The organism is Filimonas lacunae, from assembly GCF_002355595.1.
GTDB classification, from domain to species: domain Bacteria; phylum Bacteroidota; class Bacteroidia; order Chitinophagales; family Chitinophagaceae; genus Filimonas; species Filimonas lacunae.
In genome coordinates this window covers 807,399-922,741 of the sequence record NZ_AP017422.1, presented here as the reverse complement: position 1 = coordinate 922,741, position 115,343 = coordinate 807,399, and the positions used below count along the sequence as shown (strand labels likewise).

The window sequence follows — 115,343 nt, the reverse complement described above, 5'->3', positions numbered from 1 at the left end:
AAATTCGATGCTTCTAAATTTAAAACACGCTTTGCCTGCGAGTTAAAGAATTTTAACCCGCTGGACCATATTGATAAAGCAGAAGCACGCAAGTACGATGCGTATACCCAATATGCACTTATAGCGGTAGAAGAAGCTATCAAACATGCACAAATTGATTTTTCTACACTAAATAAAGACCGTATTGGTGTTATCTGGGGTTCAGGAAACGGTGGTATCCAAACTTTCCAGGAGCAGGTAATGGAATTTGCCAAAGGCGATGGCACTCCGCGCTTTAACCCCTTCTTCATCCCTAAAATGATTGTGGATATTGCTTCCGGCATTATCTCTATCAAGCACGGCCTGCGTGGTGTAAACTTCACTACCGTATCGGCCTGTGCTACTTCTAACACCGCTATTATCGACGCTTTCAACTACATCAAATGGGGTAAAGCAGAAATGATTATCACCGGAGGTTCAGAAGCGCCTATTAACGAAACAGGCATGGGTGGATTTAATGCGGTGAAAGCCTTATCCACCTTCAATGAAAACCCGGCTATTGCATCCCGTCCGTTTGATGTTAAGCGTGATGGCTTTGTTATGGGAGAAGGTGCTGGTGCGCTCATCCTGGAAAGCTACGAGCATGCTATTAAACGCGGAGCCCCCATCCTGGCCGAAGTAGCAGGTGGCGGTATGGCGGGTGATGCTTATCACCTTACCGGCACACACCCGGAAGGTGATGGTGCTTTCCTGGGTATGGAAGCGGCACTGGAAGATGCAGGTGTTGACGCTTCTGCAATCGACTACCTGAACGCACACGCCACTTCTACCCCACTGGGCGATGGCAGTGAATTAAAAGCAACTGCCCGTATGTTTGGCGCTCACGCTCCTAAACTACATGTAAGTGCAACCAAGTCTATGACGGGTCACCTGTTGGGTGCCGCCGGTGCTGTAGAAGCTATTGCCTGTATCAAAGCTATTCAGCATAATCTCATTCCTCCTACTATCAACACTACCGATGTTGACCCTAGCCTACCAGAAGGCTTCAACCTTACTTTAGGTAAAGCAGTGGAGAAAACAGTGAACTATGCGATGAGCAATACTTTCGGCTTTGGTGGACACATTGCCACAGCAATTTTCAAGAAAACAGAGCTGTAAGGATCACTCACTAAGTATAAAAGCAAAGGGCTGCATCTGGTTAGATGCAGCCCTTTGCTTTTATAAGCATTCCTATTCGTATTAAATATTCTACCCCACCAATTCCAAATGCAAAGCCCCGAAATTTTGCAGGGAGGTTAATTTTAAATCTGCTGCGCCCCAGCGTTCTTCTTTTTGCTGGCTGTGATGCGGCACTACCACACATTTCATACGGGCGGCTTTGGCGGCAATCATACCATTATAAGAATCTTCAAACGCTATACAGCTGGTAGCTGGTGATTTCAGCATTTCTGCACAGTTCAGATACACCAGCGGGTGTGGTTTGCCATAGGGCAGCTCGCCGGCACTGGAGGTTACCTGCAAATAATCTTTTACCCCTACCAAACCAACTACCTGGTCAATTAAACGTTGCGGACTGGAAGAGGCCAGGCCTATTTTAAAGCCACGCTGTTTAAAGAACTCGAAAATGTGATGTACACCGGGCATGATATTACCACGCTGGGCCACTTTTTCCATTACCAGGTCAATAATGCGCGTTTCGGCCTTTTCATCCTCACGCGGGTCTATCAAATATTGACGAAACCACCACTGCACAAACTCTTTTGTTCTGAGTCCGGTAGTGGTGGCGTATTGTTCGTGTGATAACTTAAATCCGTACTGGCTAAACAGTTCATCAGCAGCTTCGGCCCAAAGGGGTTCGCTATCTATCAATAAACCGTCCATATCAAATATTACCGTATCTAATCGCATGCGCTGTGGTTGAAGGCGCAAAGATAGGGTTACAGGCTATTCTCACTTCAGTGCAAATGTTACAGAAACGCTGAATTGTAATTTTATCTTTTTAAACCCTACTTCCATAGCCTCATCCACCTTATCCATCGCTACACTCATATTAGCATACATTCTTGTTTGCGGATAAATAACAGGCTGAACATCGTTTTCTACCACATCATTAATAGTAATAGCCCCACCTACCTGCTCATCAATAGCAGCTGCCAGATAATTGGCTTTCGCCTTTGCCGCCTTAATTGCTTCTATTTTTAGTTGCTTTTTGTATTCGTCCAGCTTGCTGTGGCTTACCCTGGAAATAAAGAAGCTTTGGGTAGCCTCATCGTCCAGTTTATCTACCAGCTCGTTCATTTTACGGGTATCGGCCAGTTTAATAGAATATACGATGCTCGCTTTCATGTCGGGATTTTGCTTTTTACTTCTTTTATACTCCCAATAATGAGCATCACGACCAGAAAAACTCTGTACACTCACCTCTTTTTCCGATAATCCGATGCTTTTGCAGGCTTCGAGGAACTGATTCTTGATTTTTTCAATATCCACCTTCCCCACTCCCTTTTTGTCATACTCCTTTAACTCTACCTGTACGTAAATTTCGTCGGGCACCACCTCCATTTCGGCCGTACCAGTCACATTTATAGTCTTTTCTGTTTTTCCGGTCTGTTGCGCTGAAGCGGTAAATATGGCAGTTACGGCTACAAGACATACTAAAATCTTCTTCATAAAATATCTGTTTATACAATGATGTTGTAAATATTATAATTACATAAACTCAAAATTTATGAATGTTTACCTTAACAATTATTTGACAATGCGTATTTTGCACGCGCTTGTCAGCTAAACAGTAATTTTTGAATGAGACGACGAACGAATAAACCTCTTACTGAGAGATTGAAGCATATACGATTGGTAAGATCAGTTGTATATGCGATTGTGGGCGCAGTATCTTATCCGGGTCTTGTATGGGTGAACCGTATTAAGATAGAGGGGACAGAACATATTGAAAAGCTGCCACGGAATAACGTATTATTTGTAAGTAACCACCAGACTTACTTTGCAGACGTTATTACCTTTTTGCATATTTTCTGCGCAGTAAAATGGCGTAAACGCAACAGGCTGGGCCTTCCCTACTACCTGTTAAGTCCGTTTACCAGTGTATATTATGTAGCTGCCGAAGAAACCATGAATGGTAGCTTTATCAGCCGCTTTTTTAAACTGGCTGGCGCATTAACCGTAAAACGTACCTGGCGCAGAAGCGGCACAGAGGTAAGAACCGGTTTAGACCCAAGCGATACCCGTAAAATTCAGCGTGCTTTAAAAACCAGCTGGATTATAACCTTCCCGCAAGGCACCACCAAACCCTTTGCACCAGGCCGTAAAGGCACTGCCCATATCATCAAAAACAACCGACCGGTAGTAATTCCGGTAGTAATTAATGGTTTCTGGCGTGCTTTCACTAAAAAAGGTCTCGTATTTAAGAAAAAAGGCTCTTTGTTAAGCATCCGCTTTAAAGCCCCGATGGAAATTAATTACGATAACTCTGTTGAAGAAATTCTGGACCAGGTAATGCATGCCATTGAACAGAGCAAAGAATTTATGTTGAAGGGCAAACACCACATGAACAAACTGAAACAACAACAGGAACTCGCCGCTGCTGCTGCACAAGCAGCTGAAGCGGAAGCCGTACCTGCCGAAACAGTAGCTACAGAACCACCTGCTGCATCAGCACAGGAATCATAACAACAAACCTGCTACAGGTTACATCATAATGAAAAAGGTCGTCTTTCCTGTAAAGGCGACCTTTTTTGTTGTCGTACACCGTACAGTAGCAGATCCCCCGGCAAAAGCACAAGGCGAAGCCAATTACCAGCCTGTTACAGAGGTCATCAAGTATAAAAAAAGGACGTTCCCCATTCCGGAAACGTCCTTTCTATTTTCAGTAAGCACTCTCCTGCTTACGATCATTACTAAATTTTACTTGCTATCGATAGCAAAGAAAGCCCTCAGCTCTGTAGCATCTTCCGGCTTCATTTTGCCAGCCAGCACCAGGCGCAGTTGCCTGCGGCGCAAAGCTCCTTCATACAGCGCCTTTTCCTCTTCCGTTTCGGCTATTACACCAGGCACCTTACGGGGATTGCTGTTAGGATCTAATGCCACAAACGTATAATAAGCTTCATTGCTTTCATAACTATACTGATGCAAATGATCTTCACCCCATACTTTGAGGTGAATTTCCATAGAGGTATTAAAAGCCCGGGTTACTTTGGCTTCAATATGCACCGTATTGCCCAGTTTAATAGGCGTTTTAAAACTAAGGTTGTCAACACTGGCGGTCATACAGGGGGCATTGCAATGTTTTCCGGATGCAATGGCCGCAGCTATATCCATCCAGTACATTAAACGCCCGCCCATCAGGTTACCAAATACATTGGTATCATTGGGCAGTACCAGCTCGTTCATAATTGTAAAACTCTCACTGGCTGTTTTTGCTTGCATGGGTATTCAATTGTTTATCAACAAACGTACATAGTAATTCTATCAATTACTGTACTTATTTCTTTTGTTCTTTGTAATGTACTTCGCTTAAGCTCCTCAACCTTTCAGCAGCCCACTCCGGCGTTACATCACGCTGCGGATTGGCCAGCATTTCATATCCTACCATAAATTTCTTCACAGTAGCAGAACGCAGTAATGGCGGATAAAAGTGCATATGCCAATGCCACTCGTCATGCGCACCATCGTTTACAGGTGCCTGGTGCATACCGGCTGAGTAAGGGAAAGAAATTTCAAACAGGTTGTCGTACTTGGCAGTTAATCTCTTCAGAATATCTGCCAGCGCTGTTCTTTCTTCTGCTGTAAACTGCACAACGGTTTGTACATGCCTTTTACTTACAATCATGGTTTCGTAAGGCCATACTGCCCAAAAAGGCACCAGTGCCACAAAATGCTCATTCTCTACCACAATACGCTCTTTCTCCTGCAGTTCCAGCGCAATATAGTCGCTTAATAAACTGCGGCCATTCTCCTCAAAATACGCTTTCTGACGTGCGGTTTCCTTCACTATTTCAAGGGGTAACGAACCCTGCGACCAAATCTGGCCGTGTGGATGCGGGTTGCTGCAACCCATGATTTCCCCTTTATTTTCAAAAATCTGGATGTACTTGATATGAGGATTGTCAGACAGTTGCTGAAACTCCTGTGCCCATAAATCAACCACTTTGGTAATAGCAGGCACAGACAATTGTGGCAACGTAAGACTGTGATCTGGCGAAAAGCTGATCACACGGCAAATGCCACTTTCACTGCGGGCTTGTAATAAACCACCTTTGTTCAGGCTACCCTCCGGGGTATCGGCCAGTAAGGCGGAGTAGTCGTTGGTAAACACAAAAGAATCGGTGTACTGTGGGTTTACACTGCCATCGGCTCTTTTATTGCCTGCACACAGGTAACAGGTAGGGTCGTAAGCCGGGCGGTCATCTGCCGGTAAAGTTTCCACTTTACCTTGCCAGGGCCTTTTGGTTCGGTGCGGAGATACTAAAACCCAATCCCCGGTAAGAATATTTTGTCTGGTATGGGGATGCTCAGTAAAATCAAATGTCTGCTGCATAATAAAATAATGTTGTTGCAAAGGGATAATTAGACTTCATGTGGCAGGCCTGAAAAGCCGGGCAAAAATATCTTATCGGCCTTAATAAAAAAAGGGCAAAATAATTGCGGCAACAGATACTTCCCTATTGTTATCACCACAAAATCACTTTTATGACGTTTACAGAAATAGAAACCCTGCTGGGACAGCAACATGCCACCCTGCTACAACACACCTGCACAACTATTCCCAAAGAGAAATTGCACCTGCCGGCTCCCAACTTCCTGGATTCAGTTTTTGGCATATCCAGCCGCAACATCCCTACTCTAAAAAGCCTGGCGTCTATTTACAACAGCGGCCGGCTGGCTGGTACAGGCTATGTATCTATTTTACCGGTAGACCAGGGTATAGAACACAGTGCAGGCGCTTCCTTTGCACCTAATCCTATGTATTTCGATCCCGAAAACATTGTTAAACTGGCCATAGAAGGCGGCTGCAATGCCGTAGCTACGACCTTTGGCACATTGGCCTTTGTATCGCGCAAATACGCGCATAAAATTCCCCTCATTGTAAAGCTGAACCACAATGAGCTGCTCACCTATCCCAATAAATACGACCAGATTATGTTCGGCTCGGTAAAAGATGCCTGGAACCTGGGAGCGACAGCTGTAGGAGCCACTATTTATTTTGGATCGCCCGAGGCCGACAGGCAGATTATAGAAGTGGCACGTGCTTTTGAAGAAGCCCATTCACTGGGCCTGGGTACTATTTTGTGGTGTTATCTGCGCAATAATGCCTTTAAAAAAGAGGGTATCGATTACCATGTTTCGGCCGATTTAACCGGCCAGGCAAACCACCTGGGCGTTACCATACAGGCAGATATTATTAAACAGAAACTGCCCGAAAACAACGGGGGCTTTAAAGCCCTGAACATGGGCGCCAGCAGCTATGGCAAGCTGGATGAACGCATGTACACACAGCTTGCTTCGGACAACCCGATAGACCTGTGCCGTTACCAGGTGGCCAACTGTTACATGGGCCGCGCCGGCTTAATTAATTCCGGCGGCGCCTCGGCAGGTGCCAGCGACCTGAAAGAAGCGGTATTAACCGCTGTGATTAACAAACGGGCCGGAGGCACCGGGCTTATTTCAGGCCGCAAAGCCTTTCAGCGCCCCTTTGCAGAAGGCATTCAATTATTACAGGCCATACAGGATGTATACCTCGAAAAGCAGGTAACCATTGCTTAGTAAATATTCTTTTCACCGGTAAGGGCGGCCAGCAAACGGCAGTCTTCCAGCGCTTTTATTACATGCTGCTGCAACCTGTGCATAAACACCAGCTCGCCCTTACCGGCTATTACTTTTTTATCCTCCAGCTGTACTTCTACACTTCCGCTTAACACCTGGATGGATAATATCCCCTCTGTAACATTATCTGTAATATCCGCCCCCTTATGCAAGGCCACCAGCACCGTACTAAAACCCTCCGTTTTAAACAGGGTTACTGCATTCCGGTTGTTCTTTTGCCAGGCCTCTTCCGATTCCAGCAGCTGCACACTTTCTTCAATATGGGTTACCAGAACAGGAGCATCGATAGGCCTGCTGCCCTGCGGACGATTAAATGTGGCATTGTTGCTTTTATTACTCATAGCTTAACAGGTTATTGTTCACCCTCTGTTATAGCAATAAGCCTACCAGTAAAGGCATGGTTTTTTATCCCCTTATTTAAAATGTATGTTATGAAGAACGCAACCATGAAACAAGGCTCCAAAGCCGTTCCGGTAAGGGGTAAACACACCCGTCCCGAAAACAAAGACGACATGGACAGCCGTAAAAATGAAGAGCAGGATTTTAAAGGAGGCGATGTCACCCACAACAAAAAGCACACAAAAGCCGAAAAAATGGGCGACAATAGTGGCAATTAAAAACCGGCTATTGAATAGATAGCCAGATAAACAAGGGTGTTCTGTAAAAAATACAGAATACCCTTTCTTTTACAAAATAAAATATCTTATATTGTTTCTGTATACATTCTTACTAACGATTTGCCTTTAAAAAACCACTGTTTATGTACAAATGGACGTTTTATCGTTTCATAGGCATAGCATTACTTGTAATAGCGCCATTAACCAGCAGTTTAAAAGTTCCCGTTTCTTCCCGATTATCATTGAGCTTTACCTGTATAGCACTGGCCATAGCCCTGTTTAAAAAAGCCAATATGCTGTACCAGATAAAATATGGCGAAAAGCAGAAAAACCATAATTACAATAACCAGCGCACCTCTATCAACCTGGTTATTATAGGCTTTTCTACCATGGCCATCACCCTCATTATCATTAACCTGTTGCGCTAAACGGGAGGCAAATACTTTTACTTTTCTATCTTTACTCCTTACCCGGCCTAAAGATGCAGTAATTGTATTTGTTGCAATTGACCATATCATACAATACCTCCACAGCAATAGTATCTGCATTATTGCTGCTGGCGTTGTGCGCTATTATCCTCCTATATGTGCGGCTACGTAAGGCGCAGCACCATAATCGTCAATACGCCGAAAAGTATAAAGAGCTGGAATTGAAAGTACATTCCTTACAGCTGGAATCTATCAATTACAAGCTCAACCCACACCTGTTTAAAAACATACTCAACTCTATTCAAAGCCACGCCTATCAAACCTATTATGCCCTGGATAAGCTGTCGAACGTGCTGGATTACATCCTCTACGAAAGCGACCGGCAATATGTATCGTTAAGAGAAGAAATAGAGTTTGCGCTAAGCCTTATCGAAATCAACCGCATTAAAGTAAGTCCCCTGTTCGATTTGCGCATCAAAAACAAAACAGATGAAAGCAACACCCTGCTAGATCAAAAGCTGATAGCACCGCTTATTACCATTGACCTGATAGAAAATGCGTTTAAACACGCCGATTTACAAAGTGAAAACGCATTTATAGCCATTGTATTTGAGCTGAAAGGTCCGGTATTCACCTTAACCGTATCCAACAAAATAAGCAGCAAATCGCCATTAAAAAAGCAAAAAGGCGGTTTTGGTAAAGACAGCCTGCAAAAACGCCTGTCGGTAATATACCAGCAACATTACGAGCTGGACCAGTTTGCCGAGGGGGATGTATATATTGCTCACTTAAAAATAAATCTGCTTGAACACAAGAATAAAATGCTTGCTACTGGATGATGAGCTGCCCGGTCTCACCTACCTGCGCATGCTTTGCCAGCAGATTCCGGGCGTGGAAGTGGTAAAGGCTTTTAACGACCCCATGAAGCTGCTGGAAGAGAGTAAAGAGCTGGATTTTGATGTGTGCATATTAGACATAGAAATGCCGGGATTCAATGGCCTGGAAATAGCTCAGCTACTACATAACAAACCGGTAATTTTCACCACTGCGTATAAAGAATACGCAGCTGAAGCTTTTGACCTGGATGCTATTGACTATATACGCAAGCCCATACAAAAAGAACGGCTGGAAAAGGCCTTGCAAAAAGCAGCCGACAAACTGCAGCCACAGTTGGCCCCATCACAATTTGTGCAACTGAACACCAGCCAGGGCAAGGCCTTGCTTTATTTTAACCAACTGCTTCTTATCACCACCTCCGACATGGATAAACGGGATAAACTAGCCTTACTGGACAATGGCCAAACCATCCTGTTAAAAAACATATCCTTTACACAGTTACTGCAATTGCTGCCTCCCGATCAGTTTTGCCGCATTAATAAAAAAGAAATTCTGGCAGTAAAGGCCGTTGGCTTTTTTTCGCACGACGAAATCACCACCAATATTCCCGGCCCCGAGGGCAAGCCCCTGCAACTGGTGCTGGGCGAAATATACCGTACTGGCTTTTTGCAACATACCCACGCACGGTAAAGCTCAGTTACGGAACATAATTCTACCGTTTTATTACATAAAACCGCTGCCTGATTACATACCCACCGGCCAGCTTGCGGTAATAGAATAAGTTTGCGCACACTTAACAACAGCGCATGAAAAAATACAGGAACCTACTTTTCTATGTGATTACTATTGCTGGATTTTCAGGGCTTATATACTACTTTCTACAGAAGGGCCGTGTATTGGAAAGCGAAAAAGTAACGAATTTTATACCGCAACTGGAAGCCTCTACCTGGCAGCAGTTTAAAGACACCTACATACACAACCTCACACATCCGCTGGCTATTCTCTTACTACAGATTATCACTATTATACTGGTAGCACGCGCTTTTGGTTTCTTATGTAAAAAAATAAAACAACCCACTGTCATTGGCGAAATAGCAGCAGGCATTTTCCTTGGCCCCTCTTTCCTTGCTAAATGGATGCCCGAAGTTTCCGGATTTTTATTTCCGGTCAACTCACTCAGCAACCTGAGTTTTTTAAGCCAGATAGGCTTAATACTATTCATGTTTGTAATTGGGATGGAGCTGGACTTAAAGGTGTTGAAAAACAAAGCGAAAGACGCCGTAGTGGTAAGTCATGCCAGCATCATCTTTCCTTTTACGCTGGGCATTGCATTATCCTATTTTCTATATCGCCAGTTTGCCCCCGGCAATATCAACTTCCTGTCTTTTGCACTGTTCACAGGTATATCTATGAGTATTACCGCCTTTCCGGTACTGGCACGCATAGTACAGGAACGTGGCCTTTCTAAAACCAAACTGGGCACCATTGTTATTACCTGTGCAGCAGCAGATGACATTACAGCCTGGTGCATACTGGCGGTGGTAATAGCCATTGTAAAAGCAGGATCTGTAACCAGCTCGTTGTTTACCATTCTTATGGCTATTGCCTATGTGCTGGTGATGATAAAACTGATTCAGCCGTTTTTAAAAAGAATAGGCGATAAATACTCTAATAAAGAAGCGTTAAGCAAGCCGGTGGTAGCTGTATTCTTTATCACATTACTGCTCTCTTCTTTTACTACTGAGGTAATAGGCATTCATGCCCTGTTTGGTGCTTTTATGGCGGGGGTTATTATGCCTGCCAACATTAGCTTCCGCAATATTTTTATTGAAAAGGTAGAAGATGTGGCCCTGGTGTTACTACTGCCCCTGTTTTTTGTATTTACCGGTTTAAGAACACAAATAGGTTTATTAAACGATGTTCATATGTGGCAGGTATGCGGCGTTATTATAGCCGTAGCGGTAACCGGCAAGTTTGTAGGCAGCGCACTGGCCGCAAGATTTGTAGGACAAAGCTGGCGAGAAAGCCTTTCTATAGGCGCCCTGATGAATACCCGCGGGTTAATGGAATTGATTGTACTGAACATTGGCTACGATTTAGGAGTATTGAAGCCCGAAGTGTTTGCCATGATGGTGCTGATGGCCCTGGCTACCACTTTTATGACCGGCCCCATTCTGGACCTGATTAACCGCTTTATGCCGGAACGCAGCCACCCCGATGCCAGCGATTTACTGGAAAAAGAAATACGGTATAACATCCTCGTTTCCTTTGGCAGCGCTAAAAAAGGGGTATCCTTATTACAGCTGGCCAACAACTTTGTAAAAAAAGCCACCACCAATGCACATGTTACAGCCCTGCACCTTTCACCCAGCAGTGAGTTAAACCAGTATAACCAGGAAGAGTATGAAAGAGAAAGCTTTCAACCGATACAGGAAGAGGCCCAAAAATTGAGCCTGCCTATCACTCCCCTGTTTAAACCAACACTGGACATTACAGAGGAGATTATACACACTGCCAATGAAGGACACTTTGACCTGTTGCTGATTGGCGTAGGTTCCTCCGTATTCGAAGGCACCCTGCTAGGTAAAATATTAGGCTTCACCAACAAGATCATTAACCCGGAAAGATTATACGATACTATTACCGGTAAAGAAAAACTGTTTGACAACACGGTTTTCTATGAACATATCAAACAAATAACCCGGGCATCTAAAGTACCGGTAGGCATTTATATAGACAGGAATACAGAAAAGCTGGAAAACATCTTTATTCCCATTTTGTCTATCAGCGACAGCTTCCTGCTTATTTATGCGCAAAAGCTGATACACAACAGCGAAGCACGCGTAGTAGTGCTGGATGTAATGGGCGTTATTAAACAAAACCCTGAACTAAAAGAAACCATACGCTCTATAGAACAAATAGCACCTAATCATATTGCCTTGTATAGTGAAAGAAACATTGAGCCCATGTTCCTGGATCAACAAGACCTGATGCTGATAAGCATGGACAGCTGGCGTAAAACACTGGAAGCAGAACCCACGTGGCTATCGCACACACCGGCTGTACTGATTATTAAACCTTAAAAAAATGCCTGGTTTTACCAGGCATTTTTCATTTGATCATTGGTACGTTCCGGTGCTTTGGCGGGCTTCACGTTCCAATCCTTGTCATATCCCACAAAAAAGCTAAGCCACACAGTTCGCGCCAACCGCATAAACACAGGCTGTATAATCAACAGCAACACTGAATTAACACCCAGCCACCAGAAAATGCGGTTATCATATAATGAAAAACCAAACAAAACCCACCATGCTATAAAAGTGGCCACACTTAACGCTACTGCAAAAGCATAGCTTACATAACTGGTTCCATAATAAAAGCCAACTTCTATATCAAATTGCTGTCCGCACACCGGGCAGCTTTCATTCATCTCCAGCGTATGTTTCAGATGATAAGGGTTAGCATCGGTAAACATATTACCTCTGCGGCAACGTGGACAACGGGTATGGCATACACTCACCAACACATTCGGTTTGGCTGTTTCATGATTGCTCATAACAAAATATTTATGCGTGTTGAAATTGTTTGCGAAAAGTTTCAGGCGTAATACCTGTATCCTTTTTAAAAAACTTGATAAAATAACTGCTGTCCTGGAAATTAAGCCTGTCGCCAATTTCATTGATGCTCAGCTCCAGGTTCACCAGCAAACGCTTTGCCTCCAGTATAATACGCTTTCGTATCAGCTCACCCGCCGAAATGCCTGTTGCATCTTTACACAACGCGTTCAAATGATTAGGCGTAATGTATAACATGGCCGCATAATCTTTGGGCAGCTTTATATGGGCAAAATGCCTTTCAATCAATTGCTGAAAATTGCGCAGGATGGTGGCGTTGTAGTTAACCGGCAAAGCTGCATCTGCCTCGGGCATAGTTCGCTTTATGGTAACAAACAACTGGATCAGCAAAGCCGTCATCATTTCCCGGCTCATCTGTTTTTTCGCTACCTGTTCTGTCAATATGGTTTCAAACAGGTTTTCTACGGCCGGCTGCATCGTCTCCGGCACTTCTACTACCTGGGGGCCAACCATCGGTTCCCAAAATGGGAACAACTCCAATATCTGTGATCTTACAAAGGCCTGTTCCAGAAAACCATCCGAAAAATTAATCACATAGCCATCCGGCGCATCCCCAAAAAACCAACGATGCACCTGACCCGGTTTCATAAAATAAACAGAGCCCTTTTTAACCGGATAATGGGTAAAATCAATTACATGCTCACCACTACCCTCAGTAAAGTATAAAAGGTGATAATAGCTATGACCATGAACAACTTGTAAATGAGGATTATTTGACAAATAAGCCTTAAAACGGTCAGCTACCCACAAATCGTCTTTCGACTTCTCTGCAACCAGGTTACCTATGCCGTATGTTGGATATTCTATCTTTGCCACATCCTTTGCTTTAACTATACAAAGGTAAACACCCTAGCCCGGGAAGGCGCTGTGTTTTACAGGGCAATTATGGTACTTTTTACTGATTGCGGTAAATTACCTTAATTTTTTACCACTACTTTCTTCTATTTTCCATTTTTTGGAATAAACTATCCCAAATTAGGAAAATCTATAAAAACCACTTCCACAAAACAATGATTATCAAAACAATAAAGAATTGGCACGCGTGTTGCCTATTAGTATATGTCCGTTTTTAATCCGAAAGAAAACTGTGAACTGTAGCGGGCCGGAAGCTGAACCGGCCCGTTTTTTATTTCCCACCTTTCACAATTTACCTGTTCTACCGCATTTATCTTTTCCAAATAGTATATTCTGTTCTGCGGTTACGCGTCCTTCCTTCCGGGTTATCGCTACCATCCCGTTTTGAATTAGGGGCAACAGGCACACTTGCACCATATCCCTTATAAGTTAACCTTTCCGCTGCAATTCCCTTACTAATGAGATAATCCACCACACTTTTAGCTCTATTCTCCGATAACAGCCTGTTAGTTGCCACATTTCCTGTAGAATCCGTATGCCCTCCTATTTCAACATAAAACGTAACATGTTCTTTTAAATAAGCCACCAGTTTATCTAAGGAAGTGTAGGAAGTTTCTAAGGGCTTCCATTCGTTAACAGCAAAATACACATCCGGAATAATATTTCTTTCCTCTTTAACAGCCACCACTTCCGGTGTAATGATTACAGAAGCCGGAATAGAATCCTTTACAGGCGCTTTATGCACAGCAACAACTGGAGGTGGAGTTTTAGTAACATAAAACAAATCCAGGCAACAATCAGATGCCCTGTCAGAACTGATGAATACATTTTCATATACATTGTCAGTCCCTGGCTTAACAGCAAAGTAAATATCATCCCTTATAGAGTTTATGGGATATCCCATATTTTCTGCAACAGCAAATGCACCAGGTTTGCCTGTAGCAGCAAATAGATCATATCCTCCCATACCCGTTTTTCCATTACTGGCAAATACCAAAGTACCCGACGCCTGGTGATAATAAGGCGCTTGTTCATCTCCTGCGGTATTAATGGTATTTCCAGCATTGCCTGTAGCTAAGATATTACCACGCACATCCAGTGAAGCATACCATATGTCCCAGCCACCGGTGCCGCCTGCTTTATCACTGGCATACAACAGATATTTGCCATCCCCCGTTACACAAGGCTGCTGTGCATTGTAGCCGACTGCATTTACTTCTTTACCCAATGGCTCAGGCATACCCCAACCGGTAGCCACCCGTTTGCTCCGGTAAATAGCCGCCTGCTTCTTTCCTTCCCGAACAGTCCACTGCGTTACAAAAAGCGTGTTACCATCAGGCGTAACACTTACAGCCCCCTGGTGCATAGCGCCTGTTACAGGTAAAGCCAGCGGCACAGCCTCACCTCTAACCCCTTCTTTATACACAGCAGAAAAAACATGGTTTACATGCTTAGCTTTGGCATCAGGCAAAGACACTGCAGCAGTAAATAATAAAGTATCCTGTATAAGCACCGGTGCATAATTAGTAACGCTACCACCCAAAGCAGGTAATGGACGAATAGTATAATTACTGATATCCTTTGACAGTTGCTTTTGGGCAAATGCCAGGTTATCCAGTTCGCGTGCTGCAGCAGTGGAATAAGCATCCGGCAAAGCATACTCTTTTAAAAACAAACGGAAAGCATACTCCGCTTCAGCAGCATTTTGCAACTCACGCAAACTCACTGCATAATAAAAACGGGCCTGCGGATAAGCGTCCTTATAATGTTCTGCAACAAACAGATACCATTTTTCTGCTTTAACCGGGTAATGCAAAAAACGATAACACTCTGCCAGGCGAAACACTGCCTGCTTTTTAGCAGCAGAAACAGCAGCCGTTTGCTGCAAAGACTGAATAGCATAGGGATCGTAGCTATTGCCCAATCCTTTTTCATTACCTGTTATATATTTTTCATAATACTGAGCAGCCGAAAAATAATCACCCTGTGCAAAATAAGCATCAGCTGCCTTTTCATACCGGGCAGCATATTGCGCTGTAGCTGCATACATGCAAATAGCCAGCACGCCTGATAACATTCTTTTCATACGATAGTTTTGCTTGATTATTTAACATGCCCTACAACCGCGGACATACAAAATCTGCTTCTGGTGTCCTTACTTTTTTTCTTCCGGTATAAGTAAGTGTTAATTCAAAGCTGCTGGCCCCTTTAGCCAGTTTACCAAGGTCGGAAATATTAACATCATAGCTGGCGCCTACCACAAAGCTTTTATAATTAAAGCCTACATAAGGCGAAACAGCATCTTCTATGCGGTAATTAACACCCACCAGAAAATCTGTTTCCAATGCAGCTTTCATTTGTGCATACAAACCCATCGCTTTTTCGCTGGCGCTCCCCTGCTTCAGGTACAGCACATTAGGAGTTAAAGTAACAGCAGGTGACATAACAATTTTCACACCCGCATGCAGGTTATAGCGAAGAGGTAGCTTTTCATTTCCCGATGCACTAAACCGGTCTTCCGGACGCGTTAAATGAGCCACAGAAAAACCCGCATATACATTCGCCTTTTTACCCGGCTCTGCATCATAATACAACATACCCGCCCCCGCATCAAACGAGGTAGCGCTGTTACGCGTAAGTACCTCTGAATTTATATTCACAATTCCCCCTGGCGTCCATTGCTCGCCAAAAGTAAACTTAGCGGGATCAAACCGTTTACTCAGAAAGCCAGCCTGTAATGCCAGGTTTAAACGGTGATAGCCGCTTTTACCAAACCGCACACCCGTATAGTTAACACTGGCTGCACCGGTTGTATAACGATACCCACCATTACCTGCGCGCTGCACCAATGCCTGCAAGCCTATGCTCAGGTTTTTACCGGTTTTAATATCTCCCGACAAACCCGTAGTAGTAAACGGGCTGCTTACATTGCCCCACTGGCTACGATAAATACCCGACACACGGTAATCGCCATCAAACACGCCTGTTAATGCCGGGTTTAACCAGGAGGGGTATACATAATACTGAGTAAAGTGCGCATCTACCTGGGCTGCCCCTTTCTGAAAAAGCAGGCAGCCGGCAAGTAAAAAGAGATAAGAAATAATATACTTCATGGCAGTAAGTTTTATCAGTTTACGTTTATCTAACCAGGTTTACAGCGCCTTTCTTCACCACTTCCGATCCATCCATCAGTTTCACCGTACACACATACATATACACACCCGAAGGTTGCGGAACGCCTTTATGTGTACCATCCCATCCATTATCACGGTTAGTTGTTTCAAAAATCTTTTGTCCCCACTGGTTAAATATCATCATGCGAATGGCCTGCACCGAATTACCATACACATTCAACATGTCGTTTTTACCATCTCCGTTAGGCGTAAAGGCATTAGGAATAAACACAGATGCACGACAATCAGTTACAGTAACCACCTGCACGGTATCATCTTTACATCCGTAACCACTGGTTACAGTAAATCTTACATCAAACACACCTGCTTCGTTATAAGTATAAGAGCCTGCATGCGCAACAGCAGAATTACCATTTCCAAAATTCCATAACCATTGCTGTATGGTGCCACTGGCAATAGTGTCATTCGCAATAAACTGCACCGGCTCACCAATACATATGTTTTCCGGAACTGTAAAGCTGGCAAAAGGTTTTCCTGCCACATACACCGGCACATGCGCAACTATGCTATGCCCACAGCCTTCTATAGCTTCATCTGTTATCAGCACGGGCACCTGGAGCAAACCAGTATCGGCAAAAGAAGACCATACCACACTCACAAACTGGTAATACTTCACGCCATTCACCACCACCGAATCTTTAGGTGCAGGAGACAACTCAGTAATATCACCGGCAGGTGCTGCTCCCGCCACAGCTCCCAGCTGCCAGGTAATAGAAGCAGGTTTGATAGAAATATAGGTTTTCAGGTGTGTTTCAGCACCCGCACATACAGTAATGGCCGTATCAGCATTGCCAGGCACTACACTGCTTATAACAGTAGCAGTATCCACCAGCATACCCAGGTTATAGCCATAACTTTCACTAACCCCCAGGCCATAGGTAATACCCGTAAAGGCATAATTACTTTCCACAGTAAACGTGGCATTTCTGTCGCTCATGTCCCTGCCGGCTAAATCCCAGCGTTTTACCACCAGCGAATAGCCCGGTTTATTATTACACGGATATACATCATAGAAACCATTGGAACCATCTATAGTAAGTGAACTAAGCCCTTCATCCGGAATAACCAGCGACAGCGAATTAGAGCCATCCAGCCCAAAACCATTAAAGCCGATATTATGACGGAAGAATACCACTTTTTTAACACCATGCTCCGCAGGGGTCAGGTAAAACATTTCTGCATCATTGGCACCATCTGTAGCTGTACCCGGACAACCTCCTGTAGATAGCAGATACTGAGCCACCGTAACAGGCTGATCGGCTACAATATCATCCGGCTGGTTCGATGGAAACTCGTAGTACAGATTATCTGTTAACTGTGTAAGGGCCACTCCGTTTACAGCAACTTTTGTAGCCACATCCTTCACCATTATTCGAAACACTGAAACCATTGGCAAAGTAGCATCGTGATGCGTCATAGCCGGAGCAGTGATATAATGCTTACCCCAGGCACGGTACGGCAGGTTTTGCTGCACCAGGTTATCTACCGGCAATGAAGTGCTGAATGTTCCACTTTCACAAATGGCAGAAGTAGCACTGCTGCCCGAAAATACCGCCACCGGATAACACTTACCACTTGCATTTTTAGCAGAACGGATAATGGTACCCGATAAATCGTACCCTTCTGTGGCACTGTACAATTGCCCCATTAACTGATACACCTCGCCTTTGCGCAATAGCACCGTATAAGTTACCCCTGCCTGATGCCCCCCTTTGGTAGCATGTGAAGGCGTAACTTCTACCAGCGTGCTGTCGTAAGCAGCAATTACATTCACCCACGACCAGCTATGATTATTGGAAAATTGTTTGGCAACCAGTGCTTTATACTCATAGCCATACGTACCCGTTGGTAACAATAAAGTGGCACCAGACTCTTCCATAGCTCCATTCAGATTTACATCTTCATTCCTGCCTATCATAGAAGCCACCTGCACAGGCACATCGCTCACAATATGCACGCCCCTGTTAAATACCCCCTCTTCTGTAATACGCGCATCGTAGCTTCCGTTTTTAGGCAATACCTCGCTGATAATGGCATTACCAGGCTGCACGGTATATACCCTTCTCCAGCCCGTACCAGGCACAGTAACAGTTACATGCGCTTCTTTTGCATGACTGCTTATCATCAGCTGCATATCCTGCGCATTATCCGTTTCAAAATGCTGATGATGGCCATAACTGGCCCAGAACTCTGTACCTGCATTAGAAGTATCAGTATGTGCAATTACTTCAGGAAAGCTGGTACTGCCATTCAACAAACCTGTAAAGCGATATAATTGTGTAATATCTTTTTCCTGGATCACATTAGTGATAGCATCCGTAAAACTGCTGCTGTTTACCTGCCAGGTACCGGAAGCATTTGTTTTACCCAGTTTAATGGCATCCTGGCTATCAATAAAGCCCTGCCAGGAGTCTACATAAAACTGCTCTATATCAGCTGCCACAGCACCACCACCAGCCACTTCGGCGCTGGTATAAAAATACATGTACTTTTCTCCGGCAGCCAGGTTAACAGGAGCCACTCCTGAATATCTTCTCATTACCACACCGGAAGGAACCGTACTACCGGCATGCCAGCGAATACGGGCTACCGTATCTGTTCCTAAATAAAACACCTGCGACGTGCCTGCCTGTGGCGCAGCCGGAACAGCTGTTAACGCTACAGGCACAGCAACCGGCAAAAACTCATAAGCCCCCATGTCAGGCACGCCTTCCTGCAAAGTAACCGCACGGGCAGCGCCATAATAATCATGATCGTTACCAGCAATCTGCACACCCCGCCCATGAATAGCCCACACATCTGCACTGTTTACATCAGGCATTAGTCTGTCATCGGCAAAAGCAGGTTTATATACGATCGAGTTCCAGTCATTACCACTGGCTTTTCTCCAAGCGTCTAACGAAGTATAGGTAACAGCAGTAAAAGGCGTACTCATAGCCAAAGAACTACCACTGGTGTATAAAGTATTATAATCACTGGTTACAAAATCAGGCTGATGAATATACAAAGCAATACCACCGCCAATATGAGAGAAGATATTGTTTTTAGCCACCGAACCGCGCACATTATCCTCATAAAAATAGCCGGTATAACTCCCTGCATGAGAACTGGCATTCTGAATGCTATTGTTATAATAATAGGCACGGGAGCCAATATGGTTCAATGCACGGGAAGCATCACCCGAAACACTAGCCGTAGCAATATGCACCACGTTGTTCCATACATGACAATGCGTAAGATAAGCCACCGTTAAACCATACAAACTTCCCGCATTGGCATCCAGCGCTTTTACAAAGTTACCTTCAATAACACTTTCGCTATTGAAAGCTGCAACACCCTGCGACACATATATACCATAAGCAGTAACATTATCAGGCATATGATCCAGCAACACACCGTTATGCGCAATATGAAAAACAGAATCGGTATAAGAAGCATTAATACCATAAGCAGTAGTGTTGGCAGATGCCGACATATGCACCTGGTTGCTGTCAATACGGTTATGCAAAACATATTGCACCTGTATACCAGCTACAAAAGGCTGCTCAATAGCATTACCTGTAATGGAAATTTCGTCAGCGGCATGGGCAGCATCCTTACCCGAAACATACACCCCTACCCCGCCACGCGTAACCTGGTTATAACTGATTACATGGTGGCCACCACTAATACCTTCGGCATACACACCCGCAATCCTGGTAAAGTATACACTGTACGAACTAACAGCAGACACAGGTAACGGTATTTTACAGCCAGTAATAGTATCCCACGAAGCACCGCCCGATAACACCACCGCCCGCGCAAAATCAGCACCACCTGCAACAATAGATATCTGATGAAAGCTGATAAAGCTGGCGCTATCCAGTTTCAGCACATAGTTATCTGCATCGCCCGATGCAGTGTACGTTAATACCACGTCTGTATTAGTACCACTGGCACTTTCAAACCTTACTGTATTTATCAGCGAAGCATTCCCTATTTTAGGAATAGTCACCTGCTCAGCATAAGTACCTGTAGCCACCCGGAAAACCACCGGACCTGCTATACCACAAGCCATAGCCGCAACCGCCTCTTTAAAGCTGGCAAAGTTTATACCTGCCGGGTAACTGGTAACCTTTGTTTGATCAATAGTGTACACCCCGGCTGGCATCCCCGCATTCATAGACACTACTACTACGTCCGACGAATCAACCTGTCCACCGCACACTACCAGGCAACGGAAATAATGGGCACTGGTTAACTCGGTAGAAAATGCAGAACGCCCCTCGGCAAGCGAATCGCTGATCGCAGTCCACGGCCCATTGGCCGAAGCAGCCTTTTGCCATACATAACGCTGGTTGGCTCCATAGCTGTTTCCTGTTACGCTAAGCGCAATAACACCACCCATACAAATGCCCGCATCAGGCGTAGCAACAGCCTTACCCGCTTCCGGCGGAGCCGTACAGGCAGGCTCTGAAAACTCAATAGCTCCCATATCCGGTGTAGTAGTACTACGCAACCTGTTTTCAATATCTACCAGCACCCCCCTTTGTTTACCGGTGTTATCCAGTAAGGAAGAGGTAGGCGTTAAATCCCCATGGGTAATATCTTTAAAAAACGGTGGAAGTGTAGTAGTGTTAGCTTCTCCATGCATATACCCCTGCCAGCTGGTTAACGATGTATAATCATCGTAAATTCCAACCGTACCCATATGATTGTGTGCATCGGCACTTATAAAATAATTGTTCCCTTCAAAAAACATCCCATTGGTGGGCTGCTGAAAATACATCACCGACCTTCTTCCGGGGCCAATGCGCGTGACAGACACCAGGTTATTGGTTACATATCCCATATCGTTACCTGAGAAATAAAACGCATAGCTACTGGTGCCATCATACATTTCCGTTCCATCAATAGAGATAGTATTATGCTGCGTGATAATAATATTGGAATTGTCCAGCGTAATACCCTGGAACGCTGTTCCATTGGCATGCAGGTTATACAACAGGTTATTATTCACATTACTGTTGTTTACATTCGACAGGAATATCGCATAGCAATAACCAGAAATAATATCAGACGAAAACACATCTGTAATAGTGTTTCTGACCACATTCACCCCCGAACAAAGGGGTGTACCCACTACCTGTATACCCCAATAGCCAGGCTCCTTGCGATAAGGCCTGCTTAAATAGTTATGCTCAATTACCGCAGCTGTTAGCGAACAACGCACAGCTATTCCCATAACAGTAGAATTAAGCACCTGGTTATCTTTAATTACCGGGTTAGATACAATGCCCGTGATCAGCACCGAAGTGGCACCGCCCGAAATACGATTGCCTATAATGGAATCACCATCACAATAAGTATCTCCATCAGCCGCCTCACCGTTATCATTCGGTGTAATAACCACACCGGCAAAGTAGGGGCTGTTATTATGAAGCGTTGTATCCGTTAATATGTTACAATTTGTTATCAGGTTACTATCCGCATTCGCAATCATTTGCACGCCATAACCATAACGCCCTACCAGGCTTCCTTTAGCAGCAGCATCAATAACAAGGCTGTCAATAATAATATGACTGGCACCTTTTAGCTTAATTACGGCACGCTCATTGGTATTGGTGGAACTATATTGAATAGTATTACCATTGCCTTTAAAAGTAACCGTATTTACAGCAGAAGCACCCGACACCCGGTTTAATTCCAGTTGCTCGTTATAAACTCCACTCTTCACATCAAAAACAACAGGCCCGTCAATACCACATTCCAGTGCCGCTTTCGCCGCATTAAAGCTGGTAAAGTTTCGATCGCTGGCAGGTGAATTTTTATCTATAGTATAAAGACCATTTAATGAAGTACAACCAACGGGCGTAAATTCATAGGCACCCGCATCAGGCGCAGTAACACTACGGGTAACACCCAGTATATCATCTGCTACACCGGTACCTGTTGCACCTGAATTGTTTACCAGTTTTTCCGTAGGATGCAAATCGCCATTATCCAGGTCTACATACAACGGATCAGCATCCAGCGAGTGCGCATCTCCTCCGCTTCCCTTTTGCCAGTCTACCAGTGCGCTGTAATAGTTATTGTCTATAATACCAGTAAAATTGGGACCATTACCCGTAATGCGTAATATGTTATTATCAGCATTCACCGTAGTGCCTAAAGCTTTTATAGCAGCACTGTTAGCCAAACCATTACTCACCATGGTAATGATATTATTTCTGATAACAGCCCCTGTGGCCTGCTTATTTACCTGGATGCCCACTAAACCGCCAAAAACACGTGGAGTGGTATAATTAATATGAATGGTATTATGTAAAATGGCAGCCCCCGGCGTATTCACCAGCATTCCCGAAACATTCTCGCAGCGTGAAATGTCGTACATCACATTGTTGGATATAACCAGCCCGGCACTCGTACTTAAAGCATCAGAACCATCAAAAACGCCAAAGAACCAACTATAATCAGAGCCACTTACCTTAGTAGGCCCAAACGGATCGGTAAATACGTTTTTGGAGATATAGGTACCAAAACTTGAATTCTCTATATATACATAGCCAATTCCAAAAGAAATGACGGGTGCATTTTGCCTGGACACACACAAAAACTTATTCTTCTCTATATAAGTACTGGCAGCCCCTATAATAGAAACACCTCGCGTATAACAATCACGAAACACACAATTCGTAAAACGGGTGCCCACATTAGGCCCATTCATAGAGCTTGCCATATACACATTGCTCCACCCTCCCACAATAGAATCCGATTCAAACGTATTATTATTACAATTAGCCACCATGGTGGTGTGCCAGTTAAATGCATCATCCCCATTCATCAGCACCCCATAAAAGAAACTATTGCTTTTTACTGTATCTGTTATAATAGTACATTTTCTGAAAGTGTTATTACTGGCCCCCTTTAACAAGTGTACACCAATACCCATTTGCGATTCAGGCGCACCAATTGCAGGAGCAGCATTGATAAGCAGACTATCGAACACAAACCAGCTGGCTGCTCTTAACTTCACCACAGCACGCTCGGCCGAATTATTAGAACTGAACAGAATACTGTTTCCATTACCATGAAAAGTAACCGTATTTACAGCAGAAGTACCCGGCACATTATCTATTATCAACTGCTCGTTGTAAACACCACTTCCCGCCGCCACATTAAACACCACAGGGCCATCAATACCGCACTTGATATAATTATAAGCATCATTAAACGAAGCAAAATTACCACCACCCGTAGTTTTGGTTTTGTCTATGGTAAACGTTCCACTTACAGAACCGGGAACAGTTACCAGCACCTCATTACTGGTGGCAGCGCTGCCAAACAAACAGGTAGCCGTAACACGGTAATAGGTAGCAATGGTTTGCGTGGTACTGTAGGTAGTAGCATCAGCTCCGGCAATAGGCGCCCAGGTAGCTTTATTATCTATTGAGCTTTCCCATTGATACACCACCCCTTCCGTATTGCCACTTATGCCATCCAGGTGCAACTGCACATTAGCAGCAGCACACACCTCCGTTTTATCGGCCAGTAAACTGCCTGCTACCGGCGTTCCCGAACAGGCAGTAACAGCTTCTACATGCACATTGTCAATACCCAGGTCAGAGTTGCCATCCGTATCAGCAATGCCCATAAATCTCAAAACCAGCTGCGGAGCATAACTGGTAAAATAAAAACGTTTATTCGTCCAGGTAGCCGCAGTAGTGGCACTATCAAAGCGGGTAAACGTAACACCGCCATCTTCCGATTTCCATATCACCAGCTTATCAAGTCCATCCGTATTAATATAGTCAAAGCTTAATTTTTTGGAAGCGGAAGCACTGGCATCACTCACATTCAAAAACAGGTCAAGATATCCATTCAACGAAGCATAGGTACTATGGAAGCGTGCAGAGTGATCACTACCACTACCTCCCGGCAAATAAGCACCAAAATCAGAAGTCCATCCTCCGTTACTGTAACCATCATCCCTTCTCCACGAGCTGTTACCCAACACCGGCCAGTTATCCCAGGGAAAGGGACCAAAAGGCTGCGGCAATACACCGGGCCTGCATATAGTAATCCAGTCTCCATCAAACGTTTCGGTAAAAGGCAATGTTAGCCAACCATGAAGCACAGGGTAAGAAATTCTGGCAATATTGGTATACGCTACCTCACCAGAATTACTGCAGGTTACCTTCACCCGATACCATGTAGGTGGATAAGTATTGGATAACGTAAACGTGTAGGTGGTTGCCGTTGCACTATTAATATCTTTCCAGGTTACATTATCTGTAGAAGATTGCCACTGTAGTGCAATACCATTATTGACACTTTGTCCCTGTAACGAAATAGTAACATCAGAACCTGCACATTGGGTAGTAGCCGAAGCAGTGATGGTTCCGGCCACCGGCGTGCCAGAACAATTCTGCGCCACAGCCTTTACCATACCTGCAAACAATAAAAGAAGCAACAGCAGGCTTCTCACAGCAGTTACAAAACGAACTTGCATATTTCCGGTAGTTTTGGTGATAAACAACGTTATCACCTATAAATACACCAGCATGCAAAAAACGGGGGGAGCGCTGAAAAAAAATAGATAAAAACTACTGCTTTTTCATGTAGTCGTTCAGCAATAAAATAGCATTAGATAAATATTCTTTCACAGTATGAGGCGAAATATGTAATTCCTGCGCAGCTTCCAGGTATGTTTTTCCTTCCAGTTTGCACAAGGTAAGCGTACGTCTTTTTTGTGGCGACAATGCCAGCATAGCCTTTTCCAGCAACAGTTCCCGCTCATCTTCATCTATTCGTATACTATACCCGTCACTACTGTACTGATCCAGGTTGCTTAATAATTTATGTAAAGCTTCTTCCCGCATTTTCCGGCGGGCGTAGTTAACACATAAATGATAACTAATTACAAAAAGCAATCCCGACACCGAATTAGACTTTTTTATTTCATCTTTTTTCTCCCACAGTTTCACAAATACGTCTTGTAAAATGTCTTTTGCTGCAACAGGCTCTTTCGTAAACTTTAAAATATTCCGGAACACTACATCGCTGTACGCGACATACAAGTCATCAAACTCTTGTGCATCAATCCCCTGTGTATTCATATGTTATCTTTATAAGCAGTTTAGGCAACAACCAAGTTATAAAATTATTTTACACATCTATTTTTTAATACACAACAAAAAGAAACAATAAACTTTATTTTTATTTTGTTAAAGGAATAAAGAAAATAATATATTTGAAATGGATTCAACAAAACTAAACTGCTCACATTGCTACGGTCACTTCTTAAACCACTATCGGTACTCATTCCGTGTTTACTCATTAACCTGGCAGCCTGCACCCAACTTTGCCAGGGCACACTGGGCGACCCCGTAGTAAATATCACATTCGGTTCAGGCGCTGCACTTATCGGTTCTCCCTTACCGTCATGGATTACCAACTACACCTTTGATTATAGTAACGGACCCGGAGATACCTATTATACTATAGCCAACCTTTCCAGCACAGGCGCAGGCAATTCATGGCATAGCACAACAGACCATACCGGCGACAACAATGGCTATTTCATGATAGTAAATGCCTCTTACTCACCGGGAGATTTTTATCTGGATACTATTCACCATCTATGTGGCAACACTACTTACGAATTTGCCTCCTGGATCGTCAACCTTAATAAACCGAACAGTATTTGTGGCGCTGGTGTAATAAGACCAAACATCACTTTCTCTATTGAAAAACTAAATGGCGCAGTGCTCGCTTCATTTACCACCGGCGCCATAGAACCCACCAACGATCCTTCCTGGCTGCAATACGGTCTGTTCTTCACAACCCAACCCAATACGCGCGATGTAGTCATACGCATGAAAAACAATGCACCCGGCGGCTGTGGTAACGATCTGGGACTGGATGACATTACCTTTCGCCCTTGTGGACGAAATGCCAGCGCTTATATCGAAAGCATGTCAGGCAATCGCATAAACATATGCCAAAACCAGGCAACTACGGTAAAACTAAATGCCATGATCTCTGCCGGCACGGAAGAAGATCCGGTATACCAATGGCAAACCAGCCTGGACAGCGGGCAAACCTGGCAGGATGTTACGAACGCCAACTCAGCTGCCTGCACCATCAACACAACTACTAACACAACCACGGGCATGCACCTTTACCGGCTTAGCATTGCAGAATCCGGCAACATCAACACACCTTCCTGCCGGGCAGCCTCCAACATAGACACATTGGTAATATACCCAACACCTGCTATTACCATTTCAGGCACACCCCCTGTTTGTGCAGGTACTGCACTGGACATTATAGCTACTGGCACCTATCCCATACAATGGCGTTTGCCTTCTCAACAAACTATAGCAGGCAGCACCATTCACATAGCCAGCGCAACCGAAAAAGATGCAGGAAAATATTATGCAATCGCTACCTCCGACAAAGGATGCACATACACCGATTCAGGCTTTATCGCCGTGATCTATCCAATACCCATAGCCAATGCCGGAGAAAATGTTAATATATGTAAAGGAAGCAGCACCCTGTTACAAGGCACAGGCGGCACTATCTATAGATGGACACCTGTTACAGCTTTATCTGACAGCCACATCAGCACTCCACAAGCCTCCCCCGCCGCCACAACTACCTACCTGTTAACGGTAAGTAACCAGTTCAACTGTACAGACACAGCTTCTGTAACAGTAAGCGTACAGTCACTACCTACAGCCAATGCCGGGGAAGATAAATGGGTTGTATATGGGCAATCAGTGCAATTAAATGGAAGCATTACCGGAACCAACAGCTTATTTTACTGGACTCCCGAAATCTATCTTAATAACAGCCATATACTTACTCCCAGGGTTAGCCCCGAACACGACACTACCTATACATTATATGTATCCAATAATTGCGGACAGGCAAGCGATGAGGTATTTGTGAAAGTATATCGCCAGGTAGAAGCTCCCAACATCTTCTCACCTAATGGTGATGGTATTTACGATACCTGGAATATACCCGCCTTAACCGGGTACCCTAATGCCGAAGTAAGTGTTTTCAGCCGCTATGGCATGCGTGTATTTTACAGCAAGGGTTACCACACTCCCTGGAATGGAAGTTATAATAACAAAAAGGTGCCCGCAGGCACCTATTATTATGTAATTGATTTAAAAGACAACAGTCCCAGACTTAGTGGATCGGTAACTGTGCTGTAATATTAATACCGGGCAGGCTGCCCTTTCTGTGGAATAGACTCACGGATAAACACCCGCAAATTTTCATTCGCGGCTGCAAGGTCATCTTTACGCAAATACATCATGTGCCCACTTCTGTAACCTTCCCACTTCAAACGCCCTTTTAACTTGCCACCCGGGTCCATCTGCCACATACTATACTTGGCATTGAAATAATCGCAGGCACCATCATAATAACCCGATTGCACTAATAAATGCAGAAAAGGGTTTTGCGCAATAGCCTGACGCAGGTTTTCTCCGGTTTGATTATTCTGATTATCCCAGGGCCATACCTTGCCAAACATATTATAATGCAGGTCAGTTTTATAATTCAACTCCTCACGTAAATAAATATTAATAGCCGGAGTAAAAGCCTGCAGCCATGCGGTAAGCTCTGCATTATAATCCGGTTCTTCTCCTCCTGTCTTTTTATCTATTCCTTTATAGCGCGAATCCAGCCTGCCTACAGTAAACCCCTGTTCACGCAGCAACTCTTTCCAGAAAAGATTAAAAGATACATCCAGGTTATTTTCCTGCACCACTCTTTCACTTACACCGCTGTAACGGGCAATGCGTGCCGCAATACTTTTACGTTGCGCCTCGTCCAGCGAGCCACCTTTTGACAAAGCCGGTATCAATTCATTAATAGTAAAGTTTTCTACCTCAGGCAATAGATCAGTAAGATCTTTCTGCTGTAATTCAGCACCCAGTTTTTTATGATACCACGCAGTGGCCGTAAAATAAGGCAATTTCAATGCAGCATCCAAAGGCCCGTTTCTTTCAATACCCAACTCTGTAGGCGACACCAGTATAACTCCGTTCAAATACATCCAGTGTGCATTCTGCAACTCCAGCGCCAAACCCGAAACACGCGTGGTACCATAACTTTCACCTATCAAAAACTTAGGCGAAGCCCACCTGTTCCTGCGGGTGACAAACGTATTGATCCATTCTGCCAGATATTTAACATCTGCATTCACCCCATAAAATTTACTCCCGGGAATATCTTTATTCACCGGACGGGAATAACCAGTGTTTACAGGATCTATATATACAATATCAGCCACATCCAAAATAGACTGCGGATTATCGCGTAAACCATAAGGTTGCACCGGATAACCTTCATCATCAATATTCAATAACCGCGGCCCCGTATACCCAATCTCCATCCATACCGAGGGAGTACCCGGCCCGCCATTAAAAGAAATCACCAATGGCCTGCCTGATTTATCCTTCACATCCTCCCGCTCGTAATAAGTGTAAAACACACCAGCCACCGGCTTTCCATCTTCATCCCACACAGGCATGCTCCCCGCCGTAGCAGTATAAGGCACTTTTACACCTTTAACGGTAATCTCGTGCCGGGTAACAATAGCAGAATCTACCTGTAGCACCCGGCTGGGCCACACAGGCATATCATTTTTAACACCACCATCTTTAGGCTGCGCTAATGCCTGGCCAATAAAACAGCCTGCAAAAGCAAAAGGAAGTAATACTTTTCTCATGAAATTAAACATTAGGTAAATAAGCGGTTGTTCCGAGCCATAAATGTAGCAGGAATGCTCAAAATCCGGTGTCCCAATTTTTGTTTATATGAAAAACCAGTAGTATTTTCGGTAAAATCCCATACCTGTTGTAGCCACCTGTGCATATTATTTTTCTTATGATGTTCAGGGATAAGATAATGTAAACACTGTCTAAGACAACATAGTGAAAATGGGAATCAAGTCCACACAATGGCAACCAGTTCAACCCTGGAAAAATACCGCTGAAACCACAGCCTTTACAACCTGTAACTTTGTTCAGTTTGAAGCTACACTTACCCCGGAAAACCTGGTAATTAAAAGTGCTTACAAAACAGAAACTTTTCCACTGCATACACTACTCAGCATCAGCATCTTCGACAATAATACACTGTATCAACGCCAGTTAAAACGCTTTGAAAGAAGAAGGCGGCAACTTTACTGGTTTACATTAACTCCTGCAATACTTTACACATTATCCTTAACACTCACCTCCTACCCATTACAAATATATGGCTGGATAGCCGCCCCATTCCTTTCACTCATTATCTGCAACTTCATTCCGGTTAATAACTCTGGCATCCATATACAATCTGGTCTGCTGCTGGAAATGATCAATGGCAACAGGGCCTTCAGCTTTTACAGCAATAATGCATGCGCCCGAAGCATCACCTCTTTTCTGCTACAGTTAAAAGAAGCAGTGAGCCGTTGCCGGAAATAAAAAAGGAACTATGGTGAAAACCATAATTCCTCTACAACTAATCCCGCAATTTTTTTAATAAAGCTTACGGAAAATCTTTAAGGGCAAATTACGAAAAACAATTGTGTTTCACAAATATCCTGACTGCATTCTCTACATCGCCGGTTGCATTTTCACACAAAATGCTGAAAAGTGGCACAATTTTGTTATCACATTAAGCATCTGCAATTTTCTGTAAAATTCATATCATATGAAAAAAGCAATCTTTATCCTATGTGCAGCAATAGCATTCACTATAGGATGTAAAAGCAAACCCAGCGAAGAAGAAATACAAATTGCCCGGCAGGCTGCCATTGACTCCGTTAATACCATTAACGCTGTAAAACAACATGCGGTAGACTCTGTCAATGCTGCGAATAAGGAAAAAAATACCCAATCAAGCAGCACCACAACTACCACCACCACTACCACAGAAAAAAAGAAAAAAGGCTGGAGCAGCACAGCTAAAGGCGCAGTAATTGGCGCTGGTACAGGTGCAGTAGCCGGTGCCCTTATTGATAAAAAACGTGGCGAAGGCGCTATAGTAGGTGGCCTGATTGGTGCTGGCGCAGGAGCTGCTACCGGAGCAATTATCGACAAAAAGAAAAAAAAGAAATCTAATTAAAAGAAATAGCTCTCTTTCCCTGAAGGCATCGTTGTAAAGCGATGCCTTTTTTTATTGTTAAAATAAATATACATTCTTACATCAATCAACCTTACACATCATTAATTCACGACATTCGCTGTAAAACAGCTTCATGAAAACAACAGTACTGCTTACCCTGTTAGTGATACTCAGCGTAAGTTGCCACATTACCCAAAAATCTGTTGCGGGCAATTGGGTAAGCACCTTTCACGAAGACACCATTCATTTCAAAAAAGATAGCACTTTCCATTATAATGTATACGCAAGGTCTTACCACGATAGCCTCCCCCCTGTCATAGATAGCATCATCCGTTATCATGGCACATACATAGTATCCAAAAATCACGTATACTTTACATTTGACAACGATAAAAAAGCATGGACCTTTCAACAATCATTGCAGAAATGGTCCATTTTAGGCAGACACAAACTCATGCATCCCATGCACAATTTCCCATCCAATAAATTTCAGGTATTCGTAAAAATAAAATAACATGTATTCAACTATCATTCGAAAAACACTTCTTTTCGCTACGCTTTCCGGCAGTGTAACAGCATGGAGCCAAAACACTATACATAAAGAAGTGAGCCACATAGTAGCCACCCAGCACGGCAAAGTGGGCTTTTATGCAACAGTCATCGAAACCGGCGATACCGCATCTTACAATAGCAACAACAAATTCCCCATGCAAAGCGTATACAAATTTCCTATTGCCATGGCCGTGTTGAAACAGGTAGATGAAGGCAAGTTATCATTACAACAGCAGATACATATTCTACCCTCCGACATCATGCCTGTAGGACATAGCCCTATTCGTGAAAAATATCCCCAGGGCAATACAGACATGACACTGGACCAGATTATCACCTATAACGTACAGGAAAGTGATGGCACCGCATGCGATGTTCTATTAAGAATACTAGGCGGCACAGCAAAGGCCAATGCTTACATACAAAAGCTTGGCATTAAGAACATCAACATTGCCACTACCGAAAAAGCACAACAGACAAACGACATGGTACAATATAAAAACTGGAGCACCCCTAAGGCCATGACAACCCTGTTAAAACAGTTCTATACCAAACCCATACTATCAGCCGGCAGCAAAGCCTACCTCCTGAAACTAATGATAGAAACTCCACACGGCGCACAACGGCTAAAAGGCAAACTACCCGCAGGCACTATAGTAGCACATAAAACCGGCACTTCCGGTACGCATAACAATTTAACCAGGGCTACCAATGATGCAGGCATTATCACTTTACCCAATGGCAACCATATAGCTATTACCGTATTTGTGTCTGATAGTGAAGATAGCCAGGAGCAGCGTGAAGGCACTATTGCTGCTGTGGCGCAAGCAGCGTGGAATCAATGGGTTAAATAAATATACACATAACATTTACCGTTAACTAATCTATTGGTTAACGGTAAATCTTTCTGCCTTTCTGCACCAGTTCTTTGTCTGCTAAAAAACGGATAGCGCGTATCACAGTTTCTACCCGCAAGCCAGTTAAATCAGCTATTTGCTGGCGTGTTAAAGTAACCGGGTACAAGACTTCTTTCAAAAATCCATCACGCTCTTTCAAAAAATCAATCAGCGTTATAATCCGGTGACCTGCATCATACAGGCTAATTTCCCGCGCCATTACCGATTTAAAATACAAGCGTTGTGAAAGGGTTTCCACCAACTGTAACTGTACATCAAAATTTGCACGCAATAATTCTATAAAACGACTCTTTTCCAGCACCACCACTTCGCAGTCTGTTATGGCCACAGCTGAAGCAGGATACTTCATTTGCAAAAACATAGGTGGTTCAGCAAAACTTTGCCCGGCCGTAAATATCCCCTGTATAAATTCCTGGCCGTTCTCCCCGGTGTTTACCATTTTCACTTCACCGCTCACCACCTGGAAAAAGAACTTAGCAATGCTACCCTCTTTTACAATAAACGCCCCCTTAGCAAAGGTTCGTACCACGGCCCCCGAAGCAATAAGAAGTTCGTAATCCACCATATTTATCAATTATGATCTATATCAGCCCATTTATGACCTACGTCATAAAACAGGAATAATATCCTGCGTTCCTTTACAGTACAAAATTATTGATATGAAAACGATAGATATCCACACCGCCGCCCCTCATTTCACTACCGCTCCAACCACAGTAAACACGCACAAAAATAACATCTTTCAACGCTTCGTGCAATTTGCCGAAAACCAACAAAACAACCATTTTGGCTGGCTGGCCTTCTGCTTCTTTGCACAAGGTTGCTTGCTGGCTCCTTTAACCATTCTGGCCATTGTAAATAATGGCAACGATATGGGGTTATGGCTGGCTTGTATATTGGCATTTGTATTAACAGAAATAACCAACCTGGCAGCTATGCCTACTAAAATAACTATACCCATCTTTACATTAGGGGTTATTACCGATATCATAATAGTGGCTATTTGTTTATTGCACTAAACATAAACAGCTACTTACTTACACAACAGGCCTGTAACCTGCAGGCCTGTTTATTACTTTTACCACTTACCACTTACACAACAACTTACCGTTCATCCACACAGCAGCCAACAACCACAAAAGCGGATTTTAACGTTCCAGCCTCACAATTCAATGATTACGACCCCATTATAGCGTTTCAAAACTAACAAACTAACACCCGTTCATACCACTAATTCCACCCTTATCCTTGATTTCAACCGTTTGTAAATCCCCGGACCCATTCTAAGAGCAAAATCGCCGTTCATATCGGATAATGTTAACAGATGTCATGCGCCCTTATATCTTTACATCATCAAATCAAACAGGAGTCAATCTCCACGTAAAATGAACAATTCTCGGGATTATTTTTTTAATAGCCCGCCTTCGCAAAAAGGTATAACCGGAAATCTCCACTCTGTAGAACCAACACATACAGTACAGGATTTAACGTAGTTGCAGTAGCGGCTCAAACAGGCATAGCCTGGTTTTATTCTTAACGTACTATTCATCCATTTAACAAATGAAAGGAAACATACGGTTAACCGTATGGGTTGCTGTAATAGCAATCCTGGTAAGCTATTGTATCTGTAAAATGCTGCACAGGCAGGTAACCAGCCCGCCCAAAGCGCATATGCCCGTTGCCGACAGCGTACGGCAGGTAGGATTCAACATCCATCGGCTATTGATAAAATTCACATAGCCATCAATACCCCATAAGGCAGGTAAAAAGCAAAAAACGCAACACAAAAGTTGTGAGGGCGAAGCCATGCCCAAAAGCAGCTATTCAGTAACAGATAAAATAAGAACAATGGCCTCATTAGGAAAAAAGATCCTGTCAGCCTTTATTGAAGTAACCGACAGCGATCAACAACAAGCAGCACCTGAAACGCAGTCACATACTGCATTACAGGCACCCGTCAGCAAAACGGAAACACATACGGATGCAGCAACAGGCAACAAGTTTCGCGACCACTTTAACAAGCTGTTCGCCGATGCCAACCTGCCTGGCCCGGACTATTTCGAGTTTTCGAAAATGACCGAAGCCATGCAAGCCATTGCAGACGAAAAAGCCCGCTACTGCGCAGCCTTTGCAGGCCTGCAGGTACAAGGCATGGACAAGCACAAGCTACTGTCCTCTGCCCAGCAATACGTGCAGATGCTGGAAGCAGACGCCGCCGCATTCCATTCCACCATTGATCAAACAGTGGTAGAAAAAGTGCAAAGCAGGAAAAAGGAAATAGATGCTACACAACAACGTATTCAGCAACTATCGCAGGAAATAATACAACTGCAAAAGTTAACCGAAACGTTGAACAATGAGATAGCAGAAAACGAACAAAAATTAGAAAACAGCACCGCCGGTTATGCAGCAGCACTGGCACATAGCAAAAACAAGCTGCTGCAGGATATAGAAAAAATTAAACAACACATCCTTTAAAAACTGTAAGCAAATGAACGAACTGATGAACAAAGCAGTAAAAACCAAATGGCTGTCCGAACCTAAAAACGTAGCTGCCGCTATTATAGGCGTAGCACTGTTTGCAGGCATAGGCTACACATTTGCCACCTATGTACTACCCTGGTTGGTTACCATAACGTGGAACCTCATTAACCTGGTAATTGGTGGCGTGATACTCGCTTTTTTATTGATGCTGTTTACCAGTAAAAAATTCTGGCGGGCACTGAAATACTTTTCCGAATTCATAGCCAACTACACCATTGGGCTGGCTATTGAGCTCAATCCCTTTGCCATACTGCAAGCCAAAATAGACCAGGGTTATGAAGACAGGAACACCCTGTATAAACAAACCGCCCGGCTGCAAGGCAAACAAAGTGAGCTGATGGAAAAGCTGAAAGAGAAAGAAAAGGAATTGCAACTGAACGCGCAGAAAGTAAAAATACTACAGGCAGAAAGCAAGGGCAGCCGGCAGGTAGACCTCTATGCCAACAACGTAATCCGTTGTAAGGAGTACATAGACAATGTTACTCCCATAGTAGGCGATCTCAACAAACTGGTAACATTTGCCCAGGCAGCCTACGAAGAAAGCGGCATTATGCTGGAAGATGCAAAGCTCGACCTGGAAGCCAAGAAAGATCTGTACTATTCAGTTACCACCGGCCTTTCGGCAGTAAGCAGTGCCATGAAAGCCTTTAAGGGTGATGATGCCCTCAACAAAGATGCAGAACAGGCGCTGGCGATACTGAAAGTACGCATTGGTGAAAAGATCGGACACATTAAATCAGCCATAGACGTTACCTCACGCTTTATGGACGACAAGGTGCTGGAAGATAAAGCCAAAAGTGCCCAGGCTGTAGAACTGATCAACAGCTTTGATGTACAGTCAGACTTTAACTATACCCAAACAGCCCTTCAAAAAAACAGCGACAACGGACACCTGAAAGGTGTAACCATACAAGACAGGTATAAAGGCCTGTTAGACTAGACTTCACCCTAAACCCAAAAAGATTTTTTATAAACACTCAAAACCAAAATACAATGTCTCTGAAATTAAAACCCGCCGGAAAATTATTCATTATAGTAGCTGTAGTAGCCGCTGGTATCTTAGGTGTAAGATGGTACCAGGCCCGCCCTAAACAGGTAAGCGAATCACTGCAGGTAGGTAAAGTAGTATTACCTGATGCACCGGAAGCATCTTTAAGCGACAACGCAGTGCAACTACCTTTGCCCGAAAGCAGCCCTGCTGCTAATGGCGGCACACAAATCACGTGGTTACGCATGGCCTGGAACAGTCAGTTCTCTGCCATGTATGCCAACGGTGGCGCACGCACCATGCAAGGTTCTTTATTTGACAAAGCCCACCTGGATGTAACGTATACACGCCAGGACGACTGTAACAAACAAATGGCCGACCTGGTAAAGTTTGCACAGGAATACAAAAACAACACAGCCGCTACAGGTGTATTAATCACCTTTATGGGCGATGGTATGCCCGCCTTTATGACTTCACTGGCTAAAGAGCTGGAACCACTAGGCCCCGAATATCAACCTATCATCATACCCGTAACACACGGTAAATCATATGGCGAAGACCAGGTAATGGGCCCGCAACAATGGAAGATAGATCCTAAAAACGCAATCGGTAAATGCGTAGCTGGTGTGCTGCGTGATGGCGACATCAACATCCTGCTAAAATGGGCTGGAGACAATGGGTTGAAAGTAAACCCTGATGAAACCACCTACGATGCTACCGCTATTAACATTATTGCTGCAAACGATTTCCTCGATGCACCCAATAAATATATAGCCGGCTACACCGAAAACAGGAAAGTGATGGTAAATGGTAAAACCACCGGTAAAGACACTACCGTGGGTGTAGACGGCGTAGCCACCTGGACACCGGGCGACGTAAACGTAGCCGTTAAAAAAGGGGGCCTGGTTACTATTGCCAGCACCAGACAATATGCATCGCAAATGCCTAACCAAACCATTGCTATTAAAAAGTGGGCCTACGACCACAGAACAGACGTAGAAAACATGATTATAGCACTGGCACAGGCCGGCGACCAGGTACGTTCTTTTAACGAAGCCAAAGCATTTGCCGCTAAAGTAAGTGCAGAAGTATATAACGAGCAGGATGGCGCCTACTGGTTAAAATACTTTAACGGTGTGGAAGAAAAAGATATACAAGGCTTAAAAGTAACGCTGGGTGGCTCTGCCGTATTTAATCTGCAGGATATGGCCAACACCTATGGGTTAGGTAACGACAAGGTAGACAGGTATAAGGCAGTGTACAACACCTTTGGTAACCTGATGGTTAAAATGTATCCTACCCTTATGCCATCATTCATGCCTTACGAAAAAGCAGTGGACAAAACATTCCTGCAAACCGTGTTGGCTAATCACCCCGAACTGTTACAGGGTAAGGCTATTGAAACAAAGTATGCTTCCGAAATCACTTCCGAAGTGTCTTCCAAATCATATAGCATCGAGTTTGAAACAGGCTCAGCCAATATCAGATCCTCTTCTTACAAGTTGCTGGACGAGATATTTGAATCAGCAGTAGTTGCCGAAGGCTTAAAAGTAGGTGTGTATGGCCACACAGATAACAGTGGTTCAGATGCGGTAAACCTACCCCTTTCCGAAAAACGCGCCAACGCAGTAAAAGAATACCTGCAAAACAAAGGCCTTACCGGAAACCGGATAGAAGCAAAAGGCTATGGTTCAGCAAAACCAATAGCCAGCAACAATTCCGAATCAGGCAGAAGCCAGAACAGAAGGGTGGAAATAGTACTAGGTCAGTAAACATTTTGAATAATAGCTGCTTTCAGCAGCTATTATTCTTCTGCAACAAAAACAGAACAGCAATGAAAAAAATATGGCAACCATTTGCCACAATAAACAGTACAACCCTGGGCATTATGGTTACCCTGCAGGTAACCCTGGCCCTGGTGCTGTGGCATACCACCTCTAACGGCTTAATGCCACAACCCACCAAAGTAGCCGCCGCATTTGCACACCTGTCGGTAACCAAACTACTACTGGATAATGTGCTGGTAAGCCTGGCGTTAACAGTGCAGGCCATGCTCTACTCCATAATCATAACATTGGCTATCACCTGGCTATCGGTAATTCCCTTTTTTAAAAGCATTGCACAATTTGTAGTGAAATGCCGTTACCTCACACTGGCAGGTCTCATATTCGCGTTCACGTTACTTACCAAAAACGGCAGTACTTTAAAATTGTGGTTGCTGATATTTGGTATAGTGCCCTTTTTCGTCACTTCTTTCCTGTCGGTTATCACCAGCATACACCAGCAGGAATACGATTTATGCAAAACCCTGGGGTATAACAACTGGCGCACACTATACGAGGTCATCATTATAGGCAAAGCAGATAGAGTACTGGAAATTCTACAGCAGAACTTCGCTATATCCTGGCTGATGATTACCATGGTAGAAGGTCTTAATATGAGTGAAGGCGGCATTGGCGCACTGCTCATCAAATACAATAAGTACAATGATCTCACCAACGTTTTAGCCCTGCAACTCGTAATCTTTTTGCTGGGATTGTTCTTCGACATGTTATTATCCACCATCCGCAAATGGCTTTTTCCTTACACCCGGTTAAATAAATAACCATGACAACATATTCCAAACAGGAAACATTACTACAGGTTAACAACCTGTGCCTGGCTTACAACCACCGCCCGATATTGCAAAACATCAATTTCACCATACACAATATTGTACGCCCCAATATGCACCAGGGGCAGGTAGTTTCGCTACTAGGCCGCAGCGGCGTTGGTAAAACACAATTATTCCGCCTGCTCGCAGGCCTGCAAACGCCAACAGCAGGCAGCATCATTATCAATAACAACAAGCAGGTACAGGCAGGAGATATGGGTGTAGTGTTTCAACATTACTATCTGTTCGAATGGAAAACCATTTATCAGTCGTTACTCATGGCGGCAAAAAAAAATCCATCCCTGGCCGGCAACGAAAAAGAAGCCATACACAAATGGGCCAGCGAATTTGATATAACAGAAGTGCTGGCTCAATATCCTCAGCAATTATCCGGCGGACAAAGACAACGTGCCAGCATCATACAGCAATTGCTCAAAGGATCACCCTTCCTTTTATTTGATGAGCCTTTTTCCGGACTGGATGTTTGCGTGCTGGACAAAGTAACAGAAATGCTGTTACAGGTATCTGTTTCAGACGAACTGAAAACTCTTATTATCGTTTCGCACGATATAGAAACCAGTGTAGCCATTTCCGACACCATATTTATTTTATCCAAACCGCCTGGTGAACAGGCTGCCACCATTACTAAAGAGATAGATCTTATTGAAAGAGACCTGGCCTGGCATAAAAACGTGCACCATCAACAGGGGTTTATAGACACACTCGAAGAAATCAAAGCTTCCTTATAATCTCCAAAGCGCCTATATACATACTGTATATAGGCGCTTTTTTTTGTCAAAAAATCACATTACACATTAACATAATACAAATACTAACCAAACACCCTTCTTCTATTCCTTTTAGCTTCACTCAATGCTCCCCCTTCATTACAATTATTTATAAAAAAACAAACACTTTCACAAAGTGAAAATTCCTATAAAACACAGCATTTACAATACTTTCACAGATACAACACAAGTAATTATGAAATAAAATCAACGTTCAACAGTGATATTATCACTATTGAAACAGCGATAATAAAAACTATTCCAACAAGTGTAAAACGTTGGCCTTGAAGAAGAAAAAATAATGCTACCTTTTTTAGCATTTTACACTAACCATATTAGTATCTTTACAATCTATTACATCATCCAATATCAATTTATAACTATGGCATTTCCATCACCCGCGCTGGACCATGCAGAAGAACGTATTAGCCTGGAAAAGCACGTTATCAAAAATCCGAATGCAACCTTTTTCATGCAGGCAGATACTATCGCCATGATTGAGATTGGTATTTTTCCAAAAACACTCCTGGTTATTGATCGTAGTATCACACCTAAGAATGGCGATGTAATAATAGCAGATGTGGAAGGAGAATACCAGGTAAGATACCTGAAGAAAAACCAATTTAAGGGATGGCTTTGTCCTGCTAATCGAAAAATGCGACCTGTAGAAATTACCTATGATATGAATGTTCAGGTATTTGGTGTGGTAGTAAAATATATAACAGACCCAAAAGATATAGCACATGTATTCATTGGTTGATTGTAACTCTTTCTATTGTTCCTGCGAAAGATTATTTCAGCCAAAATTCAAACAAAGTCCGGTGGTAGTATTAAGCAACAATGACGGATGTGCTATTAGTCGAACCGATGAAGCCAAAGCACTTGGAATTACCATGGGCACACCAGGCTTTATGCTGGAGCAATACAAACGGCAAAACGGTTTGATAGTGTTTAGTAGTAACTATGCCCTTTATCAGGATATGAGCGACCGGGTGATGAGCACGCTGTCCGGTATGGTAAAAGACATAGAAGTATACTCTATTGATGAAGCATTCTTAGACATCAGTGGCTACACCTACCACAACCTGTTTGAATTTGGCAAAGAAATACGGCAGCAGGTACTGATGCACACAGGCATTCCGGTAGGCGTAGGCATTGCTGCCACAAAAACCCTGGCAAAAATGGCCAACCGCTATGCTAAAAAGCAGCATAAACATATTGGCGTGTATAATGCCACCACAGAAGAAAGTATTCAGCAAATGATGCAGGACACACCTGTAGAAGATATATGGGGTATTGGCAGCCAGCGGGCGAAACTATTATTAAAACATAATATTAAAACCGCTGCCGATCTGGTAAAAGTTTCGGAAGAATGGATCAGGAAGCATATGAACGTTACCGGGCTGCGGCTGTTGAAAGAATTAAAAGGCATTGCCTGTATCGAATGGGAGCCCGACGCACAAAGCAAACAAGGTATTTGCACAGGCCGCTCGTTTGGCACTATTATCACTGAAAAAAAATTCATTGACCAGGCCGTGGCAGACTATACTGAAAATTGTGCCCGCAAGCTAAGAAAGCAAGGTTCCTGTACCAGCCGTATACAGGTGTTTTTACAAACCAACCCGCATCGCGTACAAGACCAGCAATATTTTCGCTCAGCCACTATAAAAATACCCGTGGCCACCAGCGATACGGCAAAGCTGCTCAAATATGCACAACATGCCCTCAACATTATTTACAGGCATGGTTACAACTACCAGCGGGCAGGTGTGCTTATCGATTCGTTTGTGTCTGACAATAACGTGCAATTAGGCATGTTTTCAACACCAGACTCAGAAAACAGTAAAAAAATGTCGCAGGTATATGATGCATTGAATAGTCACTATGGCAAGGGAACGGTAAGATTTGCCAGGCAAGGTTTTGAAAAACCATATGCATTAAGGGCACAAAATCTGTCGCCCCGGTATACCACAAGGCTTAGCGATATTATAAAAGCAAAATGAGCTAATAATAAAAATATTGAAAAACAGGCACTGATTCATTACAAAGAAAAAAATGTAAAAAATTTTCATTTTAAAAAACGCCGTAATAAATCAACCGTTAACAGTTACAAATAAAACTTCAACGTTTATATACCATCCGAAAACGGTGAACCTTATACCAACAGCGGATTTCAGAAGCTTCCATACATTTGAAGCAGAGATAACAACAACAATGGAGAACATAAATATGAATCGTATTAAGGCAGTAATAGCAGAGCACAAAAGCACAGGCAAAGCGCTTGCGGAATACCTGGAGTACCATCCCAATTCCGTTTCGCAGTGGTCTGTCAATTCAGCTCAGCCTTCTTTATACGATCTGTATAAGATTGCCACCTTTTTCAACATCAATGTTCAGGATCTCATTATACCCACCATTGTTAAACCAGGAGCATCACCCTGCGATATAGCAAAAATAACCGCACAGGAAGCAAAAAAAGCCGCATTGATTCAAAAGAAAGCAGCTAAAAAACAAAAGAATAAATCAGGGAAACAGCCATAAAATAGTTTTCGTTTTAAAAACCGGACACAGTAAGCCCTGGATAGAGCATGGGCTTGTTGCTAACCTTGAAAAACGCCCACTTACACTCTCCGTAAACAGAACCGGCATAGAAGAGTTTTTGAACCTTAACAACAACTCCTTTATGCCGGTTATTTATTCAGTTGACATTAAATACCTTTTACAGTCTCTCCTTTGAAACTCCCCCCAACTAGCCTACCAGTTCTATAAAACAGCGTTTCCCTATCTTAATTTTAGTGCCCTCCAGCAACTCCACCTGCGTATAAGCATCAGTTACCTTTTCATTATTCACCAATACAGCTCCGCTGGTAATCAAACGTCGCACATTGGTTTTCGTTTCGTCCTGCTTCAGCAGAATGCATAACTCCAGCAACCTCATCTGCTCACCAGCATCTCCCAACGACGCGATTGCAACCGGTGTAAAATTTTTATCATCAAAGCCCTTGTGCTGAAATTGCTGTGTAAAAAACAGCTCAGCTGCATCGGCACTGTCTTTATCATGATATTGTGCAATGATATTTTTAGCTATCAGCTTCTTAATATTCATAGGGTTCTCGCCCTCCTGTAGCCTTCCCTTTAATACCGTCCGCTCTTCACTGGTAAAGCTGGTAGTCAACTCCAGCCACTCTTCTATCAAATGATCGGGTATAGACATGGTTTTACCAAACATTTCATTAGGAGTATCTGTTAAACCAATGGTATTATGTAACGATTTACTCATCTTCTCTGTTCCATCCAGTCCTTTCAACAAAGGCATGCACATAACTACCTGCGGAGCCATATCATGGCTTTCCTGCAACTGCCGCCCCATAGTACAGTTAAACAACTGATCCGTTCCTCCCATCTCTACATCTGCTTGTATCTCAACCGAATCAAAACCCTGTAAAATCGGGTACATCAGTTCGTGCATCGCAATAGGTGTGTTTTCGGTAAAACGCTTATTAAAATCATTGCGATGCATCAGCTGCGCTACGGTAACCTTGGCAAGCAGTTGCAATATCTCAGCAAAGCCCAGCCCTGCCAGCCAATCCGAATTAAACCGCACCTGGCATTTTGCTACATCCATAATGGTAGACAGCTGCTGAATATAGGTTTCGGCATTTACCAGCACTTCCGCTTTACTCAGCGGTTTACGGCTTTTATTTTTACCGGTAGGATCCCCAATCTGGGCCGTAAAGCTGCCCACAATAATCACCACCTGGTGCCCCAGCTCCTGAAACTGCTTCAGCTTTTTCAGCACTACAGCATGCCCCAGGTGCAAATCGGGCGCAGTAGGGTCAAACCCCAGCTTAATTACCAGCTTACGGCTTTCTTTCTCCGCCAGCGCCAGTTTCTGCTCCAACCCGTTTGCGGGCAAAATAATGTCTACATTCTCCTGTAATAGTTGTACCGTTTGCATGATCAATGGAAATAAAAAAGCCCCGGAGCAATTGCTTGTCCGGGGCTTTTAGTGAAGTATAAAAGTTGTTTCAATAACTAATCTGTATAGAACAAGACATACCTCTCCCGAACAATTACTGTATAATAATAATTGCTGAAAAAGGGTAAGCGCAATATGTTCTTTAAAAATTTCATTCTTAAAAGCAAAAGTAAGAAAAAAAGCTGCCTTAATATTCCCCTACCGGCATAAAAAGCAGTACAAAAAATTGGGCATCAATAAAATAATGGCTAATTTGACAATTATAATAATTGCTTGCTTATCATTAAACTGCCTACATCCCGCACCATTGAGCTTTGGAACTGCATGCGCGCAGGCGACGCCAGGGCATTAAAAGAGTTGCATAGTCTCTTTTATCAATATCTGTTTTCCACCAATTTCGCCGTTTGTAACAACCGGGAGTTTGTAAAAGACAGTATTCATGAAACATTTATCAGTATCTGGGTGAACCGGGACAAACTCCCCCCCGTTACATCGGTAAGTAGTTACATCACTACCTGTATGCACCGAAAAATGATCGATATTCTAAAAAAAGAAGCGGTCAACACGAATGCATTGTTAAAGATAGATTCTGAATATGAGTTTGCTTACGAAGAGGTAATGATTGCCTTTCAGGAACAGGAAGATACCCGTAAAACGCTGAAGCATGCCTTGTCACATCTTACCACTAAACAAAAAGAGGCCATCCGCATGCGCTTTTTTGAAAATAAAAACTATGGCGAAATAGCACTGTTATCACTATGCGAACAGCATACCGTCTACAGCCACATTTACGAAGCAGTAGCACGTCTCCGGTATTTCTTCAAGGTAAAACACACTTCATAAATAAGTGAAAAATTCCTGTAAAACACTATTTCTTCTGTTATATACATAAGCACATACCGCATGAAGGATTATATATTATACAGCGTAGAAGATTTTGTGAGCGATGAATCGTACCTGCGCTACTATTTCAGAGAAGAAGTAGCTGCTATTCAATTCTGGGCAGAATGGATACAGCAGCACCCGGAAAAGCTGGACATCATAATATCTGCTAATAACTACATCGATGCTTTTGCCATTCGGCTGCCTGAGCCAGAATTTGAACAGGAACAACAACGATTTACGGAAGCTTTACAGGCGCTCTCACCAGAAAGCACAGGCACATCCCATAACAATAGTAATAGAACAATCAGTTACCAGACTACACACAGCCAGCACCTGAATATACTTCGCACTAAATTAATAGCTATAGCAGTCATATTACTGCTGGTAGCAGGCACACTGGTGTACGTATTAAAAAAGCGGGAAGCCTTCTCTCAGGCAGTTCCCGCTCCCACTTCCTTACACGATAGTGCCGAGGTGCAGCTACATACCGACAATATTAACCAGCAATCTTTCTGATAAAAGACTGCTGATCGTTTACCTTCTAAGACTTTTAAGCCACCAGGTTTTCCAGGGCCCCAAAAGCATGATCAATCAACACCTTCCAGCTGCCATCCTCCTGTTGTTTCATTACTTCAATACCCTTGGCAGTAACCTTCACCTCTTCTCCATCCGTAATATTCCATTCCGATCTGCCCACTGCAATATCACCGGTTTGCAGGCAATACACCGTTTTAATTTCCATTTTACCCTTAATAGATAAAATCGCTTGAATAGCTTCTTCAAACGATGCCCTCCCCGAAACAGCCTTACCCGGCTCAGGCACAATAATCCCATTAAAATCATACATGCTTAATACGGTATTTACATCACCCGTGTTAAAAGCATTGGCCAATGTAGCATGCACACCTGCTGCTGTTGTAGGTAAATTCATGTTGTGTAAAAGTTATAAGTGAAAGAAAAGTATCTACGACAAAACCGGGGCAAAACTGCCCGCTTCTAATATCTGCCCTGTCAATAAAGTTGCATTTTCATAAGCCTTGCTAAACACAAACGGTCCCATGCTGACACGCTTTACACCAAGCTGCTGCAACGTGACAAATGATGGCAAACCGGGATAACACATTACATTCAAGGGCAACTCAGAAACATTCACAGACGCTGTAATAGCAGGCTTCTCAGTAATACAGGGAAGAAATATACCATCCGCACCAGTGGTATTATACAACAAAAGACGCTTCTCCGTCTCCTGTTGTTTACCTTCCACATCCAGCAAATAAGTATCACAGCGGATATTTATAAATACATTTTTACCAGCTGCTACCAACTGCTCTTTTATAAAACGGATATTATCGGCAAATGCAACAGCATCTCCCAACGTACGCTGCGAAGCCTGTATCACCGAATCTTCTATATTAATACCAGCTACACCCAATTGAGCCAGTGTAAGAATGTTGCGCGCAATCTCTTGCACAGTAGCGCCATATCCCATTTCCAGGTCAACAGTTACCGGCACCTTGGCTACTGCTACAATTCTTTTTATCACAAACAGGTATTCTTCAAAGCTCATGTTTTCGCCATCTTCATACCCCAGGCTACCCGCTACTGCCGAGCTGGAAGTACCAATAGCTTTATATGACACTTGAAACCGTAATGCACTTTGTGCATCCCACACATTAGGTAATACCAGCAGCTGATTGGAATAATGTAACGCGCGAAAAACCTCATAAGATGCAGCCATGATCATTGTATTAATGTTGATGAATAATATTTACAACATCAAAACTACTACCAGCTGTTACCCTTAAATTGTATAAAACGGAACTGTAGCTATACGGAAATAGCCGTTGTAAGCGGGGAGCTTTCCAAAGCATAGCCGGAAGGCGTTAATCCCGTAAAGGATTTAAATTCGCGGATAAAATGCGACTGATCAAAATACCCGCAATCGTATGCAATGGAAGTAAGAGAAACATCACTTTGCCCTATAAGGCGAAGGCTATTTTGAAAGCGGTGAATTTTACTGTACAACTTAGGAGTAAGCCCCGTGTATTGAACAAACAGCTTTTGCAAATACCGGGATGTAATACCATAGCGGGACGCCACATTATCTATGTTATCAAAAAAATCAGGTTGTCTCAGTTCCTTCATTACATCATTCACCACTAGTAACCTGTTTAACCCTACATTCACAGCATCCAGTTTCGCATGCAAAAAATGTTCAATCAACACTATCCTTTGCCCCCAGCTTCGTGCATCCAATAACTGATGATATAAGTGATTTACTTCTACTGCATTACCTGCTGCTTCCCTGTAATCCACCACCTGGTTATTAAAAGCATCCACTTTCTCATCCAGAAAACAGGCCGCAGCATGAGAAAAAAATCGAATACCCAACATGGTATTACTACCGATAGATTTAACCGGTAGCGGCTTTACAATCTGCCCCCACAACTCAACAGCAGGATTGGTAACAAACCCATTATCTCCAGCCGTTTGCCATTGCCCGCTACCCAGGTTAAAGATAATTTCCATACACCCATTCGGAAACACGGTATCTTCAAACACACCAGTTCCGCTATGCTCATATACATAATAGCACTTAACATATGGTTGTAACCTTTTCCCCGGAATAATTTCACGATACTGCACGCTAATAAGCTTTGCTGTTAAAGATACGATACTTTACCAGCACAAAATAAGCCGTCCACCTACCCCCTCATTGTATAAATCGGAACAAAAGAAACCACACCCCAAAGAAATAAAGGCTTCGTTTTTAAGAACAGGTCATACCTATCTTTTTATTAGCGCTGGATTCTATCCATAATAACTTTACCACTATAAAACTAAAACCTGCTGAAATAATTACTCAGCACGATTTCGTTTGCCTTACACAATAAAATCATACCCTGCATTCCAATAAATATTGAATTTCCCTATTTGTAGAATATCAGCAGCGTATTATAGTAATACAAGATGCAACCACCCTCTTCACATGCAAATACACGAGTAGCATACTCCCCACCCCTTATTTTTTTTGAAGTTGGCCTGCGTTTTGAATTCCTGATACCAGTCTAACTAAAAAGAAAAATATGAAAACTGTAAACGGATTATTATTAGCTGCCGGCATAGGTATCTTCTGCGCCTGCGGAAACGGCTCCAACAATCAGGACAGCGTGGATAGCGCCAAACAAGCAAATGATTCTATTATTAAAAATCGGGACTCTTCCGGCAATGTTACTACAGCCACACCAGCCGACAAAACAACTACCGACTTTGCCGTAGAAGCTGCTAATGGCGGTTTAATGGAAGTGGAAATGGGCAAATTAGCACAAACAAATGCTGCCAGCCAACGTGTAAAAGATTATGGAGCTATGTTGGAAAAAGACCATGGCGAAGCCAACGCTAAATTGAAAGATCTCGCTAGACGTAAAGACATAGTATTACCGGACAGCCTGGGCAATGATGCTAAAAAACATATGGAAGAGCTGAGTAAGAAAAAAGGCAAAGACTTTGATAAAGCTTACATGGACATGATGGTTAGCGACCACAACAAAGACATCGACAAATTTCAGAAAGCAAGTAGCGATGTGAAAGATCTGGATATAAAAACATTTGCATCTACCACATTACCCACATTACAAAAACACCTGGATTCAGCAAAAGCTATTACAGGAAAGAAGAACTAAATAAAAGCTATAGACACAGAAGGCCGATGAAATAATTTCCTTTCATCGGCCTTCTTATCATTTTATGCCTTCATTTAATTTAGCATTCTGCCCCGCAAATATCAACCAACTGCTCCCATGCCTGGTTAGCACAATCATTCGGCGAAATTCAAATATTTGCCCCGGATAACGTGCATCACCGGTAAGCCCTGTACGTACATGGGCAATAGCCACATCCGGCTTTATAAATGTGATATCTTCAATAGCGCGGGTATAGTAATGTGTAGGTTTAAAATAAGTAGTATGCACCGTTTCATAATGCTGCTGAATATCTTTCTTACCTATATAGTAAGCGCCAAACCAATTTACCCAGGTAGCATTCGTATCATAATTATCAGCCAACCCTTTTGCATCATGCCTGTTCCAGGCATCTTCATAGTTTTTAATCAACTGCTTAATAGCCATTACTTCCTTAGCTGTATCCAATTGTTGGGCATTGACAGCTTCATACTTCAGCGCAAAAGATAACATTAGCAATGTCATTACAAAACACCTTTTCATGGAATAGCGTTTTCTGGTTATAAATAAAATATGGATACATTATCAGTATCAATATACATTTTTTCCAGCTATTCACCAATCCCGGGCTTTTTACCATACCTATGCAGTAAGTCGCTAGCCAGGTTAGCAAATACATAATCATGCTCCTGCCGTATCCCCAGCTTCTCCAATGGCTCCCAATACACACGGGGTGTTAATTGTGAAGTATAGGTGGTTATCCGGGTAAGTTTACAACTATCCGGCCCCACTGCATCAAAATAATAAGCAGCTTCCCGAAAGCCCAGCCATTTACGTCCAATCAGGTTATACTCCGTTACATCCATACGCAACACTTTCGCCTTTTGCAGCTCCACTATCTTCTCTTCAATAGTACCACCTCCAAAATCCCCCCGGCTAAGATTGCCTCCGGTAAAATAGCAGGTACGCCTTCCACCCACCTCCTCTTTCTCCAGCACACATTTATAAGGCACCGGTAAGTCCAGGTACATTAACCAGGGTTTCTCCCCCTGTAGGGTATCCACCGATTTAATGGTTTCATATACCTGCTCCGGTGTATAAGCAAATACTTGCACCGTTTGCACACTCACCACTTCTTCTTTATCTTTCTTCACCATGTGTTCCGCAGGCGCAGCAATCAAAAAAGGAATTAAAGGCAACAACAGCACCGGCAGATTATCCACGTTTTTTAATTCTTTATAACGGTTCGCCAGATGCGTCAGCACACTACCCAAAAACATCAGCGGAATAATAAAGGGCAAAGTCATCAACACACATACAAAGCCGGATAAACCCGCCGCCAGCAGAAAGAAAAGAGCAATTACAGCTGCCAGCACAGCACCCCTCATTGCCCATTTATGATCAGGTAAGGCCCCTATGGAAATGCCTAATACAACAGGCAATAACACAAATAATATCCAGCTATAATCTGCCAGGCCTAGCAACAGAAAAGTAATACCTGTGCCAAAGAAGATAAGCGTTAAAAGAATAGATAGGCGAAAGCTTCGGTCTTGCAGTATTTTTCTCATATATATTGTTTCAAATATACAAAAGAGAAGCAATTTCGGTTATGATGAAAATAACGAAGTATGCGCTCTCTTTATCCAGTTCATTGATATTGAACTAGCTTGGGGCGAACAGGAAGAAGACTAAGTAAAAAGGCCAATACATAATTGGCCTTTTTTTTGCAGCAACCAGCACCTGATTTACAGTAGCAGCATCAAAAATCCAATACCCTAAGCCTACACTATTAGTAACACTACCTTAAAACACAAACATGACATCAGAAAAGGCAGTTGCAGAAGCCATTATGCGTGGCAACTTTAGCGAGGCACGAGAACAACTACAAAATGGCGAACCACTTTCAGGCCAGTACGTAGAAAACAACAAATCACAAATCATCAATAGTATACTGCGGGGTAAAGCCTTCGACCTTATTGATAAGCTTATTGAACACGGCCTGATAGAAACGGATGTATACGAATACGACACACTGGATCGTTCCGTATTCAAAAACATTGCCATGAGCCTGAAAGGCGAAGAAGATACACTTACCTTCCTTCGCAGCTTCCTGCAAAAAATACAGAACAAAAACGATGAAGTCCGCGACACCACCGTACTGCAGTTTTGCATGGAAGAAGCGGCAGATCCCGCTATTATAAAATGCCTGATAGAACAAGGCTGCGATGTGCAATACAAGAACAATGCAGACATGAACCTCATCTACAGTGTAATAAACAAAGGCATGCTGGACGAAGCCAAAGGCAAAGCCTACATAGAATTGTTATTATCCAATGGGGTAGACGTAAACCATAGAAACATTGTAGGCACTACGCCCCTGATGCTGGCCGTACAGCGGGGAAAGAATAATTACCTGGACCTGCTGTTACAAAACGGAGCCGATGCCAACGAGCTGGATAATAAAGGCAATAGCGCATTCTATTACGCCGTAGTAGAACAACAAAACAAAAGCGCTTACGATAAATTGAAAGAATACACTTCACCAGACTTTGACAGCGCCAACAAGGAAGGAGAGTACATACTTACCGGCTACCTACGCATGGCCTATGCAGCCTCCCCCGACACAATAGCACTACTGCTGCAGATGTTAGAAGACGGTGCCAGCATTTACCAGGCATCTCCTTACTACCACGTACCCAAATCGGGCATAGACTGGCTGGCAGAAAAAGCACCCGAAGCATTAAAAGCAGTGCTGACCACCGGCGTTATCGACATCAACCGTCAGGATGACCAGGGCAACACCATCCTGCACAAAGTATGCGCGTTCAATGTCAATTACGATCAGGATGCAGCCCGCAAACTATATCAGAAAGTAAAACTATTATTGGAAGCCGGTGCAGATGCAACTATTACCAACAACCAGGAAGAAACGCCTATGATGCTGGCCGCAAAAGACAACCTGAAAGTTAAAACCGTAGATCTTCTCATGCAACACAAAAACAACTAACCATGTCCATGTCATTTATCATTGCCTGCGAAAACGGCAACCGTAAAATTGCCGAACTACTACTGGCCAATAAAGAAGCAGACGTTACCTATACCGATGAACGCGGCCGTACAGCCCTGCACTACGCCGCCCACCGTGGATATATAGATATAGTAAAAGCACTGGTAGAAGCCGGAGCCGATATAGACTACGAAGATCATGCTGGTGAAACTCCTTTATATTTCGCTTGCCTGCAAAAACAAAAGCAAACTGCCTTGTACCTGCTGGAACAAGGCGCCAACAACAACATTAACGACAATGCGGGCAATAGCCTGCTGCACCTGAACGCGCGCCTGGGTCAAAAAGAGCTTGCCACCAAACTGGTAGAACAGGGAATAGATGTAAATGCATTAAACAACAATGGCGAATCAGCTCTTTTACTGGCTACCCAAATGCGCCATAAAGAAATGGTAGACCTTTTACTAAATAACGGAGCCGACATCAACGCTGTAAATAAAGCCGGCGACAATGCACTTATCCTGGCTGTTCGTGCCAAAGCCATACCGGTAATTACCTCACTGCTCCAAAACGGAGTAGATGTAAACCACCTGAACGATGCGGGCGAAAGCGCACTGCTCACAGCCTGCCAGGATGCCAACAAAGCCATCGCCAAACAATTGGTAGAGCATGGCGCCAGCGTTTCCACCTCCACCCATACCGGCCTTGCTCCTATCTGGTATGCCTGCGCACACAACCAGAAAGAAATGGTTCAACTGTTCCTCGAAAATGGCATGGATGTCAATTTCAGCAAACCATTGGGCGAAGACACCACCTCTATGAATGCCTACCTCGATTGGGTGTCTACCGCCAACAACCTGTCAGTAGACGCCAGTTTCAGCTTAAACACCTCCTATAGCTACGGTGGCGAAAGCCTGTTACACATGGCGGTGAAAAAAGGCAACCTCAGCATGGTTAAATTGCTGATAGAACAGGGTGCAGACATTAACATCCAGGACGAATCAGGCAATACTCCCCTGCATTATGCCGCTGCCAACGGCAAAAAAGACACCGTTAAATACCTGCTCGATAATAATGCCGATAGCAGCATCGTGAACGTAAAAGAGCAAAAAGCCATAGACTATTCCAATATCAAAGGCTTTAACGAAATAACAGAGCTTATTTTACTGCAATCCTATAAGGCAAAAGCATAAAATCTGTCCGTTTTAACAGATAATTATAGTTACGGGGTGTTTCCATATCAGGAAACACCTTTTATTTATACAAACACCTGATAAAGAATAATTTACACCAATTCCGAATTGTTTCATTTCTATACTTCGGCCTATGCTACAATCTGTTACCTTTGCACCGTTGGCCGAAGGAGTGCTAAAGTAGTCACGCTGCTTAGCAGAAACAGCGAGTGTACAGAATCCATTCTCCCCTTTGCTGCCTGATCTTACAGCACCTCCTTACGTATCCAATCTTAATTACTTTCCAATAGAGTGTTCAGTAATAGCGTATGGTAAAGAGGATTCTTTTTTCGACCCGCACAATGGGAATGTTGTTATTAGTATATGCGCTTTCAATGGCAGCAGCAACTTTTATCGAGAACGATTACGGCACCCCGGTGGCCAAAGAACTGGTGTACAACGCCTGGTGGTTCGAGCTGGTAATGGTTATCCTGGTAGTTAACTTTGTAGGTAACATAGCCCGCTACAAGCTATACAAAAGGCAAAAATGGCCGCTACTCGTTTTTCACATAGCGTTTCTTTTCATTTTCCTGGGTGGCGCCATTACCCGCTATATTAGCTTTGAAGGCTCTATGCATATTCGCGAGGGCGAAATGGAAAACAGGATTATTTCAGACGCCACCTTCTTTAAAGTACAGATTGCCAGCAACAGCAATGTGCAAAACTATACCGACAAGAAAACCAACTTCATACCTAATAACTCCCCGGCATTTTTAAGCATGCTGAAACCCCGTTTTTCAGCCGATTATACTTTTCAGGGAGATAAAATAAACATGCGCCTGATCGATTTCATTCCCCGTGCGCAGGACTCACTCATTGCCAACAGCAACGAGCCAATGGTACTGCACATGGTAAGCAATGAAAACGGTGCCCGCCGCAACGTATATATCCCTTCCGGCACTTCTAAAACCATACAAGGGGTAGAAGTAGGTTTCAATAAAGAAACACCCGATGGTGTAGCCATCACTTCCGAAAACGACCAGATGTTCATCACATCTGCACTGCCTGCCCGTTATATGGTAATGGCAACCCGCGAAACGGATACCATCAAAGCATTGAATACCAAAGAGCCGCTGCGCTTACGTGCCCTGTATAATATGGAAATGGGCCCCTTATTCGTAATTCCCGAATATCCGCAAAAAGGCCATATCGAACGCTTTGAAGGAGATCCTAAAAAAGATGCCTACGCACCCGATCTGGTAGTAATGGCCATCAAAAGTCAGAACAAGCAGGATACGGTAGCCTTCTACGGTGGCAAAGGCCTAACCGGCTACCAGGCCATTGTACCTTTTAAAGATTATAAAATATCTATGGGCTATGGCTCCCGCTTTTACTACACTCCTTTTTATATTCATCTGGATAAGTTTGAGCTGGACAAATACCCCGGCAGCAACTCCCCTTCTTCCTTTGCATCACAGGTAGTGGTAAAAGACGCAGGCGAGCAAATGCCCTACAGAATATTCATGAACAACATATTACACTATCGTGGATTCCGCTTTTTCCAAAGCAGCTACGACCCCGATGAAAAAGGCACAGTACTTTCTGTTAACCACGATCAAACAGGCACAATGCTTACCTACATCGGGTACGCCATGCTATTCTCCGGTATGTTCTTCACCCTCTTCTGGAAAGGCACCCGCTTCTCTATTTTAAAGCAACAACTCAAATCCATTGCTTCTAAAAAAGAGCTGGCCATATTACTGATATTGTTATCCGCTGTACAATTTGCATCAGCACAAGATAACCATAATCACGAAAAGCCCAACAATCCACGCCCAACAGACAGCACCGGCGAAAGCTTTGCCAAAACAGTAAGCATTGATAAAAAACATGCTACCTTATTCGGCTACCTACCCGTACAAAATATAGAAGGACGAATAGAACCCATCAACACACTGGCACTGGAAGTGATCAGAAAGCTGTACCGCAAGGATGGTTTTTATAACCTGGATGCCAACCAGTTTTTTCTGTCTATATCCTCCCGGCCATTAGATTGGGTATACATCCCTTTCATTAAAGTAAATAAAAGAGGAGGCAATGAGCTGCTACAGCTTACCAAAGCCAATGCAGACGGGTACACCTCTATCATGAACCTGTTACAAATAGACACCACCGGCGAAGCACACTTTTTACTGGAGCAACAATACAATACCTCCTTTGCTAAAAAAGCAGCCGATCAGGATAACTATGATAAAGAGGTGATTGAACTGAACGACAAAATGCAGGCAGCTCAAATGCTGCTAAATGGCTCCTATCTGCGCATTATACCCGTAGCAGGTGATAAAAACAATACCTGGACCGCTCTCAACTTCATGGAAGCGCCTAAAACAAAAGAACAGCAATTGGTGCTGGCCTATTTTTCAGCCATACAAAATGCACAGCAATCCAACGATTGGAGCAAAGCAGACGAAGTACTGCAACAGATAGAACAATACCAGGTAAGAATTGGCGGTAATATCATGCCATCCCAGGCTAAAATAAACTGGGAGGTACGGTTCAACAACTGGAACATGTTCTTTAAGCTTATGATCTTCTACGCTATGGCGGGCACGCTGCTTTTAATCATATCCTTTATCAGCTTATTCAACAAAGCAAAAGCAGTAAGATATACTATCGATGTATTGATTTCGCTATTAATGGCAGCCGCTGTATTGCAGGCATTTGGCTTGGGTGTTCGCTGGTACATTTCCGGCCACGCACCATGGAGCAATGGTTATGAAGCAGTAATGTTCATAAGCCTGATAGGACTAACTTCCGGCCTGCTCCTGTACAAAAACAGCAACTCTTTTATACCAGCCGCAGGCGCATTAATAGCAGTGATATTAATGGGCTTTGCACACGGTGGAGCTCAAATGAATCCACAGATTACTCAATTGGTGCCTGTACTGAAATCATACTGGCTAATGATACACGTAGCCATTATCACCGGAAGCTACGGCTTTTTTGGTCTGAGCGCCCTGCTGGGCATGATGGTGCTACTACTGCACATTGCCAACAACAAACAACGTCGTCCGTTCATCGATCAGTCTCTGCGCGAATTAACCATCGTAAACGAGTTGTCTATGACCATAGGCATATTCATGCTCACCATTGGTACCTTCCTGGGCGGTATGTGGGCCAACGAAAGCTGGGGCCGTTACTGGAGCTGGGATCCCAAAGAAACATGGGCTTTCATTTCAGTAATAGTATATGCATTCGTATTGCACGTACGCCTGATTCCAGGCCTGGGCAGCAAGTTCCTGTTCAACTTCCTGGCGCTGATTTCCTTTTCAACGGTTATCATGACCTACTTTGGCGTAAACTACTACCTGTCAGGATTACACTCCTATGCCAAAGGCGATCCCATGCCAATACCATCCTGGATATATATCACAATAGCTATCATTACCACCGTTTCGGTAACAGCATTGATCCGGTATAAACAATTAAACAAAACATTACAGGCAACTGGCGCCGCACCATTAGAGCCGTTGGATGCATAAGTGTTTGAAAATAGAATCGTTCTAAAAAAAGAGACAGGCAAACCCTGTCTCTTTTTTATTCCCCCTTTCCCATACAACCGCTCCCACCACTCCTTCCGCCCCTGAATTGCTTTTTCTAATCAGATACTTCCTGATATTTGTTTGGTGCAATAATTGCCCGGTAAACACTAATCATTAAAAAACAAAACCAGTAAATGAAAACGTCCATCACCGTTACCCTATGCTGCCTGTTAGCTTTGGTAAGCAACTATTCATTCGCACAGGCAAAATGGAATTCAGAAGTACCCAAACAAATCATCATCGTTAAAAGCACCAAAGATTACAACGATGCACTAACTACCGCTAAAGAAGCAGCCAAACGGCTGAACAAAAAGCTGGACCTGCGCGGCCTGAGCCCCAACGCCAAAATAGGACTGAGTATGAGCCAGGCCGACTGCAACGGCACAGGCGGTAGCGATAGCAAAGACTATCCCTGCTACGAAGCCCGTGGCGATGGCAATGCCACAAACGACGACTATATTTCCATTGAATACTCCAGCGTATATAAAGGCCTTACCAAAGGCTATTACATAGTAGTAGCAGGCATTACCGATGTTAAAAGCTCCGAAGCTGACAAGCTATTGGCACAGGTAAAAAAAGTGTACAACGATGCCTATGGTAAACGTACCATGATATGGTATGGAGATATGAACTAAACACGGTGCCACCATTAATAAGTTGCGGTTTACCAGAACAATAACCAGCAACACCTTGGCTATTACCCACAAAAAAAGCCACTGACAACAGCGGCTTTTTTTGTGGGTGTAACTATCGGTGGCACGTTTATTATCAGGCCGGCTTACTTAGCCAAACCATCTTTTTGAGCTTTTTCCAACACTTTAGCCGCACGGTCTGCACTCTCCGGATGCGAGCTTAACATCTTATCCGATTTGCTTTTATTACTGCCTGTTTCCTTTTCCATTTCAGCAAACTTGTTAAAAGCACTGGCCAAAGCTGTTACCTTATAATGATACTTCTTCATAAATTCATAAGCATAATCGTCCGCCTCACTCTCCTGCTTGCGGCTGAATTTCGTATCCAGTAATGCAGCAGCAAAACCACCCAACTCACTTTCCGATAAAGTATTGACTGTTTCAGACTGCGAAGAAGCCGCATCTGTCAACGCTTCTCTCTTGTAAGCACTTCTGATGGCATCGCGGGTGTCTTTATTCACCACATGCCCAATCTCATGCCCGATAATACCTAATAACTCTTCATCTGTCATAATATCCATTAAAGAAGAGAATACACGCACACTGCCATCAGCACACGCAAAAGCATTGATATCAACTACTTTATACACCTTAAAATTGAGCTTCAATCCACCTTCATTCTGATGGGCTGCAAACAGTTTTTTTAATCGGATGGTGTACGGGTCATTATCATCCGCTACAGGATTATGCGAATCCATATAAGCGATCGCCTGCCCGGCAAGCTTAGCAGCATCCGCATCCGAAAAAGTAGCGGCCTTTACACCTTTACCGGCTGCATCAATACCTTTTTTGTTGATTTTAAACTGGGCAGAAGCGCTAACAGTAGCAGACAGCAGCAAACAGGCAGTAGCTGCATGGAGTAGAAGTTGTTTCATAGTAGTAGGTAGTGTTTAATTGGTTTGCAGGCATTTGCGCAATATTTATGCCGTAAAACAAACCATGCCCCGCAATAAACACATTATCAAACCCCTTACAGCATAATCTATTGAAACAGGATACACTATCCCCCAATAAAAAAGCTTCCCCCACAGCAGGAGGAAGCTTTTTGCAAACCAGGTTGTAAAACCGGCCATATCATTAAAACATTACGGACAATTATATTCCAACTGTAGAGAACCTCTAAATCCAGAACCGCTACCACTATAAACAAAGTATGCCTTTACCGGCTTACCTGCAGCATCAAACCCATAAGAATAATCGTAATGATACAACGGCGTACCATCTGGTTTAGTATAAGCAGCACGCGTTATTAAAGCATTACTGAGCTTACCCATAAAAGGAAATTCCAATACCGTACTTACAATATTAGGTAACAGAAAAACATGATTAGCTACCGTATCAGAGTAAGTATACACTGCTTTGTAGTTATACTGCTCATTGTTGCCGCCTTCATAAACTACATTCTCCTCCGTACGCACACCATTCACCACCACAAAAGTGTGCGTCTCTTTATATGCCAGGCTTCTGCTACTGTCAGCAGCAAGTGTGTAATGATAGTTTTGTGAAGTGGCCATGTATCCATTGGCATCATAGGTAAACAAAGTGGAGTCTTCTGTTTCATACCCTCTGCCACCTCTATGCTTGGACGATGCATACCCATTCGCGCCGATGATATAAGTAACCAGGTCAGATGCTTTATTACGCTCATCCATCACAGTATCCTGCTCCAGCACCTTACCGGGAGTATAATAAAACACGCTAAATGCCGCCAATGTATCCCTGATATAATCTTCCATACGCAGCACATTACCATCCTGATCCAGTTGCTGCCTGGTTTCCAGGTGAAAAGAATCAAAGCTGAGCGCCACCACACGGCAAAGCGCACTTGAAGGATCGGAATTATTTTTAGCACAGGAAAAAAAGGTAAATAATAAAACGCCCACTGCAAAAAGGCATAACAGGTTTTTCTTCATCAGTTGTTGGTTTAAGAGTTTTTCGTGTAGAGTTCGCCGCAAAGATATCTTTATACAGATGATTAACGATTTTAAATAGATAAATATGAAAAAATGCCTTACTTGAGGGACATGGCTACAGCATTCCCTCCCATAACTTATCTTTGATAATCAGCACAATAATCATCGAATTTACACTCGTACCCTGACACAACAATTAACTAAAACGCAAACAAACAATACAGCCCTATGCCATCAGTCACCACCACCACCTGTAGCGTCAACTTTCCTGCACAATACGAGCAAATACATATTAACTGGGAAAGCATTCGTGCCGAACACCAAACCGATTACGACTACATTTCCTTTGTATCTATCGGCTTACAGGAACTAAGCTTTTACCATAAATTCACAGGCAATAATCTCCTGGACCAGTTTAGAGCAAGTTGTTTTGAACAACGCGGCACAGTAGAACTGATTGCAGATAAAACACTGCCGGTAGCCGGCACTATAGCAGAGATAAGAACCACGCAATCTCCCGACGGCTATTTTTACTACTTTGGTCTTATCACCATAAACAGCGAGTACGGTTACACTATCATTGCCGACTGCGATATAGCCGTAAAAGATTTTTACGAACCCATATTTGATGAAATATGGCAAAGCCTGCAATATTTTGGTAATCCCGCCGAAGCCATGCAGCAACAACAGGACGCAATTACGGCCTTACTCAACAAACACACTCCAGCCACCAGCACAGCGCAACAACCACCAACGGTAATCCTACCTTTTATCATTCCCACCAATGAACAACCTTATTGGCAAATAGGCAAACACCATTTCAAACTTATCGGCAACCTGCAAGCACATATATCTGATGGCGATGGCGCCCTGTTTGTAAAAATAGAAGCAGAAGCCCCCAATGAAATCAATCCAGATAACAGCGACCTCATCAGCAGTTACAATAACAGGAAGGTATATCTGCAGTTTTACTTCAAAGGCATTTACAATGCAGGCATCCCCACGGGTAAATTCTATTTCGAAAAAGAACGCAACGAGGGCTATCTCACCTATCTGTGGAAAGGCGGATTCAACTATTCACAAGAGTTAACAGCCGAAGTAACACTGGAAAAAGGCTGGTTGGGCCTGGAAGGCCACTTTCACCAATACCCCGTAAAGCTGGCTGTAAAACTCCCATTGGAACAACTGAATTGGAATGCTTATTATTTTCGCACGCTGGAAGAAATGCAAACAGCCACTCCGGAAGTAATACACCACCTGTGGTTAATCAATCCTTCTACTACACAGCTCCAGCAAGCACTACTTCCCCTTATATATCTGGAAACATTATCAATAGAATTCCCCCACCACCACCCGCTGGCAGCAGACTTCACAGTCATTCCCCCGGCAGTGCAGTACTTGCAACAGTTAAAAACACTATCTATTACAGGAGCCTCCGCACTGGATCATTTACCCGGGTGGCTGGGCAATTTACAAAAGCTCGAAACCATCACCCTACAGGGAAGCCAGGTGGCAAGCATTCCTCCTTCTATCATGCAGCTACCTGTTCTCAAAAAACTATACCTTAACTATAACCAACTACAATCGATCCCTTCTCAATTAACGCCATCCCTGGAAACACTGTTGGTATCCAACAACCAACTGACTAAAGTGCCGGCTTCCGCCACACAACTTCAATCCCTGAATATTGAACACAATCCCTTACAACAATTACCAGCCGGACTGGAGAATATCCGGCAATTGCACCTGGAACTGGAAAAGAAAATAAGCCTGCTGGATTACACCTACAAAGGCGCGAACGGACAAGGCATAATGGCTTATGATGATAGCCACTTTCATGCAAAAAACAATATAGAGCTATTACACCTATTAGAAGCAGGAATAAAAAATGCAGCGTTAACGGAGTTTAAAGAAGCATTGATAAACCGTGCACGCGCTTCGGTAGCACTGGCTACAACAGAAGAAGACACTTATGCTACAAAAGGCAATCACCGGTTTGGAGGTTTACCCGATTTGCCTGTTGGCACACCCTATCCCACCTTCACCACTTACCAGGAAGAAGAAAAGGGTATGCTATTTATTGCACAGATAAATTGCGCCGCCATCGCCCATCTCCAAAACTATCTGCCAACAACAGGCATGCTCTATTTCTTTATTGAAGACCTCGATGCCGTAGCTCCCAAAGTCATATACTACAATGGCAATGAGCTGCAATCAGCCAAAGACCTGCACATAACCCCTGATTTCATTTATGAGGATAACGGCATTTACACACCCTTCCGGGCAGAAGCAGCGAAGTACGCCAGCATCCCCTCCCTGTATAATAGCCACAGGCTGTATCCCGAACTGGAAAACATGGAAGAACAGTACGAAGCCACAGAACAACTGGAAAAGAGCCTGCACAGCCTCAACGCAAACCCAATTCACAGCATCAACTCCTATGTATTCAAACAACACGATACCCCCGAAATTGAAGCCGTAGACGCCAAAAGAGGGAAGCCGGAAGAATGGATGGTGCTATTAAAAGTAAGCTCCGACCCTAAAACGGGTTTTCAGTTTTGGGATGCCGGGGTTATATACTTTGTAATTCACAAAAGTGACCTGGAGAGAAAAGATTTCACCAATGTGTATTGCGGACTGGAAAGCAGCTAAATAACGAAAGGATAAATTTTTTCTCTGTTAAAATCCATTGTCATTGTATTGTCGTATTTGTACATGAGTAGCCCATAAACCCTTATAAATGTGCTATTTAAGATGATATGAATTTTAGACTATTTAAAAAGATAGCACTTACAGTAGCTACTGTCTTTGCTGTGCTTGTAATTGTATTAGGTATCCACATCTACGTTGTTACAAGACCACAACCTCCCAATGAGCATACAATTATTATGGCCCGTATTGATATTAAGCAAAGCATTAACCAGGCTGATGCTGATAAAATAACGGCGTGTCTGTACCAACAAAAAGGCGTAAATCATGTACTGGTAAACCCTGAAAGCAGAATTGCCATATTCACTTTTTTCCCTTTACAAAATAGTGGCGATAATATCGTCAACAACTTTAAAGCTAATTCGGGCTACCAGGCAAACAGGTACTTACCCAGCGAAGAAGAGCTTAAAAGCGGTTGCCCCGTTGCAGCCAACTCCCTATCCGGCAAACTGGCCGGGTACCTGAAGAAAGTCTTTTAAACAATAAGTACCAATATGAAGAAGATTACACTCTTTGCCCTGGTTGTAACACTGGGATGCACCGTTATGCTTACACCATCCTGCTCTAAAAGCAATAACGACTCACCCGCAACTCCTACCCTGTACGATTCGTTAGGTGGAACTGTTATGGTTACTGACCCTGCCAACACCAGTACCAAAATGGAAGCAGGCCGCCTGTTGATTCGTAACATTGTAGACAGTAGCATTTTTGTTATTGCAGCAGATAACAAAATCAATGGATTTTTTAAAGTATTACTGGCAGAAGTAACCAATGGCAACACCAGCGGCTTTGCAGCCTTAAGTAAAAACCTTACTGATTTTGTATGTGTAGGCACAGGCGCTAAAAGCATTACCTATGGCGGAAAAAGCATGAAAGCCGCGCACGATCCCGCACAAAACTCCCGTATGAATGGTAAAGCCGCTAACGCGGATATGGACCAGTTTGAAGTGGACCTGGTGGCAGGAGCTAAAAAAGCAGGCGTACCTGCTGATAACCCGGCTTTAGCAAGTGTGGCAAGAATAGTGGAATCACTGAGAAGTGTGGTAGTGCAGCAATAAGGTTATTAATGCCAATGTGGGGTGTATCACGTGGATGATACACCCCACCTTTTTATCAGCCAGGCAGGCCTTCCATCACTTGGAAAAACTCCGGGTAAATTCGTTTATCATTGTTTGAACGAAAAGTCAGAATGGTAACCCCACTGCCTTTAATCACATAAGGCTGAGGAGGCAATTGTCCGGAAGAGATTTGTAACAATTCAACATTCCCCTTTTTATCCGTGCAAGAGAATTCATCTATATGAAATGATAACGTTACCGGGGCCATGTCTTCAAACCGGCTCCCTTTGTAGCAAAGAGAAAACTTCCCAAATTCCAATGGCAGCTCTTTTACTTTCGGTATCACCTTATCAAGTGCCGGAAAAAGCAAAGCATCTATCTCAGCGTAAATTTCCTTTTCGTAATCATTTTTGATATTGAAACCGGTAGATGGCGTTTTAAAGCCTTTTTGAATCACATCAATCTCCTGTATTTTGTCGCCGGAGAAAAAGGTTAACCTGATATACTCAGCAGCTCCGGAAAAAGAAATCATCATATCCCCATCCGGATAAATCTGCTCAATACGGGCGGCCAGCCTGTCGATGTATTGCGTGTCAGTAATAGTAATAGATTTCACCACAGCATGATCAGCCAGAGATTTGTCTTTGGTAATGACCAGCGAGGTAAAGTCTTTTTGGGTAAACCAGGAACGATTCATAATAGTAGCAATATGGGTTTGGGTTACGAATGGAGAACCAAATATCAATGATTATTTCTGTTTTTCAATCAACACGATAGCTGTAGTACTTTTACATCCAGGTTAACGGAATGCAATGACAAAAGAACTCATCAACAGCTTACAACAATTTGGCACAACCATCCCCCAGGCCGATGCCGGTTTAATTGCATCCGCCTTCACACTACGCACCTACCAGGAAGGCGAAACCCTTTTTCGCGGTGGCACAGTTTGCAAAGAAATGTTCTTTATTTATGAAGGCGTAGTACGCATTGCATCTATTAACGAAACAGGCAACGAAGTCAATTTTTTCTTCGTCAGAGAGCAGGCACTGTGCACCATACTCGACAGCTTTCAGCAACAAACCGTAACCGACAGCCATATTATCGCAGCCTGCCCCGTGCGCGTAGGTGTTGTTTCCAAAACACAGCTGGATAATTTATATCACCAACTCCCTTACCTGCAACCACTCATCACCCACATATCACAACAACTGCTCATTCACAAAATAAACCTGAGAAACAGCTACCTCAGCATGCAGGATTCCGCCAGCCGCTACAAACTTTTCCTGGAACTACAGGCAGACATAGCCTTACGGGTTTCTTTAAACAATATAGCATCTTACCTGGGCATTACTCCGCAATCCCTCAGCCGCATACACAGAAACCTGCGATAACCATGTTTTTACCATTTGTTAAGTCCTTTGCCAACATAGGAGGGCAGTTTTGTGTAGCAAAACACAAGATTATGGAAACAACAAGCAACACATTAGCAGGAAAGCAGGTAGTAGTATTAGGTGGCAGCGCAGGAATCGGGTTGGCAGTAGCACAATTAGCTGCGTTATTACACGCACAGGTAACCATTGTTTCCAGCAACCAGCAACGCCTTAACCAGTCATTGGCATCATTACCACAAGGCACAAAAGCAGTAGCCGTTGACCTTTCCGATGAAGCCGCCATTAAAGCATTCTTTGATTCCCTCTCCACCATTGACCACCTGGTATATACAGCCGGAGAGAACCTGCAATTAGGACCTGTAGCAGACATGGATATCACAGCAGCGAAACAATTCCTGAACATCCGCTATTGGGGCGCTATGACCGCCATCAAATACGCCACCCCCAAAATAAACCCGTCCGGCTCTATCGTTCTTACCAGTGGCGTAGCCAGCATCCGGCCAGGAAAAGGTTGGAGCTTAGGAACCAGCATTTGCAGTGCCATGGAAGCACTTACCAAAGTATTGGCTTTGGAAATGGCCCCCATACGGGTAAACATTGTAGCGCCCGGCATGGTAATGACCCAGCTTTGGGATAACATACCAGAAGCAAACCGGAATGCAATGTATGAGGAAGTGGCAAAAAGTTTACCAGCAGGCTATATCACTAAGCCGGAAGAAATAGCCCCTAGCTATATTCATTTAATGACACAGCCTTATATAACAGGGCAACGCATTATAATAGACGGAGGATATGCTTTGTTGTAACCCACAAATACTAGCGAAGTTATCCATTGAAGAATCAGTAAATCATAAGCCTTGCGATAAAACACAAGGCTTATGATTCCTTATTAATCTAAATGCCCCAGCCATTTGAAAGGCGAATAAGTATCGCCAATACAGGCCTGCACAATTAATGAAGATACTTTTTCAAAGTTCTCACTATTACTCAGCAACACCACTGCAATACCTTTTTCCGGAAAAGCCACAGCATAGTTCTGATTAGCATCCCCATGCCCGGTATGAAAAAAGCCTTTACCATAAGGCGATCGAAACAACCCTATACCCAATCCCCACGACAATTTAATAGCATCGTTTTCATGAGTAACACTATCTCTCAAAGCACCAAAGCCACGTTTACTGGTTACCGCAATTTGTGGCGATAACATTTGCAGCATAGAAGTTTTTTGCAGCCCCTTTCTCTTCATAAGGTTAATGATAAAACGTGCGTAATCATCTGCTGTGGTAGACATAGAACCTGCGGCACGACTACTCTCCCGCCTTTCAGAACCGTATTTCTTGCCATCTTTGAAATAAGCATTGGAGAAATTATTTTCAAAAGACTTTTCCCAAATCATACTGGTATGCGGCATATCCAACGGGTCAAATACCTCTTCACGGGCTATCGCTTCCAGCCTTTTACCAGTATACTCTTCTATCATAAAACCCAGCAAATTTATCCCCTCGTTCGAGTAATAGAACTTTTCACCAGGCCTGGAAATCAGGTTTACTTTATTACCATACAATTGACGCAGCACAGGTAAACCCGAACTATGACTTAATAACATTCTGGGCGTAATGCGGTTAAAGGCTACTGTATCATCCGCCAGATCCTTCCATTTAGGATATTGATCAATAGGCTTCTTTAAATAAAAATGCACTGGTTTATCCAGGTTAAATATCCCCTTATCAACAAGCCGCAAAAAGATATAAGCACTTACAGGCTTGGTAAGAGACGCCGCATACATAATAGTGCTGTCATTTAGGAGCTTTTGATTTTCAATGTCTTTATAACCAAAGCTTGAAGTCCACACGGTTTTGCTGCTGTTAATAATGGCAACCTGCAGGCCAGCCAACTTTGTGCTATCAACTATTCTTTCCAGTCTTTGATGAAGCGTTTCGGCGCGGATGGATTGGCCATTAAGATGTTGAATTTCAGTTACATTCTGTGCTAATACGGGAAGTAGGTTGAGTGTAAATAAAAGGGTAAGCAATAGTTTCATGGTTAATGGTATTTAATCAAAAAAAGAAGGCAATCACTTGATGCCGATAAAACATAGTTTAATATACATTTTTTTTATATAAAATATTAAGCTAATTGCGCCCGCATTGAAAATGACACTTTCTCTACTTTGAATTATGATTGCTTTAAAAGCCGCCCCAAACATTATAACTAAATAACAACCTCACACATTCATCTCAATTGTATATTATCAGTTGAATTTCCAGAGCTTAATATCCCTGCGTTAGATATTAATTGTTCAAGCACTTTGCGCTTATCATCATAATCATGGCCGGCTTGTATTCGATCAATTCCATTGTAAGCATCAAGAAGCGCTTTAAAACTGATCAATTCTTCTTCTTGAATATTTTCATTGGACTCATCATTCCGGCATTCAAGTAGTTGCTCAAAGTCGGCAATGACTGCCAGATAATATTTTTCTGCTGTTTTATTATCACCTATCGAAATCAATGCGGTAGCAGCCTCAATCATATCAGGTCCTACCAGATGAGGATAGTGTGACATAATTGAGCAGGTTATTTTGCATTTACACTGCAAAACGGTAGCTCTATTATGGGGTTTATTTCGCAATTCAAACAGATAACCAAGTGCATCAGACCAATTTCTAACTGTAGCTCCATTGAACCAGACGCCACCATTAATGGAATTATGAGGATAACCATTAGATTGTTGAGCAACCTCTTCCGCAAGCTCCTCCAATCGCTGAATAGTTTGTTTCAGCAGCACTTCCAGCTGCTGCTGAAAATGGCCGCTATAATGAATGCTACAGCAGAAACGTATCCACTCGGTAAAGACACTGTCAACACCAACCAGGATCATTTTGGGCACTACCAGGTCAGTATCTGGCACATTAGAAAGCAGTTTAAAAGCAACTTCCCTTACAGAATTAAAATCAGCATGCGGCATTGCACCTCCCCAGAACCTCGACCACGAACGCCGTGCCTTTTCAATAAAAGATTCACCGGAAAGAATGGCTAGTGCATCATTAACCCTGTATTCACTTACAGCTAACCAGAGGTCAAAATTTGTGCTGTTCTTTAAAACACGTTCCAGATGCTCATTCATGTTCCCAATCTATACATATTTGAATCAGTGTTAGCATCTAATAGGAGAGAAGCCTATTCGTTTCGCTGAAAATCGCAGGTAGTATTAGATTAAAATTGTTGTTGTGTTTACACAAGCTCCATTAAAGCGACTTTTTAATTGATATATGTCTATCAATAAAAAAGCCGCTGAAATTCAGCGGCTTAAATCAGTGGAGCTCAGAATTATTCAATGCAATTCGAGGCCTTTGTTCTATTGATTTGCAAAGAATTATCCCCATCGTATTTTAATAATATCAAATACCCCATTTTATTGCCCGAAATGAAAGAAAGGCCGCTTTTCCGCCAAAATGATAGGTAGGCAATGTCTGGCAAGGCAGGTGATAGATTCGGTATCTTCCGTTCGCAAAACAGCCACGGTAAGAGTACCGGGATATCTGGAAAATAGCAGGCTTCAGCACCGGAACAACGCCTTACGATAGAGATAAATGGAGATAAGGCAAAATGGTCTGAACGAAATTCAGCTGGGGCTATGCTGACAAAAGAGGTACCAATACGCGCTTTGGGAGATGGCAATTTCAAGATAGAAAGATCCAATGACGAGGAAGCGCTTACTTTCCTGGGCTTTCAGGCCAGCCTGAGAAGTAAAATTCTGGCCAGAGCACCACAGGCCTCCTTTATCACTTTTAGAATAGAGGCTTCTGGGTTAAAAAGGTGGATGGAATGGTTTGATAGCCGTCAAAGATGCGAATGCTCATTTGAAAGAACTCATTCAGCCCGGCGTGTGCCCCGCTAAAGTGTTTTCCTTTGCACAAATCCCCTAAAACCATTAATCCACTTATGCATATAAAACAATAAGGCTGACTCACTTCCTGAAGGACTGCATCTGATGTTATTAGAAGAAGCTAAATAATAGACGATAAAAGTTAAAGCCTTTTTGCGATATGCAGTAAGATAAGGATATACTACTTCCATAAGGTTATTCAGACGGTCTTTTTGGGATACACTAAGGCTGTTACCACACATAGATAACAGCCTTAGTGTATCCGCAAATACTATTCTTTTTTTGGATTTTTAGGAAACAACGATCTGTTGATGGTAACTGTCTCATCATGCGACGGCTGATTGGCACTTTCCATGAATATTTTGATCACAGAATCCCTGATCTGAGGAGCAACATCCCTTTTACCATCGTTGAGCGCCAGTTGGAGCTCCGTTACATTTAACTCCGTACAATAAGCGGGCGTTCCAGGCTGGTGCCTCCATGAATTTTCCAGATTTCCCGCGTCAACAACATCGAAGCCCACTTCATTTACAAGTCCGGATATGATTCCTTTGGCTTTGGCATCATCGCCAGATATTGCCATTGCTATTCGCCCTGGTGCGCCATTCGGTTTCCCCCTGGATACAAGTGTTTCTGCCAGTAACATATTAAAGGCTTTAATGACAGGGCGACCTATTTGTTCAGACACCCAGACGCTCTCCGCTTTACCTTTTTTTATATCCTCAATATCGGAATCACGAAACGGATAATAATTAGACGTATCGACTACAATGGTGTCCTGTGGTACCTTGTCCAATAAAGTTTTAGGTAGGGTTGGAATTGCTATGGTCGGCACGGACAGTATAATAACCTCTACATCTTTAACAAGGTCCTCTAAGGTCTTCGGCAAAGCCCCTAGTTCTTTACTGCGGTTTTGTAATTTTTCAAAATCATCTGAATTGCTTACAGAAACCTGATGCCCTGCTGCCACCATTTTTCTTGCAATTGTACCTCCAATGGCACCTGTACCAATTATTCCAATTTTCATTTTCTTATTCTTTTAAGAGTGTTACATTATTACCATTACACTAAACACATTGTGCTATTCTGCCCCGGCAGAATGTAGCTGTCCACCCGTTTAATGTCTACAGCATGATACATATAATCATACGGATATTTACCTGACACGTTATCAATTTACACTTCACCAGGTTTCTTCTTTTGACTGATCGACAGTTCTTGCCTTGTTCTACTGATTGCTTTGCCTACGGGCCGGCCAAACTACTTATACCCTGAAATATTAAATTGATTAGCCAGAATCTTGCTGATCAAACCGGCACCAACTATTCCAATTTTTAGTTGTCGCTTCGTGATATCCTCAATTAAATTCAATTATTTGGCTGTCATACCGCCATCCACCTTATATTCTGAGGCAGTGATGTACGACGCTTCATCAGAGGCGAGAAACAGTACGAGATAAGAAATCTCCATTGGTTCTGCAAATCGCTTCATCGGTGTTGGTTCGAGCATTTTGGGGTCATCAAACACACTCATGTCCGCTACAATATTTGTTTTCACACCGCCGGGATGTACAGAATTGACCCGGATGTTCCTGGTTGCGTATTCCAGGGCTGCCATTTTTGTAAGGCCCGTCACCGCGAACTTGCTGCTAACATAAGCGGCATTCGGAGAACCTGGAGCTACTTGCAACCCGGATACCGAAGAGATATTGACGATTGAACCAATACCAGCCTTCAGCATTGATGGTATCACCGTCTTCATTCCCAGGAAAGTTCCATCTGCATTGATGGTCATTACTTTTTTAAACTCCAGGTAGTCAAGTTCAGCAACGTTGGCGAAAGCCCCTGTGATGCCGGCGTTGTTAACAAGTACTGTTACCGGGCCAAATTTATCTTCTGCAGCCCGGAGTACTTTTTCCCAATCTTCCGGGCTGGTGACATCATGCTTAAGGTATATCACATTTTCGCCCAGCTCGTCAGCCAGTAATTTGCCTTCCTTTTCCAGCACATCAGTTAATATGACTTTAGCTCCTTCCCGTGCAAATAAACGAGCATGTGCTGCACCCATGCCCCTTGCGGCGCCAGTAATGATGGCAACCTTTCCTTCTAATCTTTTCATGATAGACTGGTTTGGTATAAAAACGATTTATCCTTTGAGCGCTTTCAATAAGACTATGCAACCCAGGGTACGCTAAGCACCACTAAGATGACTTGCGAATTCGCCTTGTTTAAAATAATTATTGCAAAGTTAGCCAGTTTCACTTTCCTTTGTATAGTACTTTCCCAAAGGAAAGTGGAATTTTAGACTGAATATTATGGCTCAGAAAAAAACACACTGCGATTGCCTGAATACCATAAAGCCGGTAAGGGATGCGCTTGACGTCATTAGTGGCAAATGGAAACTACCCATTATCATCTCTGTTGGTGTTGGTAATGAACGCTTTACGGATATCCAGGAAAGCATTCCAGGAATAACCCCTAAAGTCCTGGCTAAAGAACTCAAGGAACTTGAACAGCATAAACTTTTAAAACGAACAGTTTTGGACGATTACCCCATTAAGATCTTGTATACGCTGGAAGCTTACGCTGATACTTTAACGCCCATAATTTATTCTTTGAAGGATTGGGGTTTAAATCATCGAATCGTTGTTTCTCAGCGTTAGTATTCTTAAGCCGCCCCTGTCATATCCGTTCGGAGGGTGCTGAACCTGCTTCAAATGGCAAGTGCCCTGTACTATCTCACGCAAATACCGTCGGAGAAGTACAAATGTCCGTCAGTTTGTTCCTTAGCTCCGTTTCTCCCAAAATTTCAACTCGCTGCGCCTGATTAGCATAACAACGCCATTGTATTGATCTACAGTGATTTATTATAAGTTACGTAGACGATTGCTTCCAGATGTTCTCTCCTCTTACTCATACTTTCATCAATATTATCGCTTTCCTTTGAGAAAGCACTATACTTTAGAAAGCGATAAATTCTAATTTTGCATCCACGCCGGCCAACTTCTGGCGACTACAACCAGGAGCTCCTGTCTATTGTACCGATCTTACCAGAGATTTAGCTATAATGAATGTGCAAGAGCGTCCGGGAAATATTTCTCCCGGCATTCCGGAGTGCGATTGTCATCAACCGGCACTATATCAATATATCAAGAAAGGAATTATGGCATTGTCATTAGAATATACTAACCAAATATCAGACAGCGGAAGACAAATGCTGATCGGCCTTCACTTAGGGAACGGGTATGGTTCCCAGCCGGGAGCATGGCGAATGCCGGGAGTGGACCCTAAAAGTTATGTAAGCTTTGACTCAAGGGTCAAGCAGGCACAGGCAGCAGAGCGCGGAAAGTTCCAGTTCCTATTTTTGCCCGATGGCCCGGGGGCCATTATGGCCGATATTGCGACAGAATCGCCGAACTTCAACCTCGACGTGATGATGACCCTGGCAGCAGTAGCGCGGGAAACAGCGTATATAGGATTGGTAGCCACGGGCTCGACCACCTTTAACGAACCCTTCAACCTAGCCAGGCAATTCAAAGCGCTGGATATTATGAGCCATGGAAGAGCCGGCTGGAATGCGGTCACATCAAGCGGTGACGATGTTGCGGCCAATTATGGAGTAAGAATACCCTCCAGCCAAGACCGTTACGGCCGCGCACATGAGACAATTGAGTTGGTCCAGGCGCTTTGGGGCAGTTGGGGCAAAGATGCCTGGATACATGATCAGCAGACAGGTCTTTTCGCTCGCAAAGATCAGATCATTCCCATCAATTTACAGGGCAAATTTGTCGGATCAAGGGGGCCGCTTTATATACCGCCATCAGAACAGGGCCAGCCGATTATCTTTCATGCCGGCGGCAGCCCGAATGCACATGAACTGGCCGGGCGATTCGCCAACGCGGTGATCGGTTCGTCATTTACCATTGACGATGCGCGTGCGCAACGTAATGCGTTCAGGGAGGCGGCAAAACGTTATGGACGTAATCCCGACGAGATCAAATATATCCCGGGCTTGATGACCACGATCGCTAAGGACAGGCGAACAGCACTTAACCGCCGGATCCAACTGACGGAACATTTATTCCCTCAGCGGATTGCGTATCTTCAGCAAATGCTGGGAATTTCGCTTGGCGATAAACACATCGATGAACCACTCTCAAAAACGGACCTCAGTGTTGCCCGCCCATCCAGGTATGATCCACGTTCATCATATGCCCTGAAAATCGCAAAAGAAGGCTGGAGCCTGCGTGATATTCTTGCCCATGGGGTTATCGATTATCATCCTGTGATAGTGGGGCCAGGTGTTGAAGCAGCAAACCATATGCAGACATGGTTTGAAGCGGAGGCAGCCGATGGATTTTGGATCTCGCCTGACGTCTACGCAGATGGTATTGATGCTTTTGTTGATGAAGTAGTTCCGGTCCTGCAGGAACGTGGGCTTTTTCATCGGGACTATGCCGGAAAGACCCTTAGGAACCACCTTGGTGTTCCCGATCAATATGGAATAGATCCGCGTGTTTCAAACGGACAGAATACCCGGCACAATCTTACCTGGCACAGCTGACCAATGTGGTCTGACCATAGGGAAGCGTAAAAACGTTTCATTATTGCCTACTTTTGTATCACAATAGCTGTTACTAGCTAGCCGAAATTTGTCCTTATTAAATTAAAATAAATAATGGCAAAAACAATTTTTATAACAGGGGCATCCCGTGGATTCGGCAGAATTTGGGCAGAAGCATTTTTAAAACGCGGTGATAATGTAGTTGCCACAGTTCGAAACCCTGACGCATTGACTGAACTCGCAAAAGAGTTTGCATCGAATCTATTGGTACTTAAGCTGGATGTAACTGATAAAAAAGCGAGTTTTGAAGCAGTGAAAGCTGCAAAAGCACATTTTGGTCGTATCGACGTACTCGTCAATAATGCAGGTTTTGGACATGTAGGAGCCATAGAGGAGTTAAGCGAACAGGATGTACGTGCACAGTTAGAAACGAATGTGCTGGGATCATTATGGACCATTCAGGCAGTTTTACCCATCATGCGTGCGCAAAAATCAGGGCATATCATTCAACTTTCGAGCGCTTTGGGTTTAAATACCGTGTCACTGATGGGATTGTACAGTGCATCGAAGTTCGCAGTGGAAGGTCTTGCTGAAACACTGGCTGGCGAAGTAAGTGGTTTTGGTATTAAAGTAACCCTATTGGAACCAGGTGGATTTTCCACAGACTTCTTCGGAACAACTTCTCTTGCCTTAAGTGAATCAATTCCTGCCTATGATGAAGTACGAAAATCTTTTTACGAGCTAGCAGAAACACAAGACTCCGGCAACCCCGCAGCAACTGCCAATGCGTTACTTATGCTGGTGGATTCGGATAATCCGCCATTAAGATTGCTATTGGGCAAAACCACTTACCCATGGGTGAAATATACTTACGAAGAACGCCTGAAAACATGGGAATCATGGCAGGATGTCTCTGTGGCAGCACATGGTTAAATAAATTGGCATGAGTGGGATACCGCTTTTCAAGGTTCCGTTTATATTGAGTACAAAATGAAACATTTTAGAAAAATCAGCGATCTGCATGAAGCACTCGGTGTCAAGCCGCCTGAACATCCCCTTTTCAGCGTTGCTTATGGTGAAAGGGATACTTGCACAAGCATCAGCGAACTTGATTTTATTTCAGATTTTTATATCATTGGATTCAAAAAGCTGAAATCGGGGCAAATGCTGTACGGCAAAACCAAGTATGACCATGACCTCGGCTCGATGTCATTTATCAAACCACAGCAGAAGGTGTCTTTCCGAAATATGGAATTGGAGGAAAAGGGGTTTATGATCATCATTCATGAAGACTATTTACCTGGAACTTCCCTCTATAAAGAAATTAAGAAATACGGCTTTTTTGACTATGAGGTGAATGAGGCGCTACATCTTTCACCGGCGGAAGAAAATATTATCTGGAACCTGTATTTCAGCATAGAAAAGGAATATAACAACAATACGGATGAACATAGCAAATCGATCATCATCAGTCATATTGATTCTTTGCTCAAATATGCACAGCGGTTTTATAAAAGACAGTTTATTCACCGGACAGCGATAACCGGAGCGACGGTAACCAGGTTCAATGCACTACTAACTGCCAATTTTGAAGAAAGAAAATTGAACAATACCGGGTTGCCTACCGTAGCCTCGCTGGCAGAAAAAATGCATTTATCCAGCCGTTATTTAACTGATCTCCTTAAAGAGGAAACTGGAAAAACAGCGTTAGAACTTATTCACCTTTTTTTGATCGGTGAGGCAAAAAATATGCTGACAGGGAGCGATATGAACATATCGGAAATTTCGTCATCGCTTGGCTTTGAGAATCCCACTTATTTTTCACGTCTGTTTAAAAAAGAGGTGGGAAGCTCTCCCAATAAATTCAGGGACCGTTTAATGAATTAGGCCGGGTAAATCTTGTAAAGGATCAGGCCGGCTGTCAGCATGTTTTAGTACACCTACCTAATTTTGGTGCTATAGAGGCCTGCAACACGCTTGGAAAGCATAATATCATAAAAAAGGGGTTCGATAGATGCCATCTTTATTATAAAGATGGCATCTATCGAACCCCTACATTACTGAAACCGCTAAGGCATAATCTATTGAAAATGAAACAAAAAGGACTATTAGAAATGGATATAAATGAAAAAGGGGACCATACGGTCCCCTCAGGTGGTGGAGCAGAGGGGAGTCGAACCCCTGTCCAAACGTCATTACCATAAGCTTTCTACATGCTTATTTCATTATTAATTGTCGGCATAAAGCAGGAAATGAACAAACCAACCTTACGCTTAGCTGTATAGTCTTTTGCAGTAGTCACAGCCTTCCACTACAGCATTCTGTATTTGTTTTGAGTCGGCGGCGGAGCTTGGTAACAGACCAACCTGCTCTAGCGGCCCTAATGACTATCTAATCACTGATTAGGCAGCCATGGCATACGAAGTATTGCCATTTGAAATTTGAATATTCAGATTAAAGTGCTAATTATCCAACGCACTGCATGCTTACACCTACCGCAACATACGCTGTCAAAACCAGTACAGCCCCATTTTGTTGTAGATCGTAAAAGATCAAAGAACTTGGTAAATCCGACTGCAAATATAGGAAAAACAGGCACATGCTAACTAGTATTTTAGTGCTTTAACAGTGCCCCATGGCTAACTATGCGTAAAAAAGCCTGATTAACAGAAAAAATCACTCAATACGCCTAAACAACGGATCACTCCCGGCATACTCAAAAGTATACAGCAGATTCTCAAATGGTGGCTGTATGCTATACACATGATATACAGCCACTATTGTGCTATACACCCAATCAATTTTACCGGTATAATAATTACGAAAAGCATTGGTGTAAACACTTACGGCTATGTTATCCATATACCGCATCTTAAAAGTGGCTTTGTCCAGCGTATCCGCGTAAGTATAAAAATACAGGTGCAAGTACCCTCCAATAGTGTCAGCAATACATAAGTAAGGCGATACCCGCCATAAATTACCCCGTAGTTCTAAATATTGCGACTTGCTTAATACACCCCGGCGTTCTTCATTTTCATATGTAGGTTTCACATCCTTATAGCACGAATAAAAAGCTATCAGGATAAACAGCAAACAATATCTCATGTCTGTTTTTCTTATTCATTAGCATTATCCTTTGCGAACAAATTACTCCGCCATTTCCTCCATGGCTTCAGCTACCGTTTTGTCCACAAAAGCCTGCAAAATATCGGCAAGGCTCACGCTATGCAGGTCTGACAGTATACCAACCTCTTTGGTCATTGTTATTTCAATAGTGCATTCCATATTATTGCAGTTTTGAGTACCAGTTATCAATAAGTGCATCATATTTAACTTTGCGCTCTTCAGGTAACATATCGGCCCGCATAAGCGCTATTACATCCTTAATCCCGTCTATATGGGCAAGACGATTGGTAGTAACGGCCTTTGCATTTTTAACCGGGTGATTGTGCGCAAAAAGCAAAGAACATCGAGTGATTAAACACTCCTCTTCTTCATGCTTTTCCCCTTTAGTTAAAATGGTGTAGATATTAATGTGATCGATGTAGCGTTGTAACAGCTCAGTTTCGGTAATATCACTGTTACGACAAATAGTTGTAAAAACTGGCGGAATGGAAAGATGGACTTTTGTTGTTTTCATAATAGGCAATAGTTAAAATCAGATATGAGAACAACGCAAAAAAAAGCGTGGACTCTTACCCGCACCGACTAGAAGCCCCTTGGAAAGGCATAGGACGGGCGAGAAGAGCCCACGTTGAACGTGAGCCTTCCTCTTCCGATCTCTTCCTTTTTTAACGTTCCAAGGTTTCTCTAGTAGAGATTAAAGAAGCAGCTATAATATTTTAATTCATTTCAAAAATAGGGAAATATCCAACCCGTTGGTATTAATACCAACATCTTTTTTATTTTTTTCTATGACTTTGCCGACATGAACCAAAAGGCAGGTCAGATATTATTAACATTTGCAACGAATTTAAAAAAGCTACGAGAAAAAAAAGGCTATAGCCAAAGAGGATTAGCTTCACATTGTAATATTGATAATGCAGACATTTCCAGGATGGAAAATGGTCTATCTAATGTAACCTTGTTAACCTTGGAACAGCTAGCCGAAGCATTGGAGTGTGATGTAAAAGATTTTTTCGAATAATCCCAATCACCACCTCTCGCTCCGCATCCGCATCTCCTTCTGCGTCATACCAAACCTATCTTTAAACTCCTTACTGGCCCTATCCACATGAAAGCCTGCTTCTGCTGCACATGCTTTAAAACACTTGTCCTTATCCATCACAAGCTCACGCAAAAACAATAGTTTTTGTTCTTTAATGTAAGCACCTATTGTTTGCCCGGTAAGCAGTTTAAAAGAATGCTTTACAGAATAATCACTGGTATTAAATCGCCGGGCAATATCGTCTATACTTAAATCAGGACGTTGGGCTTTATCTATAAATAGCTTTATCTCCATAGCTAAAGCCATATGCTTGCTATCCAGGCTAAGATGTTGCATACTCTTGCATATGGCTGCACTATAATTATGTAATAGCACCTGCGTGTTATCGCTTACAATAGAAGCCGAACCGGCTTTTACTATTTCATACAATAACTCCCGCATATCAGCATCCACGGCAACAAAAGGCTGCTGCCATGTTTGTGATATGCCGTTACGCACATGTTCTAAAAAATAATGCATCTGCGGCAATTGAGCGCACAACTGCTCTATATGAAAGGGCTGTAAACTAATGCACATGAACGCATGATCTCCTTGTTCGTAACGGGCAAAATGCTCCATTTTAGGAGGTAGGTAACTAAGCACACATTGATCGGCTTCAATTTCGCCAGCCCCCAGCCCTTCTAAGGTAAACGCACTCTTGCCACTAACTACAAACCATAAAGCTACCAGTGGCTCCACAGGTGTTTTAAAATATACCTGTTGAACAGTGATTGTTTTTAATTCATAAAATAAAACGGCTTGGTTATTATATTCAGCCCCCTGAACATATAGGCTTCCGGCATCCCATTCCAGGTATTCTGAATGGCTTACCAAAGCTGGGTTCCAGGCAGCAGTGCGGGTGGCGGGCAATCGCCGTAGCGATCTTACTAAATGCCCGGGTAGGGATTTTATAAAAGGTTGCAGCATAGGGCAGCAGTTTCTCTTAATAAAATAAACGAAATAATAAATAATAAACAACGTGTACCGGCACTGTTTATGCCCAACAGATTGTTAATTATTCACAAAACCATCCCAAACGCCCAACATATAATATTTTTTCTATCTAAGTATAAGTTCCTCCTTTTTTGCAAACATTCCTTTTTGCAAATCACCTGTTCCTGTATGAAATTCAGTATACAATTTAAATGGTGCTTATGAAGACTGATAAACAGCCCTTACATGACACCAATATCCTATTGAAGCATATTATAGTAAACACCAACCACCTGTTAACCGAACAGCAAAAATTGGTGAAAATAGCCGAGCAGCTAATGTATGCCCAGCAAGCCAATGCCAAACAGCCCTTTACCCACGACAAAGGAAAAGGCAAAGTAAGTAAGCCCCCACCGGCATTTGTGCGCTCGTCCGATGTAGCAAAACTGCTCGATTACCATCCACGTTCAGGAGATAGAATTTTACGGGAGGTACGTATCAAAGCAGGCTTGCCACCTAAAAGCCCCGTGTCGGTAGAGGTATTTGCAAGGCAATACAATATTCCGGTACAGGAAATACTGCGTATTATCACTCCCTGATGAGTGTAAAATCAGGGCCTGTTATTCACGAATCAGGCCCGTCTAATACCGGCTTAGTATTCAACTGATACTTTCCTGTAGCAGAGTTAAAATGTGCATGTAAAATGCTCCCCATCCGTCCGGCGCTATTCCATATCTGTAGGTCTTTGTTGTCGTCTGATATCTCCACATTGTTGTAGATAATAGTGATTACATTACCAGTAGTCGTTTCTACTTTCGAAAAGTCAATCACCTGCACAATGGCATTCGTCTTCTTATTTAATATTTTCAATTGATCCATTTGTACCCTGTCTTCACTGGCAGCTTTGCTATATACGCCAACCATATAATTATCCTTGAAGTTGGCCGATTGCAATATCTCAACACTAGCAGCCGTGCTTTCATTGAGCGTATCAGTCAGCTCACCGGTTTTATTTAGTTGCAGCGGCAATAGCTTCATATCTTTCAACAACACCCAGCTTCCGGTAACAGCAGGGCCCGACAATACAAAATCAAAAACAGCATTGGGCTGATTATTGACAATTTCCTTTAAAACCACATGATTTCCCCTGTTTAAAGTGCCTGTTAATGCAATGGGCTCGTTGTATTTATCATACTTATATAAGCCCTCAATCTTCACTACAGAATCATTACCCTCGCGGTGTATCCCCATTATTTGCAGATATAAGTGAATGGGATGCTTGCCAATAGTTCCCTCAAAATTATAGCACACATACCAACCCGCATGCGCAGTTATAAAAGATACGAAATAGAGTAAGGGTGTTAATAACAGTTTTTTCATAATAGTGAAATTAATAATTCCAACCTTACCACTCCAATATATCACTCCGGTTAAACAAACAGGCACCAAAACAGCTATCAACAACATACCCCTAAAAAAGAAGGCGTTTCCCGCCTGTAAAAGCTGAGAAACGCCTTTCCATCTTTACCGCTTTCGTTGCTTGTACCATTCCACCACACATTTCATCAGCATCGAAACCGTATAACTCACCACAGCTCCAATCGCCGCCAGTATCACCGTTTTGCAAACTTCATGGCTGTTGGCGGTAGCCAGCACCGTTACACACAACCCGCCTGCAAAACCCAGCTGCGCATTAAAGCCACCACCCGGCAAACTATTCATCCTGCTCCCACACAGCTCGCACCTCCCCTTCCGCAGGCGCAGCCAAATCGGCTAATACATCGTTCGATACAGTAGCCTGGCTCACCACTGTCATCATAGCCCCGGCCGCAGCCAGGTAGCCCGATACCTGTCCTACAATACCAGGCAATCCCGTAGGTAACAATGCCAACGCACTGCTCACCGCCGTAAGCGTCAATCCCACTTGCTGCACCTTCTTAAAAAATGCGGGCATCGGCAACGCAAGCCTTTGACGCAAACTCAAAAGTTGTTCTGTTGTGTACATAATAAAACAATTAAGTGTGAAAAAATTAGTTAACCCTCTTTATTTCCAGCGTTACCAGCTCTCCCTTTCCTATAGCTTCTTCTACTATCCCCACCAACCTGCCAAAAGCAGGACGGGAAGGAAATCCGGTACCATATCCCGTTAACTGGTTAACAGGAGCGATACAACCACGTAACTCTTTTAAAGCACTGTTCGCCGGATGAATAAGAATAAAACTTCTGCCAGGCACATGCGGCAAATAAAGATGACGGCCAAATCGTTTGCTATCCCGTAGCGTTACTTCATAACAGCCTTCGGGTATGCACGACAAACCAGGTTCATTATCACGCCAGGGCAACTCTATGGTATAGCATAGCAAATCATCACCAACATACAGCTTACCATTAGTGCCTGTAGGGTAGTACGTTCTTGTTATAATAAGTTCCATATCACTTCGTTTAACAGTTACGCATCTACTTTAACAATAGCAAAGGCATTATAACTGCCATTGCTTAGGTGATACAATGTGCCGTTTACCTGTTGATAAAACATCACACCAAACACCACAAACAAAGGCAGCGTATTATTGGGCGGAATGGGAATAGTCAGCGAGCTGGCCGATGCTTCCGCATCAGAAATAACTCTACCCGCCCCCTCATCAAAGCCATTCTCAAAAGTTCCTGCTGCAAAGTCAATAATAGCAGCACCTCCTATCAGTTTGTAGTGTGTAGCCCCCTGCGGATACCTCAGTTGAATGGTAGGCACAAAATTGCTTACTGAAATAGTCGCGAATCCGTCTGTACGGTTAAAACCCACGCTATAATTAGCAGTAAACGACACGCTGAGCGGAGCAGTTGCATTAAACTCAAAGCCCTGCAACAACACTAAATCACCACTCGCTGCCTTACGCAAGCCACGCGCATTCAACGTATCCGTTTTTACAATCTGCATCAGATCTTTTACCAACCTGCTCGGCAAGCGGTTATCAGCCGATTTATTTACTACATTCTTAAAAGCATTACGAATCACTTTCCCATCCTTCCCCGCTTTACCAAACTCCGCTCCGTTTTCCCTAACCCGCTCAAACCTGGGATCATTCTTTATCCGGTCAGCATCCACACCACCTTTTTCACGTATCATGTGCCCATCCTGGCTTTTGTAAAAAGTAGCGTCACCAATAGTCCCCCTCAGCTTAAATATGTTATTCTGCTTTGCCATAAAACATAAAATTTAAAATGATTGCTAATAAAGCAGGTTACCATTGTCACCACTATGCAGGCGCCTTGCATATCTGTTAACCATGTCTCCCGCCGTTTACAACACAATGCTAAAACACTGCCCAGCCGTGGCAAAAACAGCTGTAGCAGAATGTTCCTTTTGTTGCATTTTGTAGCACATTGTAGCATAGTTACTCCCACCTTGTCAGTACCCTCAGGCATGCCCGCCGTATGGATGATGTATGGATGAAGCATGCCAGACATATCAAACCACGCATTTTACAGTACCACTCATAAGAAAATACTTTCCCTCATTCAAAATCCTTCTTAGCTTCGGTAGTATGAACACTATTGACCAGCCAGCTGCATGGTATCAGCAGCAATTACAGGAAGCAGAAACCCTACTCAACAAACACCTGCAAATAAGAAAACGCCTGGGCTGGATTCGCCTGGCATGCTTACTTGTTCCTGCATTGCTGGCCTACCTGTTCCTGCCACATCAAACCACCGCTGCCGTAATCAGCATACTGGCAGGCATTGTAAGTTTTCTGGCAGTCCTGTCGCGCGATTTAAACAACGACACTACTATCAGCTACCTGCAAAGGCGCATACATATCCTCAACACTGAAATAGGTTGTTTAAATAATCAGTTTAACCAGCTGGATGGCGGTAAACAGTGGGAGCCTGCCGTGCATCCCTATGCCAACGATATGGACATTTTTGGCTCCTGGTCGTTGTTTCAATATATCAACCGTTGCGAGTCTGAACAGGGCAAACAACTAATGGCGCAGCATCTGCTGCAACCACTACCCGCACAGCGCATTCCCGAATACCAGCAGGCCATACAAGAACTCAGCAAAACGCCGGAGTGGCGGCAGCAACTACAAAACTATGCACAAAGCGCCGCCATCACACAGCATACCGAGCAACGGGTAAAGCAATGGCTCGAAGCTCCGGAAACCCTGTTCAATAAAGCATTCTGGAAAATAGTATTATTAGCATACCCTATCATCCCACTATCATTAGTAGGCATCTGTATAGCAGGCATCATCAACATAAACGAACTGGTAACGTACCTCTTCCTTTTGATCATCCTCACCTCTTTATTAACACGCCGCATATCAATAGTGCATGCTTATGTCTCCCGCATCATGCCCGAAATAAGTGCCTTACAATTGCAGTTACAACATATCGAACAACAGCAATGGCAGGCCCCCGCTTTACAACAGACGCAGCAATTAATACAAAGCAGCAAACACAAAGCAGCGGCGGAATTACTCCTGCTCAAAAACCTGCTCAACCGGTTCGACTTTCGCTTAAACGTAATGGTCATCCCCTTTCTCAATGCCTTTTTAATGTGGGATATCAGGCAGGTAGTAGCACTGCAGCAATGGAAGCAACGCAACAAAGAAGTAGTAGCCAACTGGTATCAGGCCATTGCACAAATAGAAGTGTACAACACCATAGCCACCCTGCATTTTAACCATCCAAAATGGAGCATGCCGCAACTGGCAACAGAATACTTTACCCTTACAGCCGAACAACTGGGCCACCCTTTAATCGCCGCCGACAAAAGGGTCAACAACAGCGTTAGCATCAACGGCACAGGCCAAATTATGTTAATCACCGGCTCTAATATGGCTGGTAAAAGCACGTTCCTGCGCAGCCTGGGGGTAAACACTATACTGGCCATGATGGGCGCTCCTGTGTGCGCTAAAAGCTTTACGCTGTCGCCTATACACCTGGTTACCAGCATGCGCATAGCCGATAACCTGGCAGAAAACACTTCTACCTTCTATGCCGAATTAAAAAAGCTGAAACAGATAATAGAGCAGGTAAACAACCACGAGCAAATTTTCGTGCTGCTGGATGAAATATTACGCGGCACCAACTCGCTCGACAGGCACACAGGCAGCAAAGCCTTGATTCAACAAATGATACAGGAAAAAGCCATTGCCGTAGTAGCTACACACGATGTAGAACTGGCTGCCCTGCAACAGCAGCACCAGCAGGCAGTACACAACTACCATTTTGATGTACAGGTAGAAGGCGAAGAATTGTACTTCGACTATAAATTAAAAAGAGGCGTATGCCAAAGCATGAACGCCTCTATATTAATGAAGAAGATTGGTATTAATGTTAATGCTTAAACAACCTGGTAACATCCAGGCCAAGCGCGTACACCATCAGGCTCAGCAACAATACCATACCCACAATCTGGGCATATTCCATAAACTTGTCGCTGGGCTTGCGGCCGCTCACCATTTCCACTAAAGTAAACAGGGCATGACCGCCATCCAGCGCCGGAATAGGCAGGATGTTCATAAATGCCAGGATGATAGAGAACAGCGCCGTTAAAGTCCAGAAGCGTTCCCAATCCCAGATGCCGGGGAAGGCATTACCAATGCTGATAACACTACCCAGAGAATCTTTAGCAGCTACTTTACCGGTAAATATTTGCTTGATGCCGGTAATGTACTGACCCAGCTTTTCAAAACACAGGCTCACACCTTTAGGAATAGCCTGACCCAGCGTATATTGCTTTACCTCTGTGCCATAATACTGGAAAGGTTTTTTCTCGCCAAAACCAACACGTGTGCCATTCAGTATCGCTTTTACCTCTACAGTATCCACACCTCTTAAAACGGTAATGGCTACTTGCTTATCAGGTCTGGTTCTTTTTAAACTATCAAACTGGTAAAACCAGGCAGCTGGCTGGCCATCCAGCGCTATCACCTGGTCGCCTTTACGTAAGCTATCCTTCGTAAACTTAGCTTCACTCACCACTGTATCTACAATAACAGGAACATTATAATCAATAAAGCCTACCAAACGGGCTTTGTTCAGCTTCTTCGCAAAATCATCCGGAATAGAAATGTTTAACTCCTGACCTTTACGATCCACCGTTAACACCTTACCCTCTTTCAGCACCACATCCACAGCAACCTGCTCTAAAGTTTGTGCAGGTTTGCCATCCAGTGCCACAATTTTATCACCATCCTGCAGGCCAATAGAACGGCCTAAAGAATCGGCATGTATACCGTAGCTTACATTCTTAATAGGAATATATTCTTCGCCCCATACATAAGTGATCATTACAAACAGCGCTAATGCCAGCAACACGTTTACCACCACACCGGCAATCATAATAATTAAACGCTGCCAGGCTGGTTTGCTTCTGAATTCATAAGGTTGAGGAGGCAGTTTCATGGCATCTTTATCCATGCTTTCATCCATCATTCCCGAAATCTTCACATAACCACCAAAAGGCACCCAGCCAATACCATATTCGGTATCACCCACTTTCTTCTTCCACAAACTAAACCACGGGTTAAAGAAAAGATAGAATTTTTCAACACGACATTTAAACCAACGTGCAGTTAAAAAATGGCCAAGCTCGTGCAGGGTAACCAGTATGGAGAAAGACAAAATAAACTGGAGAATTTTTACGCCCACACTACCCCAATTTATCGCTAATAATGTTAATGACATACGTTCCTAATCCCTCTAGTCAGGATGATTGTTTTTAATTTACAATGGTTAAAGCATAGCAATGATACAAAAAAACCATCTACATCTGTATTAACGAAGCTGCAAAGTTGCGCGCTTCACCATCAGTTTCGTAGTAATCTTCCAGGGTTGGGTTGGCTATGAATTGTATTTTATCCATAGTACGTTCTACCACATCTGTCATGTCTAAAAACCCGATACGATTGCGCAGGAAGGCAAACACCGCTATCTCGTTCGCTGCGTTTAATATACAAGGCATGTTCCCTCCTTTATATAACGCATTGATAGCGAGCGAAAGATTGCGGAACGTTTTCATATCAGGATCCTCAAACGTAAGCGTGGCCGGCTTTTTAAAGTCGTAGCGCGGGAAGTCGTTAGGAATGCGGTGCGGAAAGGCTAACGCATATTGAATGGGCAGCTTCATATCGGGCAGCCCCATTTGCGCCTTCATACTACCATCTTCAAACTGAACCAGGCTATGAATAATGCTTTGCGGATGCACCAGCACCTGAATTTGATCCGGCTGCAGGTTAAACAACCATTTTGCCTCAATCATTTCCAGCCCTTTATTCATTAAAGTAGCAGAATCAACGCTTATTTTGGCGCCCATACTCCAGTTAGGATGCTGTAAAGCATGGTCACGCTTTACATTCACCAGGAAATTGGGCTTTTTGCCTAAAAACGGACCACCACTGGCCGTTAATATTACTTTTTCAATCTTGTTTCTACCCTCGCCCACCAGGCACTGGAAAATAGCAGAATGCTCACTATCCACCGGAATCAATGGCACCTTTTTCTCCAACGCTTTCTGCATCACAATATCGCCAGCTACCACCAGCGTTTCTTTGTTGGCAAGCGCAACCGGCTTACCATTTTCCAAAGCCTGTAAAGTAGGGCGTAAGCCTGCATATCCCACAATAGCAGCCAGCATTAAATCATAGCAGTTCATAGCCGCTACTTCATCCAGCGCTTTTTCACCTGCAAACACTTTAATAGAAGTGCTTGCAAGGGCTTCTTTCACCTTTACATATTTAGATTCATCAGCTATCACTACAATGTTGGGGTTAAATTGTAGTGCCTGTTTAATCAGCAACTCATCGTTAGTGTGCGCGGTTAACACTTCCGCTGTAAACTTATCGGCATTCGCCGCTATCACCTGTAAAGCCTGTGTGCCTATAGAACCGGTAGAACCGAATATAGCAATACGTTTAGTCATCTTGTAATGCCGTTGTTAAAAGAGTTGAAGATAATTTAAATGTTTACTGGTGCTGTTTTTTAAGGGTTATCTATGCCAGAAACGGCTGTAATGCTTCTGCAATTTTTCTATCATTGCTTAAACGGGGTAGCTTGTTTTGGCCGCCCAATTTACCAATAGATTTCATATAATCAATAAAGCCGTTTTTGCGTACTTGTGTAATCTTCAATTGCTGCAAAATGTTTCCCGCAATCAAATCATCATAATAAACGTTCTTTTGACGCAGATTAATATCTACCTGCTGAGCAAATTCACGCATATCAAAAGGCAGCGTTTCAAACTCCACAAACCACTCGTGGTAGCTTTGCCCCTTCTCCTGCTGCACCATCGGCGCCACAGTAAACTCCGTAATCTTCGCATGCTGTTCGTTAGCGGCCGACATCAATGCCTGCTCCACTTCTTCTGCAATTACGTGTTCGCCAAAGGCCGAAATAAAATGCTTGATACGGCCCGTAACCACTACCCGGTAAGGATCGGTGCTTACAAACTTAATGGTATCACCTATATTATAAGCCCATAACCCCGCATTATTACTGATAATAATAGCGTAGTTAACACCCACCTTTACATCGCCCAGCGTTAAACGCGTAGGGTTTTCGTTAAAGATTTCATTGGCCGGTACAAACTCAAAAAATATACCCGAATTCGTATTTAATAATAATCCCTCCACATGCTGCGAATCCTGGAAGGCAATAAACCCTTCACTGGCCGGAAAAGTTTCAATAGCATCCACTTTACCACCAATGCTATCAAACAAACGGCCACGGTAAGGCTCAAAGTTTACCCCACCATACACCATCACCTGGAAGTGAGGAAACAGGTCTTTTATTTTCTTGCCGCTCAGCTGATTCAAACGATCAAAATACATCTGCATCCATGGTGGAATACCGCTGATAAGCGTCATATCCTGCTTAATGGTTTCCTGCACAATCCTGTCCAGTTTGGTTTCCCAATCTTCAATGCAATTGGCTTCGTAGCTGGGCAACTGGTTGGTACGCAAATATTTGGGAATGTGGTGGTTAACAATGCCGCTTAAACGGCCGGTAGGAATTCCCCCGGTACGTTCCAATACAGGCGACCCGCTTAAGAAGATCATTTTGCCTGCGGTGAAAGCGCTGTTACCCGTTTCAGCAATGTAACACAGTAAAGCATTACGGGCCGAATCAATATGATTATCAATAGAATCTTTAGAAATAGGAATGTATTTCACACCACTGGTGGTGCCGCTGGTTTTGGCAAAATAAATAGGCTTGCCTTTCCAAAGCACATTATCCTTGCCCTCTTTCACCTTGTTAATATAAGGTTTCAGGTCTTCATAATCTCTGATAGGCACCTGCTGCTTATACTGATCAAAGGTGTGGATATCCGAAAAACCATGATCTTTTCCGAATTCGGTTCCAGCCGCACTCTTTATCAAATGCTTAAAAATGGCCTCTTGGTCTGCTACCGCGGTTTCCATGCCCTTTTTAATCTTATTATATACAAACGTGGCAAATGGACGCGCCAACATCGACTTCAGGTTCATACGCTGTTTTTAGAAGGTGACAAAAATAGCGATGTATGGTACGTATTGCACAAATGGCTTATTTTTAATTTTCAGGTAACATAGCCTTCCAGGGTTTTTATCTTTTTTTTCTCCCCGACGTTGTGTTTTTAAATTCAAAACCCCTACCTTTGCCGTCCTAATTTTGGACTATTTATGTTAGCAGTTGTAAAAATAGCAGGTCAGCAATTCAAGGTACAGGCAGGTCAAAGCTTGTACGTTCCTCACCTGCAAGGAAAAACAGGTGATAAAGTTGAATTCAACGAAATCTTATTTGTTGACAACAACGGGAAAATTTCTGCTGGTGCCGATGTTAAGGCAACTGTGAAAGCAGAAATAGTAAACGACCTGGTTAAAGGTGATACTGTGATTGCTTTTAAAATGAAAAGAAGAAAAGGTTTCCGTAAAAAGCACGGTCACAGAACTCACTACACCCAAATTAAAATTGAAAGCATCGCTTAGTCGTAGCTTTTAACCTTAAGTAATTAACAGTTAAAAATCATTCATCATGGCTCACAAGAAAGGTGAAGGTAGCGTAAAAAACGGTCGTGACTCACAAAGCAAACGCCTGGGAGTTAAGATATACGGTGGTCAACCTGCCATTTCAGGAAACATTATAGTTCGTCAACGTGGTACTTCTTACCATCCTGGCGTTAACGTAGGCGTAGGTAGAGATTTTACCTTGTTTGCATTAACCGATGGTGTTGTTGAATTCAGAAAAGGTAGAAACGATAAAACTACTATTTCTGTAATTGCTTCTGAAGCAACTGCATAAGTAAAGTTTTTTTTGTCAGTTACTATAAAGTTTTTATTTTTATGGAATATTTACTAACCATTAAAATTTAAAAACATGGCAACTGCAAAGAAAGCCGCTAAAAAAGCTGCTCCTAAGAAGGCTGTAGCTAAAAAAGCTGCTCCTAAAAAGGCTGTAGCAAAGAAAGCAGCTCCTAAAAAAGCTGTAGCAAAAAAAGTAGCTCCTAAAAAAGTAGTAGCAAAGAAAGCAGCTCCTAAAAAAGCTGTAGCTAAGAAAGTAGCTCCTAAAAAAGTTGCTAAGAAAGCTGCTCCTAAAAAAGCTGCTAAGAAAGCTTAGTTTTCTTACCGCTAAATAGATTAAAAGTCCTGGCATCTGCCGGGACTTTTTTATTTTCCCTATTTAATAAACAACACCTGGTTTTATGACGAATGCGCAAATAGCAGACAACTTCACCTTCCTGGCCAAAATAATGGAAATACACGGCGAAAACAGCTTTAAAACAAAGTCGTATTCTTCTGCCGCCTTTACCATAGATAAGCTGCCCGCCGAGCTAAGCACACTGCCGGAAGATAAAATATTTGCTATTAAAGGCATTGGTGAAGCCATCGGAAAAAAAATACAGGTACAGCTGCAAACAGGCCAGCTACCCCAACTCAACGAATACATTGCCCAAACCCCTCCCGGCATTATTGAAATGATGCAGATAAAAGGGATTGGCCCAAAAAAGATTGCCACCATCTGGAAAGATCTGGAAATTGAAACCCTGGGCGAGCTGCTATATGCCTGCAACGAAAACAGGTTACTTCTCTATAAAGGCTTTGGCGCTAAAACCCAGCAGAACATAAAAGAAAGCATTGAGTTTTACATAGGCAACCAGGGCAGCTATTTATACGCCCAGGTACAAGCTTTTGCAAAGCAATTCACCCAACAATTACAAGAAGCCTTCCCAGGCCAGCAAATAGCCATTACCGGCGATTATAGAAGGCAAATAGAAGTGATTAGCAAATTGGAATGGGTAACCACTATAGATGCCGCCACACTGGATGCCCATTTGCAGGGCTTGCAATTAAACCGCACCAGCAACGATGGCAACAACGGCTTTCCGGGTATCAGTTTTACTGAATACAAAGGCCCTGAAAACATTGCCTTACAATTTTACACAGCCACGCCTGAAAACTTCTACAACACCTTATTTACCACCAGCAGTAGCGAAGCATTTTTCCAAGCCTTCCAGCAACAACACGGCCCCGTAAACAACGCCGCCAGTGAAGAAGCTATTTTTGAAGCAGCCGGTTTGACCTTCATCCCCCCCTGCCTGCGCGAAAAAGCCACTATACTTACCGCCGCAGCCAGCAACACGCTTCCTGCACTCATAACCAAAGAAGATATTACCGCCATTATACACAGCCACAGCAACTGGAGCGATGGCAGCAATAGCATTGAAGAAATGGCCAACGCTGCTATGGGCTTAGGTTTGCAATACCTGGTATTAAGTGATCACTCCAAATCAGCCTTCTATGCCAACGGCCTGAACGAAGATCGCCTGATAGCCCAGCACAAAGAAATAGATGCTTTAAATAAAAAACTAGCCCCCTTTACCATTTTCAAAAGCATAGAGTCAGACATACTAAACGATGGCAACCTGGACTATAGTAACGAGGTATTAAGCACCTTTGACGTTATCATAGCCAGCGTACACTCTAACCTCAAAATGCCGGAAGATAAGGCCATGGCTCGCTTATTAAAAGCCATCGAAAACCCATATACCAACATATTAGGCCACATGACCGGCCGCCTGTTACTAAGCCGCAACGGCTACCCGCTCGATCATAAAAAAATTATCGAAGCCTGTGCCGCCAACAATGTAGTGATAGAACTCAACGCCCACCCACGCCGCCTGGATATTGACTGGCGCTGGATCGATTATGCGCTCGAAAAAAATGTACTAATCTCCATTAACCCAGATGCCCACGCCGTAGATGGCTACCATGACGTAGCGTATGGCGTATTAGCAGCACAAAAAGCCGGCGTTACAAAACAGCAGAACCTGAGTAGCTTTTCATTAGAAGCCTTTCAACAATTCCTGGCTACCCAACACGGCAAAAGAAAATAGTTTGCAGTAGCAAGTAGGCAGTTTGTAATTAACGTGAACAATAGTAGACCGTAAATAAAAAGTAGTTATAAGTAGGAAGTAAATGACTGATGCACTTCCTGCTTATAACTACCAACTGGTTTATCACCTTTACTTCCAGCTACAAACTTCCATTTCCAGCTATTACGCACTACTCCCAACTACCAATTCCCAACTATCTATCCCACTTCATCAATCGGAAACACTACATAAAACGCCGTCCCCTTCTCCTCCTTCGTTTCAAACCAGATATTGCCATTCGCTTTTTCTACAATACCCTTACAAATAGCAAGCCCCAGGCCAGTGCCGGACGATTTGGTTGTAAAGTTGGGCGTGAATATTTTATCCTGCATATCCTTAGGGATACCAGTTCCGTTGTCTATAATAGCTACTACCACACGGTCATCCTGGCGATACTGGCGAACAGTAATATCAACAGACTCATGTTCACTGGAAGCTTCTATCGCGTTTTTAATAAGGTTGGTGAACAAACGGTTTACCTGAACCTTATCCGCCAGAATATAATCTGTACCGGTAGAAGTTTTCTGCCAGTCAATATGCAAACTGCTGTCAGTATTATACAGCTTGGTTAAGGTGCTTATTACTTCACTAATGTCAAAATGCTCGGGTGTAACGTTTCCAATGTTGGCAAACTGACTAAAATCGCCAGCAATCTTGGCCAGCTGTTCAATTTGCTCCACCAGTGTATCAGCCACCTGCTCCGACAACTGTTTTACATTAGGATGGCCACTATTAATAGCCTTTTGCAGGTACTGGATGCTTAGCTTCATGGGCGTAAGTGGGTTTTTAATCTCATGCGCAACCTGCCTGGCCATTTCGCGCCATGCCCCTTCCCTTTCACTACGGGCCAATCCCTGCGCACTTTCCTCCAGCTTCTGCACCATTTTGTTGTACTCTATTACCAAAGCGCCAATTTCATCATTACGTGTCCACACAATCGCTTCGTTCATCTTACCTAAACTAATTTCCCGCATCTTTTCCCCTATCAGCGTAAAAGAGGAGGTGATACGGTTAGTGATCAACATAGCAATGGCTCCCGCCAATACAAAGATGAACACATTAAGATTGATAAGCGTTAACAGGAAGTTGGATATCTCCTGGTTAAGCTCGCTTTGCGAATTGAGGTAAGGAATGTTGATATACGCATACGTATGCCCATCTTTAAACTTCACCGGCACATAAATACTAAGGAAAGAAAAATTATCTACCGTTTCAGTTTGTATTTTCTGTGTTTGCTTTTCGTAGTTGAGCGCATAAAAAGCCCGCGGCTCCATTTTAGTACTGAGCACATGCTTGTTGTAAATATAGGGCTGTGTAGATACCGTAAGATTACCATTGGCATCATACACGTTTACATCCACATTATGTATCTCCGAAATTTCAATAATCTTCCGCTCCAGATCGCCACCGGTAGAGCCCAGGTAATTTAACGTAGGCACATCATCATCTACATACTTATCCCGTATGGTAACCATTTCAGCCGCCATCAGCTGTATGGCTTTTGTTAAACGCTCCTCATTATTTCTGTCAAACCGCACAATGAAAAACGAAATGGTTGCTATACCAATTACCACAAAAGAAAACAGGCTCACAAATATGATAATGATGTGTATTTGCGTGCGGATATTAAAGTGAAATATCTCTTTAATACTGTTCCATTTAAACCGTACCCCAATCATAAAGCTGGCAATGTGAAACAACACTACCACAGCCAGGAACACACAAAACAGGTAAGCAAACAAAGTAACCGTTTCTACAAAACGGTCGTTCTTCTTTACTACTACTACCACTTTATTATGCCCGGCATTGTACCACAGCTCACTGTAATCACCTTTTACCCGCTCTTCAAATTCCAGGCGCGGCATATCGGCCGGAGCCACTGCCGAAGAAAACCCATAATCATTAAAACTGTTAATCAGCTTGCTTTTGCTGTATACCGCGTAAGCATAGTTAGTATTCAAATCAGAAGCGATATCCGTTACCTGCTTAAACAACTCCGGATACAGAGATTCGCTCTTATACGGCTTAGGCTTAGCAATCACAAACACATACCCCTGAATAGTACTATCCTTGCCCAACACCGTTTTCTCGTAGAGATAACTGAATAAGTCCTGTGAGTTTTCGTAGTAATACAAATGCGGAATGCTGGTGAGCTTACCTTCCGATTCAATAATATGCTTAATTACATGAAAGTAAGTAGAGTCATCATTATACAAAGGCCGGTACGCACTATCGTAAGTATATACCCGTGTATCGTATTTATTCAGGTAGCCGGAGAAGTTCTCATTGATTAAACTGTCTTTGATATACTTATTGGAATACTCAGACCGGAATCTGTCAAAATTGCTATTGATAAAACTGTCGTCAATATTACTGATAGCAATGTTCATCAAACTCTCTCCCGAAGGATCTGTTTGATAAGTCAGCTTTTCCGCTATCTTCTTACGCTGCTCCAGCTCCACTTTGGTGTTCTGTACTATAATCAACACCGTTATAGAAGAAGCAAAGAACATTAACCAAAACAGAAAAAATGCCGACTGCACCAGCGAATGTACAATATCACGCTGCCTGTATTCCAGTATAAACATATACACCAGCAACCACGCCAGTATCATCACCCGCACAATAATAGCTGGTGTGCCTATTTGAAAGGTAAGCATAAACAAACCCGAAGCAGCCACTATCACCAGGCGGTTATAAAAGTTAAGAGAAGCTTTTACCGAGGGGATAATAAGTATATGCGACAGGTGAAAATAGGCGTACATGATAAAGCTCAGGATAATAAAGCTTATAAACGTGTACGCACTTAAACTGAAAAAATTGGTTACATCAAAAGATATTTTAGAGTCAATAACCAGACTGCTTACCACATCCGCAAAACCAAAAGTGATCAACGGCAGCACAATCAAACAAGCAATAGCTGCATACTTTTTCCATCTACCCGTTTTCTCTTCTATACTACGGGCCGGTGCCAGCTGCTGTAAAGGTGGGTAACGGTATTTAAAAAATACCGCGGCCCAAAACAACAACACAGAGTTCACCAATAAATCACCCAACGACGGGTGAATAGAACTGGATGCATAAATAGCCGGGTCAAACAGTTCCAGCTTCCGGAAATCGAACGGAAACGGGAAATAGTAAGTACATATACGCGTAATAACAATCACCGTTACCAGAAACAGGTAGCCGGTAAAGAATCCACGCTCCCGCACCGCTTCCGAAGCCAGACCGTTGATAAACGCCATCAGAAATAACATAGCCAATACCCGCAGGGCAATGGACCAGGTATCCGGCTGATCAAACGACACGGCATCTTTCTGCTTCAAATGAAATACCACTTCGTTGGCAGCGTCATGTATAGGAATACCCGTACCATCTTCACTGATAGCATACAGGTTTTCGATGTTGGGGTAATTGGCAAACTCTTTATGCAGATACTTATTCTCGATAAAGTAATCCCAGTGAATAGGTATAAGCGTAATTAGTATATGTGTGCGGCCATCTTTTTGAAACGAGTGCTTTATGAGCTGAAAAAAACCGTTCTGGTAAACCGCATTATAAGAACCATCTGGCTTGTCAAGATCACTACCATTGACCGACATTTTAAACGTGTTCCAGTATACCTCTTCCGGATAACCGTTATCGTCTATTACATAAGCAAAAATGCCCGATACTTCGTTTACAAGCGCCTGCTTTACCTTGTTTCCCCCCTTGCTGTAAATAGCTTTGAGGGTAGTAGTGTCTTTTGTAAGCTGGTTAAACTTTTCTTCCTGCTTTTGCAGGTAGGTTTCCAGGGTTTGCTGCACCTTTTCGGGTGAAGCGCTATAAGTCCAGTAATTGGTAAATATGAAAGAGATAGTATAAAGCCACGCCGCGGTAATGATTAAATAACCGTGTTTGTAAGTTGCTTGTTTAAGCGTTTGTATCAAGTTGCTTGTTTTTTTGTTTCACCTCGTCCCAAATGGCGTCCATTTCGGGCAAGCTCATTTCAGACAGGCTTTTTCCTTTTGCGGTGGCAATTTCTTCCATCTGCATAAACCTGCTGATGAATTTTTTATTGGTTTTCTCCAATGCACCTTCCGCATCTATGCGCAAAAACCGTGCATAGTTTATAAGGCTAAACAGCACATCACCAAACTCTTCCTCCACATGTGCCTGGTTGTTACTTTGCACTGCTTCCTGCAATTCCTGCATCTCTTCTTCCACCTTTTTCCATACGTCTTCCTTGTTATCCCATTCAAAGCCAACCTGGGCAGCTTTTTCCTGGATACGTGCGCCTTTCACCACAGCCGGCAGTGATACAGGTACCCCGCTAAAAACCGATTTCTTGCCCTCTTTTTGCAGCTTTATCTGTTCCCAGTTGCGTTTTACATCCTCTTCGTTATTTACCTGCACATCGCCATAAATGTGCGGATGGCGCACTATCAGCTTTTCACATACCCCCTCAATCACCTGCTGCAAAGTAAACTGCTGCTGCTCTCCACCTATTTTTGCATAAAACAGGATGTGCAGCAGCACGTCGCCCAACTCCTCTTTAATACCCTGCCAGTTTTCATCCGTAATGGCATCGGTCAGTTCATAAGTTTCTTCCAACGTCAACGGACGCAGGGTTTGTATGGTTTGCTTTTTATCCCAGGGACATTTCTCGCGCAAATCATCCATAATCTGCACCAACCTCAAAAACTGCTCACTCAACGACTGACTCATAGTATTATATTAAAGACGAATTAACGATAAGGCCGCAAAGGCCAAAAATAACAATATAATTAACCACAGGCCCAGTATCAGTAACCCGATATACTTGATTACCGTAACACTTCTTTTTTGCTCGTAAAATACACGCAACGATTTGTAACCATAGTACAGTGTATATAATGATAAAAAGATGTTGAGGTAACTGATCCAGTTCCAGGTAGCCTCTGCCAGGTGTGAAATAACTGTTTGAAAAAATACCAGCACAAAAATAGCCGAATACAAATGCAGCGTGTAGATAATATGATCTACATAATAGAACTGCTTTTTTCTCACATACAACAACTGTAGAATTAACGCAAAGAAGGGCAGCGACACAAAGAATATCTGTGGAATGCTATGTAAAAACTTCTCGGAAAACTGCTCTTTCATCGCATGCCCCGACCCGTATTTGGATTGACTTTCTATTTCTTTTTTTACGATGTACCGTGCCAGCCAGCCATCTCTGTCTTTTTCAGGAAGTAACCTTTGCGATTCGTTATAGGCCTCCCAGGAAGAGTAATCCACATTGCTATCAAAGAAAATAAACCCATCATCCTCCTGCAATATAATTTCTGATTTCAGGGCAGTGTCTTTGGCCAACAGTGCAGAATCGGCATGAATGCGTTCAAGTTTGTGTTCCAGTTCTGTTCTGTAATGTGCCGTTATAGGCTTTTTCATCCTTTTTTCCACCTTGCGTTGTTGTTCCTCCAGTGTATGCGCTACCTGTTTCGCCGTCATGGTTTTACCGGTTACGTAGCCTTCTGCTTTTTTATCATGACCTACCAGGAAGTTAAAGTAGATAAGGAAGAAGAAGGCAGACACAAAAATGTACATCCGGATGGGGTCGAGATAAGCTACCCGGCGGCCCCGCATATACTCGTGGGACAAAAAACCAGGCCTGATAAGCAGGTATTTTACTGTGCTGAAGAACTTGCCATCAAAATGAAAAATGTCTGATACAAAATGGGTTAACAGGTGCCCGAAACTATCTTTCGGGTGCTTGTTCTCTTGTCCGCATACATGGCAAAAGCGGCCATGAATTTGTGCATTACAGTTTAAGCAGTTTTTTTCGGTTCTTTCCTTATGGTGTGCCACATGAAAAATTTGATTAAATATAATGAACTGCCTGCATGCTCCCAATAATCATCATATATGTTTTGTCGTTTGCATAAGTAATACCACTTTTGACCCAAAATAGAGAGAATGAAGCGTTTTTTGTTAGCTACCCTTTTACTTTCCGGGGCTGGCGCCACGGTAAAAGCCCAATATTATTACAATGATATCCTTACCGTTCAGCAAACCAACAAGCAATACCAATCGTATACCACCAATCATATTAAAAGCATCAGCGCAGCCAGCTTCGAAAGCGATGGCAAGGCAGCAGAAAGCTTTGAAGTAACACAAAAAATCAACGCTGATTATTCCCAGATGGTTACCAGCGCTTCCTACCCTGCCACAGGCCCCTCGTTTACCACGCACACCTATCAGTTTAACCAGCTGGTTAGCACCGAAGACAGCACCGCACGGGTAATTACTAAAATTGCTTACACTTACAATGCGCAAAAGCAATTAAGCCAGATTAAAACCACCACCCGCGATGGTTTTATGAACAACAAACTGGAAGAACTGCATGTATGGAGTTACAATGCTTCCGGCGCACCCGCAGGCATGCTGAGAATACAAGACGGTAAAGACACCACTGTGGTAAGCTTCCAGTACGATGAACAAGGTAATGCCATTGAAGAACGCTGGACAAGAAAAGGGGCAGTTATTGAAACCTGGTATTACTACTACAATGATAAAAAGCAGTTAACAGATATTGTTCGCTATAACAGCCGCGTGAAACGTTTGTTACCTGATTATTTATTTGAGTATGATGCAGATGGTAGAATCAACCAGATGACGCAGATTACAGGCAGCAGCAACTATATGGTATGGAAATATATTATTAACCCGCAAGGTTTGAAAGTGCGTGATGTATGCCTGAACAAACAGAAACAAATGGTGGGACGTATTGAATACACTTATACCAACTGGTAATTCTATCCTGGCCTGGTGTTTAATTCATCAGGCCGGCTATCCATTTAACTTGTTCAGATAGCAACCAGCGTTGAGTCACCTAATCTATTTTACCACCGCCAGCCAGCCTATTTACCTTTTCGCTCCACCTCCAGCATATTTATCTGCATTTATAGCACTGACAACACTATATAAAACAATAAACCCCGCCTAAGCGGGGTTTATTTACTATAAGATTGAAATAATTACTTGATTTCAACTTCAGCACCAGCATCTTTCAGTTTAGCTAATAATTCATCAGCTTCTGCTTTAGATACACCTTCTTTGATAGGCTTAGGAGCACCATCAACTAAGTCTTTTGCTTCTTTCAGACCTAAACCAGTTAATTCTTTAACGATTTTAACTACGTTCAGTTTGCTAGCACCACCGCTAACCAGGATTACGTCGAAAGCTGTTTTCTCAGCAGCTGCAGGAGCAGCATCGCCAGAAGCAACTACAACTGCAGCAGCAGCTGGTTCGATACCGTATTCAGATTTCAGGAAATCAGCTAATTCTTGAACGTCTTTTACTGTTAACGCTACTAATTGTTCAGCTAAAGCTTTAATGTCTGCCATTTTACTTAAGTTTTAAAACCGCCTTCATTGCAATTGCGCTCCGGCGGAAGGTTATTAAATAGTTGCCCTCATTGCGCCCTCAGGCAAGGGATATTTTTGAATAGAAACTACTCTGCAGCTGCAGTTGTGCCTTCTGCCTGCTTCTCGTGATGGTGCAATAAAGCAGCCAGAACGCGTTTTGCAGGAGATTGCAGTAAACCAATAACGTCTCCGATGAGTTCGTTTTTGGTTTTGATTTGAGTCAGCGCTTTCAGGTTTGCATCACCACTGTAGATGTCGCCATTGATGAAAGCTGCTTTTAACTCAGGTTTTGCGCCATTGCTCGCCTTACGGAAAGAGCTCAGGATCAAAGCTGGTTCTTTAGGATTCTCAGAGAACAGTAACGCAGTTACGTTGTTCAGAGACTCATACATACCAGAATATTTCTCAGCATCGATAGACTCTAACGCTTTACGGATTAAAGTGTTTTTAGCCACTTTCATCTCTACTTGCTTGTCGAAGCAAGTACGGCGTAATTGTGTGATCTGCGCTACAGTTAATGATTCTGTGTTAGTAACGTAGAAGTTGTTATATTGAGAGAACTTCTCTTTCAGAAGCTCGATCACTTCATTCTTTTGATCTTTATTCATAACGATCGTGTTTTGCACCCATTACTCTTTGCAGAGCGTTGGATTAGTTCTGAACTGATTTAGTGTCAATGGTGATGCCTGGGCTCATAGAAGAAGCCATGCTTACACCTTTTACGTAGGTACCTTTTGCTGCTGAAGGCTTTAATCTTACGATAGCGTTAATCAGCTCCTGGCTGTTTTCTGCCAGTTTCTCAGGTGCAAAAGAGATACGACCGATAGAAGCGTGGATGATACCTGCTTTATCAACTTTGAAAGCAATTTTACCACCTTTTACTTCATTTACAGCTGCTGCCACATCGTTGGTAACAGTACCAGTTTTAGGGTTCGGCATCAGGTTACGAGGACCTAACACTTTACCTAATTTACCGATTTTAGGCATTACAGATGGAGTAGCTACGATAACGTCAACATCAGTCCAGCCACCTTCAATTTTTTGGATAAACTCGTCCAGGCCAACGAAGTCAGCACCAGCCGCTTTAGCATCCGCTTCTTTATCAGGAGTACACAGAACCAGTACGCGCTTTGTTTTACCAGTACCATGAGGTAAGGTAACAGTACCACGTACCTGCTGATCAGCTTTTTTAGGATCAACGCCCAGACGAACGTGAATATCTACTGAACTGTCAAACTTAGTGCAGTTCAGATCTTTCACTAACGCTGTAGCTTCTTTCAGGGAATACGATTTATTTTTATCAACTTTCGCTTCCGCTACTTTTCTTTTTTTAGTAATACTTGCCATTACAAATTCGTTTAGGAGAGTTTACAATTAGTTTTCCCACGGAGCATTACCATCAACAGTGATACCCATGCTACGTGCTGTACCTGCAACCATTTTCATTGCGCTTTCCAGCGTGAAGCAGTTCAAGTCGGACATTTTGTCTTTAGCAATAGCTTCAACATTAGCCCAGGTAACTTTACCTACTTTGTTACGGTTGCTCTCCTTAGAACCTTTCTGAATTTTGGCAGCTTCCAATAATTGGATAGAAGCGGGAGGTGTCTTGATTACGAAGTCGAAAGACTTGTCAGTGTAAACAGTTAACAAAACAGGAAGGATCTTTCCCATTTTATCCTGAGTTCTCGCGTTGAACTGCTTACAGAATTCCATGATGTTAACACCTTTGGAACCCAGTGCAGGACCGATTGGTGGAGCAGGGTTGGCTTGACCGCCTTTAGCCTGCAACTTCACGTACGTTGCAATTTCTTTTGCCATTTTACTTCAATTTTTGGTAATAACGTCCCGACTTATGCCGAAACTCCCACAAATACAATCTTCTTTCTAAAGAACTTTTTGGGGCAGCAAAGGTAGGAAATGCCTGGAATAAATTATTCCAAAACAGAATAATTTATTCCAAAAGCTGCTATACAATCCTAATCTTCTGCAAAAAGAAAAATAGACTACTAAAAATCAATACGTTATAAATATACAATGTATTGAAAGAGCTGAATAAAATAGGCAGATCCCGGACTTTAGTTACCAAAATCTCCAAAGTTCGAACACTTCTCCTATCCTATTTTTTCACCGCTATACGCTCAGCCAGTAATTCCGGCTCGTTGGTGGTAATAAAATCGAACTTATTCTCTAATAACCAATCCATTATGTTGGCATCGTTCACAGTCCAGGCATTTAATACAATCCCCAGCTCCTTCGCTTCTTTAATCCATTCCGGGTGCTTCTGAAACACACTATAATGATAATCAGCGCCTGTAATGCCATCAGCTTTCAGTTCAGCAGGCGTTTTATTGCCTTCCAGGTACTGTACAGGGGCGTTTGGATTCAGTGCATGAACTTTCTTTACTACATCATAATCGAAGCTGATATATACTATCCAGGGGCTTACCTGCAGGTCTTTTACCAGTTGCATTACTTTATCGGTCAGTTGCAGTGAACGTTCTTTGCTGATAACAGAAGGTTTAATTTCCAATACCAGGCGGGTTGTTTTTTGTTGCTTGCCAGCCAGCAGGTATTCACGCAGGGTCGGCAGTTTTTCGCCGTTACTTAATACGGTGGCCGTTAACTCGGCGTAGGTGCTTTTTTCGATGGTTTTACCGGCGAATTCAGGATCATGGTTAATCACCAGCGAATCGTCAGCCGTCATATGCACATCAAATTCACTACCAGTGCATTGCAGTTCAATAGCATGCTGTAAAGAAGCAATAGAATTTTGTGGAAGACTATTTTTTTTCCATGCCCCCCTATGGGCTACTATTATATTGGATTCAAAATTCATGGGCATTCTTTTCTTATTAGATCTTTTTTGTCCCTGTGCCTGTACACCGGAAACAATACTTAACGCAAGTATACCGGTAATCATCAGTTTATTCTTCATGCCTTTCAAATTTTGTAGAAAATGCTGCAATATTATTTATTGGCGGTTTACTGTTGCCAAAACAAGCAATAATAAATCGTGAAATTCTAAAGCGGCAGACATTAAAAAGCCCGTAACGAAAACGCTACGGGCAAATTGTATATAACCATTCAACGGGGGAAACTATTTTATCACTTCTTTCAGTTTGTTATCTAAATCCTGACCACGCAGGTATTTAGCTACAATTTTTCCTTCAGGGTTGATTAAAAAGTTCATAGGAATAGCGTCCACATCATACATCTTAGCAGCTGCATTATCCCATCCTTTTAAATCAGATACCTGTGTCCATGGCAAACCATCTTTTTCAATAGCAGCCAACCATTTGTCTTTATCTCCTGGTTTGTCTAAAGACACAGCCAGTACGGTAAACCCTTTATCTTTAAAAGCATTGTAGGTTTTTAACAGGTTCGGATTCTCACGACGGCAAGGTCCACACCAGCTGGCCCAAAAATCCAGCAACACCCATTTACCCCTGAAATCAGACAACTTCACTTCTTTACCATTTACATCGTTCTGAGCAAAGTCTTGCGCAACAGCACCAGCCTGTGTAGTTTTCAGCTTGGTAATACGGCCATTCAGTTCTTTACCTAAATCTGTATTTCTTAATACTTCCGGAAACTGTTTAAAGGTTTTCTCAGCTTCAGCTGCATTAAAATCGGGTGGCAATGTAGAGTTAAACGCCATCAGGGCCATATACCTGTCCATATGCGTTTTTACATATTGCGTTTTGGTAGCCAGTATTTCGTTTTTAATAGAATCGGCACGTGCTTCCAGGCTTGCGATATAGTTTTTATCACTTTGTTTCTCTTGCGGCTGTGCTTTGTATTCCTCGTTCAACAGTTCATACCTGCCATAAATAGGACGTAGCATGGCATCGACACTTTTGTTATCATCGTTGGTTTGTGAGCCTTTGATAACTGCATTTTTTACAGAATCCTTAGCTGTAATAGTTAATGTTTTGTTCTCGATAAGGAAAGCAAACACATCTTCCCGCGGTCTCATTGCAGGGTCGGCCACCATTGGTTCATGTATCAGTCTGATATTCGCTTCTTTAATACCATTTACTTTCCCCTTGAACTCGAATTTGCCTGCCCGCAGGTTAGTAGAATCTATTACGGTTTTACCATCTACCTTGTAATAGAGATAAGCAACCGCAGGAGCACCTAATTTACCTACCGTACCTTTAATCACATATCCATCCTGCGCCATTACTGCCAGGGGCATGCAAAAGGCTGCGGTATACAAAAGCTTTTTCATTTATTATCTGTTTTATTTGTATTCTTATTTTCCTTTAGTCACTGTGGGAGAAGGGGCCAGAATAGCAGCATAGCGTCCTGTACCCGACAGCAATTCCATTGCCTGCTGCAGGCTTTTGTTGCTGGTGTTGGCAATACGCAGGTAATATTGATTACTGCCGTATAATTGTGCCGCCAGTTGTGCCTTTATTTCCAGTGCCAGCATATTATGTAACGCTATTTCGTTCGTAGCCGGTGCGGCCAACTGCATTTGCCTGGCATTGGCTAACACACGGGTTACCAGTTGTTCAGGTACAGTAAAGCCTGTTGCATATTTTTCAAAAGCAGGCCATTGTTGTAATACCGTTGCACGGCTGCTATCGAGGTATTGAAACACCACCTGGTTAATGAATCCGTTGTTTAATGCTTCCTGCATCCATTCGTTATATTCCAGCGTATCTACAGGCACGTATACATCAGGCATAATACCACCGCCACCATATACGATGCGCTTGTTCACCTTTGTAGTATACTTCAATGAATCAGGGAAGTGAATAAATGCTGCATTCTGCAGTTCGCCACTGGTAAAACGAGTGGCAATGTTCTCTTCGTACTTAGCCCCATGATAAGGCTTCTGAATGCTACGGCCGGAAGGAGTATAATAGCGTGCTCCTGTTAATTCCAGAATAGAACCATCGGCTAAGGTAACAGGCTTTTGCATCAGCCCTTTGCCAAAGCTACGACGGCCCACCAGCACTGCCCTATCCCAATCCTGTAAAGCCCCGGACAATATTTCGCTGGCCGAAGCAGTGTTTTGATCAATCATTACCACCAGTCTGCCCTCGTTAAACTGCCCAAAGCCTCCGGCATAGTAATAATCTTTACCCCTATCCTGCGGCATACTGTAAAACACCAGCTGATCTTTTTTCAAAAACTCATCGGCCACACCTATTGCTGCTTCTACATATCCTCCACCGTTACCCTGTAAGTCCAGCACCAGGTTTTTCATGCCGGCCAGTTTTAACTTGGTAAGGGCTTCGTCCACTTCTTTACGGGTGGTGAGGTTAAAAATGCGTAAAGCGATATAGCCGGTTTGCTTATCCAGCATGTAAGCTGCTTTCACAGAATGATCCGGTATAGCCCCCCGCGTAATCTCTATAGTAAACGGAGCTGCTACCGATCTGCGCCATATTTGTAGCGAGACGGTACTGCCTTTTTCGCCACGCAGCTTTTTCATCATCTCAAAATTGCTGAATCCTTTTCCTGTAACGCTTGCTCTATCTACCGATAGTATGCGATCACCAGCCAACAGGCCTTTACCTGCAGCAGGACCTTCTTCTATAACCTGAGTCACATACACACTGTCGTTTTGCATTACATACTGTATACCAATACCGGTGAAGCTGCCACTCATCATCTGATTCATCTGTTCGCCTTCTTCCCTGCTGAAATAGCGGCTATGCGGGTCAAGTACCTCTATCATACCCTTAATAGCAGCATCGGTAAGCCTTTCATCACTCATCGAATCCACATAATTCTCCTGTATTGCTTTGAGTGCTGCCGCCATTTTTTCGCGGGGATTCATTTGCGCACCTGCTATACCAGCTACACCCGCAAGGGCCGCTGTAAATATCAAAGACTTAGCGAATACCTTCATCTACTTTTCTGCTTTAAGTGTTTCTATTACATAAGACAATTCATCCACCAGTTTACTGGGGCTTCCGGAGTACCCTTCGGTAGAATATCTTATTAATCCATCTTTTAATACCAGTTTGCGGGGAATAGCGGATGATTTGAAAAAGGGTACAAAGGTTTTAAACACAGCATCCTGCTCGCCTGTTTCTTTATTCACAGCATCATGCAGCAGGTTAAAACGGAAACCTTGTTGCTTTACATAGTCTTCCGACTTTTTCTTGTAGTCACCATACTGCATAGTACCAATCATATACACACCCACGCTGCTGTCTTTGCTATATTTATCAATAAGCATTTGCATACCGGGAAATGCAGCTATACAAGGCTTACACCAGGTAGCCCAAAAATCGATCACTACAATTTTATCATACCAGTCGCTGGAGCGTACCATTCCCCCACCTGCTTGTTCCAAAGCAAAAGGACGGTACTCTTCGTTCATAAAATGTTCTTTGGCATACTCCTGTAGTTGTTTTTGCTCATCTACAGAACGCAACGAAGCAACATACGCTTCATAACCATCCAGGTTTTTATGCTTTTCCTGGTATAAAGCCTTCAACTTGTCAAACATAGCCGGCGTTACCGCGTTGGCTTTTACACATTTTTCCAGTAATGGCTGTATATCCTGTACCTGGCCTACCTTTTCCAGTTGTTGCATATGCAACTCATTAATTTCGGCATGACTATACGCGCCTTTGGCAGAGAAGTGCTGATAATAGGTTAATGCTTCTTTATATTTCGCCAGGCTGTTGAGCAACTGAATATATATGCCCAGTTCGTTATCCAGTTGTTCATCAGCGTTTTCCTGTGCTTTCTCTGCGGTAAAAACACCATGCTCAATATAAGATCCATCTTTTACTTTAGCTACCAGGTCGTTGATATGCGGCTTTGCTATATTGTACAGGCTATCGTACCCAACCAGCTTAAACACATAGGCACGCATGATATTCCAGCGAAACAGCTCATTCTCTGTTTTGAAGTTACCGGTTAACGCCAGTGCATTGAACTTGTCAAACTTTTTGGCATCAAAGTAAGCTGCGCCTAATGTGCGGTAAGTAGAATAATAAATAAACTCCTGCCCTTGCGGATTGTTATTCCACTCTGCAATAGGAAACGCTTTCAAAAACGCTTCTCCCCGCTCAATCAAGTCAGCATTGCTCTTACCTTTTTGTGTATACTGAAAAGCCATCATCCTGGCATAAGGCCCCTTAGGATTTTTTTTTACCAACCAGCCTTCCAGCTCATCGGCCCTTTTTTCATCCTTTACCTTAAAGCGGAAATAGTGTACCAGCGATTCCATATCCTTTTGACTAATGTCTTTACGCTGTGTTATTTCCTGCACGCTAGCATCTTTAAATGCATCCTGGTTAAACTGGGCAAAGCCAGTTACTGCCTGGCCGAACATGTAGCCGGCCAGGAGTAGTGATTTTCTAAACTTCATATATTATCGTCTGTTTGCTATTATCTCGGATTCTGCTTTACTTCGGGGTTTAACAGCATAGCATTAGGTGGTATGGGAAACAGGTATCGGTTGCTGTTAGGGGCAAGTGTATAAGTTACTCCTCTCACTGTTCTTGTAACAGTAGCAGCAAACGCAGCATCTTTATTTAACCTTCTCTGATCAAACCAGCGAAAACCGCGGCCAAATAATTCACGCTGTCTTTCCTGTACTACTTTCAATAAAGCATCGGATGCATCTGTTGCAGAAAGCGCTACATAATCGGCAGGTGCAAACCTATTCTGGCGCAAAGTATTTACTAACGACATTGCTGTACCTGCATCACTTTGTCTTGCAGCTGCTTCCGCTTTAATCAACATCATTTCAGGCACGCCAGGACCAATCAGATTTACCCTTTCTCCTAAAATAGATCTCCAATAAGTTCTACCTGTAAACGCAGCAGAGAATGATCCACTAAAAACGGCGCTGGTGTTGGTAAAGAACTTGTATCGCAGGTCAGATGTACCCAGCAATTGCACTAAGTTATTATTGAGCGATAAGGCAGTGTAACTGTTGTTAGCTAGTTTGGATAGCATTATCTCCGGATCAGCCAATCGTAAAGGCAAAGCCGCATTACTGGCAAGTGTGCTATAATTCACCAGTGTGCTTTGCAATTTCAGCGCACTATCTGCATACAAGCCTGCGTTTACAAAATCACGCTTATTCAAATAAACACGTGCCAGCAAGGCGTACACCGATACTTTGGCTGGCCTTACATTAAAATCGGGCAAAGCGGGTAAAAGCGGCAAGGCGGCTGTTAAATCGTTGGTGATTTGACTATATACCTCCTTTACAGATCTCCGCGTAAGATCGGCATATAAGTTAGAGGTTAACAATACAGGCACTCCCATATCGGATGCAGCCGTAGCTTCATCGTATTGCTTACCAAAAAGATTTACCAGCTGAAAATACGTATCGGCCCTATGCACCAACGCTTCTCCATAAATCTGCTTTTTAAGACTATCTGCTCCACCTTCACTATCTATCACCCCTTCCAGTATTTCATTACAGGTATAAATGAGCTTATAATCACGGTTCCACTCTGCATCGCTTTGCGTTACAGTGTAATAAACCGAATCCCATATATAAGCCCCTAACTGATAGTTGTTATAGGCCAAAGAAAGCGAATTCACTCTTATTGAATCAGTAATACTGATGTCGTCACCCGAAAGAATATGTAATCCATAACCTGTTTCCAATATGGAATTGTCATTCATTACATACCGGTAATCATTGGTACTTTTTAATGTTTTTACTCCTTTTTGTTCTACCTCCACATACTTACGGCAGGATACAAGGCTAAAAAGCAATATATATAAGAAATATTTTTTCATATCAATAAGATTAAAATGTTGCTTGTAAACCAAATACATAATTGGTGGCAGGTCTCAGGCTGGTGTAGCTACCAGTATTCAGATATTCCGGATCTAAGCCTTTTTTATTCGCAGTCCATATCAATCCCAGGTTTCTGGCATTAGCACTTACTGATAAAGACTTGAATATGCCTTTAGGCAGATACTGTACAGGTACGCTATAGGACAAAGAAATTTGCTGTAGCCTGATGTTATCTCCTTTTTCTACCAATACATCAGAGTTCTTATAGCGTAGCCAGCTATTGTAGGTCATATTACTCAAACCAGGCACATTCGTTGTAGCTTCATCACCTGGTTTTCTCCAACGGGTTGCCAGATCTGCGTTTCTATCTAACACGCCCGTAAACGGAATAAAGTTAGGATAGTTATCTACTGACTGTCTCAGGAATACATGCCCCATGTAGTAACTAATATGCACATCAAACGTAAACGATTTATAATGGAATGTGTTAAAGAAACCACCGTAGTAAGGGGCAATAGTTGTTCCTGCATATTTAACGTCCTTAATGGTAAAGGTATTGGTGTATTCAGTGCTGGAAACAATCTTACCATTGCCATCGTAAATCTGCGATTGCCCTTTGTTATCAAGCCCTGCCCATTTGTACACAAACAGGTTTCCTATGCTATATCCTACCAACGGAGTACCACCTGGCACCAGGTTAGAGCTATTGCTAGGGAATCTTGAATCGGTTACTTTATTGGTTCCATACGAGAAGTTAAAGGTAGAAGTCCAGCCCCAGTCCTTCTTGCGGAAAATATGTCCTGTAAGTCCAAATTCAAAACCATGACTTGACATGGTGGCTGTATTAAAAGTTACTGAAGACCAGCCATAAGTAGGGTTAAAAGGCAAACTATACATAATACCATATGACCGTTTGCTATATATATCTACTGTAGCAGTAAGCCTGTTATTAAAAAAGGAAGCACCCACTCCACCATTTAATGTTTTGGTGGTTTCCCAGCCTAATTGTTGGTTCGCCGGAGTTTGGATATTGCCAATCGGCTGTTGTGTGCGCGAATCAGTTCCACTAATGGAAATCAGTGGGATATTAGTACCTGCTAATGGTACACTACCCGATGTACCATAAGTAAGGCGCACATTTAAGTCGTTCAGGAATTTCACGTCCTGCATAAACGCTTCACGTGAAGCATTCCATCTTAAACCTGCCGACCAGAAAGGTTTTGCACGCTTTTGTCTATCAAGTCCCATCATGGTGTAATCATCAAACCGCATGCTACCCGTTGCTATATACTTTTCTTTATACAGGTAGGAGAAATTACCCAGGTAAGACAAATATCTCTTTTTCGATTCCGAATATGTTAACAGTGGATTGCTTAACTGACTGGTATATCCATCCATGGTATTGTAAGGAGCCAGTGGATTGATAGCCTGCGATGTTAAGGTTTCGCTATTAAAGCCATAGCGTTTATAGCCATCACCGGTAGAAAAGGTTTCACGAATTTCAGTGGCTGCTAATGCTACAACCTGATGATCGCCACTAATGCGCTTGTTCAGGTTAATTTGCGCCCGCATATTATAATCATACCCAGAACTAAGGTTAGTGGTTAATACTCCGCCATAAGGATAACCGTATACCAGTTTACCGGCTGTATTAACAGTTGTACCGTAGTTTACATTGTAACGTGTAACATAGCTGTTTAACTCATCCAACAATGTTTGTGTGGTATTGTATGACTGATACATACCATACACATCCATATTCAGCCAGTTATTAAACTTATAATTCAAATCCATGTTAATACGTACACGCGTATCCTTTCCTACAGTATTAGAATAGTTCAGTTGATCTATTGCATTATAAGTAAATGGCAAATATCCTTTGGCTACCAGTGGCGTAGTAATTTCAGAGCGAAACCTTGGGTCCCGTTTTATAGTGTTTCCACTCTCGTCCACCAGTAAATCGTAAGGTCTTAATGCGGTAGTACTTACGCTTAAAGCGTCCACTGCAGCAGTATTAGTTTTGCTAACCGCATACACATAGTTAAAACCCATTTTGAAGGTTAACTTCTGCTTAATAAGATTAGAAGTGATGTTACCAGTAATGGAAGCACTTTGTGCATCGTTGCTTCTAAACACCGGCCTGTCTCTTGTATAGTTTCCTGAAACATAATAAGTGCTGTTATCACTTCCTCCCGATGCAGATATATTGTATTGCTGATTTACTGCACTTTGTAGCAGATAGTCTTTGATCTGCTGCCTGCTATCGTAGCTGCTCAATTTAGCCAATGCCGCATCACGTTCAGCCTGGGTAATAGTACCACGTTTGTACTTAAATATCCACTCCGAAGCTTCGCTGTTATTGTATGTCCAGATACTTGGAGTACCGTTTGCCAGCGGATCAACAGCATATCCTTTATCTACTAACTCCTGCTCCAGATCAATATATTGAGCCGAAGTCATCCAACGTAACTTGTTGAGGTTAGCTGGTCTTGACACACCCACATTAGAAGAGAAGTTAATAGAAGCATTGCCCTTCTTACCTTTTTTGGTTTCGATTACAATTACTCCATTAGCCCCCCTTGAACCCCATATAGAAGTTGCAGATGCATCTTTTAATACTGTAATAGATTCAATGTCGTTAGGGTTTACATAGCTATATAATGCGTTATTAGCAACATTTCCACCCTGGCCTTTAATCAGGCTCTGCTGATCGCCTACGGGTACTTGCGGGAAACCATCGATTACAATTAAGGGTTCTGAACCAGAAGTGTAATTATTGGTAGTTCTAATCAACAGTTTATTGTTTTTGTTATCTACTTTTAAGCCAGGTGTTACACCTTCTAACCGGGCTATTAAACTAATAGTGGGTGTAGATGCCAATGCCGAATCACTTATCTTGCTGGCAGCGCCTGCAGCCCTGTCTTTGCTGATGGTTCCATAACCATAATTAAAATTACCAATGCTGACATCTTCCAGTGCAAAGATCTTTGCCTTGGTTACCAGGGTTATTTCGGTACGGCCTTTCAAGGGTACCTCTTTTGTTTCGATGTTTAATGAACTGATCACCAGTGTAGCTTCTGCTGTAACGTCTTTTAACTGAAACTCGCCACGCTCGTTGGTATAGGTTTGAATATGTGTGCCTTTTACGGTTACAATAGCGCCGGATATGGGGTTGCCGGCTTCATCTGTTACCTTTCCTTTAATAGCATCCGGTGGGGCCATAGCGCTGTTCAGGCTGGCACTCATGCCCTCAGCTGATTTCTGTTGTACCACAATGTACTTGTCAGAAACCTGGAAGGTGAATGGCTGGTCTTTAAAAATCTCTTTCAGTGCCTGTGGCAGCGGGGTAGATTTAAATAAAGCAGTTACTTTACCCGCTTGCTGCATTTGCACCTTAGAAAATACGAATGTGTAACCGGTTTGTTTCTCTACCTCCCGGAATACTTCGTTAAGGCCTGCATTGTTAAAGCTGGCCGTCATTGTTTGGCCAATGCTCCGTGCACCCACCTGCAAGGTGGCTACAAACAGAAGTACAAAAGTCATTTTTGCCATAAGCACAGTTTGTACAATAGATAGTTTTCTCCGTTCCGGACAAGACGGAACTTTGCCATGCGCAGTCAATTGCATAGTTTTGTTTTGAGGGTTAAACAATAAGCATTAGTGTCCTCGGCGGACTTAATAGGAACCTGTTGACCTCAATCTGAAATCGCTTCGGGTGGAGCCGGGGCGATTTTCTTTTATAAGGCCTGTATCTCTGTTACTTTTTCACAATAATGGTATTGCCCTCAATCTCAAAATGTACCAGTTTGGTCATCTCCAGCAGTTTCAACACTTCCGACACAGGAAGGTTGTCAGGCAATTTAGCAGTGAAGTCATAGGAAGGAGCATCTTTCTCAAAAACCACATTTACATTATACCAACGGCTTACTTGCCGCATTATACTTTTCAGATCCGTCTGGTCGAAATTAAACTTTCCATTTTTCCAGGCCAGGTTTTGATCAAGGTTGGCTGTGGCCACGGTAAAGTCGTTGGCCTGCTCACCCGGATGCAACAGCACACGATGCTGATTGTCGCGCACTTCCACGCTTCCCTCTACCAGTGTGGTGGTTATTACAGGCTCGTTGGTGTAGGCATTGATGTTGAAGCTGGTGCCTAACACGTTTATTTCTTTGTTACCCGCTTTTACTATAAAAGGCTTATTCTTATCTGTTTTTACTTCTACATACGCTTCCCCGGTAATTTCAATCTTTCTTTCCTTGCCTGCAAATGCAGAAGGAAAGGTTACTGAAGATGCGGCATTCAGCCAAACAGTGCTGCCATCGGGCAGCTGCATGCTGAATTTGCGTGCTGGTGGTGTAGATAAAGTATTATAAAAAACGGAGGAGGCAGTTGATTCGTTTCCCTGATATGTTATACTGCCCTCTCCTGTTTTTACCATAGGAATGCCGGCCATGCTGCCGTTGGCTATGGTATCGAGCAAAATAGTTTTGCCGTTACCCATTGCCAGTATGGCGCCATTGCGGCCCGGTTGTATATCGGATTTATAACGGGCTATGTTGGTTGCGGGGGCCGGCTGGCGGTTGAGCAAGGCTATTACTGCCGTTGCACTGATGCCTATGAAAGCCGCTGCTGCCCACCACCATTTGCGGCGTAACAAATGTACCCTGTGCACCACTGGTATGGCATCGCCTGATTTATTTTCCAGGATACGTAGTCTTCCTCTTTCCAGGCTGTCTATACGGTGTTGCGGTAACGCACCTTCCAACACTGGTGTAGCCATCTGCTGCTCCACCATAGCGGTAGCAGTTTGCTGGTTGGCAGGTGTTGTCATCCACGTGATCAGCATTTCTGCTTCTTCCGGAGAACAAGTACCTTTTTCCAGTTTTATCAATAAAGATGGTATATCAACAGCCTGATTCAAACTACACTTGTTTTATTCAAGACGTACGACAAAAATGTTCAGGGGGGTATAGGGAAGATTATTTTTTTATGATCACCCAGAAAAGCAGCACCAATGTCTTATCAATATTGGTTATCAGATAATTACGAACAGTTTGATTGGCTTTCACCAGGTATTCTTTCAACGTATGTACTGATATTCCCATCATTTCAGCTGCTTCTTTATAAGAATAGCCCTGGGTTTTACAAAGCAGATACGCTTTTTGCTGTTGTGGAGTAAGCTGTTCTATAGCCTGATGCAGCAATTGCTCGTTTTCGCGGATCTGTAAGGCTTCTTCTATATGTGAGTAATGTTCTACTGCCAGAGCAACAAAATGCGCTTCCATAGCCCTGTCAGATTTCAAACGGCGGAAAAAATCATACACCTTATTGGCCGACATACGATAAATATACCCTTCCAGGCTTTTATCAATCTGCAGGTTATCCCATCGCTGCCAAAGGCTGGTGAACACTTCCTGCGTTATTTCTTCTGCCGTATCAGCATCTTTTACCATTTTAAGCACATTCAGATAAATCTGAGGGCTGTATTGGCGATATACTTCTGTAAATGACTTGCCAGCCTCCTGTTGCACGCTACCATCCTGCTGTAAATCATGTATACTCATTCAGAAGCAGTTAAGCCTTTAGTTAAAAAGCTAAAATTAAGTAAATGAGGGGCATAAAAAAAGCGCTTCCGGATGGGAAGCGCTTTTTTAAAGCATTTTATAAGGACTATGCGAGTTTTTCAACCTGCATGTAGTTTAATTCTACTGGTGTGGAACGTCCGAAGATTTTTACTGTTACTTTCAGTTTCTTCTTCTCGTCGTTCACTTCTTCGATAACACCATTGAAGTCGTTAAACGGACCTTCAATGATTTTGATAGTTTCACCAACGATAAACGGTTCAGAAAGGGTAACACCCTGATCATTCATTTCGTCTACCTTACCCAGCATTTTGTTTACTTCAGCTTTACGCAGAGAGATAATGTTACCTTTGCTGCCTTTGCCATCAGTAAGAAAATGCATAACGTTGCTCACGTTACTGATATGCTGAATAATGTCGTCATTTAATTTACCATCGGTAACTTCCAGCATTACATAACCAGGGAAGTAGTTTTTTTCGCGCATTACTTTTTTACCGTTCTGCACTTTATAAACTTTTTCCATAGGCAGGAAAACCTGCTTCACAATATCGGTCCAACCGCTACGTGAAATATCTTTATCCAGGTACTCTTTAACCTTTCTCTCCTTACCGCTTACGACACGTAGCACGTACCATTTGCTTTCTGCTGCTTCTGTTTGTTGTGCTGTACCTTCCATGACGTATTAACCGTTACCTTTACTAATAAATAAATTATAGATCAGCTTTAGTAATTGGTTACCTGCGAAATCCATTGCCCAAACCATAGCGGTAATAAGAACGGTTGCAGATAAAACGATTACAGTAGACTGCTGTAACTGAGACCAAGTAGGCCAGGTTACTTTCTCTACCAGCTCCTGGTATGAGTCCCTGAAATAGTTAGAAACTTTATTCACTATTCCGCAATTTGAATTTGATTGAAATGCACGGGCCACAGGATTCGAACCCGTATCAAAGGTTTTGGAGACCTCTATTCTACCATTGAACTAGGCCCGTAAAAAAAGAACTTCAGTCTTTAGATACAAAGTACCCGGTTTAACCCGAGTACTTTGTAAAGATATAACATCTGTACTCACCATCAAAGGGAGTGCATGATTATTTGATTACTTCAGTAACCTGACCGGCACCTACAGTACGACCACCTTCACGGATAGCGAACTTCAGACCTTTTTCCATAGCGATTGGAGCGATCAGTTTAACTACTAAACCGATGTTATCACCAGGCATAACCATTTCAGTTCCTTCTGGCAGCATACACTCACCAGTTACATCTGTAGTACGGAAGTAGAACTGAGGACGGTATTTGTTAAAGAATGGAGTGTGACGGCCACCTTCTTCTTTGCTCAGTACGTATACTTCACATTTGAATTCAGTGTGCGGAGTGATAGTTTTTGGCTTACAGATAACCATACCACGACGGATTTGAGATTTTTCAATACCGCGTAACAGTAAACCTGCGTTATCACCAGCTTGACCTTCGTCCAATAATTTTTTGAACATTTCAACACCGGTAACAGTAGAGTTCAAAGGAGCTTCGATCAGACCTACGATCTCAACTGGCTCACCTACTTTAATGATACCGCGCTCGATACGACCGGTAGCAACTGTACCACGACCTGTGATAGAGAATACGTCTTCCACAGACATCAGGAACGGTTGGTCGATAGGACGAGGAGGCAGAGGAATATAAGAATCAACTGCAGCCATCAGTTCTTCAACAGCACCAGTCCACTGAGGATCACCAGCTAAGGCGCCTGTAGCAGAACCTTTGATGATTGGTGTGTTATCACCATCAAAACCGTATGAGCTTAATAATTCGCGAATTTCCATTTCAACCAGGTCCAACAGTTCAGCATCATCAACAAGGTCAACCTTGTTCATGAATACAACGATCTGAGGTACACCTACCTGACGAGCTAACAGGATGTGCTCTTTAGTTTGAGGCATAGGACCATCTGTAGCAGCCACAACAAGAATAGCACCGTCCATCTGAGCAGCACCAGTGATCATGTTCTTCACATAGTCAGCGTGACCTGGACAGTCTACGTGCGCATAGTGACGATTATCAGTCTGGTATTCTACGTGAGCGGTATTGATTGTGATACCTCTCTCTTTTTCTTCAGGAGCACCGTCGATTTCATCGTAGTTCTTTTTTTGTGCTAAACCTTTTTTAGCAAGAACGTCGGTGATAGCTGCGGTTAATGTGGTTTTACCGTGGTCTACGTGACCGATGGTACCAATGTTTACGTGAGGTTTCTCCCTCTTGAAGGTCTCTTTAGACATCTTATCGGTTTTTTTGTTGTGGTTTTACAATTTGTATTTTACGTAACTGGCCCTGCCTTACGGCAAAGCCTTCTTACTTCACAATGTTCTATATTCTTTCTGCACCATTACTATAAAAGCCGAGCCGTTGATGAGAATTGAACTCACGACCTCTTCCTTACCAAGGAAGTGCTCTACCACTGAGCCACAACGGCTTATATAAGAGCGGAAGACGAGGGTCGAACCCGCAACCTATAGCTTGGAAGGCTATCGCTCTACCAATTGAGCTACTTCCGCAATTAAAACGTTTGATACAGAAAGAACTTAACGCTCAAAAACCAGCCAATTTCTATACAGTAACTGACCAGCCTTGAAAGTGTGGTGGGCAGGAGAGGATTCGAACCTCTGAAGTCGAAAGACAGCGGATTTACAGTCCGCCCCATTTGGCCGCTCTGGAACCTGCCCGTAAAAAATTGGAGCCACTTGTCGGAATCGAACCAACGACCTACTGATTACAAATCAGTTGCTCTACCAGCTGAGCTAAAGTGGCCTATTTTTTTGCTTTTTAAGAACTGCCCCGTGTTTTTCGGGATTGCAAAGGTAAGAGAAGTTCTGATTTCACCAAATTTCTTCGAGAAAAATTTCAACTTTTTTTTTGAGTCCCTTCAAATATCTATTCTTCTGGCTATCAGGGTAGTTGCAAACTATTTTGCGAGGGATCTTTAGGAGAAAAACGAACGGTAACCGAGTCGTGCGGCACAACCCTTTCCCTGTCTACATCTGCGCTATCTTTAATAGTCGTGTGATTATCTAGGGTAAATATATAATTCACTCTTAATCTGCCATTTGCAAGCGCTTTTCGCTCCACAATGTGCGCTTTGGCCAATAAAGTATTTTTTTCAGAACATCCTGCCATTACCACCAGCAGCACTGCTGCCATCATCATCCACTTTTTCATACCTATCACTTTTTTTCGAGCCTATAAACAAAAAAGGGGCCGAAGCCCCTTCATTTAAACCGTTTGTTTGTCTTTTTTTCTTTTTATTTGGTTTACCAGAGAATCGAGGGCGCTATCGAAAGATTCTTCGAAAGACTTAGACGATGCCTTTACAAAAAATTTCTGCTTAGGCACATGAACCTGAATCTCTGCAATTTTGTCTTTAATCGTGTGTACTACATTGTCTAGCTTCAAAAAAACATCCACTTTGATAACCTTATCGTGAAAGGTGCCGATCTTTTGCAGTTTTTTACTTACATAGTCAATCAGCTTCATGTCTGCATCAAAGTGCACAGTTTGGATGTTTACGTTCATAGTAAATCACTTTTAAACGGTGAGAAAAATATTTAAAAGAACTAATCAGAGAGGTACTTTGAAGGTAGTACAACGGGATCAAATAATCAAGTTTTTGGGAGCATTTTCAGCCGTTTTTAACAACAGAATATATTCGTACTAGCCCCCTCCTTTCGGATGCGCTTTTTGGTACACTTCTTTCAGCTTTTCGATAGTGTTATGGGTGTATACCTGGGTAGCCGCCAGGCTGCTATGTCCTAGTAATTCTTTTACCGCATTTAAATCGGCCCCGTGGTTCATGAGATGGGTAGCAAAGGTGTGCCGTAACACATGAGGGCTCTTTTTCTCTATCGTGGTTACTTCTGTCAGGTATTTTTTCACCAATCTTCCAACCCTCCCCCTATTCACTTGCTTACCTGCATCATTCACAAACAGAAACTCTACCTCTGAAAGCGATTTTAAGCGCTTTTTAGCCATGTAATCCTGCAATTCCTTCATCAATCCTGCCGACACGGGGATAAGACGCTCTTTATTGCCCTTCCCTACTACTTTCAGCTGACTGTAATGCGCATCTACCTGGCGCTCTTTTAAATTCACCAGCTCGCTTACACGCATCCCGGTATTGTATAAAACAGCCATAATCAGCTTACCTACCTCTTTTTCCCATTCTGTCATTCCTTTTTCAATATCCACTTCCTCTTCTTCTACCCCTGTGGCGTCTTCTTTTGGGCTTCCGGGCTTTTTAAAAACAGCAGCCATATCTTTTTCTGCTACAAAAACAGGCAGCCGCTTGCTTATTTTGGGAGTGATGACAGTAGTGAGAGGAGACTGAGCTATAACGCCATTTATCATTTGCCGGCGAAAAAAGGAGCGCAGGGCCGATACTTTGCGATTGATGGTTTTAGCGGTACGCTTCTCTTCTTTCAGAGATGCCATCCAGCTACGGATAAGGCCGGCAGTAATCTGCGGAACATCGGGGCCGTCGAATTCGGCTGCGAGATAGGTAAAAAATTGCTCCAGGTCGTTTTGGTACGACAATATGGTATGTTGGGAATAC

107 protein-coding genes, 5 tRNA genes and 1 other RNA gene (2 of these 113 cut by a window edge) are annotated in these 115,343 nt (G+C 43.1%); 48 read left to right on the top strand and 65 right to left on the bottom strand.

Translation table 11 applies throughout. The features are described 5' to 3' along the window. Positions 1 to 1,137: the 3' portion of a beta-ketoacyl-ACP synthase II gene (gene fabF, locus FLA_RS03890; RefSeq protein ID WP_076381872.1), read on the top strand. It extends 111 nt beyond the left edge of the window; the window shows 1,137 of its 1,248 coding nt (coding positions 112-1,248); its start codon lies beyond the left edge, outside the window; the stop codon is at positions 1,135 to 1,137. Positions 1,138 to 1,227: 90 nt separating this feature from the next. Here the strand turns inward: fabF and hxpB are convergent, their stop codons facing one another. Further along, positions 1,228 to 1,887 (bottom strand): hexitol phosphatase HxpB, encoded by a 660-nt coding sequence (hxpB, locus tag FLA_RS03885; RefSeq protein WP_076381873.1) that lies wholly within the window; start codon positions 1,885 to 1,887, stop codon positions 1,228 to 1,230. 42 nt (positions 1,888 to 1,929) lie between these two features. Continuing rightward, positions 1,930 to 2,649: an SIMPL domain-containing protein gene (locus FLA_RS03880; RefSeq protein ID WP_076381874.1), complete on the bottom strand. Its 720-nt coding sequence runs from the start codon at positions 2,647 to 2,649 to the stop codon at positions 1,930 to 1,932. Positions 2,650 to 2,781: 132 nt separating this feature from the next. Between FLA_RS03880 and FLA_RS03875 the strand changes: the two genes are divergently transcribed. Beyond that, positions 2,782 to 3,666, top strand: coding sequence for a lysophospholipid acyltransferase family protein (locus FLA_RS03875; RefSeq protein ID WP_084206480.1), 885 nt, complete (start codon positions 2,782 to 2,784; stop codon positions 3,664 to 3,666). A gap of 234 nt (positions 3,667 to 3,900) precedes the next feature. Here the strand turns inward: FLA_RS03875 and FLA_RS03870 are convergent, their stop codons facing one another. Next, positions 3,901 to 4,422, bottom strand: coding sequence for an acyl-CoA thioesterase (locus FLA_RS03870; protein ID WP_076381875.1), 522 nt, complete (start codon positions 4,420 to 4,422; stop codon positions 3,901 to 3,903). A 55-nt stretch (positions 4,423 to 4,477) separates the two neighbouring features. Continuing rightward, positions 4,478 to 5,533, bottom strand: a complete 1,056-nt coding sequence (locus FLA_RS03865) for a UDP-glucose--hexose-1-phosphate uridylyltransferase (RefSeq protein ID WP_076381876.1) — start codon at positions 5,531 to 5,533, stop codon at positions 4,478 to 4,480. A gap of 152 nt (positions 5,534 to 5,685) precedes the next feature. On the opposite strand from FLA_RS03865, the gene FLA_RS03860 reads away from it, so the two are divergent. Then, complete coding sequence (locus FLA_RS03860; protein ID WP_076381877.1) at positions 5,686 to 6,759, top strand: class I fructose-bisphosphate aldolase; 1,074 nt, start codon at positions 5,686 to 5,688, stop codon at positions 6,757 to 6,759. Here FLA_RS03860 and FLA_RS03855 read toward each other — a convergent pair. Next, a complete protein-coding gene (locus FLA_RS03855; RefSeq protein ID WP_076381878.1) occupies positions 6,756 to 7,160 on the bottom strand; it encodes a cupin domain-containing protein in 405 nt (134 codons plus the stop codon). The two genes, FLA_RS03860 and FLA_RS03855, sit on opposite strands and share 4 nt — an antisense overlap. Before the next feature lie 90 nt (positions 7,161 to 7,250). On the opposite strand from FLA_RS03855, the gene FLA_RS03850 reads away from it, so the two are divergent. The 5 genes from FLA_RS03850 to FLA_RS03830 all read left to right on the top strand — a co-directional run bounded on the left by FLA_RS03850 (position 7,251) and on the right by FLA_RS03830 (position 11,784). Further along, positions 7,251 to 7,436 carry a hypothetical protein gene (locus FLA_RS03850; protein WP_076381879.1) on the top strand — a complete coding sequence of 62 codons (186 nt, stop codon included), beginning with the start codon at positions 7,251 to 7,253 and terminating at the stop codon, positions 7,434 to 7,436. Positions 7,437 to 7,579: 143 nt separating this feature from the next. Beyond that, positions 7,580 to 7,864 carry a hypothetical protein gene (locus FLA_RS03845; protein WP_076381880.1) on the top strand — a complete coding sequence of 95 codons (285 nt, stop codon included), beginning with the start codon at positions 7,580 to 7,582 and terminating at the stop codon, positions 7,862 to 7,864. Between the two features lie 71 nt (positions 7,865 to 7,935). Further along, positions 7,936 to 8,703: a sensor histidine kinase gene (locus tag FLA_RS03840; protein WP_200802572.1), complete on the top strand. Its 768-nt coding sequence runs from the start codon at positions 7,936 to 7,938 to the stop codon at positions 8,701 to 8,703. Next, entirely contained in the window at positions 8,669 to 9,391 is a 723-nt protein-coding gene (locus FLA_RS03835; RefSeq protein WP_076381881.1) for a LytR/AlgR family response regulator transcription factor, read from the top strand. Before FLA_RS03840 ends, FLA_RS03835 begins: the two co-directional genes overlap by 35 nt. Positions 9,392 to 9,507: 116 nt before the next feature. Beyond that, complete coding sequence (locus FLA_RS03830) at positions 9,508 to 11,784, top strand: cation:proton antiporter domain-containing protein (RefSeq protein ID WP_076381882.1); 2,277 nt, start codon at positions 9,508 to 9,510, stop codon at positions 11,782 to 11,784. Between the two features lie 14 nt (positions 11,785 to 11,798). Here the strand turns inward: FLA_RS03830 and FLA_RS03825 are convergent, their stop codons facing one another. The 6 genes from FLA_RS03825 to FLA_RS03800 form a co-directional block, all read right to left on the bottom strand. Then, positions 11,799 to 12,257, bottom strand: a complete 459-nt coding sequence (locus tag FLA_RS03825; protein ID WP_076381883.1) for a DUF983 domain-containing protein — start codon at positions 12,255 to 12,257, stop codon at positions 11,799 to 11,801. Between the two features lie 10 nt (positions 12,258 to 12,267). After that, a complete protein-coding gene (locus FLA_RS03820) occupies positions 12,268 to 13,152 on the bottom strand; it encodes a helix-turn-helix domain-containing protein (RefSeq protein ID WP_096510705.1) in 885 nt (294 codons plus the stop codon). Positions 13,153 to 13,501: 349 nt separating this feature from the next. After that, positions 13,502 to 15,277 (bottom strand): OmpA family protein, encoded by a 1,776-nt coding sequence (locus tag FLA_RS32005; RefSeq protein WP_076381884.1) that lies wholly within the window; start codon positions 15,275 to 15,277, stop codon positions 13,502 to 13,504. A 31-nt stretch (positions 15,278 to 15,308) separates the two neighbouring features. Continuing rightward, entirely contained in the window at positions 15,309 to 16,304 is a 996-nt protein-coding gene (locus tag FLA_RS03810; protein WP_076381885.1) for a PorP/SprF family type IX secretion system membrane protein, read from the bottom strand. 25 nt (positions 16,305 to 16,329) lie between these two features. Further along, positions 16,330 to 24,876 (bottom strand): T9SS type B sorting domain-containing protein, encoded by an 8,547-nt coding sequence (locus tag FLA_RS03805; RefSeq protein WP_144264151.1) that lies wholly within the window; start codon positions 24,874 to 24,876, stop codon positions 16,330 to 16,332. A 94-nt stretch (positions 24,877 to 24,970) separates the two neighbouring features. Further along, entirely contained in the window at positions 24,971 to 25,483 is a 513-nt protein-coding gene (locus FLA_RS03800) for an RNA polymerase sigma factor (protein ID WP_076381887.1), read from the bottom strand. Positions 25,484 to 25,651: 168 nt separating this feature from the next. Here FLA_RS03800 and FLA_RS03795 point away from each other — a divergent pair, with 168 nt between their 5' ends. Then, positions 25,652 to 27,595, top strand: a complete 1,944-nt coding sequence (locus FLA_RS03795; RefSeq protein ID WP_076381888.1) for a gliding motility-associated C-terminal domain-containing protein — start codon at positions 25,652 to 25,654, stop codon at positions 27,593 to 27,595. A 2-nt stretch (positions 27,596 to 27,597) separates the two neighbouring features. On the opposite strand, the gene FLA_RS03790 is transcribed toward FLA_RS03795, so the two are convergent. Further along, positions 27,598 to 29,118, bottom strand: coding sequence for a S10 family peptidase (locus FLA_RS03790; protein ID WP_076382077.1), 1,521 nt, complete (start codon positions 29,116 to 29,118; stop codon positions 27,598 to 27,600). A gap of 211 nt (positions 29,119 to 29,329) precedes the next feature. Here FLA_RS03790 and FLA_RS03785 point away from each other — a divergent pair, with 211 nt between their 5' ends. From FLA_RS03785 to bla, 4 genes are all read left to right on the top strand, one after another. Then, a complete protein-coding gene (locus tag FLA_RS03785; protein WP_076381889.1) occupies positions 29,330 to 29,857 on the top strand; it encodes a hypothetical protein in 528 nt (175 codons plus the stop codon). Between the two features lie 229 nt (positions 29,858 to 30,086). Further along, positions 30,087 to 30,500: a YMGG-like glycine zipper-containing protein gene (locus FLA_RS03780; RefSeq protein ID WP_076381890.1), complete on the top strand. Its 414-nt coding sequence runs from the start codon at positions 30,087 to 30,089 to the stop codon at positions 30,498 to 30,500. Between the two features lie 133 nt (positions 30,501 to 30,633). Beyond that, positions 30,634 to 31,014: a hypothetical protein gene (locus FLA_RS31100; RefSeq protein WP_076381891.1), complete on the top strand. Its 381-nt coding sequence runs from the start codon at positions 30,634 to 30,636 to the stop codon at positions 31,012 to 31,014. Between the two features lies 1 nt (position 31,015). Continuing rightward, entirely contained in the window at positions 31,016 to 31,906 is an 891-nt protein-coding gene (gene bla / locus FLA_RS03770; protein ID WP_076381892.1) for a class A beta-lactamase, subclass A2, read from the top strand. Positions 31,907 to 31,943: 37 nt separating this feature from the next. On the opposite strand, the gene FLA_RS03765 is transcribed toward bla, so the two are convergent. Next, entirely contained in the window at positions 31,944 to 32,534 is a 591-nt protein-coding gene (locus FLA_RS03765) for a Crp/Fnr family transcriptional regulator (RefSeq protein ID WP_076381893.1), read from the bottom strand. Between the two features lie 94 nt (positions 32,535 to 32,628). On the opposite strand from FLA_RS03765, the gene FLA_RS03760 reads away from it, so the two are divergent. The 10 genes from FLA_RS03760 (at position 32,629) to FLA_RS03710 (ending at position 41,483) form a co-directional block, all read left to right on the top strand. Beyond that, positions 32,629 to 32,988 carry a hypothetical protein gene (locus tag FLA_RS03760; RefSeq protein ID WP_076381894.1) on the top strand — a complete coding sequence of 120 codons (360 nt, stop codon included), beginning with the start codon at positions 32,629 to 32,631 and terminating at the stop codon, positions 32,986 to 32,988. A 541-nt stretch (positions 32,989 to 33,529) separates the two neighbouring features. Further along, positions 33,530 to 33,709 (top strand): hypothetical protein, encoded by a 180-nt coding sequence (locus FLA_RS03750; RefSeq protein ID WP_076381896.1) that lies wholly within the window; start codon positions 33,530 to 33,532, stop codon positions 33,707 to 33,709. A 108-nt stretch (positions 33,710 to 33,817) separates the two neighbouring features. Beyond that, the gene (locus FLA_RS03745) at positions 33,818 to 34,447 is read left to right on the top strand and encodes a keratin (protein ID WP_144264152.1); all 630 of its coding nucleotides are present in this window, start codon (positions 33,818 to 33,820) and stop codon (positions 34,445 to 34,447) included. 13 nt (positions 34,448 to 34,460) lie between these two features. Further along, the gene (locus FLA_RS03740) at positions 34,461 to 35,453 is read left to right on the top strand and encodes a hypothetical protein (protein ID WP_076381898.1); all 993 of its coding nucleotides are present in this window, start codon (positions 34,461 to 34,463) and stop codon (positions 35,451 to 35,453) included. Between the two features lie 53 nt (positions 35,454 to 35,506). Further along, positions 35,507 to 37,273, top strand: a complete 1,767-nt coding sequence (locus tag FLA_RS03735) for an OmpA family protein (RefSeq protein WP_076381899.1) — start codon at positions 35,507 to 35,509, stop codon at positions 37,271 to 37,273. 62 nt (positions 37,274 to 37,335) lie between these two features. Then, entirely contained in the window at positions 37,336 to 38,106 is a 771-nt protein-coding gene (locus FLA_RS03730; protein ID WP_076381900.1) for an ABC transporter permease, read from the top strand. A 2-nt stretch (positions 38,107 to 38,108) separates the two neighbouring features. Further along, complete coding sequence (locus tag FLA_RS03725; RefSeq protein WP_076381901.1) at positions 38,109 to 38,903, top strand: ATP-binding cassette domain-containing protein; 795 nt, start codon at positions 38,109 to 38,111, stop codon at positions 38,901 to 38,903. Positions 38,904 to 39,324: 421 nt separating this feature from the next. Beyond that, complete coding sequence (locus tag FLA_RS03720) at positions 39,325 to 39,702, top strand: LexA family protein (protein WP_076381902.1); 378 nt, start codon at positions 39,325 to 39,327, stop codon at positions 39,700 to 39,702. Then, positions 39,686 to 40,945, top strand: coding sequence for a Y-family DNA polymerase (locus FLA_RS03715; protein WP_076381903.1), 1,260 nt, complete (start codon positions 39,686 to 39,688; stop codon positions 40,943 to 40,945). Before FLA_RS03720 ends, FLA_RS03715 begins: the two co-directional genes overlap by 17 nt. Positions 40,946 to 41,171: 226 nt before the next feature. Further along, positions 41,172 to 41,483 (top strand): helix-turn-helix transcriptional regulator, encoded by a 312-nt coding sequence (locus tag FLA_RS03710; protein WP_197705855.1) that lies wholly within the window; start codon positions 41,172 to 41,174, stop codon positions 41,481 to 41,483. Positions 41,484 to 41,691: 208 nt separating this feature from the next. On the opposite strand, the gene tyrS is transcribed toward FLA_RS03710, so the two are convergent. After that, on the bottom strand, positions 41,692 to 42,900 hold the full coding sequence (gene tyrS, locus FLA_RS03705; protein WP_076381905.1) for a tyrosine--tRNA ligase: 1,209 nt from the start codon (positions 42,898 to 42,900) through the stop codon (positions 41,692 to 41,694). A 294-nt stretch (positions 42,901 to 43,194) separates the two neighbouring features. On the opposite strand from tyrS, the gene FLA_RS03700 reads away from it, so the two are divergent. Together FLA_RS03700 and FLA_RS03695 are read left to right on the top strand one after the other, a co-directional pair. Continuing rightward, the gene (locus FLA_RS03700; RefSeq protein WP_076381906.1) at positions 43,195 to 43,764 is read left to right on the top strand and encodes an RNA polymerase sigma factor; all 570 of its coding nucleotides are present in this window, start codon (positions 43,195 to 43,197) and stop codon (positions 43,762 to 43,764) included. Positions 43,765 to 43,824: 60 nt separating this feature from the next. Continuing rightward, positions 43,825 to 44,322 (top strand): hypothetical protein, encoded by a 498-nt coding sequence (locus FLA_RS03695; protein ID WP_076381907.1) that lies wholly within the window; start codon positions 43,825 to 43,827, stop codon positions 44,320 to 44,322. Positions 44,323 to 44,356: 34 nt separating this feature from the next. Here FLA_RS03695 and FLA_RS03690 read toward each other — a convergent pair whose 3' ends face one another. The 3 genes from FLA_RS03690 to FLA_RS03680 form a co-directional block, all read right to left on the bottom strand. Then, entirely contained in the window at positions 44,357 to 44,737 is a 381-nt protein-coding gene (locus FLA_RS03690) for a YybH family protein (RefSeq protein WP_076381908.1), read from the bottom strand. A gap of 33 nt (positions 44,738 to 44,770) precedes the next feature. Continuing rightward, positions 44,771 to 45,544 (bottom strand): isocitrate lyase/PEP mutase family protein, encoded by a 774-nt coding sequence (locus tag FLA_RS03685; RefSeq protein WP_076381909.1) that lies wholly within the window; start codon positions 45,542 to 45,544, stop codon positions 44,771 to 44,773. Positions 45,545 to 45,633: 89 nt separating this feature from the next. Beyond that, positions 45,634 to 46,452 carry a helix-turn-helix transcriptional regulator gene (locus tag FLA_RS03680; protein ID WP_076381910.1) on the bottom strand — a complete coding sequence of 273 codons (819 nt, stop codon included), beginning with the start codon at positions 46,450 to 46,452 and terminating at the stop codon, positions 45,634 to 45,636. Between the two features lie 440 nt (positions 46,453 to 46,892). On the opposite strand from FLA_RS03680, the gene FLA_RS03675 reads away from it, so the two are divergent. Beyond that, positions 46,893 to 47,489, top strand: coding sequence for a DUF4142 domain-containing protein (locus FLA_RS03675; RefSeq protein ID WP_076381911.1), 597 nt, complete (start codon positions 46,893 to 46,895; stop codon positions 47,487 to 47,489). 57 nt (positions 47,490 to 47,546) lie between these two features. Here the strand turns inward: FLA_RS03675 and FLA_RS03670 are convergent, their stop codons facing one another. Both FLA_RS03670 and FLA_RS03665 read right to left on the bottom strand, forming a co-directional pair. Further along, a complete protein-coding gene (locus tag FLA_RS03670) occupies positions 47,547 to 48,029 on the bottom strand; it encodes a YybH family protein (protein WP_084206484.1) in 483 nt (160 codons plus the stop codon). A 68-nt stretch (positions 48,030 to 48,097) separates the two neighbouring features. Beyond that, positions 48,098 to 49,054 (bottom strand): MFS transporter, encoded by a 957-nt coding sequence (locus FLA_RS03665; RefSeq protein ID WP_076381913.1) that lies wholly within the window; start codon positions 49,052 to 49,054, stop codon positions 48,098 to 48,100. 248 nt (positions 49,055 to 49,302) lie between these two features. Here FLA_RS03665 and FLA_RS03660 point away from each other — a divergent pair, with 248 nt between their 5' ends. From FLA_RS03660 to FLA_RS03645, 4 genes are all read left to right on the top strand, one after another. Next, complete coding sequence (locus FLA_RS03660) at positions 49,303 to 50,493, top strand: ankyrin repeat domain-containing protein (RefSeq protein ID WP_076381914.1); 1,191 nt, start codon at positions 49,303 to 49,305, stop codon at positions 50,491 to 50,493. 2 nt (positions 50,494 to 50,495) lie between these two features. Continuing rightward, positions 50,496 to 51,683 carry an ankyrin repeat domain-containing protein gene (locus FLA_RS03655; protein ID WP_084206485.1) on the top strand — a complete coding sequence of 396 codons (1,188 nt, stop codon included), beginning with the start codon at positions 50,496 to 50,498 and terminating at the stop codon, positions 51,681 to 51,683. A gap of 374 nt (positions 51,684 to 52,057) precedes the next feature. Then, entirely contained in the window at positions 52,058 to 55,204 is a 3,147-nt protein-coding gene (gene ccsB, locus FLA_RS03650) for a c-type cytochrome biogenesis protein CcsB (protein ID WP_231940386.1), read from the top strand. Positions 55,205 to 55,398: 194 nt separating this feature from the next. Then, a complete protein-coding gene (locus FLA_RS03645; RefSeq protein WP_076381916.1) occupies positions 55,399 to 55,899 on the top strand; it encodes a hypothetical protein in 501 nt (166 codons plus the stop codon). Positions 55,900 to 56,042: 143 nt separating this feature from the next. Here the strand turns inward: FLA_RS03645 and FLA_RS03640 are convergent, their stop codons facing one another. Further along, positions 56,043 to 56,831 carry a M48 family metalloprotease gene (locus tag FLA_RS03640; protein ID WP_076381917.1) on the bottom strand — a complete coding sequence of 263 codons (789 nt, stop codon included), beginning with the start codon at positions 56,829 to 56,831 and terminating at the stop codon, positions 56,043 to 56,045. Between the two features lie 210 nt (positions 56,832 to 57,041). Further along, on the bottom strand, positions 57,042 to 57,869 hold the full coding sequence (locus FLA_RS03635) for a hypothetical protein (RefSeq protein WP_076381918.1): 828 nt from the start codon (positions 57,867 to 57,869) through the stop codon (positions 57,042 to 57,044). A gap of 228 nt (positions 57,870 to 58,097) precedes the next feature. Between FLA_RS03635 and FLA_RS03630 the strand changes: the two genes are divergently transcribed. The 3 genes from FLA_RS03630 to FLA_RS03620 all read left to right on the top strand — a co-directional run bounded on the left by FLA_RS03630 (position 58,098) and on the right by FLA_RS03620 (position 61,636). After that, entirely contained in the window at positions 58,098 to 60,521 is a 2,424-nt protein-coding gene (locus tag FLA_RS03630; protein ID WP_076381919.1) for a DUF1963 domain-containing protein, read from the top strand. A 107-nt stretch (positions 60,522 to 60,628) separates the two neighbouring features. Next, a complete protein-coding gene (locus FLA_RS03625) occupies positions 60,629 to 61,057 on the top strand; it encodes a hypothetical protein (protein WP_144264154.1) in 429 nt (142 codons plus the stop codon). A 15-nt stretch (positions 61,058 to 61,072) separates the two neighbouring features. Next, entirely contained in the window at positions 61,073 to 61,636 is a 564-nt protein-coding gene (locus FLA_RS03620; RefSeq protein ID WP_084206486.1) for a globin family protein, read from the top strand. 55 nt (positions 61,637 to 61,691) lie between these two features. On the opposite strand, the gene FLA_RS03615 is transcribed toward FLA_RS03620, so the two are convergent. Continuing rightward, positions 61,692 to 62,333: a hypothetical protein gene (locus tag FLA_RS03615; protein ID WP_076381921.1), complete on the bottom strand. Its 642-nt coding sequence runs from the start codon at positions 62,331 to 62,333 to the stop codon at positions 61,692 to 61,694. Positions 62,334 to 62,448: 115 nt separating this feature from the next. Here FLA_RS03615 and FLA_RS03610 point away from each other — a divergent pair, with 115 nt between their 5' ends. Then, a complete protein-coding gene (locus tag FLA_RS03610; protein WP_076381922.1) occupies positions 62,449 to 63,027 on the top strand; it encodes a Crp/Fnr family transcriptional regulator in 579 nt (192 codons plus the stop codon). 71 nt (positions 63,028 to 63,098) lie between these two features. Then, the gene (locus FLA_RS03605; protein ID WP_076382079.1) at positions 63,099 to 63,833 is read left to right on the top strand and encodes an SDR family oxidoreductase; all 735 of its coding nucleotides are present in this window, start codon (positions 63,099 to 63,101) and stop codon (positions 63,831 to 63,833) included. A gap of 83 nt (positions 63,834 to 63,916) precedes the next feature. Here the strand turns inward: FLA_RS03605 and FLA_RS03600 are convergent, their stop codons facing one another. Beyond that, a complete protein-coding gene (locus FLA_RS03600; RefSeq protein WP_076381923.1) occupies positions 63,917 to 65,068 on the bottom strand; it encodes a serine hydrolase domain-containing protein in 1,152 nt (383 codons plus the stop codon). 191 nt (positions 65,069 to 65,259) lie between these two features. Next, positions 65,260 to 66,153 carry a hypothetical protein gene (locus FLA_RS03595; RefSeq protein ID WP_076381924.1) on the bottom strand — a complete coding sequence of 298 codons (894 nt, stop codon included), beginning with the start codon at positions 66,151 to 66,153 and terminating at the stop codon, positions 65,260 to 65,262. Between the two features lie 510 nt (positions 66,154 to 66,663). Here FLA_RS03595 and FLA_RS03590 point away from each other — a divergent pair. Next, the gene (locus FLA_RS03590) at positions 66,664 to 66,927 is read left to right on the top strand and encodes a hypothetical protein (protein WP_076381925.1); all 264 of its coding nucleotides are present in this window, start codon (positions 66,664 to 66,666) and stop codon (positions 66,925 to 66,927) included. A 259-nt stretch (positions 66,928 to 67,186) separates the two neighbouring features. Here the strand turns inward: FLA_RS03590 and FLA_RS03580 are convergent, their stop codons facing one another. Together FLA_RS03580 and FLA_RS03575 are read right to left on the bottom strand one after the other, a co-directional pair. After that, complete coding sequence (locus tag FLA_RS03580) at positions 67,187 to 67,942, bottom strand: NADPH-dependent F420 reductase (RefSeq protein ID WP_076381927.1); 756 nt, start codon at positions 67,940 to 67,942, stop codon at positions 67,187 to 67,189. A gap of 344 nt (positions 67,943 to 68,286) precedes the next feature. Beyond that, positions 68,287 to 69,033 (bottom strand): glucose 1-dehydrogenase, encoded by a 747-nt coding sequence (locus tag FLA_RS03575; protein WP_076381928.1) that lies wholly within the window; start codon positions 69,031 to 69,033, stop codon positions 68,287 to 68,289. 196 nt (positions 69,034 to 69,229) lie between these two features. On the opposite strand from FLA_RS03575, the gene FLA_RS03570 reads away from it, so the two are divergent. From FLA_RS03570 to FLA_RS03555, 4 genes are all read left to right on the top strand, one after another. Continuing rightward, a complete protein-coding gene (locus tag FLA_RS03570) occupies positions 69,230 to 69,577 on the top strand; it encodes a winged helix-turn-helix transcriptional regulator (RefSeq protein ID WP_076381929.1) in 348 nt (115 codons plus the stop codon). A 404-nt stretch (positions 69,578 to 69,981) separates the two neighbouring features. Further along, positions 69,982 to 71,478: an NtaA/DmoA family FMN-dependent monooxygenase gene (locus tag FLA_RS03565; protein WP_197705854.1), complete on the top strand. Its 1,497-nt coding sequence runs from the start codon at positions 69,982 to 69,984 to the stop codon at positions 71,476 to 71,478. Positions 71,479 to 71,592: 114 nt separating this feature from the next. Beyond that, positions 71,593 to 72,411 carry an SDR family NAD(P)-dependent oxidoreductase gene (locus FLA_RS03560; protein WP_076381930.1) on the top strand — a complete coding sequence of 273 codons (819 nt, stop codon included), beginning with the start codon at positions 71,593 to 71,595 and terminating at the stop codon, positions 72,409 to 72,411. Positions 72,412 to 72,468: 57 nt separating this feature from the next. Further along, on the top strand, positions 72,469 to 73,365 hold the full coding sequence (locus FLA_RS03555) for a helix-turn-helix domain-containing protein (RefSeq protein WP_076381931.1): 897 nt from the start codon (positions 72,469 to 72,471) through the stop codon (positions 73,363 to 73,365). Between the two features lie 268 nt (positions 73,366 to 73,633). Here the strand turns inward: FLA_RS03555 and ssrA are convergent. The 4 genes from ssrA to FLA_RS03540 form a co-directional block, all read right to left on the bottom strand. Then, positions 73,634 to 74,007, bottom strand: a transfer-messenger RNA (tmRNA) gene (gene ssrA / locus FLA_RS03550). Positions 74,008 to 74,154: 147 nt separating this feature from the next. Then, positions 74,155 to 74,583: a hypothetical protein gene (locus tag FLA_RS03545; RefSeq protein ID WP_076381932.1), complete on the bottom strand. Its 429-nt coding sequence runs from the start codon at positions 74,581 to 74,583 to the stop codon at positions 74,155 to 74,157. A gap of 42 nt (positions 74,584 to 74,625) precedes the next feature. Beyond that, complete coding sequence (locus FLA_RS31350) at positions 74,626 to 74,763, bottom strand: hypothetical protein (protein ID WP_159445177.1); 138 nt, start codon at positions 74,761 to 74,763, stop codon at positions 74,626 to 74,628. A gap of 1 nt (position 74,764) precedes the next feature. Continuing rightward, entirely contained in the window at positions 74,765 to 75,118 is a 354-nt protein-coding gene (locus FLA_RS03540; protein ID WP_076381933.1) for a hypothetical protein, read from the bottom strand. Positions 75,119 to 75,406: 288 nt separating this feature from the next. Between FLA_RS03540 and FLA_RS03535 the strand changes: the two genes are divergently transcribed. Beyond that, complete coding sequence (locus tag FLA_RS03535; RefSeq protein WP_076381934.1) at positions 75,407 to 75,625, top strand: helix-turn-helix domain-containing protein; 219 nt, start codon at positions 75,407 to 75,409, stop codon at positions 75,623 to 75,625. 6 nt (positions 75,626 to 75,631) lie between these two features. On the opposite strand, the gene FLA_RS03530 is transcribed toward FLA_RS03535, so the two are convergent. Continuing rightward, a complete protein-coding gene (locus FLA_RS03530) occupies positions 75,632 to 76,612 on the bottom strand; it encodes a helix-turn-helix domain-containing protein (RefSeq protein ID WP_084206487.1) in 981 nt (326 codons plus the stop codon). A gap of 227 nt (positions 76,613 to 76,839) precedes the next feature. On the opposite strand from FLA_RS03530, the gene FLA_RS03525 reads away from it, so the two are divergent. After that, positions 76,840 to 77,217 carry a hypothetical protein gene (locus FLA_RS03525; protein WP_144264155.1) on the top strand — a complete coding sequence of 126 codons (378 nt, stop codon included), beginning with the start codon at positions 76,840 to 76,842 and terminating at the stop codon, positions 77,215 to 77,217. A gap of 25 nt (positions 77,218 to 77,242) precedes the next feature. Here FLA_RS03525 and FLA_RS03520 read toward each other — a convergent pair whose 3' ends face one another. The 5 genes from FLA_RS03520 to FLA_RS03500 form a co-directional block, all read right to left on the bottom strand. Beyond that, positions 77,243 to 77,998 (bottom strand): hypothetical protein, encoded by a 756-nt coding sequence (locus FLA_RS03520; protein WP_144264156.1) that lies wholly within the window; start codon positions 77,996 to 77,998, stop codon positions 77,243 to 77,245. A 144-nt stretch (positions 77,999 to 78,142) separates the two neighbouring features. Beyond that, positions 78,143 to 78,340 (bottom strand): hypothetical protein, encoded by a 198-nt coding sequence (locus FLA_RS03515; protein WP_076381938.1) that lies wholly within the window; start codon positions 78,338 to 78,340, stop codon positions 78,143 to 78,145. Beyond that, positions 78,333 to 78,623, bottom strand: coding sequence for a hypothetical protein (locus FLA_RS03510; protein WP_144264157.1), 291 nt, complete (start codon positions 78,621 to 78,623; stop codon positions 78,333 to 78,335). Before FLA_RS03510 ends, FLA_RS03515 begins: the two co-directional genes overlap by 8 nt. Positions 78,624 to 78,648: 25 nt before the next feature. After that, positions 78,649 to 79,050: a DUF5675 family protein gene (locus FLA_RS03505; protein WP_076381940.1), complete on the bottom strand. Its 402-nt coding sequence runs from the start codon at positions 79,048 to 79,050 to the stop codon at positions 78,649 to 78,651. A gap of 17 nt (positions 79,051 to 79,067) precedes the next feature. Next, positions 79,068 to 79,820, bottom strand: coding sequence for a hypothetical protein (locus FLA_RS03500; RefSeq protein ID WP_076381941.1), 753 nt, complete (start codon positions 79,818 to 79,820; stop codon positions 79,068 to 79,070). A gap of 340 nt (positions 79,821 to 80,160) precedes the next feature. Here FLA_RS03500 and FLA_RS03495 point away from each other — a divergent pair, with 340 nt between their 5' ends. After that, complete coding sequence (locus tag FLA_RS03495; protein ID WP_076381942.1) at positions 80,161 to 81,969, top strand: MutS family DNA mismatch repair protein; 1,809 nt, start codon at positions 80,161 to 80,163, stop codon at positions 81,967 to 81,969. Here the strand turns inward: FLA_RS03495 and rseP are convergent. The 3 genes from rseP to FLA_RS03480 form a co-directional block, all read right to left on the bottom strand. Next, complete coding sequence (gene rseP, locus FLA_RS03490) at positions 81,959 to 83,311, bottom strand: RIP metalloprotease RseP (protein ID WP_076381943.1); 1,353 nt, start codon at positions 83,309 to 83,311, stop codon at positions 81,959 to 81,961. The genes FLA_RS03495 and rseP overlap by 11 nt on opposite strands. 79 nt (positions 83,312 to 83,390) lie before the next feature. After that, positions 83,391 to 84,545 (bottom strand): 1-deoxy-D-xylulose-5-phosphate reductoisomerase, encoded by a 1,155-nt coding sequence (locus FLA_RS03485; protein ID WP_076381944.1) that lies wholly within the window; start codon positions 84,543 to 84,545, stop codon positions 83,391 to 83,393. A gap of 70 nt (positions 84,546 to 84,615) precedes the next feature. After that, positions 84,616 to 86,109 carry a GH3 auxin-responsive promoter family protein gene (locus FLA_RS03480; protein WP_076381945.1) on the bottom strand — a complete coding sequence of 498 codons (1,494 nt, stop codon included), beginning with the start codon at positions 86,107 to 86,109 and terminating at the stop codon, positions 84,616 to 84,618. Between the two features lie 174 nt (positions 86,110 to 86,283). On the opposite strand from FLA_RS03480, the gene rplU reads away from it, so the two are divergent. From rplU to FLA_RS03460, 4 genes are all read left to right on the top strand, one after another. Next, positions 86,284 to 86,589, top strand: a complete 306-nt coding sequence (gene rplU / locus FLA_RS03475) for a 50S ribosomal protein L21 (RefSeq protein ID WP_076381946.1) — start codon at positions 86,284 to 86,286, stop codon at positions 86,587 to 86,589. Between the two features lie 46 nt (positions 86,590 to 86,635). Further along, positions 86,636 to 86,902, top strand: coding sequence for a 50S ribosomal protein L27 (rpmA, locus tag FLA_RS03470; protein WP_076381947.1), 267 nt, complete (start codon positions 86,636 to 86,638; stop codon positions 86,900 to 86,902). Between the two features lie 75 nt (positions 86,903 to 86,977). Then, a complete protein-coding gene (locus FLA_RS03465) occupies positions 86,978 to 87,217 on the top strand; it encodes a hypothetical protein (protein ID WP_197705853.1) in 240 nt (79 codons plus the stop codon). 85 nt (positions 87,218 to 87,302) lie between these two features. Next, entirely contained in the window at positions 87,303 to 88,994 is a 1,692-nt protein-coding gene (locus FLA_RS03460) for a DNA polymerase/3'-5' exonuclease PolX (protein WP_076381948.1), read from the top strand. Positions 88,995 to 89,191: 197 nt separating this feature from the next. Here the strand turns inward: FLA_RS03460 and FLA_RS03455 are convergent, their stop codons facing one another. From FLA_RS03455 to FLA_RS03445, 3 genes are read right to left on the bottom strand one after another with little or no spacing between them, the layout of a single operon-like run. Next, positions 89,192 to 92,962, bottom strand: coding sequence for a sensor histidine kinase (locus FLA_RS03455; protein ID WP_076381949.1), 3,771 nt, complete (start codon positions 92,960 to 92,962; stop codon positions 89,192 to 89,194). Further along, positions 92,946 to 93,740, bottom strand: coding sequence for a nucleoside triphosphate pyrophosphohydrolase (gene mazG / locus FLA_RS03450; protein WP_076381950.1), 795 nt, complete (start codon positions 93,738 to 93,740; stop codon positions 92,946 to 92,948). Before mazG ends, FLA_RS03455 begins: the two co-directional genes overlap by 17 nt. A gap of 9 nt (positions 93,741 to 93,749) precedes the next feature. After that, positions 93,750 to 94,862 (bottom strand): DUF3667 domain-containing protein, encoded by a 1,113-nt coding sequence (locus FLA_RS03445; RefSeq protein WP_159445178.1) that lies wholly within the window; start codon positions 94,860 to 94,862, stop codon positions 93,750 to 93,752. A gap of 108 nt (positions 94,863 to 94,970) precedes the next feature. On the opposite strand from FLA_RS03445, the gene FLA_RS03440 reads away from it, so the two are divergent. Further along, positions 94,971 to 95,807, top strand: coding sequence for a hypothetical protein (locus FLA_RS03440; RefSeq protein WP_076381952.1), 837 nt, complete (start codon positions 94,971 to 94,973; stop codon positions 95,805 to 95,807). 224 nt (positions 95,808 to 96,031) lie between these two features. Here FLA_RS03440 and rplL read toward each other — a convergent pair whose 3' ends face one another. The 23 genes from rplL to FLA_RS03325 form a co-directional block, all read right to left on the bottom strand. Further along, complete coding sequence (rplL, locus tag FLA_RS03435; protein WP_076381953.1) at positions 96,032 to 96,400, bottom strand: 50S ribosomal protein L7/L12; 369 nt, start codon at positions 96,398 to 96,400, stop codon at positions 96,032 to 96,034. A gap of 107 nt (positions 96,401 to 96,507) precedes the next feature. Then, a complete protein-coding gene (gene rplJ, locus FLA_RS03430; protein ID WP_076381954.1) occupies positions 96,508 to 97,029 on the bottom strand; it encodes a 50S ribosomal protein L10 in 522 nt (173 codons plus the stop codon). Between the two features lie 43 nt (positions 97,030 to 97,072). Beyond that, entirely contained in the window at positions 97,073 to 97,768 is a 696-nt protein-coding gene (gene rplA, locus FLA_RS03425; protein ID WP_076381955.1) for a 50S ribosomal protein L1, read from the bottom strand. Positions 97,769 to 97,795: 27 nt separating this feature from the next. Then, on the bottom strand, positions 97,796 to 98,239 hold the full coding sequence (rplK, locus tag FLA_RS03420; protein ID WP_076381956.1) for a 50S ribosomal protein L11: 444 nt from the start codon (positions 98,237 to 98,239) through the stop codon (positions 97,796 to 97,798). 298 nt (positions 98,240 to 98,537) lie between these two features. Continuing rightward, positions 98,538 to 99,356, bottom strand: a complete 819-nt coding sequence (locus FLA_RS03415) for a glycerophosphodiester phosphodiesterase (protein ID WP_084206489.1) — start codon at positions 99,354 to 99,356, stop codon at positions 98,538 to 98,540. Positions 99,357 to 99,518: 162 nt separating this feature from the next. Next, positions 99,519 to 100,652 carry a TlpA disulfide reductase family protein gene (locus tag FLA_RS03410; RefSeq protein WP_076381957.1) on the bottom strand — a complete coding sequence of 378 codons (1,134 nt, stop codon included), beginning with the start codon at positions 100,650 to 100,652 and terminating at the stop codon, positions 99,519 to 99,521. Between the two features lie 24 nt (positions 100,653 to 100,676). After that, complete coding sequence (locus tag FLA_RS03405; protein WP_076381958.1) at positions 100,677 to 102,287, bottom strand: S41 family peptidase; 1,611 nt, start codon at positions 102,285 to 102,287, stop codon at positions 100,677 to 100,679. After that, a complete protein-coding gene (locus FLA_RS03400; protein WP_076381959.1) occupies positions 102,288 to 103,763 on the bottom strand; it encodes a TlpA disulfide reductase family protein in 1,476 nt (491 codons plus the stop codon). It abuts the gene before it with no gap. Positions 103,764 to 103,783: 20 nt separating this feature from the next. Next, on the bottom strand, positions 103,784 to 105,154 hold the full coding sequence (locus tag FLA_RS03395; RefSeq protein WP_076382082.1) for a RagB/SusD family nutrient uptake outer membrane protein: 1,371 nt from the start codon (positions 105,152 to 105,154) through the stop codon (positions 103,784 to 103,786). A gap of 10 nt (positions 105,155 to 105,164) precedes the next feature. Continuing rightward, the gene (locus tag FLA_RS03390) at positions 105,165 to 108,707 is read right to left on the bottom strand and encodes a SusC/RagA family TonB-linked outer membrane protein (RefSeq protein WP_159445179.1); all 3,543 of its coding nucleotides are present in this window, start codon (positions 108,705 to 108,707) and stop codon (positions 105,165 to 105,167) included. Between the two features lie 205 nt (positions 108,708 to 108,912). Further along, positions 108,913 to 110,076 carry a FecR family protein gene (locus FLA_RS03385; protein ID WP_076381961.1) on the bottom strand — a complete coding sequence of 388 codons (1,164 nt, stop codon included), beginning with the start codon at positions 110,074 to 110,076 and terminating at the stop codon, positions 108,913 to 108,915. Positions 110,077 to 110,134: 58 nt separating this feature from the next. Beyond that, positions 110,135 to 110,719 carry an RNA polymerase sigma factor gene (locus tag FLA_RS03380; RefSeq protein ID WP_076381962.1) on the bottom strand — a complete coding sequence of 195 codons (585 nt, stop codon included), beginning with the start codon at positions 110,717 to 110,719 and terminating at the stop codon, positions 110,135 to 110,137. A 106-nt stretch (positions 110,720 to 110,825) separates the two neighbouring features. Beyond that, entirely contained in the window at positions 110,826 to 111,413 is a 588-nt protein-coding gene (gene nusG, locus FLA_RS03375; RefSeq protein ID WP_076381963.1) for a transcription termination/antitermination protein NusG, read from the bottom strand. Positions 111,414 to 111,419: 6 nt separating this feature from the next. Continuing rightward, positions 111,420 to 111,629, bottom strand: a complete 210-nt coding sequence (secE, locus tag FLA_RS03370) for a preprotein translocase subunit SecE (protein WP_076381964.1) — start codon at positions 111,627 to 111,629, stop codon at positions 111,420 to 111,422. A gap of 29 nt (positions 111,630 to 111,658) precedes the next feature. Then, positions 111,659 to 111,729, bottom strand: a tRNA-Trp gene (locus FLA_RS03365). Positions 111,730 to 111,828: 99 nt separating this feature from the next. Beyond that, positions 111,829 to 113,016 carry an elongation factor Tu gene (gene tuf, locus FLA_RS03360; protein ID WP_076381965.1) on the bottom strand — a complete coding sequence of 396 codons (1,188 nt, stop codon included), beginning with the start codon at positions 113,014 to 113,016 and terminating at the stop codon, positions 111,829 to 111,831. Between the two features lie 122 nt (positions 113,017 to 113,138). Then, a tRNA-Thr gene (locus FLA_RS03355) sits at positions 113,139 to 113,210 on the bottom strand. A gap of 9 nt (positions 113,211 to 113,219) precedes the next feature. Next, positions 113,220 to 113,292: transfer RNA gene (locus FLA_RS03350), tRNA-Gly, on the bottom strand. An 82-nt stretch (positions 113,293 to 113,374) separates the two neighbouring features. Further along, positions 113,375 to 113,460 (bottom strand) — tRNA-Tyr (locus tag FLA_RS03345). A 9-nt stretch (positions 113,461 to 113,469) separates the two neighbouring features. Continuing rightward, a tRNA-Thr gene (locus tag FLA_RS03340) sits at positions 113,470 to 113,545 on the bottom strand. A gap of 138 nt (positions 113,546 to 113,683) precedes the next feature. Then, the gene (locus FLA_RS03335) at positions 113,684 to 113,953 is read right to left on the bottom strand and encodes a hypothetical protein (protein ID WP_076381966.1); all 270 of its coding nucleotides are present in this window, start codon (positions 113,951 to 113,953) and stop codon (positions 113,684 to 113,686) included. Positions 113,954 to 114,007: 54 nt separating this feature from the next. Beyond that, positions 114,008 to 114,307 (bottom strand): HPF/RaiA family ribosome-associated protein, encoded by a 300-nt coding sequence (locus FLA_RS03330; RefSeq protein WP_076381967.1) that lies wholly within the window; start codon positions 114,305 to 114,307, stop codon positions 114,008 to 114,010. A 138-nt stretch (positions 114,308 to 114,445) separates the two neighbouring features. Continuing rightward, positions 114,446 to 115,343, bottom strand: the 3' portion of a protein-coding gene (locus FLA_RS03325; protein WP_076381968.1) for a tyrosine-type recombinase/integrase. Its footprint extends 62 nt past the window's final position; only the last 898 of its 960 coding nucleotides appear in the window; the start codon falls outside the window, past its right edge — the gene reads right to left on this strand; the stop codon is at positions 114,446 to 114,448.

Bases quoted from the DNA above. Each gene is read 5' to 3' on its own strand.
- FLA_RS03645 (WP_076381916.1), top strand. From the start codon at position 55,399: ATGAAAACGTCCATCACCGTTACCCTATGCTGCCTGTTAGCTTTGGTA.
- FLA_RS03505 (WP_076381940.1), bottom strand. From the start codon at position 79,050: ATGGAACTTATTATAACAAGAACGTACTACCCTACAGGCACTAATGGT.
- FLA_RS03865 (WP_076381876.1), bottom strand. From the start codon at position 5,533: ATGCAGCAGACATTTGATTTTACTGAGCATCCCCATACCAGACAAAAT.
- FLA_RS03710 (WP_197705855.1), top strand. From the start codon at position 41,172: ATGAATCGTATTAAGGCAGTAATAGCAGAGCACAAAAGCACAGGCAAA.
- FLA_RS03735 (WP_076381899.1), top strand. From the start codon at position 35,507: ATGTCTCTGAAATTAAAACCCGCCGGAAAATTATTCATTATAGTAGCT.
- FLA_RS03540 (WP_076381933.1), bottom strand. From the start codon at position 75,118: ATGAAAACAACAAAAGTCCATCTTTCCATTCCGCCAGTTTTTACAACT.
- FLA_RS03415 (WP_084206489.1), bottom strand. From the start codon at position 99,356: ATGAAGAATAAACTGATGATTACCGGTATACTTGCGTTAAGTATTGTT.
- FLA_RS03880 (WP_076381874.1), bottom strand. From the start codon at position 2,649: ATGAAGAAGATTTTAGTATGTCTTGTAGCCGTAACTGCCATATTTACC.
- FLA_RS03695 (WP_076381907.1), top strand. From the start codon at position 43,825: ATGAAGGATTATATATTATACAGCGTAGAAGATTTTGTGAGCGATGAA.
- FLA_RS03685 (WP_076381909.1), bottom strand. From the start codon at position 45,544: ATGGCTGCATCTTATGAGGTTTTTCGCGCGTTACATTATTCCAATCAG.
- FLA_RS03605 (WP_076382079.1), top strand. From the start codon at position 63,099: ATGGAAACAACAAGCAACACATTAGCAGGAAAGCAGGTAGTAGTATTA.
- FLA_RS03570 (WP_076381929.1), top strand. From the start codon at position 69,230: ATGGCTCAGAAAAAAACACACTGCGATTGCCTGAATACCATAAAGCCG.
- FLA_RS03855 (WP_076381878.1), bottom strand. From the start codon at position 7,160: ATGAGTAATAAAAGCAACAATGCCACATTTAATCGTCCGCAGGGCAGC.
- FLA_RS03765 (WP_076381893.1), bottom strand. From the start codon at position 32,534: ATGGTGGATTACGAACTTCTTATTGCTTCGGGGGCCGTGGTACGAACC.
- FLA_RS03740 (WP_076381898.1), top strand. From the start codon at position 34,461: ATGAACGAACTGATGAACAAAGCAGTAAAAACCAAATGGCTGTCCGAA.
- hxpB (WP_076381873.1), bottom strand. From the start codon at position 1,887: ATGCGATTAGATACGGTAATATTTGATATGGACGGTTTATTGATAGAT.
- FLA_RS03635 (WP_076381918.1), bottom strand. From the start codon at position 57,869: ATGAAGAAAAACCTGTTATGCCTTTTTGCAGTGGGCGTTTTATTATTT.
- FLA_RS03595 (WP_076381924.1), bottom strand. From the start codon at position 66,153: ATGAATGAGCATCTGGAACGTGTTTTAAAGAACAGCACAAATTTTGAC.
- FLA_RS03460 (WP_076381948.1), top strand. From the start codon at position 87,303: ATGACGAATGCGCAAATAGCAGACAACTTCACCTTCCTGGCCAAAATA.
- FLA_RS03830 (WP_076381882.1), top strand. From the start codon at position 9,508: ATGAAAAAATACAGGAACCTACTTTTCTATGTGATTACTATTGCTGGA.
- FLA_RS03545 (WP_076381932.1), bottom strand. From the start codon at position 74,583: ATGAGATATTGTTTGCTGTTTATCCTGATAGCTTTTTATTCGTGCTAT.
- FLA_RS03875 (WP_084206480.1), top strand. From the start codon at position 2,782: ATGAGACGACGAACGAATAAACCTCTTACTGAGAGATTGAAGCATATA.
- FLA_RS03575 (WP_076381928.1), bottom strand. From the start codon at position 69,033: ATGAAAAGATTAGAAGGAAAGGTTGCCATCATTACTGGCGCCGCAAGG.
- FLA_RS03800 (WP_076381887.1), bottom strand. From the start codon at position 25,483: ATGAATACACAGGGGATTGATGCACAAGAGTTTGATGACTTGTATGTC.
- FLA_RS03860 (WP_076381877.1), top strand. From the start codon at position 5,686: ATGACGTTTACAGAAATAGAAACCCTGCTGGGACAGCAACATGCCACC.
- FLA_RS03730 (WP_076381900.1), top strand. From the start codon at position 37,336: ATGAAAAAAATATGGCAACCATTTGCCACAATAAACAGTACAACCCTG.
- FLA_RS03810 (WP_076381885.1), bottom strand. From the start codon at position 16,304: ATGAAGTATATTATTTCTTATCTCTTTTTACTTGCCGGCTGCCTGCTT.
- rplA (WP_076381955.1), bottom strand. From the start codon at position 97,768: ATGGCAAGTATTACTAAAAAAAGAAAAGTAGCGGAAGCGAAAGTTGAT.
- FLA_RS03500 (WP_076381941.1), bottom strand. From the start codon at position 79,820: ATGGCAAAGCAGAATAACATATTTAAGCTGAGGGGGACTATTGGTGAC.
- FLA_RS03750 (WP_076381896.1), top strand. From the start codon at position 33,530: ATGAAAGGAAACATACGGTTAACCGTATGGGTTGCTGTAATAGCAATC.
- FLA_RS03655 (WP_084206485.1), top strand. From the start codon at position 50,496: ATGTCCATGTCATTTATCATTGCCTGCGAAAACGGCAACCGTAAAATT.
- FLA_RS03610 (WP_076381922.1), top strand. From the start codon at position 62,449: ATGACAAAAGAACTCATCAACAGCTTACAACAATTTGGCACAACCATC.
- mazG (WP_076381950.1), bottom strand. From the start codon at position 93,740: ATGAGTCAGTCGTTGAGTGAGCAGTTTTTGAGGTTGGTGCAGATTATG.
- FLA_RS03390 (WP_159445179.1), bottom strand. From the start codon at position 108,707: ATGGCAAAAATGACTTTTGTACTTCTGTTTGTAGCCACCTTGCAGGTG.
- FLA_RS03560 (WP_076381930.1), top strand. From the start codon at position 71,593: ATGGCAAAAACAATTTTTATAACAGGGGCATCCCGTGGATTCGGCAGA.
- tuf (WP_076381965.1), bottom strand. From the start codon at position 113,016: ATGTCTAAAGAGACCTTCAAGAGGGAGAAACCTCACGTAAACATTGGT.
- rplL (WP_076381953.1), bottom strand. From the start codon at position 96,400: ATGGCAGACATTAAAGCTTTAGCTGAACAATTAGTAGCGTTAACAGTA.
- rpmA (WP_076381947.1), top strand. From the start codon at position 86,636: ATGGCTCACAAGAAAGGTGAAGGTAGCGTAAAAAACGGTCGTGACTCA.
- FLA_RS03515 (WP_076381938.1), bottom strand. From the start codon at position 78,340: ATGAATAGTTTGCCGGGTGGTGGCTTTAATGCGCAGCTGGGTTTTGCA.
- FLA_RS03335 (WP_076381966.1), bottom strand. From the start codon at position 113,953: ATGAAAAAGTGGATGATGATGGCAGCAGTGCTGCTGGTGGTAATGGCA.
- FLA_RS03480 (WP_076381945.1), bottom strand. From the start codon at position 86,109: ATGAACCTGAAGTCGATGTTGGCGCGTCCATTTGCCACGTTTGTATAT.
- FLA_RS03520 (WP_144264156.1), bottom strand. From the start codon at position 77,998: ATGAAAAAACTGTTATTAACACCCTTACTCTATTTCGTATCTTTTATA.
- FLA_RS03720 (WP_076381902.1), top strand. From the start codon at position 39,325: ATGGCATTTCCATCACCCGCGCTGGACCATGCAGAAGAACGTATTAGC.
- FLA_RS03535 (WP_076381934.1), top strand. From the start codon at position 75,407: ATGAACCAAAAGGCAGGTCAGATATTATTAACATTTGCAACGAATTTA.
- rseP (WP_076381943.1), bottom strand. From the start codon at position 83,311: ATGTCATTAACATTATTAGCGATAAATTGGGGTAGTGTGGGCGTAAAA.
- FLA_RS03630 (WP_076381919.1), top strand. From the start codon at position 58,098: ATGCCATCAGTCACCACCACCACCTGTAGCGTCAACTTTCCTGCACAA.
- FLA_RS03780 (WP_076381890.1), top strand. From the start codon at position 30,087: ATGAAAAAAGCAATCTTTATCCTATGTGCAGCAATAGCATTCACTATA.
- FLA_RS03440 (WP_076381952.1), top strand. From the start codon at position 94,971: ATGAAGCGTTTTTTGTTAGCTACCCTTTTACTTTCCGGGGCTGGCGCC.
- FLA_RS03530 (WP_084206487.1), bottom strand. From the start codon at position 76,612: ATGCTGCAACCTTTTATAAAATCCCTACCCGGGCATTTAGTAAGATCG.
- FLA_RS03465 (WP_197705853.1), top strand. From the start codon at position 86,978: ATGGCAACTGCAAAGAAAGCCGCTAAAAAAGCTGCTCCTAAGAAGGCT.
- FLA_RS03640 (WP_076381917.1), bottom strand. From the start codon at position 56,831: ATGAAACAACTTCTACTCCATGCAGCTACTGCCTGTTTGCTGCTGTCT.
- bla (WP_076381892.1), top strand. From the start codon at position 31,016: ATGTATTCAACTATCATTCGAAAAACACTTCTTTTCGCTACGCTTTCC.
- FLA_RS03660 (WP_076381914.1), top strand. From the start codon at position 49,303: ATGACATCAGAAAAGGCAGTTGCAGAAGCCATTATGCGTGGCAACTTT.
- FLA_RS03670 (WP_084206484.1), bottom strand. From the start codon at position 48,029: ATGAAAAGGTGTTTTGTAATGACATTGCTAATGTTATCTTTTGCGCTG.
- FLA_RS03725 (WP_076381901.1), top strand. From the start codon at position 38,109: ATGACAACATATTCCAAACAGGAAACATTACTACAGGTTAACAACCTG.
- rplK (WP_076381956.1), bottom strand. From the start codon at position 98,239: ATGGCAAAAGAAATTGCAACGTACGTGAAGTTGCAGGCTAAAGGCGGT.
- FLA_RS03745 (WP_144264152.1), top strand. From the start codon at position 33,818: ATGGCCTCATTAGGAAAAAAGATCCTGTCAGCCTTTATTGAAGTAACC.
- FLA_RS03785 (WP_076381889.1), top strand. From the start codon at position 29,330: ATGGGAATCAAGTCCACACAATGGCAACCAGTTCAACCCTGGAAAAAT.
- FLA_RS03665 (WP_076381913.1), bottom strand. From the start codon at position 49,054: ATGAGAAAAATACTGCAAGACCGAAGCTTTCGCCTATCTATTCTTTTA.
- FLA_RS03590 (WP_076381925.1), top strand. From the start codon at position 66,664: ATGCTGACAAAAGAGGTACCAATACGCGCTTTGGGAGATGGCAATTTC.
- ccsB (WP_231940386.1), top strand. From the start codon at position 52,058: ATGGCAGCAGCAACTTTTATCGAGAACGATTACGGCACCCCGGTGGCC.
- FLA_RS31100 (WP_076381891.1), top strand. From the start codon at position 30,634: ATGAAAACAACAGTACTGCTTACCCTGTTAGTGATACTCAGCGTAAGT.
- FLA_RS03760 (WP_076381894.1), top strand. From the start codon at position 32,629: ATGAAAACGATAGATATCCACACCGCCGCCCCTCATTTCACTACCGCT.
- FLA_RS03615 (WP_076381921.1), bottom strand. From the start codon at position 62,333: ATGAATCGTTCCTGGTTTACCCAAAAAGACTTTACCTCGCTGGTCATT.
- FLA_RS03825 (WP_076381883.1), bottom strand. From the start codon at position 12,257: ATGAGCAATCATGAAACAGCCAAACCGAATGTGTTGGTGAGTGTATGC.
- FLA_RS03525 (WP_144264155.1), top strand. From the start codon at position 76,840: ATGAAGACTGATAAACAGCCCTTACATGACACCAATATCCTATTGAAG.
- FLA_RS03565 (WP_197705854.1), top strand. From the start codon at position 69,982: ATGAATGTGCAAGAGCGTCCGGGAAATATTTCTCCCGGCATTCCGGAG.
- FLA_RS03600 (WP_076381923.1), bottom strand. From the start codon at position 65,068: ATGAAACTATTGCTTACCCTTTTATTTACACTCAACCTACTTCCCGTA.
- nusG (WP_076381963.1), bottom strand. From the start codon at position 111,413: ATGGAAGGTACAGCACAACAAACAGAAGCAGCAGAAAGCAAATGGTAC.
- FLA_RS03510 (WP_144264157.1), bottom strand. From the start codon at position 78,623: ATGTACACAACAGAACAACTTTTGAGTTTGCGTCAAAGGCTTGCGTTG.
- FLA_RS03850 (WP_076381879.1), top strand. From the start codon at position 7,251: ATGAAGAACGCAACCATGAAACAAGGCTCCAAAGCCGTTCCGGTAAGG.
- FLA_RS03715 (WP_076381903.1), top strand. From the start codon at position 39,686: ATGTATTCATTGGTTGATTGTAACTCTTTCTATTGTTCCTGCGAAAGA.
- rplU (WP_076381946.1), top strand. From the start codon at position 86,284: ATGTTAGCAGTTGTAAAAATAGCAGGTCAGCAATTCAAGGTACAGGCA.
- tyrS (WP_076381905.1), bottom strand. From the start codon at position 42,900: ATGCAAACGGTACAACTATTACAGGAGAATGTAGACATTATTTTGCCC.
- FLA_RS31350 (WP_159445177.1), bottom strand. From the start codon at position 74,763: ATGGAATGCACTATTGAAATAACAATGACCAAAGAGGTTGGTATACTG.
- FLA_RS32005 (WP_076381884.1), bottom strand. From the start codon at position 15,277: ATGAAAAGAATGTTATCAGGCGTGCTGGCTATTTGCATGTATGCAGCT.
- FLA_RS03580 (WP_076381927.1), bottom strand. From the start codon at position 67,942: ATGAAAATTGGAATAATTGGTACAGGTGCCATTGGAGGTACAATTGCA.
- FLA_RS03620 (WP_084206486.1), top strand. From the start codon at position 61,073: ATGAAGAAGATTACACTCTTTGCCCTGGTTGTAACACTGGGATGCACC.
- FLA_RS03690 (WP_076381908.1), bottom strand. From the start codon at position 44,737: ATGAATTTACCTACAACAGCAGCAGGTGTGCATGCTACATTGGCCAAT.
- rplJ (WP_076381954.1), bottom strand. From the start codon at position 97,029: ATGAATAAAGATCAAAAGAATGAAGTGATCGAGCTTCTGAAAGAGAAG.
- FLA_RS03485 (WP_076381944.1), bottom strand. From the start codon at position 84,545: ATGACTAAACGTATTGCTATATTCGGTTCTACCGGTTCTATAGGCACA.
- FLA_RS03380 (WP_076381962.1), bottom strand. From the start codon at position 110,719: ATGAGTATACATGATTTACAGCAGGATGGTAGCGTGCAACAGGAGGCT.
- FLA_RS03805 (WP_144264151.1), bottom strand. From the start codon at position 24,876: ATGCAAGTTCGTTTTGTAACTGCTGTGAGAAGCCTGCTGTTGCTTCTT.
- FLA_RS03675 (WP_076381911.1), top strand. From the start codon at position 46,893: ATGAAAACTGTAAACGGATTATTATTAGCTGCCGGCATAGGTATCTTC.
- FLA_RS03410 (WP_076381957.1), bottom strand. From the start codon at position 100,652: ATGAAAAAGCTTTTGTATACCGCAGCCTTTTGCATGCCCCTGGCAGTA.
- FLA_RS03555 (WP_076381931.1), top strand. From the start codon at position 72,469: ATGAAACATTTTAGAAAAATCAGCGATCTGCATGAAGCACTCGGTGTC.
- FLA_RS03330 (WP_076381967.1), bottom strand. From the start codon at position 114,307: ATGAACGTAAACATCCAAACTGTGCACTTTGATGCAGACATGAAGCTG.
- FLA_RS03400 (WP_076381959.1), bottom strand. From the start codon at position 103,763: ATGAAGTTTAGAAAATCACTACTCCTGGCCGGCTACATGTTCGGCCAG.
- FLA_RS03395 (WP_076382082.1), bottom strand. From the start codon at position 105,154: ATGAAAAAATATTTCTTATATATATTGCTTTTTAGCCTTGTATCCTGC.
- FLA_RS03405 (WP_076381958.1), bottom strand. From the start codon at position 102,287: ATGAAGGTATTCGCTAAGTCTTTGATATTTACAGCGGCCCTTGCGGGT.
- FLA_RS03625 (WP_144264154.1), top strand. From the start codon at position 60,629: ATGAATTTTAGACTATTTAAAAAGATAGCACTTACAGTAGCTACTGTC.
- FLA_RS03870 (WP_076381875.1), bottom strand. From the start codon at position 4,422: ATGCAAGCAAAAACAGCCAGTGAGAGTTTTACAATTATGAACGAGCTG.
- FLA_RS03845 (WP_076381880.1), top strand. From the start codon at position 7,580: ATGTACAAATGGACGTTTTATCGTTTCATAGGCATAGCATTACTTGTA.
- FLA_RS03495 (WP_076381942.1), top strand. From the start codon at position 80,161: ATGAACACTATTGACCAGCCAGCTGCATGGTATCAGCAGCAATTACAG.
- FLA_RS03790 (WP_076382077.1), bottom strand. From the start codon at position 29,118: ATGAGAAAAGTATTACTTCCTTTTGCTTTTGCAGGCTGTTTTATTGGC.